Source organism: Streptomyces sp. Edi2, assembly GCF_040253635.1.
Classification (GTDB): Bacteria; Actinomycetota; Actinomycetes; order Streptomycetales; family Streptomycetaceae; genus Streptomyces.
Genome location: NZ_JBEJGX010000003.1, coordinates 3,319,966 through 3,435,308 on the forward strand (window position 1 = coordinate 3,319,966; position 115,343 = coordinate 3,435,308).

A 115,343-nucleotide genomic window follows, 5' to 3' on the forward strand; every position below is an offset into this window, starting at 1 on the left:
CGACCTTCCCGCCGGCGGTGATGGTCCCCGTACCGGCGATCTTGCGCCCGCCGGTCAGGTCGTGGCCCGCGCCGTCGCCGTCCAGCTTGTCGACGATGCCGAGGGCGAACATCAGCCCGGCGCTCGGACCGCCGACGTCCGCAAGGCTCAGCTTGACCTTGATGTCCTTGGCGGACTTGCCGAGCTGCCCGAGCGCGGCGCTGGTGGCGGTGTCCTGCGACTGTTCCATCTGCTTCGCGTTGTGCTCGGCGATCTCCTCGGTGTTGTTGCCCACCGGGTAGACCGCCTCCCGCGGCATCACGGCCTCGTCCGTACGGAACCAGCCCTCGATGATGTCCGGCAGGTGGACGGAGGCGTCCGGTCCGGTGGCCACGATCGAGGTCATCCGCAGCTGTCCGCTCGTCTTACGGGTCCCGGCGCCGGTGATGGTGATCACCGGCTTGCCCTTGTCGTCGCCGAGGACGTTCGCCGTCATGCCGGGATAGGCGACAGCGAACGGCAGCGGGGCGAGGACCGCCGTAAGGACGAGGGCCAGGACAAGGGCGGCGCAGAGCGCCAGGGCACGGGTGCGTGAGGACACCCCGCCAGCCTAATTGACCCCCGCACCACCAGGGCCGTAAGGCGCTGCGGCCTCACCACACGGCCACCGCCCCTTCACACCCCGTGGCCTCGGCCGCCCCCGCACTCCGAAGACGGGCACCAGGTTGCTGCGAAGACAGGCACCACGCCTCCTCAGCGCAGCGCCTCCGACACCTCCCGGGCCGCGTCGACCACCCGCGGCCCGATCCGCTCGGAGACGGTGTCCGCGAGCATCACCACGCCCACGCTGCCCTCGATGCCGCTCACCCCGAGCAGCGGTGCCGCCGCGCCGCTCGCGCCGGCCTCCAACTCCCCGTGGGTCAGGGCGAGTCCGGCGTCCTGGAGGCGTCCCTGCCGGGCCTTGAGGATGGCCCGGCCGGCGGCCCCCCGGTCCAGCGGATGACGGAACCCCGCCCGGTAGGCCACGTGGTAGTCGGTCCAGGTCGGCTCCACCACGGCGACGGCCAGCGCTTCCGTGCCGTCGACGAGGGTGAGATGCGCGGTGGCCCCCACGTCCTCGGCGAGCGACCGCAGCGCGGGCAGCGCCGCCTCCCTGACCAGCGGATGCACCTGCCGGCCCAGGCGCAGCACGCCCAGGCCGACCCGGGCGCGGCCGCCCAGGTCGCGGCGGACCAGAGCGTGCTGCTCCAGCGTGGCCAGCAGACGGTAGACCACCGTGCGGTTGACGCCGAGCTTGTGAGAGAGCTCGGTGACGGTCAGACCGTGGTCGGTGTCGGCAAGCAGTTTGAGGACGCGCAGCCCTCGGTCGAGGGTCTGGGAGGTCTCTGCGGTCACGACGCCTCCTGGGTGAGTGGCGGCTCTCGACGTGACGCGCTGCGAGTCCCGGAGCAGCGCGCGCTAGAGGCCGCCGGCCGCATGGCACCGGCTGCGCTCCGCGGCGGCGCTGCCACGGGGCGTGTGCGTGACCGGGACAGTAGCGAGCCAGTCCGGTGAGCGGAAGAGTCCGTCCAGAATCCGGGCTTTCCCGCCCGGAATATCCCCATAGGTCCGTCCAGAGCGTCCCGTGGTGTTTCAGGTAGGGCTACAGAGCCGTTCGGGCGGTATGGGCGGAAGCGACGGCGGGAGGGGTGCGTGTGCCGTGCCGGAATCGACGGCGGGGGCGGCGCGCCGCAACCACCGGCACACCGCCCCCACCCACAGGCCACGGATCACAGACCCCAGGCGGCCCCTCAGGCCCCGGCCGGACTCACTTCATCCGCGTGGCCCACTCCCGTACCTTCTTGATCCGCTCACCCAGCTGCCCGGCGGTGGCCTCCGCGCTCGGCGGCCCGCCGCACACCCGCCGCAGCTCGGTGTGGATCACGCCATGCGGCTTTCCGCTCTGGTGGACATAAGCCCCCACCAGCGTGTTCAGCTGCTTCCTGAGCTCCAGCAGCTCCTTGTGCGTGACCACGGGGCGCCGCTCGGCCGGCAGCTCCAGCAGGTCGGCTTCCTCGTCCGGCCGCTTCTTGCTGTGCGCGATCTGCCGGGCCTGCCGCTTCTGCAGCAGCATCTGCACCTGGTCGGGCTCCAGCAGTCCGGGGATGCCGAGGTAGTCCTGCTCCTCCTCGCTGCCCGCGTGGGCCTGCATCCCGAACTCGGCACCGTCGTAGAGCACCCGGTCGAAGACCGCCTCCGACTCCAGCGCCTCGAACGAGAACTGCTCCTGCTCGCCGGTGTCCTCGTCCTGTTCCTTGTTCGCCTCGTCCATCTCCTTCTCGGACTCGGCGTACGGGTCTTCCTCCCCGTCCTTCTTCGGCTTGTCCAGGACGTGGTCGCGCTCGACCTCCATCTCGTTGGCGAAGCCGAGCAGCATCGGGACGGTGGGCAGGAAGACCGAGGCGGTCTCGCCGCGCTTGCGGGACCGTACGAAACGGCCCACGGCCTGCGCGAAGAACAGCGGGGTCGAGATCGTGGTGGCGTACACCCCGACCGCCAGCCGCGGCACGTCGACGCCCTCGGACACCATCCGGACCGCGACCATCCAGCGGTCCTGGGAGTACGCGAAGTCGTCGATGCGCTGGGAGGCCCCGGTGTCGTCGGACAGCACCAGCGTGGCACCCTCCCCGGTGATCTCCCGGATCAGCTTGGCGTACGCCCGCGCCTGCTCCTGGTCGGAGGCGATCACCAGCGCCCCGGCGTCCGGGATGGACTTGCGGACCTCGCTCAGCCGCTGGTCGGCGGCGCGCAGCACGTTCGGCATCCACTCGCCGCGCGGATCCAGCGCGGTACGCCAGGCCTGCGAGACCGCGTCCTTGGTCATCGGCTCGCCGAGCCGGGCCGCGATCTCGTCACCCGCCTTGGTCCGCCAGCGCATATTGCCGCTGTAGGAGAGGAAGATGACCGGCCGGACGACGCCGTCGCCGAGCGCGTTGCCGTAGCCGTAGGTGTAGTCGGCGGAGGAGCGGCGGATGCCGTCGTTGCCCTCCTCGTACGTCACGAACGGGATCGGGTTGGTGTCGGACCGGAAGGGCGTACCGGTCAGCGCGAGCCGCCGGGTCGCGGGCTCGAACGCCTCCAGGCACGCCTCGCCCCAGGACTTCGAGTCACCGGCGTGGTGGATCTCGTCGAGGATCACCAGCGTCTTGCGCTGCTCGATCCGGTTGCGGTGCAGCATGGGCCGTACGCCCACACCGGCATAGGTGATCGCGACGCCGTGGTACTCGCGGCCCAGCGGCCCCGCGCTGTACTCCGGGTCGAGCTTGATCCCTATCCGTGCCGCCGCCTCGGCCCACTGCTTCTTCAGATGCTCGGTCGGTGCCACGACCGTCACCTGCTGCACGACGTGGTGGTGCAGCATCCACGAGGCGAGCGTGAGCGCGAACGTCGTCTTGCCGGCTCCGGGCGTCGCGACGGCGAGGAAGTCTCTCGGCTGTGCCTGGATGTAGCGGTCCATGGCCGCCTGCTGCCAGGCACGCAGCTTGTTCGCGGTACCCCAAGGGGCCCGTCCCGGGAAGGCCGGGGACAGGTGATGGTTATTGGTGGCGCTGGTGGTGGTAGTCACGGTCTCCGTCGGCTGAACTCGGCGATCGGCAACCGCGTCAGCCTACCCGTGCCCCGGTTCACGCTCCGGGGTTACGGCACCGGCTCACCCCGGGGTGGGACCGAGGTCACATTCGCCGGCCGACCCGGGTGGGGGTGAGCTTGCAGGTCGGGCCGGTGACAGGGCCTCGGCGCGACGTCCTCACGCCCGCTCCGGTCGCAACCGACTCGTGACACCGGCGCCGGCCAGCGCCACCACCGCCATCGCCGCGAACACCGCCGCGAAGGCCGCCGGATGGCTCGCCGAGGCGGCGCCGGCCGTGGCCGCGGGCCCGTGCGCAGCGATCGAGCCACCGCCGAAGGCCGCGAACAGCACCCCGCTGACCCCGACGAAGGTGACGTTCCCCAGCGCGTCCGACATCTGCAGGGACGCGGAGTTGCTGCCCGCCTCCTCGGGACGGGAGAGCTTCAGCAGCAGTACGCCGCCGCTGGAGATGTTCAGGCCCATACCGAACCCGCCGACCGTCCAGGCCACCGCGACGATCGCGACGGGCACCGTGTCGAGCAGCGCCAGCGGCACCGCCACGATGGCCGCCGCCAGCAGGACCATGCCCAGGCCCATCAGCCGCTCCCGGTACGGCTCCAGACGCGGCCGGCTCTGGACGTACGAGCCCAGCGCCCAGGTCAGTCCGCCGCCGGTGAGGGAGAGACCGGCGAGGGTGGGGGACAGCCCGCGCTGGGTGACCAGCATCAGCGGGATGAAGCTCTCGGCGCCGACCAGCGCCCCGGCGGCCAGACCGCGCATCAGCACGACGCTCGGCAGGCCGCGCCCCGCACGGAACGTGCCGCGCGGCAGCAGCCGCACGATGCCCGGGACCAGCAGGGCCAGTCCGGCGGCCGCGGGCAGCAGCGCGAACCAGGCCGGATGCTGGCCCGCGTACTGCAGCAGGCAGGCGCCCACGGCGGCGGCCAGCGCGAGCAGACAGCGCCGGTTGCCCAGGACCTGGCGGGCGCCGCCGCCCGGCCCTGGACGCGTACGGGGCAGCTTGCGCAGCGCGGGCAGCATCACCGCGAGCGGCAGCAGTATCAGTGCCGGGATGGCGAGGAAGACCCAGCGCCAGCCGAACTGTTCGGTGAGGGTCCCGGCGACCAGCGGGCCCACGATCACCGGCACCACCCAGGCCGCCGAGAACGTCGCCATGATCGACGGGCGCAGCCGGTCGGGGTAGGCGCGGCCCACCACCACATACAGCGCGACCACCACCATCCCGCCGCCGATGCCCTGCACCCCGCGGCCCGCGACGAACATCCCCATGCTCTGCGCACCGCCCGCGACCAGCAGCCCCGCCCCGAACGCGGCGATCCCGGCGAACAGCGGCGCGAGCGGTCCGTGCCGGTCGCTCCACTCCCCCGCGAGCGCCATCGCGAACAGGCTCGCCGTGAAGTAGGCGGAGAACGCGAAGGCGTACAGACCGATCCCGTCCAGCGCGCGGGCGGCGACCGGCATCGCGGTGTTCACGGCAATCGCCTCGAAGGCGACGACCGAGACGACGGAGATGATGCCGAAGGTGAGCGCACGGTGGGCCCGGCCGAGGATGCCGCCGGTGGCGGCCGGGGTGGCGGCCGCCGCGTCGGCCTGGTCGCGGGCCGGGTCGCCGGCCGGGGTGTCCGACGGCGGGGCGAGTTCGGTTCCGGTACCCGGGGACGGGTCGGCGCTGCGGCGGGGGCGATCAGCGGTCATCGAGCCAGCGTAAGGGCCGTACGACGGCGGTGCCCCTGTCCAGGGACGGGAACCGGGTCGTCCATAGGACCTACGCCGGGGGGCCGGGGGCGGTCCGGCACCGCACGGCATGACACGGCACGGACCGGTCCGGGCCCGGACCGGCACAGCAGGGGCCGGACCGGCCCCGGACCGGACACGGCACGGACCGACGCGGCACGGACCGGACCCCGGCCCCCGGACCCCGGACCGGCACCACACGACACGGACCGGCCGTACATCGCCCGTCGTCGGGCAAGCTGTCCTTATGCCGCACTTCCGCACGTACGACAACGCCGAGCTCCACTACAGCGTGCTCGGCCTGGCCGACTCGCCCCTGCCGCCCCTGGTGTGTCTGGCCGGCGGCCCCGGACGGGATGCCGCGTATCTGGGCGACCTCGGCGGGATGAGCGCACACCGGCAGCTGATCGTTTTGGACAGCCGCGGCACCGGCGCCTCCCCGGCCGCCGCCGACCCCTCCCGTTACGCCTTCCCGCAGCTCGCCGAGGATGTCGAGGCCCTGCGCGCGCACCTGGGCCTGGAGCGGTTCGCCCTGCTCGCCCACGACGCGGGGGCCGCGGTCGCCCAGGCGTACGCGGCGAGGCACCCGCAGCGGCTCACCCGGCTGGTCCTGGTCTGCCCCGGCTCCCGGCTGCAGGGCGAACTCCCCGACGACGCACAGGAGATCTTCGCCGCACGCGAGCACGAGCAGTGGTGGCCGGAGGCCTCGGCGGCGGTGCGGCAACTGGCCGAGACCTCCGACATGGACGAGGTACGGGCCCTGCTGTTCGCCGCGGCGCCGCTCGCCTACGGGCGGTGGGAGGAGCCGCAGCAGGCCCATGCGGCCACCGAGGGCGAGCAGTTGGGCCCGGTGCCGCGGGCCGGGTTCTGGCAGGGCGTGGACGAGCAGCTGCGAGAGGCGCTGGTATCGGGGCTGGGCGAGGTGAGCTGCCCGGTGCTGGTGGTGACCGGTGACCACGACGGGGTGACGGGCATGCGCGCGGGCGAGCTGGTGGCCGAGTCCTTCCCCGACGCACGGGTCCGGCCCCTGCACGAGGTGGGCCACTACCCATGGGTGGACGCCCCGGAGCTGTTCAGGGCGGCAGTGGAGGAGTTCCTGCACTCGGCCTGAGCGGCCACCCCACCGGAGCCCCGCTTCATGAACGGCATGTTGCCCCGCGTTGCCTCCTGTTGCCTCGGGTTGCCCCGTATTGCAGCTTCACGCCACTCTGCTCCGCACTCTTGCCGAACACCCCGCCACGCGGCATACAGTCAGGTTCAGCACACCAACCCGGCCGTGTGCCCGAGTGGTTCAGGGGCTCGCCTGCAAAGCGAGTTACGTGGGTTCGAATCCCGCCACGGCCTCCATACGCTCCGACCAGGGGCGACGGATGGGCCGGTCTCTTCCCAAGGAGCCCGGCCCCTCACCGTTCGTCTCGGTTTCCGCCTCAATGGGCCGGGAGCGGCACGTCGTCAGGAACCGCAGTCGCGGCCGGCGTCGCACTGCCAGCCGGAAAAGCCGCCTTCGCGGGGATGGTCGATGTCGTGGTCGAATTGGAAGAACCCCCAGGCCACCCAGGCAATGAAGGCGACGCAAAGAGCGAGTCCGGCCCACAGGGCCAGTTTCTTCAGAAGGGCGCGGGGATCCGCCTCGCCCTCAGGGGCGTCGGGCCCGCACCGGCCGTCTCCGTTCCGCACGCCGGGGACCTCCCGGTCGTCACGCTTCTTGGCCTCGACGTGGTAAGTGATCTCGCCACCCTCCCTTCCTCGCAAGCGAGTGACGTAAATCCGCATCCCGCCGCGGCCTGCGCAGGCTCCGGCCAGGAGCGGGAGCGGGGCCGCGCGGGCCCCGCCGGGCCACGTACCCGCCCCCTCAGGCCCCCTGCTGCTGCACCACCTGCGCCACCGCCGCCTGGGGGCGGATCGGGAGGCGGCCGATGGGGCGGCCGGTGGCGGCGCGGACGGCGGAGGCGACGGCGGCCGGGGAGGTGACGACCGGGACCGCGCTGGCGGGCTTGGCGCCGAAGGGGGCGACCACGTCCCGTTCCTCGACGAGCTTGACGATGCGGATGTCCGGGGCGTCCAGGGCGGTCGGCAGCGCGTAGCCGGTGAGGTCGGGGTGGCGGACCTGGCCGCGGGTGGTGCGCAGGTTCTCCATCAAGGCCGCGCCCAGGCCCTGGGTGACCCCGGCCTCGATACGGGCCCGCAGCTGGCGGGGGTTGAGCACCCGGCCGACGTCCTGGGCGACGGTCATCTCCACGACGCGGATGGTGCCGAGTTCGATGTCGACATCGGCGACGCAGCGGATCGCGCAGAAGGCGAGGCCGACGAACGCGTCGCCCTGGCCGGCCTCGTCCAGCGGCTCGGTGGGATGCGGGCGGCACTGGGCGGTGGCCCACAGTTCCTTGCCGTCCAGCGCCTCGGCGACGGTGGTGCTGAGCACCCCGTCGTACGAGGTGATCTTGCCGTCGTTGATCTGCAGCAGCTCGGTGGACATCCCGAACTTGTGGGCCAGCGGCTGCAGCAGCTGCCTACGGACCATCTTGGCGGCGCGCTCGACGGCGCCGCCGGAGACCCAGGTGTGCCGCCCGTGGCAGGCCGCGCCGGCCGGCGGCTGGTCGGTGTCGGCGCCGGCGACATGCACCTCGTCGATGCCGAGGGTTTCCTGCACGATCTGCCGCGCCAGGGTGGAGAACCCCGACCCCGTCTCGACCGCGGCGCAGATGACGTGTGCCACCGAGCCGCTGACCTTGACGGTGGCGGTGGAGACCTCGTCGGTGCCCTCCGCGCCGAGCATGTGCACCATGCCCAGCGCATAGCCGACACCGCGGCGCACCGCGCCCGGTTCGCCCGCCCCCTCGGGACCGCCCGGCAGCAGCCACTCCGCTTCGGGCGCGTCCTTGGGCAGCTCGGGAAGCGGCGCTTCCTTGACGGCGTGCAGGAGTTCGGCGACCGGGGCCGGGCAGGTCACCGTCTGCCCCGTGGGCAGCAGGTCTCCGGTGGCCATGACGTTGCGCAGCCGGATCTCGTCGGGCTCCAGGCCCAGCCGGGCGGCCAGCTTGTCCATCTGGCCCTCGTAGGCGGCACAGACCTGCAACGCGCCCTCGCCGCGCACATGGCCGGACGGGGGGTTGTTGGTGCGCACCGCCCAGCCGTCGACCACGGCGTGCGGGACGACGTACGGGCCGCAGGAGAAGGAGACGGCCGCGGCCAGCGCGTCGGCGGAGGTGTCCGCGTAGGCACCGGCGTCCATCAGGATCTGGGCCTCCACCTTGACCAGCGTGCCGTCGGCGTCCGCATGGTGGCGGTAGCGCAGCAGCGTGGGGTGGCGGTGGGCGTGCGAGAGGAAGGACTCCTCGCGGGTGGCGGCGAGCTTGACGGGGCAGCCCGTCCGCAGCGCCAGCAGGCCGAGCGGCAGTTGGATGCCGGGGTCCTCGCGGTCGGCGGTGGCGCCGGGCACACCGGTCACCACGACCTTGACCTGGTCCGGCTCCAGCCCGAAGGAGGCGGCGGCCAGATCGCGGTCGGTGTGCGGGTCCGTGGAAGCGGTGTAGATCTCCACGCCGCCGTCGGGGCGCGGCACCGCGAGTCCGGCCTCGGCCCCGATGGGCGCCGGGTCCTGGCGGCCGATCCGGTAAAGCCCCTCGACCATCACCTCGCCCACCACATCGGGGTCGCCGAAGCGGAGCGGGATGTGCCGGATGAGGTTGCCGTCCGGGTGCAACGGCTCGGCCTCGAAGGCCAGTTGGGGGTCGGTGACCGCGTCCTGGATCTCGTACTCGACGGCGATGGCGGCGGCGGCCAGCCGCGCCGTGTCGGGGTGCTCGGCGGCCACCGCGGCGATCGGCTCGCCGTGGTGGCGGACCTCGTCCTTGGCGAAGACCGGGCGGTCGGCGGTGCCCCGGCCGTGCCCCGCGTCGCCGGGGACGTCCTCGTGCGTGACGACGACGCGCACGCCGGGCATCTCCTCGGCGTGCTGGGTGTCGATCGACAGGATGCGCGCCCGCGGGTGCGGCGAGCGCAGCACCGCGGCCCACAGCAGCCCCTCGGCCCACAGGTCGGCGGCGTACGGGAAGGTGCCCTCGGCCTTGGCCGGTGCGTCGGCGGACGGCAGGGACACGCCCAGGCCGTGCAGCGGCTCCTCGGGGGGGATCGGGACGCCCGCCGCGGGGGTCGCGGTGACGGCCGCTGCGCCGTCGGACGTGCCACTCATGCCGCAACCTCGCTTCGCCCGGTCTCGTACCCGCTCGGCGTGCACCTCTCGGTGCTCTCGATGTCTCTCCCCCGGCATCCGGCCCGGGAGGCTCCCCTGCTGCGCTCGTTCATGCGGAGCCTCCCGAGTGCGGATCCTGGTCGTGCGGGGCGTGGCCCATGGGGTCTGCGGGGCCTGCCTGATGGGGGATACGGGCGGTGTCCGCCGGCGCCGACCCGTCCGTGTCGTCCGCCGGTCCGTAGGCGGCCTCCGCCGACTCCGCACGGGCCTTGACGACCTCGTCGACGGCGTCCAGCACCCCCCGGTAGCCCGAGCAGCGGCAGAGGTTGCCGCACAGCGCCTTACGGGTCTCCAGCTCGCTGGGGGCGTGATTGCCCTCCAGGAGGTCATGGACGGTCATCGCCATCCCCGGTACGCAGAAGCCGCACTGCACCGCACCGGAGGCGGTCAGCGCGCGCTGCACGTCGGAGGGCTCACCGTTCTCCGCGAGCCCTTCGACCGTACGGACCTCGCTGCCCGCCGTGGTGGCCGCGGGCACCAGGCAGGACGCCACCAGCCGCCCGTCCACCTGGACGGAGCAGGCCCCGCACTCGCCCTGCGAGCAGCCGTCCTTGGCGCCGGCCAGGCCCAGCCGCTCGCGCAGCACGTAGAGCAGCGACTCGCCGATCCAGGCGTCGGTGACCGGCCGGTCGATGCCGTTCACCCGCAGGACGTAGGAGGCGGCGGGGTGTTCGTCGAAGTCTTCGGCGTCGCTCTCTCCCGCCGCATCGGCCTCGTCCGCCACCTCGGCCCCGACGGGGCCCTCGGTGTCACCGGCCGGAATCCCGCTGCCGCCGCCACTGCCACTACCGCTACCGGTGGCGTCGGCGGTGCCGCTGCCGTCCTCGCCGGGGCGCTCGACCGCCCCAAGGGTCTCGCCCCTCCCGGCGTTCTCGTGTGCCCCGGCGGTGTCGTCCGCCCCGGCACTCCCGTCCGCCCCGGCATTGCCCTCCGCCCCTGAGCCCTCGCCGGCGTGCCCGGCGGCTCTCGGGTCCGCGAGGCCGTCGAGGTCCGTGAGACCGCCGAGGTCGGTGCGGCCGCCGAGGTCCGTGAGCCCGGTGTGCTCGCCGTGCTGCGGCACCGCGTCCGCAAGGCCGTCAGCAGCCGGGGTGGCGGGCGTCTTGTGCCCGGCCGCGTCGGTGAGCGCGAACTCGCCGGAGTCCTCCCGCCGTTCGCCTGCTGCCGCCGGGATCGTCCAGTCGGCCGCTGCGCCGGGCGCGTCCACCATCCCGTCGGGCCGGTCCGCCGGTTCCTGGTGCCGCGGCCCGTCGTGCGGCGACTGCACCGGGTCCCCGGCGGGCGGCCACTGGGCCAGCGCGTCGGCCGGCAGCGACCAGTGCCCGGTCGCCGCGCCTGCCGCGCCACCTGCCGCACCGTGCGGGACACCCGCGCCCGTTCCGTACGGGTCGGCGCCCGACGGGTCCGTGCCGCGGGGCCGTTCGGCCTCCGGCTCGGTGCCGCGGCCCGGGAGGCCGTGTTCGTGCGCGTACGGGTCGCCCGCGGCGCCGCCGAAGTGTGCGGGCACCGCGCCACCGCGTGAAGCGTCGTGCGGCGCCGCGGGATGCGTTTCGGCTCCACCGGTGGCGGCCGGACCGGTGGTGAAGTTCCAGTGCCCGGTACCGGCGGCCTCGGCGGCGTCCGCCGGGTTCCCGGCACCGTCGTACGCGCCGGCGCCCGGGTACCCGCCCCCCTGGTAACCGGTGGCGCCACCGGCCCCCACAGGGCCGGGATGTCCGTGATGCCCCCCATGGGCGGGGTGGCCCGGATGACCGCCGGAAGGGGCCGTATGCCCCGTCAGTCCGTCATCGTCGACCAGGTATTCGCCGGATTCCTCCAGGCCGTCGTCCGCCGCGGCGGGGACCGACCAGGCGCCGTGGTTGCCGGCCTCCGGGCTGCCCGCGACGGGCCAGTCCACCGGGTCGCCGTGCCACGACCGGGCCGCCTCGGGGGCGTCGCCGTGGTAGCCCTCGGCGGCGCCGTGGTGGGCCGCGTACTCCGCCTGGGCCGGGTATCCCGCGGACGAGTCGGCGTATCCGGCCGAGGGGTCCGCGAAGGGCATCGTCCACTGGCCGGTGGCCGACGGGTCGGTGCCCGCGCCCGCGACCGGCGGCGCGGGCTCGTGCGGGGTGAAGGAGGCGGGCGGGGTGTAGCCGTGACCGGGTGCGGCGAGCGGTTCGGTGCCCGGGGTGCCGTACCGGGGTGATCCGCCGCCGTAGGCCCCGGTGGTGAAGCCCTCCGGGAGCTGTACGAAGGCCGTCGCCTCCGACTCGTACTCGCCGCCCTGCGGCAGCGGCTGCCAGCCGTGTTCGGGGTGCGGCTGGTACGGATGGCGGTTGTCGGCGTCGCTCATGCCGAGCCCTCACTTCGCTCGGCCCCGCCTTCGCGAGGCGCGCACCTTTCGATGATGATCTCCCGGCCTCCGGCCGGGGGGAGCCCCACGCTGCGCTCGCTCATGAGAGCGCCCTCCCCAGTGCGCGGCGGGCCAGGGCTGCCACCGTACGGCGCAGGTGGAGTGCGGCCGGCGGCAGGGCGGCCGGTTCCGAACCGTCCTCGGGCGGTGCCGGGTCGGGGATACAGGCGGCGGCGACATAGTCACCGAAGGCCGTCAGCGCCTCGGGCACCAGGCCGCGTTCGCCGTCCCAGTCGATGAGCGAGGCCACCCACTGCTCGGCCTCCAGGGGACGCAGCGGCATGGCGGCGACGGCGCCCACCGCGCAGCGCACCCCGCGCCGGGCCGGGTCCAGGACGAGCGAGACGGAGGCGGTGGCCCGGCCGGGGCCGGTGCGGCCGGTGGCCTTGAGGAAGGTCTGCGGGGCGTGCAGCAGCGGCACCCGCACGAAGCCGACGAGTTCACCGGGGCCCAGCATCTCCCGGCCCGCCAGGAGGTGGCTGACCGGGATCTCGCGGCGGCTGCCCCCGGGGCCGGCGATGATCACCGTGGCTTCGAGGGCGGCGAGCACCGGGAGGGTGTCGCCCGTGGGCGCCGAGGTCACGATGTTGCCGCCGAGGGTGCCGGCGTTGCGGACCTGCGGCGGGCCGGCCGCGCGGGCGGCGGCGGCGAGGCCCGGGATCAGGGCGGCGAAGTCGGGGCGTCCCATACGGGCGAGGGTGAGGCCGGCGCCGAGCAGCGCATGGCCGTCCAGGTACTGCCAGCCGCGCATCTCGCTGATCCGGCCGAGGCCCACCAGGGCTGCGGGCCTGAGGAGTCCGGCGTTGACCGCCGCCATGAGATCGGTGCCGCCTGCGACGGGCACGGCGGCAGGCATGGCGGTGAGCGCCGCCACCGCCTCGTCGAGCGAGGCCGGCAACGTCACCGTGTGCGACGCGTGCGGTGCGTGCGTGGTCAAGCCAGCTGCCCCTTCCCCGGTGTCCCGGCAGTTCCGCTCCGCCGTACGGTACGTGCTCACGGCTCGGACGTGGCAACTCTGGCACATCTTCCCGGGCCCCCGGCGCGAGGGTCCGCGAACCGGCGATCCGTCCCCGAACAGGGTGCTGGTCCGGTTTCGTCCGCCGCCGGCCGTGCGGGAACTGCGGTGCGGCGCATCGGCGGAGGAGTCCGGCCGGGCGCACACCACCGCTACGGCGATGCCCGGTACAGCAGTGCCCGGTACGGCGATACCCGGCCACGGAAGTGCCGTGGTGCGGGGTGACGCCGTACCGGACCACCGTCCCAGGGTCCGGCCCTGCGAGCGCCCTCCTTGCACCGGGGCTCACACGTTTGGGGGCGCCCCGTCGATCGGGCGTCCGAGCACGCCGGGCCGTTTCTGCCAGGGGAGGGGGCCGCCGGGCGGGCGGTAGCCGACACCCAGGGCGTCGAGGCGGGCGTAGTGGACAGCCATCCGCCGGGTGAAGTCCTGGTAGTCGCGGTCGGCCGGTGCGGGCAGCCGCGACCAGGCGACCTCGGCGAAGGCGGCCAGCCGGGGAAACACCTGGTAGTCGAGGCGCTGCTGACTGTCCATGACCTCGGTCCAGGCGTTGGCCTGGGTACCCAGGACGTGCGCGGCCTGGTCCGCGGTCAGCTCCGGCGGCACCGGCTCGAAGCGGTAGACGTCCTCCAGGGTCCGTACGAAGCCGATCGGCACCGGCTCGTCCGGGGAGTGATGCTGACGGTGGTCCAGGTACACGTGCTGCTCGGGGCACATCACGACGTCATGGCCGGATTTCGCCGCGGCGATGCCTCCCGCGTAGCCGCGCCAGGAGGAGACCGCGGCGCCCTCGGCCAATCCGCCCTCCAGGATCTCGTCCCAGCCGATCAGCCGCCGGCCGCGGGCGGCGAGCCAGCGGTCGAAGTGCCGGATGAACCAGCTCTGCAGCCCGTCCTCACCGGCCAGTGACAGCTCGCCGATCCGGGCCCGGGCGGTGGCGGACGCCTTCCACTGGTCCTTGGGGCACTCGTCGCCCCCGAGGTGCACGAACCGCGAGGGGAAGAGCGCCAGGACCTCGTCGAGCACCTGCTCGTAGAACCGCAGGGTGTTGTCGGTGGGCGCCAGTACGTTGGGGTTGACGCCCCAGGTGTCCCAGACCTTCAGGGAGGTGGTGTCGATGACGTCGGTGTTGCCGAGTTCCGGGTACGCGGCGATGGCGGCCTGCGAGTGTCCCGGGATGTCGATCTCGGGGACGACGGTGATATGCCGCTGGGCGGCGTAGGCGACGATCTCGCGGATGTCGTCCTGGGTGTAGTAGCCGCCGTGCGGGCGCTCGTCCCAGAGGGGGGAGGCCCGGTGACCGATTTTGGTGCGCTCCCGCCAGCCGCCGGTCGCGGTCAGTTCCGGATAGCGGGCGATCTCGATCCGCCAGCCCTGGTCATCGGTGAGGTGGAGGTGCAGGACGTTGAGCTTGTGGGCGGCGAGCAGATCGAGGTAGCGCAGCACCCCCTCCTTGGGCAGGAAGTGCCGGGCGACATCGAGCAGCATGCCGCGCCAGGCGAAGCGGGGAGCGTCCTCGATGGTCTGCTGCGGCAGGACGGCCGCGCGCCCGGGTGCGAGCGGGGCCCGGCGGAAGGCGTGCGGGCCGAGGAGCTGACGCAGCGTCTGCGCGCCCCAGAAGACGCCCGCCGGGCCGCCGCCGGTGATCCGTACGCCCCGGTGCGTGGCGGCCTCCAGGCGGTAGCCCTCTGCGGGCAGGGCCGGGTCGAGGGCGAGCACAAGGGTGCCGGCGGCGTCGGCGGAACCGGGCGGCAGCGGCAGGCCGAAGGCCGCGCCGAGAGTGGCGCGCAGCCAGCGCGCGGTGTCCTCGGTGCCGGGCCCGGCGGCCAACGCGGTGCCCTCGCCCAGCCGCACGGCGCAGCGGTAGGGCCCGTCGATGCTCAGCGGCGCCGGGACCAGCCCGCCGCCCGGTGCCGTGGGGGTGATGTCCGTGTCGGGCATACCGTCCGTCCTTCACCGCGCCACCCGGCCCGGGACCGGTCGGCCCGTATGAGTCCCCGCCTGTACGAGCTCCCCACCCGTACGAGTGCCCAGAGCCGGTACGAGTGCCCAGAGGAGAAACAGGCCGGCCCGGGGGCGGCCCGCACGGCCGATGCTGCCATCTTCCCGCCGGGGCCGGGGCGGTTCGGCGTATTCGGCGTAAACGGGCGCATGCACGTGCCGAAGACCAGCCGCGCCAGGGCGAGATGAGGACGTGGGGCGGGTCACCTCACGGGACGGGACGGGGCGCGTCACGGGACGGGGCGCCTCACGGGGCGGGACGCGTCACGGGGCGGGACGCGTCACCGACGGCTTCGTCACGCCGGACGGGCGGCGGACCGCCTCACGGCGACGGGGCGCCTCGCAGCGACCGGGCGCCCCTGGTACGGCGGGGCGCGCCACGGACGGTGCGGCGCGCCCCGGCCGGCGGCTGCTACTTCTTGCCGCCGCCCTTGCCGTCCTTGCCGCCCTTGTCCTTGTCGCCGCCGGCGCCCATGGACTCGAAGATCTCCTTGCACATGGGGCAGACCGGGTACTTCTTCGGGTCGCGACCCGGTACCCAGACCTTGCCGCACAGCGCCACGACGGGGGTGCCGTCGAGCGCGCTCGCCATGATCTTGTCCTTCTGGACATAGTGGGCGAAGCGCTCGTGGTCACCGTCGCCGTGCGACACCTGCGGTGTCGGCTCTACGAGGGTCCCCGTACCTGCCCCGCGCTCGGGCTCAAGAGTGCTCATAACTGCCAAGGGTACTCACGCCCGGCACGACCCGGGAGCGTCGGCCCGCCGCCGGGGGGAGCGCACGACCCGCCGCCGGGCGTGCACCCGCTACGACGCCACCGCCACCCCGCCCCGGGACCCGGCCGTCAGGCCCAGTTGTGTGGCGAAGGCCAGTGCGGCGTCCGGGCGGACCTCGTACCAGCAGTCCTGGCCGCAGACCGCGTCCAGCAGGGTGGTGATGTCCTGGGCGCCGACCCTGCGGGCCTCCGCGGCGGCCAGGAAGGCGCGGACCGCCGCCAGGGCGTCGACCTCCGTCTCCGTGCGGGCCACCAGGACCTCGGCGATGTCCCCGGCCGCGTCGTCGCCGGGCGCGACCCAGCTCATGGCCATCTCCAGGCCGTCGTCCGGCAGCTTCTCGGGGTACGGGGCGCGCGCCCAGGCGCCGTCCTGCCACCAGTAGACGAACCCGAAGAGATTGCCCTCGGCGTCCTCGCGCAACTGCTCCCAGGGCAGCCATGAGGGGCCGCCGGCCAGGAAGTCGATCTGGCGGCCACCGCTGTGCGTGTGGCTGCCGTCGGAGTCCTGGCCGCAGAGCAGGGCCCGGCCGTCCTCGAACAGCTTCAGCCGCCACCAGTAGCTTCCGCCGTCGTTCCAGCACTGCAATCCCTGGTTGCCCCAGGAGAATTCGTCCCAGTCGTCCACGGCGGCCGCCACTACCGCCAGCGTCGCGGCGCGCGCCCACAGGCGCTGTGGATGATCCAGGTCCTCGGGCAGGCTCGGCCTGTGCATGGCGCTCTCCCCCGCTTGTCCAGCGCGGCCCCGCCGACGCGGCCACGCACCGTCCCCTGTCGCCTCGAACCATAGCGACGGGGTCTGACAGTTCCCCATGACGAAGCCGTCACAATAATCAAGTCGTCAACAAAATCTGGCCCGCGACGCGCCCGCCGGCACCGGCCCGGAACTCCGCCTGCCCGCCCCGGAGCTCCCTCGGCTCCACCGCCCGCGCCCGGCATCCACCCGCAAACCACGAGCCGCCACCCGCGAACCGCAACCCGGCCAGGGCCGATTCAGGGACGCCGGTTCAGCAACGGCCGGCTCAGCAACGCTCAGTTCAGCGACGGATCGTCCGGATACGTGGCCACCATCGCCAGCTCGTTGCGCTGCCGGCGCAGCACCGCGCGCCACAGCTGCTCCGGGTCGGGCGAGGAGACGTCGCCGGGCTCGGACTCGACGACGTACCAGGCGCCCTCGACGAGTTCGTCCTCCAGCTGGCCCGGGCCCCAGCCCGCGTACCCGGCGAAGATCCGCAGGCTGCCGAGGACCGCCGCGAGGAGTTCCGGAGGGGCCTCCAGATCGACCAGTCCGATCGCGCCGTGCACCCTGCGCCAGCCCAGCGGCTCGTCACCCGACTGCACGCCCGTCCGGTCCGCGGCCGGCACACCGGCCGTCTCCGCGCCGTCGCCGCCCGCCCGGGCGCCGCTGTCCACGGACGGGATGCCGCCCTCGCCGGACAGCCCGCCGGGCACCACGGCCACCCCGAGCGCCGAGTCCAGTGACACCGGACCGCCCTGGAAGACCACCCCCGGCTCACCGGCCAGCGCCGCCCAGGGCGCGAGGATGTCCGCGACACCGACCGGCGTGGGGCGGTTGAGGACCACGCCGAGGGAGCCCTCCTCGTCGTGGTCGAGGAGGAGCACCACCGCGCGGTCGAAGTTCGGATCGGCGAGCGCGGGCGTCGCGACGAGTAGCCGCCCTGTGAGCGAGGACACCTCGGTCATGGCCACATGATCCCGCACTTCTGGCCGGAGCGGGGAGTCAACGCCCTGACCCGGGCGAGAGCAGGGCAGGGCGTACGGCGGCAGCACCGGCGCACGACCCCGGCACCGGACGATCCATTCACGACATACCCGGCAATTTCGGCCAAAGGTCGATTACAGATCAAAGGCGGACCGTAGCGGAGCGTGTTGTGACAAAGCCATTACATGCTCAAAGGCTGCACGGGCCTACGGACTCACCCCCGCCCGCCCTTACCATTTCAGCTTGGCCCCTGCCCGTCTCCAGGAACGCGAGATCCATGACCGTCTCTACTGACGACGTACTGCTTGTCCACGGCGGCACCCCGCTCGAGGGCGAGATCCGGGTTCGCGGCGCGAAGAACCTTGTGCCGAAGGCCATGGTCGCCGCCCTCCTCGGCAGCGGCCCCAGCCGGCTGCGCAACGTGCCCGATATTCGCGACGTACGTGTGGTGCGCGGGCTGCTGCAGCTGCACGGCGTCACGGTGCGCCCCGGTGACGAGCCGGGCGAGCTGATCCTCGATCCGTCCCACGTGGAGAGCGCCAACGTCGCGGACATCGATGCGCACGCGGGCTCCTCGCGGATCCCGATCCTGTTCTGCGGCCCGCTGCTGCACCGTCTGGGCCACGCCTTCATCCCCGGCCTGGGCGGCTGCGACATCGGCGGCCGGCCGGTCGACTTCCACTTCGACGTGCTGCGCCAGTTCGGCGCGACGATCGAGAAGCGCGCCGACGGGCAGTACCTGGAGGCCCCGCAGCGGCTGCGCGGCACGAAGATCCGGCTGCCGTACCCGTCGGTCGGCTCGACCGAGCAGGTGCTGCTGACGGCCGTCCTGGCCGAGGGCGTCACCGAGCTGTCGAACGCCGCCGTGGAGCCGGAGATCGAAGACCTCATCTGCGTCCTGCAGAAGATGGGCGCGATCATCTCCATGGACACCGACCGGACGATCCGGATCACCGGTGTCGACAGCCTCGGCGGTTACACCCACCGCGCCCTCCCGGACCGTCTGGAGGCGGCTTCCTGGGCGTCCGCGGCGCTGGCCACCGAGGGCAACATCTACGTCCGCGGCGCGCAGCAGCGGTCGATGATGACCTTCCTCAACACCTTCCGCAGGGTCGGCGGCGCCTTCGAGATCGAGGACGAGGGCATCCGCTTCTGGCACCCGGGCGGCCTGCTCAACGCCATCGCCCTGGAGACCGACGTCCACCCCGGTTTCCAGACCGACTGGCAGCAGCCGCTGGTCGTCGCGCTGACCCAGGCGTCGGGCCTGTCGATCGTGCACGAGACGGTCTACGAGTCCCGGCTCGGCTTCACCTCCGCGCTCAACCAGATGGGCGCGCACATCCAGCTCTACCGGGAGTGCCTGGGCGGCAGCGCCTGCCGCTTCGGGCAGCGCAACTTCCTGCACTCCGCGGTCGTTTCGGGACCGACCAAGCTGCAGGGCTCCGACCTGGTCATCCCCGACCTGCGCGGCGGCTTCTCGTACCTGATCGCGGCGCTGGCGGCGCAGGGCACCTCCCGAGTGCACGGCATCGACCTGATCAACCGCGGCTACGAGAACTTCATGGAGAAACTCGTCGAACTGGGCGCCGACGTCGAACTGCCGAACGGCGCCCTGCCCGTCAACTGAGGCCGGAGCACTGCCGGGCCGGGTGAACGGCGCACAGCCGACCGTGCGCAGGGTGAACGGCGCCCTGCCGGCCGGGCACCGGGGGAGCGGCTTTCCGCCGCTCCCCCCGCCCCCGCAGGAGCTGAGCGGGACTCCCCCCGGTGAAGCCCCGCTCAGCAGTCCGTCACCAGCACCGGCTTCTCGTGCGGTGTGACCGTGCACCGTGCGCCCGGTGTCAGCTCGCCGGCCTCCCAGCTGGGCACGTCGGCCTTGAGCTGGACGCCGGTCTCGGTGGTCAGGTGCAGACGGGTGGTGGCGCCGAGGAAGGTCGCCACCCGTACGGTCGCGGACATCCCCTCCGCGCCCGCGTCCGTACGGATGGCGAGGCCTTCCGGCCGCAGCAGTACCTCGACCGCACGGCCCTCACTGCCGCGCGGCGCCGCCCCGTGGACCGGCAGGCGGCGGCCGAACAGCTCCACCACCCCGCCGTCCCTGACGGTGCCGGGCAGGCGGTTCATGGTGCCGACGAACTCCGCGACGAACGGGGTCGCCGGGCGCTCGTACAACTCGGCGGGCGCGGCGCACTGTTCGAGCCGCCCGCCCTGCATCACGGCGACGCGGTCGGCCATCGACAGCGCCTCTTCCTGGTCGTGGGTGACGAAGACGGTGGTGATGCCGAGTTCGAGCTGGATGCGGCGGATCTCCTCGCGCAGGCTGAGCCGCACCTTGGCGTCGAGCGCGGACAGCGGCTCGTCCAGGAGCAGCACGCGCGGGCGGACGGCGAGCGCGCGGGCCAGTGCGACGCGCTGCTGCTGGCCGCCGGAGAGCTGGTGCGGATAGTGGTCCTCCCGGCCGGGCAGACCGACCAGCTCCAGCAACTCCGCCGCGCGGGCGGTGCGTTCGGCGGCGGCGGAGCCCCGCACCCGCAGGCCGTAGCCGATGTTCTGGGCGGCCGTCATGTTGGGGAAGAGGCTGTAGGACTGGAAGACCATGCCGATGCCGCGGCGGTGCGCGGGGACCTGGGTGACGTCCTGGCCGTCCATGGTGAGCTCGCCGCCGTCGGCGGTCTCGAAGCCGGCGATGATGCGCAGCGCGGTGGTCTTGCCGCAGCCGGACGGACCGAGCAGGGCGACCATCTCGCCCAGCGCGATCTCCAGGTCGAGGCCGTCCAGCGCGGTGGTCGCGCCGAAGCTCCGGCGCAGCCCCTTGAGGTGTACGGGTACGGTCATGACGTCGTCCTTTGCCGGCGGGTACGGCGGGTCCGGCCGCCCGCCAAGAAGGTGAGCAGAAGCAGCAGGCCCCAGGTGAGGAAGAGGCTCAGCATGGCGGCGGCACCGGCGAGTTCGGCCTCCTCGTTGCCGACCTCCACCATCCACACGGCGAACGGCCGGTAGCCGAGCACGGAGGCGACGGTGTACTCGCCGAGCACCATGGCCAGGCTGAGCACCGCGCCGCTGACGACGGCGGGCCGCAGGTTGGGCACGACCACCCGGCCCAGCGTGGTCAGCCGTCCGGCGCCCAGGCTGCGGGAGGCCTCGACCAGCGTCTTGAGGTCGACGGCGCGCAGTCCGGCGTCCAGCGAGCGGTAGAGGAACGGCAGCGACATGACGGTGTAGAGCAGGACGAGGACGAGCGGGAAGTTCTCGTCCTGGATGACCATCAGGGTCTGGTAGAAGGGCGTCCGCGCCAGGTCCGGTGCCCACGACAGCACCGTGTTGACCCCGGCGACCAGCGCGATCGGCGGGACGACCAGCGGCGTCATGCACAGGATCTCGACGAGCGGGCGCAGCCGGGGCAGCCGGAGGTGGACGACGACCATGGCGGGGACGACCAGCAGCAGGCCCAGCGCGACGGTGGCCAGCCCCAGTTCGACGGAGAGCAGCAGGCTGCCCAGCATGTCGCCGGAGACCAGATGGCCGGTGTAGACGTCGAGGGAGAAGCCCTTGACGGGGTCGTCGACGGTGAACCAGAGGGAGGCGGCGACCGGGAGGGCGAAGTAGAGGAACGCCAGGAGGAGGACGGCGAGGCGTCCGTAGGGGCGGCGGCCGCGGGCGGGGGGTGCGGGGCGCGGCTCGGGGGCGCGGTCCGAGGGCGGCGCCACGGGCGGCTGCGCGGCGGTGGTCATCCCAGCCATCGGGCGCTCCTGCGCTGCAGCGGTATCTGCACGGCCATCACCAGCAGCGCGATGACGACCATGTTGAGGCTCATGGCGAGGGCCAGGTTCTCCTGGCCGGCCAGGACGTTTCCGGCCAGTGCGTTGGAGATCTGCACGGTGATCAGCGGCACCGAGCTGCCGACCATGACGGCGGCGGTGGCGTGCGAGGCGAAGGCGGTGCCGAAGAGCAGCACCGCGCCGCCGAGCAGCGAGGGCAGCAGGACGGGGAGGCCGATGTGCCGCCAGAACTGGCCGCGGGTGGCGCCGCAGGAGGCGGCGGCCTCCCGCCACTGGGTGCGCAGCCCGTCGAGCGCGGGCAGCACGGTCACCACCATCAGCGGGATCATGAAGTACAGGTAGGCCAGGACCAGTCCGGCGGTGGTGTAGAGGCTGAACCCGGTGTCGCCGAGGGAGAGCAGCCGGGTGAGGGTGCCGGTGGTGCCGAGGGTCGCGACGAAGGCGAACGCGAGCGGGGCGCCGGAGAAGTTGGCGAGCACCCCGCAGGCGGCGACCACGGCGCGGCGCAGGGCGGGGCGCCGGGAGGCCACGACGGCCTGCGCGATGAGGGTGCCGCAGAGCGTCGCCAGCAGGGCACAGATCAAGGAGAGCTGGACGCTGCCGCCGAGGCCGGTGGCGTAGATGCCCTTGAGCGACTGGCGGACGTTGTCGAGGGTGGCGTGACTGTGTCCGGTGGCCGGGTCGGTGGCGGTGAAGGCCCCGTACACCAGGGCGCCGGCCGGCAGGCCGAAGCACAGCGCGAGGAAGACGAAGAAGGGCAGGACGGCCGGCCAGTGCAGGCGGCGGGCGGTGCGGCGGCGGCCGGGCGGGCCGGCGTCCGTCGCGGGTCGGTCACTCATGCGCGGGAGGTCTCCAAGGGGGCGGGGAGGGGGTGAGTGGGGGGTCAGCCGACGGCCTTGCCCCAGCCCTCGTTGATGGCCGCCTTGGCGGCGTCCTCCTGTTCCGGTGTGGGGAACTTCGGGGTGCCGTGGACCTCGGGGAGGCCTGCTGCGGCCTTCTTGTCGGCGGTGCCGTCCTTCTCCATGCGGTCGAGGAGGGCGGGACGGGAGTAGCCCCGCAGCCAGATGTTCTGGCCCTGGGGGCTGTAGAGGAATTCGAGCCACAGCCGGGCGGCGGCGGGGTGCGGGGCGTAGGCGTTGACGCCCTGGTTGTAGTACTGCGAGTACGGGCCGTCGGACGGCACGGCGACCTGCCAGTCGACGCCCTTGGCCAGGAGTTCCTTGCGGTAGCCGAGGTTGAGGTAGTCCCAGTCGAGGGAGATCGGGGTCTCGCCCTTGCGGATGGTGGCCGGTGAGGACTCGACGGGCACGAAGTTGCCGCGCTGCTTGAGCTTCTTGAAGAACGCGAGGCCGGGCCGGACGTCGCCGAACGAGCCGCCGCTGGCGAGCGCGGCGGCGAAGATCGCGGAGAACGCCGAGGACGACTCCGCCGGGTTGCCGTTGAGCGCGATCTTGTTCCGGTACTGCGGCTCCAGCAGCTCGGCGAAGGTCTTGGGGCACTTCTTGACGGCCTTGGCGTCGCAGCCGATGGAGATATAGCCGCCGTAGTTGTTGAGGTACGAGCCGTCGGCCTGTTTCTGCGCGCGGGGGATGTCCCGCCAGCCGGTCACCTTGTAGGGCGCGAGCAGCCGCTTGCCCTGGGCGTTGCGCATGAACGCGGTGCCCAGGTCGAGGGCGTCGACGGCGCGGTCCTGGCCCCGGCGCTTGTCGGCGGCGCCGAGGGCGAGCTGGCTGGTGCCGCCGGGGTTCTCGTTGTTGACCTCGATGCCGTACTTCCGCTCGAAGGTCTTGATCATCTCGCCGTAGTTCGCCCAATCGGGGGCCAGCGCATAGACGTTGAGCCGGCCTTCCTTCCTGGCGGCCTTGACGAGGGCGTCCATGCCGCCGAGGTCCGCGGCCGAACGGGCGGTGGCCGCCTTGCTGGTGACGGCGGCCGGGGCGTAGCCGCAGCCACCGGTGGCCGTGGCGGTCACAAGGACCGCGACGCCGCCGGCGAACGCCCGGCGCATACCCGCCGGTCGGGGTGGCTTCACTGGTTACTCCTGGCTCTTTGGCCCTCCACCTGTATGGACAAGCCGCCGTCTAGTAAGCCCCGTCAAAATAACCGGAAGATGAACCCCAGACCAACCCCCTGGAGCAGAAAAACCGCAGGTCATAAGCGTTATAATGGAAAAGGTTTAGAGCTTGGCGCAGCGGTTAGACGCATACCCCGTGGCTACGTGGACATCTACATCTGTGCACAGCTGACCCGATCGTTCCGGCCCTGTCCGCAGGGCCAGGAGCCGTCCTGCCAGCCACCTCACCACCAGGCCGCGAGGAGTCCCCTTGACCCGACGCCACCAGCAGATCGCCGAGGCGCTGCGCCGGGAGATCACCGACGGGCGGCTCCCCGTCGGCAGCGCACTGCCCCCGGAGACCGAACTCGCCGCCACCCACGGCGTCTCGCGCGGCACGGTCCGCCAGGCGCTCGCCGCGCTGCTCTCCGAAGGCATGATCGGCTCCCGCCAGGGCGCCCGGCACCTCGTCCTGAGCACCGCGCCCAGCCAGAGCTTCACCGAGCTGCGCAGCTTCGCCCAGTGGGCGCACGCGGGCGGCCACACCCCCGGCGGCCGGGTCCGCGAGAGCGTCCGCGGCACGGCCGGCGCCGAGGAGGCCGCGCTGCTGCAACTGGCCCCCGGCGACGAGGTGCTGCGGGTGCTGCGGCTGCGGACCCTGGACGGCGAGGCGGTGTTGCTGGAGCGAACGGTCTACGCGGGCTGGATCGCCGGTGCGGTCGAGGAGCTGCCCGACGGCTGCGAGTCGGTCACCCAGGCACTCCTGGACTCCCGCGGGCTGGTGTTCGCCCACGGTGAGCACCACTTGGACGCCCTGGCGGCCGGCACCGTGGACGCCCGGGAGTTGCGGGTGCGACGGGGCAGCCCGCTGCTGCGCGTGCGCCGCACCACGACCACCGCGGAGGGCCGCCCCGTCGAGACCTCCGACGACCGCTACCGCCCCGGCGCGGTGGTCTTCACCGTCCGCAACTCCACCCAGGCCAACCCGCTGGCCCGCACCCCGGCCGACTGACGCCGGGCGCCGCCGCCTGCCCCGGGCGCCACCGCGCCGCCGCGCCGCCGGCCTCCCGCCCCCACGCCTGACTCCTCACGCCCTCTCCAGCGAACTGCGAGCCCGCCCATGCCCGTGATCCCCCCGCCCGCCCCCACGCTCCCCGCGGCCCTGCTGTGCGACATGGACGGCACCCTCGTCGACACCGAGCACCAGTGGCTGGACGCGGTGGCCGGATTCCTGCGGGAGCAGGGCCTCGCGGCCACCGACGAGGTGCTGGCGGACTTCGCCGGGGCCCCGGTGGACGACGCCGCCCGGCGCCTGGTGCGCGCGTACGGGGTGCGCTGCGACGTCACCCGGACGGCCGCCCGGCTGGACCGGGACTTCACCGCCCGGGTCGCGGCCGGTGTCACCGTCCAGCCCGGTGCGCTGCGGCTGCTGGACCGGGCGCGGGCCCTGGGCATCCCGGCCGCCCTGGTCACCGCCTCCGAACGACATGTCGCCGATCTGGTGCTGCGCACCCTCGGCGCGCACCGCTTCGCCCTGTCGGTCACCTCGGGCGAGGCGCCGCGCGGCAAGCCGCACCCCGACCCCTATCTGGCCGCCGCGGCCGGTCTCGGCGTCGACCCGGCCGACTGCCTGGCCGTCGAGGACACCCCCACGGGCGCCTCGGCGGCGCTGGCGGCGGGCTGCCGGCTGCTGGCCGTACCGAGCGTGCCGGGCATCGTCCCTGGCCCCCGCACGGCCGTGGTGGCCTCTCTGGCGGACGTGGACCTGGCGGACTTCCCGTTCGCCCGTCCCGCCTGATCGCGGCGGACAGCGGCCGCCCCGGACGGGCGCAGCGCCGCTTTCCGGACCGCAACGCCCCCGGGGCATACGGAAAGGCGGTCATCCCTGGGAGGGATGACCGCCTTTGTGCCGTGCTAGGGGGTGTTACTTACCCTTGGCGGCTTCCTTGAGCTTGGAGCCCGCGGAGACCTTCACGCTGTAGCCGGCCGGGATCTGGATCGGGTCGCCGGTCTGCGGGTTGCGCGCGGTGCGAGCGGCACGGTGGGTGCGCTCGAAGGTCAGGAAGCCGGGGATGGTGACCTTCTCGTCGCCCTTGGCGACGACCTCGCCGGTCACCTCGGCGAGGGCGGCCAGAACGGCGTCGGCGTCCTTGCGGGTCACCTCGGCGCGATCGGCCAGAGCGGCCACCAGCTCACTGCGGTTCATGTTTGTACTCCCGTGTTCTTCTTGCCAATGAGGCGTGAGATCGAAGCCGATGCTGCCAGGGTCCTCGGACAGTCCCCGGACCCGGGTCTGGTGCCAGACCCTCGCGCCCGATTACGCATCCTGCCCCCACCTGCGGCGGTAAAGCCAATCCGGCACCCAGGAGGGTCACACGAAAAGCGCCACTGCCTCGTTAGTGGTGACGCTCCGTATCATTCCCGCTCCGGGCCGGCCCCACAGGGCGGCGGTCGCTTGCTGCCCGCCACCCTATGGGGGCCCCAACGACGGCGTGTCCAGCGACGCGCCGTACTCAGACCGTCGTGGTGGCCGTCACAGACGGGTCGCCGCTCTTGGCCGCTTCCCGGACCGCTCCGGCCACCGCGCCCGCGACCTTCTCGTTGAAGACGCTGGGGATGATGTAGTTCGGGTTGACCTCGTCCTCCAGGACGACATCCGCGAGGGCACCGGCCGCGGCCAGCATCATCTCGGTGTTCACCGTACGGGAGTGGGCGTCCAGCAGGCCGCGGAAGACGCCGGGGAACACCAGGACGTTGTTGATCTGGTTCGGGAAGTCCGAGCGGCCGGTGGCCACGACGGCGGCGGTCTGCCGGGCGACGGCCGGGTCGACCTCCGGGTCCGGGTTGGCGAGTGCGAACACGATCGCGCCGTCGGCCATCTGCGAGACGTCGTCGCCGTCCAGGACGTTGGGCGCGGAGACGCCGATGAAGACGTCCGCGCCGACCACGGCCTCCTTGAGGGTGCCGGTGACCCGCTCGGGGTTGGTGTTGTCGGCGATCCAGCGCAGCGGCGAGTCCGGGTCGGCGTCGACCAGGTCCGGGCGGCCCGCGTGCACCACGCCGTGGATGTCGGCGACGACGGCGTGCTGGACGCCGGCCGCGAGCAGCAGTTTGAGGATGGCGGTGCCGGCCGCGCCCGCGCCGGACATCACGACCCGGACGTTCTCGGTCTTCTTGCCGACGACGCGCAGCGCGTTGGTGAGCGCGGCGAGCACCACGATGGCGGTGCCGTGCTGGTCGTCGTGGAAGACCGGGATGTCCAGGGCCTCCCGCAGCCGCGCCTCGATCTCGAAGCAGCGGGGCGCGGAGATGTCCTCCAGGTTGATGCCCGCGAAGCCGGGGGCGATGGCCTTGACGATCTCCACGATCGCGTCGGTGTCCTGGGTGTCCAGGCACAGCGGCCAGGCGTCGATACCGGCGAAGCGCTTGAAGAGGGCCGCCTTGCCCTCCATGACGGGCAGCGCGGCCTTGGGGCCGATGTTGCCCAGGCCCAGCACCGCGGAGCCGTCCGTGACGACCGCGACGCTGTTGCGCTTGATGGTCAGGCGGCGGGCGTCCTCGGGGTTGTCGGCGATGGCCTGGCAGACGCGGGCGACGCCGGGGGTGTAGACCATCGACAGGTCGTCGCGGTTGCGGATGGGGTGCTTCGACGACATCTCGATCTTGCCGCCGAGGTGCATCAGGAACGTACGGTCGGAGACCTTGCCGAGCGAGACGCCCTCGATGTGGCGCAGCTGCTCGACGATCTCGTCGGCGTGGGCGGTGGAGGTGGCCGCGATGGTGACGTCGATCCGGAGCTTTTCGTGCCCGGATGCCGTGACGTCGAGGCCGATCACCGAGCCTCCGTTGGACTCTACGGCCGTGGTGAGCTGGGAGACCGCGGTTCCGCTCGCGGGCACCTCCAGCCGGACCGTCATCGAGTAGGAGACGCTGGGCGCCGTTGCCATGGCCGACTTCCTCTGCTTTCACCGTGTTGCTGGATTGCCGTCCGATCGTCGCACCTACCGCGGAGTACGCGGTAGCCGCCTCGCATTGCGAACATTGTGTTCGCGGGCACGGCGACTCCGGAAAACAACTTCCATCATACGAGAATATGCGTCCACGACGAAGAGGCCCACGTCACCGGGTGACGTGGGCCTCTTCCGCTGGTCTATGACACCGACCCGCCATGCTCGCCTCGCGGCAAGTGGTCGCTCGTAGCGACGATGGTTGGGCCCGGGGGCTTGGATCGGGCCGGTGCCGTCACCCAGGCTAACAAACCATCCCCGGAAGCGAATCCCGTCCCGCGGGCTGTATTTCAAGACCCCTCGTACGGCGGCGCGCAGCACCCGGCCGCGCCCGCCGTACGGGTGCCGGACCGGGGCCCGGCGGGGTGCGGAGGCGGGGGGACGGCGGGGCACAGAGCCGGGGACAGCGGGGCGCAGAGCCGGGCCCGGCGGGCCCCGCCCGCCCGGGTCAGTCCCGCAGCAGGTCCGGCACCCCGGCCGCGTCCGGTTCGTCCCGTGCGGCCGACAGCACGGTCAGCTGCTGGGTGGCCCGGGTCAGCGCCACGTACAGCACCCGCAGCCCGGCCGGGGACTCGTCGGCGATCTCGGCGGGCGAGACCACCAGGGTGGCGTCGTACTCCAGCCCCTTGGCCTCCAGGGAGCCCAGCGCCACCACCCGGTCGCCGAGCGGGGCGAGCCAACGGCGGGCCTGCGCGCGGCGGTTCATGGCCACCACGACGCCGACCGTGCCGTCCACCTCGCCCAGCAGCCGCCCGGCCTCGGCGACCGTGGCCTCGGCCAGCGCCGCGTCGCCGTCGGCGGCGGCCCGGTCCGCACGGTCCGCCCGGTCCCCGTCCGCGACGCGCGCGAAGCGGGGCTCCAGGCCCGTGGAGCGGACCGCCTTCGGCGACTGCATCCCGGGCATCGCCAGCGCCAGCACCCTGGCGGCCAGTTCGGCGATCTCCGCGGGGTTGCGGTAGTTCACGGTGAGCGTGAAACGGCGGCGCGGGCGGGTGCCCAGCGCCTCGTCGCGGGCGACGGCGGCCTCGTCCGGGTCGGACCACGAGGACTGCGCGGGGTCCCCGACGACCGTCCAGGTCGCGTGCCGGCCGCGGCGGCCGACCATCCGCCACTGCATCGGCGTCAGGTCCTGCGCCTCGTCGACGATGACATGGGCGTAGTCGGTGCGCTCCTCCTCCAGCCGTTCGCGCCGGCTGCGGCCGCCGCCGTTGCGCTCGGTGTAGGTCGTCAGCTCCTCCAGGCCGGTCAGATGGTCCAGCGGGTCGGCCTCGCGCGGCCGGGGCGGGCGCATCGGGGCGCCGAGGATCATCTGCAGCTCGTCCAGCAGGGCGACATCGTGCACCGACAGCGGGCCCTTCCCCGCGGCCCGGTCGGGAGTATCCCCGGCGGCGGCCGGGGCGGCACCCGTGCCGTCCAACCGCCGCAGGGAGCGGGCCAGTTGGCGGACCTCGCGCTGGTTGAGGACCCGGCGCGCCCAGCGGCCCAGCAGGCGCTCGTCGGCCATCGCGGCGAGCACCCCGCGCGGGGTCAGCTCGGGCCACCAGGCGTCCAGGAACTCCTGGAAGCCGGACTCGGTGGTGATGTCCTCGTCGAAGCCCTCACGGGCCTCGGCGGCCAGTTCGGGGTCGGTGTAGCGGCGGGCGGCGCCGGACTTGGCCCACAGGGCGTCCAGGATCAGCCGCCGGGCGCGCGGGCGCAGCAGATTGACCGGGGCGGTGCCGCCGAGCGCGGACTGCCGGATGGAGTGCAGCTCGTCGGCGTCCAGCTCGATCCGGCCGCCGAAGGCGACGACCCGCAGCCGGGCGGGGGCGGCCGGGGCGGGGCGGGAGGGTCTGGAGCGGGTCCGGCGGCCCGGACGCTCCCCGCCGCCGGAGCCGTTCCCGGCCCCGTCGCCCGCGGGCGTGGGCGCGGGCGCGGCGAAAAGATCCTCCAGGGAGAGCTGGCCGCCCCCGCCCGGCCCCTCGCCGGCGCCTTCCTTGCCGGTGCCGCCCGGCTCCTCGCCGGTGTCCTCCGGCGCCGCGGCCACCGGTCCTGCCAGCTCCAGCGCCCCGCGGGCCGCCTTGCGCAGCAGCTTCTGCATCCGCGACGAGCCCTTGATACGGGCCACCGCCGGCGGGTCGTACGCGGTCGCCTCGGCGCCGTCCACGAGCGAGCCGAGCGACCGGATGGCGACCTGGCCCTCCTCGCCGAGCGACGGCAGGACGCCTTCGGTGTACGCGACCAGCAGCGGCGTCGGGGAGACGATCAGGATGCCGCCCGCATAGCGGCGCCGGTCCTGGTAGAGGAGGTAGGCGGCGCGGTGCAGCGCGACCGCGGTCTTGCCCGTGCCGGGGCCGCCCTCGACCTCGGTGACGGAGGCGGCGGGGGCCCGGATCACCATGTCCTGCTCGGCCTGGATGGAGGCGACGATGTCCCGCATGGTGTGGCTGCGGGCCCGGCCGAGCGCGGCCATCAGCGCACCGTCACCGATCGCGGGCAGCTCCTGGCCGTCCAGCGTCGCGGTGACCTCGGGGCGCATCAGGTCGTCCTCGACGCCGAGGACCCGGCGCCCCTTGGAGCGGATCACCCGCCGCCGGACGACCCGGCCCGGGGCGACCGGGGTGGCCCGGTAGAAGGGCGCGGCGGCCGGCGCCCGCCAGTCGATGACCAGCGGGGAGTAGTCCGCGTCGAGGACGCCGAGGCGGCCGATGTGCAGCGTCTCGGCGATCGCGGCGCGATGGTCCTCGATCGCGCCGTCGGCCGGCTCGACGGAGGTGAAGGCGCCGTCCGGCCCCTTCTTGCCGTCCTTGCCGAGGAGCAGGTCGATCCGGCCGAAGAGGAAGTCCTCGTACTCCGAATTCAGGCGGTGGAGATGGACGCCGGCCTGGAAGACCTGGGCGTCGCGCTCGGCGAGCGCGCCGGGCGTGCCGACCTGGCCGCGCTTGGCGGCGTCGTCCATCAGGAACTCTGCCTCGTGGATCTTCTCCTCGAGGCGCCGGTAGACACGGTCCAGATGCGTCTGCTCGGCTTCGATCTCGCGGTCGCGAACGGAATCCGAAGCGTGATCCGGTGCGTGCGTGGCGTTGTGCGCGGCCACCCAGGCCCCCTTCTCCTGTGCGTAGGGCAGCCGTCAACCGTACGCGAACCAGGCACCGTGCGCACCTGGGGAAAGGGACAAAGTCGGGCGATTTTGGTCGGATGTTGAATCAAGCCGCTACATCGGGCGGACCCGGTCGGGGGGATTGCCGGTCGAAGGCATGGCGGTCCTTGACGGGCGCCCCGTGCCGTACCCGGCCCGGGGCGCCGGACCGCGCCGCTCAGACGTTCACCTTGGCCAGCCGCTTGCCCTCCGTGGTGGTGACCTCGAAGTGGTCGATGTCGCCGCGGTTGAAGCCCGCGCCGCCCGCCGCGTACAGGGGCTCGCGGTTCCACTTCGCGGTGCCGCCCGGGATGCCGTAGCCCCCCTTGGGCACCGCCCAGGTGGTCACGGTCTGCCGCTTGCCGTCCTTGCCGACGGCGACCAGGCCGCAGGTGAGCGGCCCCTTGACGTTGGCGAGTTCCAGGACCACCTGGGTGCCCCAGGGCCGGGCGGCCATCGAGACGCCCGCCGAGACCTTGGTGTCCGGGTCGACGGAGCTCGCCTTCTCGCCCGCCGCGTACTGGGCCCGCACGGCGTTCGCCAGCGGCGGCGCCGGCTTCTCACCGGAGTCCTGGGGGCCCAGCTTCAGCGCGGCGAGCGGCCCGCCGACGATCAGCACGACGGCGGCGGCGACCAGGAACAACCGGCGCCGGGCACGGCCCCGCCGGGTGGCGGCGACCTCGCCCATCAGCCCGTCCAGCAGCCCCGGGCCGGGGACGGCCGTGATCGTCTGCGGGGTAGGAGCGGACTGTTTGAACTCGGCCAGTACCGGTGTCAGGCCCATGAGTTCTTCGAGTTCGGCCGCGCACCGGTGGCAGCCGACGAGATGCGCCTCGAACCGGTCGGCGTCGGCACCGTCCAGGACACCCAGCGCATAGGCGCCGACGTCGGTGTGCCGGTCCGGCTGCGTGGGCGGGTTCACTCCGTTACTCCTCGTTCCTCTAGCGAGAGTCTCAGGGAGCGCAGCGCGTAGAACACCCGGGACCGCACGGTCCCGGCCGGTACGCGCAGCACCTCCGCTGCCTCGTTGACCGTACGTTCCTTGAAATACGTCTCGACGAGGGCCTCTCGATGGGCCTGGCTCAGGTCGCTCAGCGCCTCGGAGATCGTCATCATGCGCAGCGCGCGGTCGATGACATCCGCGGCCGGCATCGTCTCCAGAGGGGTCGGATCGACCTCTTGGGGCCGCGCCTTGCGACTGCGGTGCCCGTCGATCACGATCCGCCGTGCAACGGTCACCAGCCAGGGTCGTATCGAGCCGGTCGCCCGTTGCAACTGGTCGGCGTTGCGCCAGGCGCGCACCAGCGTCTCCTGCACCACGTCCTCCGCGCGGTGCCGGTCGCCGGCCACCAATCGCAGGACGAAGGCGAGAAGCGGGCCCGCGTGATCGTCATAGAGGGCTCGCATGAGCTCCTCGTCAGGTGTCGTCCTGTCTGCCACGACGGCATCCTTACGCACTCCAACTCCCGGGTCGATAGCCCAGATCGCCCAAGATCGCCGGGGGACCCTGCCATGAATCGGACTTGCGGTGAGGAGTACGGACGGGACGGGCGGGTTACTCAGAGTTCGGCGGAAAAATTTTCCGCTCCGGTCACGACGCCCTGACCAGCACTTCCGTTCTGGTCCCTGCGGCCGGCACTTCCGGCCTGCTCCCGCTGACCGGCGACCTGTTCCCGCCGGCCGACGCTTCCGTTCTGCTCCCGCTGACCAGCACTTCCGTTCTGGTCCCTGCGTACCGTCGTCCGCCGCCGGTGGCGGGCCACCCGCTCCCGGTTGCCGCACACCTCGCTGGAACACCAGCGGCGGCGACGTCCGCGCGAGGTGTCCAGATAGACCAGGGTGCAGCTCTCGCCCTCGCACTGCCGCAGCTGCTGCCGGGCCACCGCGTCGGTCAGCAGCCCGATCGCGTCCCGGGCCACCGCGGCCAGCAGCCCGGCGCAGTCGGGCGGGCCGTCCAGGGCACGGGCCAGGGAGCCGTCGACGGTGCGTACCGCATGCGCGGCGGGCGGCTGCCCGGACGCGGCCGCGGAGTTGAGCAGCGCCAGATCGGCCTCGGCCGCCCGGCCTCGCAGCTCGTCGTGCACCACCCGGCCCAGCAGCTCGCGCAGGGCGCGGAAGCGGGCGACCCAGCCGCCGTCGACGCCGTCCAGCGGGGTGCCGGGCGGCACCAGACCCGCTCCGACCAGCCAGGCCCGCAACTGGTCCGGGCCGGTGAGCCGTTCGGCGGTGGGCCGTTCAGCGGTGGGCCGTTCTCCGGTGAGCCGTTCGGCGGGGGCGCCGCCGGCCGTGGCCGCCAGGTCCAGGCAGATCCGCCCGCAGTCGAACCGCAGGTCGCAAGGCGCCGCCATGTTCCTGTCACTTCCTTAGGGCCAAACGTGTGTGCTTCCAGAGTGCCCGGCCCACGAGCCCGCCGGAACCCTCCGGAGGCGGCCGCTCCACGGACGCTGACAAGTAAACACGACATGTAGACCCTAGGTGTATACGCCTTATGTATAGTTCGCGGCGCGGCGGTTCACGGGGCGCGCGCCCCGTCCCGCCGCACGCCGTCGCGCCTGCCACGGCGCCTGCCGCAGTGCCTGCCGTAGCGCTTTGCCGTAGCGCTCCTCGCCCTTCAGGAGGAAGGTCTCCATGCCGCGCACGTCCCTGCTCACCAACCGCGCCAGCCTGACCCACAAGATCGGCTACGCGGTCCGCCACCCGGCCCGGATCACTCCGTACGTCAAGCGCACCGCCCGCGACACCTGGCTCCGCCTCAAGCACCCCGACCATGTCGCGTACTACCGGGCGGTGATAGCCTCCGACACGGGCCGCAATCCGGAGGCCGCGGTCGGCAGCCGCAGCCATGAGCGCTGGCTGGCGCTGGGCGAGATGCAGTTCGACTACCTGGCCGAACACGGTCTGACGCCCGGCCACCGGATGCTGGACATCGGCTGCGGCAACCTGCGCGCCGGATGGCGCTTCATCGCCCACCTGGACGCCGGCCACTACTACGGCATCGACATCTCGCCGGACATCCTGATCTCCGCGAAGCAGACCCTGACCGCCTACGAGCTCCAGGCCAAGCTGCCGCACCTGACGATCACCCAGAATCTGACGCTGGACTTCCTGCCGTCCGCCCACTTCGACGTCGTCCACGCGCACAGCGTCTTCTCGCACTCACCGCTCGGCGTCATCGACGAATGCCTCGCCCATGTCGGCCGGATCCTGGCGCCCGGCGGCTTCTTCGACTTCACCTTCGACCGCACCGAGGGCGCCGAACACCAGGTGCTGCGCGAGGACTTCTACTACCGGACCGAGACCCTGCTCGACCTGGCCCGCAAGCACGGCCTGGAGGCGCGCTTCATGGAGGACTGGGAGAGGCGGCCGCACGGCCAGTCCAAGATCCGGGTGAACAACCCGGCGTAGGGGGTGGCTCTGCGCTGCTGTCCGCCGTACGTGTCCGTGCTGCTCGCTGCTTCTGCCCGCCGTACGTATCCGTGCTGCTCGCCCCTGCTGCCCGCCTGACGTGTCCCCGCTACTCCCCGCCGTACTTGTCCGTGTCCGCATGCGGGTCGAGCGACAGCCGGTAGCCGCGCTTGACGACCGTCTGGATCAGCTTGGGCGCGCCCAGCGCCCCCCGCAGCCGGGCCATCGCGGTCTCCACCGCATGCTCGTCCCGGCCCGCCCCCGGCAGCGCGCGCAGCAGATCCGCACGGGAGACCACCCAGCCCGGGCGACGCGCCAGCGCACGCAGCAGCGCCATCCCGGCCGGCGGCACCGGCCGCAGCGCACCGTCCACCACGACGGCGTGCCCGCGGATCTCCAGCGACCGCCCGGCCACCGGCAACGGCTTCACCCGGCCCGGGAGTTCCCGGCACAGCAGCTGCACCAGCGGCCCGAGCCGGAAGCGCTCCGGCTGCAGCGTGGGGACGTCCTCCGCCTGGAGCGGCAGCGCGGTCACCGGCCCCACGCACACCGGCAGCACCTCACGCCGCAGCGCCGCCAGCACCTCCTCGCGGATCCCCCGCTCCCCGGCCCGGCGCAGCAGTGACGCGGCGGCCGGCGCGCTGGTGAAGGTCACCGCGTCCAGGGACCCCGCCAGCATCGCGTCCAGCAGCCGGTCGACCGGCCCGATGTCCTCCGGCGGCATCCACCGGTACACGGGGACGCCGACCACCTCCGCACCGCCGGCCCGCAGCGCCTCCACGAAGCCCGGCAGCGGCTCCCCGTGCAGCTGCAGGGCCACCCGGCGCCCGGCGACGCCCTCCGCCAGCAGCCGGTCCAGCACCTCGGCCATCGACTCGGAGGCCGGCGACCACTTCTCGGTCAGCCCGGCCGCCCGGATCGCACCGCGTACCTTGGGCCCGCGCGCCAGCAGCTCCACTCCGGTCAGCCGGTCCAGCAGCGCCTCGCCGAGGCCCCAGCCCTCCGCGGCCTCCACCCAGCCGCGGAAGCCGATGGCGGTGGTGGCCACGACGACATCGGGCGCCCGGTCGATCAGGTCCCGGGTCACCGCCAGCAGCTCGGTGTCGTCCGGCAGCGGGACGATGCGCAGCGCCGGCGCATGCATGACCTGCGCGCCGCGCCGCTCCAGCAGGGCGCCCAGCTCCTCCGCCCGCCGGGCCGCGGTCACCCCGACGGTGAACCCGTCGAGCGGCCGGACGGCCGATTGCGGCTCGGACTCCGGCCTCGCTTCCGGCCTCGCTTCCGACGCCGCCGGCTCCCGCCCGTCGTGCTCCCGCTCGTCCTGCTCCTGCTGCTGATCGTGCATGGTCGTCCCGCTCCGCCCAGAGTGGTGTTCTGCTGTGTACTACCGCGTACTTCGCCGTAGTTGCCTGTACTGCCGTGTGCTGCACTGCCGCCGCGGCTCGGGCGGCACCACGTGCCAGGGTGTCAAGAAGCCAAGGTGCCAACGGCACGTGACGGTCCCGGTCCTCCAGTATTTCCCCGCGGTTACGACAGGGCCGCCTCTGCCCGCGCCGTACGGGCTAGTGAACCCACCAGGAACCCACCACCGGACGGCCAGGGGGCGGCCAGGGACAGTCAGGGGACGGCCAGGGCGACCAGACACCACCACCACGGGGACCGGACACCACCACCAGCGCCCCGCCCGGCCCTCCACGCCCGCCCGTCCCGCCCGGCCGCTCACACCTCCACGTACACCGTCCCCCGCTCCCCGTCCCCCGCGGACGCCGCAGCCGACCCGTCCGCCTCACCCACCGGCGCCTGCGCCCCCTGCCCCGTACGCCGCCCGCGCACCGCCGGACGCAGGTAGACGCCCCAGGTCACCGCCCCGCACACCACGTAGCAGGCCAGGAACGACACAAACGCCGGGGTGCCCGACCCGGCCACCAGGAACGACTGCCGGAAGGCCAGGTTGATGGCCAGCCCGCCGAACGCGCCCACCGCCCCGATCAGCCCCATCGCCGCCCCCGAGAGCCGCCGTCCGTATACCGCGGCCTCCTCCCCCGCCAGCCCGCGACGCAGCGCCTGGGCCTGGAAGATCCCCGGAATCATCTTGTACGTGGAGCCGTTGCCGAGCCCCGTCAGCACGAACAGCGCGATGAACCCGGCCAGGAACACCGGCAGCGACCGCTCCGCCGACGCGTAGATCACCACGCCCGTGGCCAGGCCCATCGCCGCGAAGTTGCCCAGGGTGATCCGGGCGCCGCCGAACCGGTCCGCCAGCCGCCCGCCGACCGGCCGGATCAGCGAGCCCAGCAGCGGCCCGAGGAACGTCAGCGAGGCGGCCTGCAGGGGCGTACGCGCGAACTGGTTCTGCAGCACCAGCCCGAAGGCGAAGCTGTAGCCGATGAACGACCCGAACGTGCCGATGTACAGCAGCGACATCACCCAGGTGTGCGGCTCCCTGGCGGCGTCGAGAGCCGCCCCGGTGTCGTTCGTCACCGGCGCCAGGTTGTCCATGAACAGCGCCGCGAGCACCGCCGCGAGGACGATCAGCGGCACATAGACGGCCAGTACGATCCGCGGATGCGCGGCCCCCGCCGTCCCGATCACCAGCAGCCCCAGCAACTGGATCACCGGCACCCCGATGTTGCCGCCACCGGCGTTCAGCCCCAGCGCCCACCCCTTCTTCCGCAGCGGATAGAAAGAGTTGATGTTGGTCATCGAGGAGGCGAAGTTCCCGCCGCCGACCCCGGCCAGCGCCGCGACCAGCAGAAACGTGCCGTACGACGTGCCCGGCTCCATCACCACCGCCGCCATGGCGGTCGGCACCAGCAGCATCGTCGCGCTGAGCACCGTCCAGTTGCGCCCGCCGAACCGCGCCACCGCGAAGGTGTAGGGCACCCGCAGCACCCCGCCCACCAGCGTCGGCACCGCCACCAGGAAGAACTTCCCGGCCGGATCGATCCCGTACTCCGGCCCCATGAACAGCACCATCACCGACCACAGGCTCCAGACGGAGAACCCGATGTGCTCGGAGACCACCGAGAAGGCAAGATTCCGCCGCGCGACCCGCTCCCCCGTCTCCCGCCAGAACCCCTCGTCCTCGGGATCCCAGTACTCGATCCACCGTCCGCCCCTCCGCGCACGGCCCCCGGTACGGCCCCCGGTACGGCCCTCGGTACGGCCCTCGGGACCGCCCCCGGAACCACCGGTACGGCCACCGGCAGGGCTGTCATCGGGCTTCTCGCTACGGGTCTCTGCTGCCGCGGCCGTCATCGCGCCTCCCAGGGGGTCGGGTCCTGCTCCCCGACGCTAGGGACGACGGATTTCCGTACGGTGCCGCCCGGTGACGGCGACGCAACCTTGCACTCACGCGGCGGGGCGGCGGGCGGTGAGGGACGGACCTTGTCAGAGCCCGAGGTAACGCGTCACGGCATGTTCGACTTCGGCGAGTTCATCACGGTCGAGATAGTGGATGGGGTCACCGTGAATGAAAGAGGTATCGACCGTGCGGATCTGATCGACCAGAAACCTCGTACTGGTCCCTGCCAGTGCAACCTCGGGCCGGAAGACCGAGGGCTGCGCACTGGTGGACGTCGGGACAACGGTGGCGACGCTCCAAGGCATGGATGTAGGGCTCAGCACCAGGCCGAAACGGCGCCCTCGCTGCTCGTGCCCGCGCTTCGCATCGCCGAAGTCGACGCGGTAGACGGCGCCGCGGATCACCAGGCGTCCTCTTCCGTGGTCAGGTCCTCACCGGCAAGGCGCTCTGCGTCGCTGCGGGCATGGGAGAGCCATTCCTCACGCTCCAGGAGCCGCAGCGCACGCCGGATCACGTCACTGGTTCCCTCGCCACCACGCATGGCGTCCTTGATGATCCGCGCATCCTCTTCGGTGGGCCGAAACCCTATCGTTGCTGCCATACAGGACAGATTAAAGCCGTGTGCAACACCTGTCCAACGGTTGTAGTACACCTTCACCGCCAGGCCGGTCGCAGGGCGAACCCACACCAGACGGCCTTGCCGGGCGTCCGCTCCCCCACGCCCCACTTGTCCGCCGGCGCCTCCACCGGCAGTATCCCGCGCCCGTCCTCGTCCACCGGCCCGGCGCCCGTCCGCACCCGCGGCCACCCGTCCCCGCTGTGCTGCCCCTCCAGCCGCAGCACCCCACCCGCGGGCGGCCACACGTACGGCTGGAAACCGCGCCCCGGCGGCACCCCGTGGCGCAGCGCGTTCGCCGCCGGCTCGCTCACACACAGCAACACCGCGTCCGCCGGCTCCCCGACAGCCCCACTCCGCGAGCGCCGCCCGCATCAACTCCCTCGCCCTCGGCACCGATCGTCGCTCAGGCCGGTAGAACCGCTCGCGTGCGCAGGGGAGTTGCCTCTCTCCGTTCATACGACGACGGTCGCAGTGCGCAACTACGGTGCCCAGTACGCGATCCCGTACTCGTGATGAGTACGGGCGCACATAAGGTCACCGGCACCGGGCTGAACGGGCCATGCGTGCTGCTGGAAACCCCCGACCACCCACACTTGGCCTATGCCGAGGCGCAACGCAGCAGCGTGCTGACGTCCGACGCCGATATAGGGGGCGCCGCCCACCCGTCCACCCTCCACATCCGCGACTCCAAGGACCCACAGGGCCCGCACCTCGACTTCTCGCCGGGCGCCTGGGCCTCGTTCACCTCGTACGCCTCAGGTAGCGCTGCCGCCACACCAGCCCCGTAACCGAGGCCCCGTAACCGGGGCTATTCGGCCGCCTCCCGCGGCGGGCCCATCCATATCCGGTCCGCGCAGAGGGTCATCCGCAGGCGCTTGCCCTTCTCGTCCCGTGCCACGACCGCCTGGCGGCCGGGGTAGTCACGCGGCGCGGACACCACGGCGAGGTCGTTGGTGACCATGGCGGCGTTCGGCTGGGTGCCGGCGGGGCAGTCCCGGTAGCGCAGGGGGGCCGTGATGGTCCCGCCGCGCGGCAGGTCTATCGGCAGGGTCTTGCCATGGCCCTGGGCGTCCGACTCGGGCCCCTTGCCGAGGTGGACCTCGAAGGCCGGGAATCCGTGGAACACACAGGGCCCGGAACCGCTGTTGGCGATGGACAGCCGGGCCTCGCGCTGTTCGGTGTGCGGCTTCTTCTTCAGGACGGTGAGCGTCCAGCGCAGGCCCTTGGTCGTGCACTGGGCATGCAGCGCCGACATCCGCGCCGAGCCGCAGCCGGTCAGGGCCAGGCCCGCCGTGGCGGTCAAGGTCAGCGCGGCCGCCACCACCGCGAGATGTGAAGGCCGTCGCACGGCTCCCCCTGTTCGTTCCTGACGGATTTCCTTGCCGTTAAGGAAAGAATTCACGCGCCCGGGGTTGCCTCTGCGGCCGTATCTTCTTCCGAACGCCGCATACGCCAGGCCGTCACCCCCGTAAGCCCATCACCCGCGCATCCGCCTCCGGGAGCCACCACGCCCTGCCCGGCGGCGCCAACCAGCCGTGCCGGCCGGCCAGTTCGCGAGCGGCCGCCCGCAACGCGTCCAGCCCGGGATGCCGCAGGCCCCGCCGCCACACCATCGAGACCGGTGAGAGCGGTACGGGATCGACGAGCGGCCGCAGCACCATGCCCGGCACCTCGATGAACTCCACACTCGCCAGTACCGACCACCCCCGCTTGCGCACCACCCGGACGAACTCCTGCGAGCCCTCGATCTCCGGGAACGGCTCGGCGGCCGCTATGCCGCGGCCCGCGAACAGCCGCTCGGCCAGGTCCGTCCACTCCGCGGTCTGCGGATTCCCGGCGGCCGCGTACAGCGTCTCGCCGGCCAGTTCACCGAGGGCGACGGCGGGCCGTGCGGCCAGTGGATGGTCCTCGCGCAGCAGGACCGCCATCGGCTCCAGCCGGACCGGCTGATGGTCGAGACCGGCCCGCACGGCGGGCGGCAGCGCCGCGATCCGGCCGAAGGAGACATCTAGGCGGCCGGCCGCCACCTCGGCCGCCGCGCCGGTCAGCCCGCTGTGGAAGCGGGCGACCAGCTCACAGCTGTCGGGCACCCGGTCCCTGGCCGCCTCCAGCACCCCGTGGGCGGTACCGATCGGCACCCCCACATCGACCAGCAGCGGCCGCTCGGGGGCGGCCCGGAAGGCGGCGGCCAGCTCGTCGTGCGCGGCCAGCACCCGCCGGGCGAGGGGCAGCAGCCGTGCCCCGTCCGCCGTCAGGGAGACCTGGCGGGTGGTCCGTACGAACAGCGCGGCGCCCAACTCCCGCTCCAGACGCCGGATGTCGCGGCTCAGCGCCTGCTGGGCGACGTAGAGCCGGGCGGCGGCGCGGGTGAAGTGCAGTTCCTCGGCGACGGCGAGGAAAGCACGGAGCAGGCGCGGATCGATGTCGTACGGCATCGGGTCATCCTGGCAGCAGCGTTTTCTGCCGGTGCTTGCCGCGGGCCGCCGCACACTGACAACACAGGTGCGTGAATGGGCGCTGACCAGGTGTTGGACGGGCGGCCTTGGCGACAGCGACCGTAGAGGCATGATCCTCTTCCTCGCCGCCCGCCCGGTCACCTCCCCCACTCTCGGCTCCGCTCGACCGGGGGGACCCCCATCGCCCGTACGCCCGGCCCCGCGGCGCGTCCGCCTCCGCACCCGCTTCCGTCCCCTCTTCCGCTTTCGTCCCCTCGCCCCCTACCGCCGGATCTTCGCCGTCCCCGGCACCCGCGCCTTCACGGCCGCCAACCTGCCGGCCCGCCTCCCCATGGGGATGCTCAGCGTCAGCGCGGTGCTGATGATCGCCGGCTCGCGCGGCTCCTACGCACTGGCCGGAGCGGTCACCGCGACCGGGCTGGCGGCGACGGCGCTCGCCGGGCCGTGGACCGCCCGGCTGGTCGACCGTCACGGCCAGGCCCGGATCGCGGTCCCGGCCACCGCGCTCGCCGTCCTCGACTCGCTCGCCCTGCTCCTGTGCGTCCACTACGGCGCGCCCGACTGGACCCTCTTCGCCTGTTACGCGGCCACCGCCACCACCCCCAACACCGGCGGGCTGTCCCGGGCCCGCTGGGCGCACCTCTTCCGCGACGACCCGGCCGCCCGGCACACCGCCAACTCCTTCGAACAGGCCGCCGACGAGCTGTGCTTCCTGCTCGGGCCGGTGCTCGCCACGCTGCTGTGCACCACCCTCGCCCCCGAGGCGGGCACGGCGGTGGCCGCGGCGCTGCTGCTGACCGGGGTGCTGCTGTTCGCGGCCCAGCGCCGCACCGAACCACCCGTGACGCCGGCCCCGGCCACCGGCAGGACCCGCTCTCCCCTGCGCCTGCCGGGGCTGCCACCGCTCCTGGCCACCTTCCTCGCCACCGGCGCGGTCTTCGGCTCCCTGGAGGTCGTGACGCTCGCCTTCGCCGACGCGCACGGCATACGGTCCGCGGCGGGCGGACTGCTCGCCCTGCAGGCGGCGGGCTCCTGCGCGGCCGGGCTGCTCTACGGCCTGCTCCGCCCGACCAAGGGCGTCCCTCCCGGCTCCTCAACCGCTTGGGGGGCCGCCGGCCACCGCTTCCTCGGCTGCACCGCGGCGATGGCGGCCCTGATGCTGCTCCCGCCGCTCGCGGCCACGACAGGGGGCCCGGCGACGCTGGCCGTCGCACTCCTCCTGGCCGGTATGGCGACGGCGCCGACCATGGTCACCGGCATGGGACTCGTCCAGTCGCTGACACCGCCAGGGCAGCTCAACGAGGGCATGACGCTCGCCGTGACCGCGCTGCTGGGCGGGATCGCGGCCGGATCGGCGGGCGGCGGCTGGGCGGTCGAGCACCTGGCCGGGGCGGGCGCGGCCTACGGGGTGCCCGCGGCGGCGGCCGCCCTCGCGGCGGCCGTCACCCAGCTCACGGCACGCAAACGACTCAGGCCCCGCCGTCCTGGGACGGCGGGGCCTGGGCCTCACATGGGATGAGTGGAGATGGCGGGAATCGAACCCGCGTCCAACGGTGCGGAATCAGGGCTTCTCCGAGTGCAGTTCGCTGCGATTTTCTCGGCCCCGGAGATCACGCGAACAAGTCTCCGACGGGCTCAGCCACTGTTTGATTTCCTTCTAAACCCCGTGACCGGGTCTAGAAGTTTAGTTCCCTAGTCGATGCCAGGATCCGGGTCGGGAACAGCCCCGGGCTGACACTTCGCAAGTCGCTACTTAGGCAGCGAGGGCGAAGGAATCGCGCTTGGTATTGGCGATTATTGGTTGCGACATATGGTTAACGAGATCATTGCCGCTTCCTCGACTCGCTTCCCCTGCTTCGACATCCGCTGTCGAAACCGATCATCCCCATGTTGATTTTTCAAGGTGGTACCCACACCCCTCGTGGGGTGTGCTCCCATCGTACGGGAACAACGCGGGCCGGTGCCAGCGTATTCCCTCGCGGACCGGCCGGTACGGGCCCGTCCGGGCAGATCAGGCCCGCTGCCGGCGCCGCGCCGCCGAGATGGCGCGGTCCGTCTCGCGGCGGTCCTGCTGCTCGCGGAGCGTCTGCCGCTTGTCGTACTCCTTCTTGCCCTTGGCCAGGGCGATCTCGACCTTGGCCCGGCCGTCCTTGAAATAGAGGGCCAGCGGCACGATCGTGTGCCCCGACTCCTGGCTCTTGGCCTCCAGCTTGTCGATCTCCACGCGGTGCATCAGCAGCTTCCGCTTGCGCCGCGCGCTGTGGTTCGTCCAGGTGCCCTGGGCGTATTCGGGGATGTGCACGTTGTGCAGCCAGGCCTCGCCCCGGTCGATCTGGATGAAACCGTCCACCAGCGACGCCCGGCCCTGCCGCAGCGACTTCACCTCGGTGCCGGTCAGCACCAGGCCACACTCGTAGGTGTCCAGGATGAGGTAGTCGTGCCGCGCCTTCTTGTGCTGCGCCACGAGCTTGCGCCCGGGGGTCTTGTCCTTGCCCTTGTCCTTAGCCATAGTGCTGCCATTTTCGCACTACGCACCGCCCCCGAGGCCACTCAATACTGTGCGAGCCCGTTTCTCCGCCCCGGATCCGACCGTGACGTCGGGGGTGAGGCCGTCGCCGTCGGCATTCCGGCCGGACGGCGTGCGGTAGTGGCCGACGGTCAGCTCGGCGACCGAACCGTCCGCCAGCGTGCTGGGCATCTGCACCGTGCCTTTGCCGAAGGTCCTGGAACCCACCACGAGCGCCCGCCCCCGGTCCTGGAGCGCCCCGGACAGCAGCTCGGCGGCGCTCATCGTGCCGCCGTCGACGAGGACGACCAGGGGGATACGGGTGTTGCCGCCCCGCCGGGCGTACAGCGCGCGCTGGCTGCCGCGTACGTCATACGTCGCGACCAGACCGCCGTCGAGGAAGGCGGAGGCGGTGGCCACCGCCTCGGTGACCAGGCCGCCGGTGTTGCCGCGCAGATCGAGCAGCATGCCGCCCTGCGGGGAGGCGCGGCGCACCGCCCGGCGGACCACCGCACCGGTGCCCTTGCCGAACGCGGCGATCTTGACGCGGGTCGGGCCGTGCGCACCGGCAGGACGGTCGATGACGACGTTGCGGGATCTGAGCCGGGTGCGGTGCAAGGCGGCCGACCAGCGGCGGGTGCCGCGCTGCAGGTCCAGTGTCACGGGGGTGCCGGCAGCGGCGGCGGGCTGACCGGAACCGCCGGTGGCGGCGCCGCGCAGCCGGGCGACGACGTCGGTGACCGGCGCGCCCCGGGAGGGGCGGCCGTCGACGGCGCGCAGCCGGTCGCCCACGGCGATACCGGCGCGCGCGGCGGGGCCGCCGGGCTGGACCCGGGACACCTCGATCCGGCCGTGGGGCGCCTGCCGCACCCAGAGCCCGACGCCGACATAGCCGCCGTCCAACTGCGCCTGGAAATCCTTGAACTCGTCCGCGCTGTAGATCGTCGACCAGCGGTCGCCGCTGCGGCTGACGACGTCAGCGGCGGCCTGCGCACCGGACTTGCCGTCCTCGACGGCCTCGGAAGCGGCGCGCTCGACGGCCGCGCGGTCCGCGGTGGCGGACTCGGGGACCCGTGCGCCGGACGCCGCGCGGGCCGGTGCGGGCCGCCCGGCCGCGCCCTGGGCACTCTCGCTCCAGGTGCCGGTCGCCGCGCCGGTGGCGAGCACGCCGGCGAGGAACAACGTCAGGGCCGCCCCGCGGCGAATGCGGCGGGGCCGGTCGTACGAACACGGGCCCGACATGCCGGTGAGTCTAGGGGACAAAAGGGCGCCGTACGGCAAGTTGACCGTACGGCGCCCCTTGGCAAAGCTCACACCTTGAGGTACTTGCGCAACGCGAAGAACGCGGCGAGCGCGGGCATCAGCAGCCCGATCAGGAGGACCAGCGGGAGCACCGCCGCGACCGAGTCCCAGCCGATGAAGTTGACCACCTGGATCTTCTTCGCCAGCCAGTTGTTGATCAGGGCGTACTTGCCGCCGACCAGCAGCACACAGGCAAAGGCCGCGCCCAGCAGCCCCGCAATGGCGGCCTCCAGGATGAACGGCATCTGGATATAGAAGCTGGACGCTCCCACCAGCCGCATGATCCCGGTCTCCCGCCGGCGGCTGAACGCCGACACCCGGACGGTGTTGACGATCAGCATCAGCGCAACGACGAGCATCAGCGCCATCACGACTATCGCGGCGATGTTCATGCCGTTGAGGAGGTTGAACAGCGGCTCGACGGTGTCCCGTTGATCCTGTACTTCCTGGACGCCGGGCCGTTCGGAGAACGCCGACTTGATGACGGCGTACTTCGTCGGGTCCTTGAGCTTGACGCGGAAGGACTCGGGAAGCTGGTCGGGCGTCACCACTCCGGCCACGGGCGTATCGCCGAACTGCTCCTTGTAGTGCTTGTAGGCCTGGTCGCTGGACTCGTACACCACCGGCTTCTGCACGATCGGCAGCCGGTCGAGCTCGGCCTTGATGTCGTTCTTCTGCTGCTGGGTGGCCGCACCCTTGGCGCAGTTGGTGCCGGTGTCGGCATCGTTCTTGTTGCAGAAGAAGATGGAGACGTTGACCTTGTCGTACCAGTAGCCCTTCATCGTGCTGACCTGGTCGCGCATCAGCAGCGAGGCGCCGAACAGGCCCAGCGAGAGGGCTACGGAGACGATGACTGCGAAGGTCATCGTGAGGTTTCGGCGGAGACCGACGCCGATCTCCGACAGGACGAACTGGGCGCGCATGGCGTCCTTTCAGTACTGGGGGCCGTACACGCTTAGTGCTGGTAGCCGTACACGCCGCGCGACTGGTCGCGTACGAGCCGGCCCTTCTCGAGTTCCATGACCCGCTTGCGCATCTGGTCGACGATCTGCTGGTCGTGGGTGGCCATGACCACCGTCGTACCGGTCCGGTTGATCCGGTCCAGCAGCTTCATGATGCCGACCGAGGTCTGCGGGTCGAGGTTGCCGGTGGGCTCGTCCGCGATGAGCAGCATCGGGCGGTTGACGAAGGCCCGGGCGATGGCGACGCGCTGCTGCTCACCACCGGAGAGCTCACCCGGCATACGGTCCTCTTTGCCGCCGAGTCCGACGAGTTCGAGGACCTCGGGAACCGTCTTGCGGATCTGGCCGCGCGGCTTGCCGATCACCTCGAGGGCAAAGGCGACATTCTCCCCCACGGTCTTGTTGGGGAGCAGCCGGAAGTCCTGGAAGACCGTGCCCACCTGGCGCCGCATCTGCGGGACCTTCCAGTTGGAGAGCTTCCCGAGGTCCTTGCCGAGGACGTGCACATGGCCGTGGCTGACGCGCTCCTCGCGCAGCAGCAGCCTCAGGAAGGTGGACTTACCGGAGCCCGAGGAGCCCACCAGGAAGACGAACTCGCCGCGCTCGATCTCGAGCGAGACGTCCCTGAGTGCAGGGCGGTTCTGCTTCGGGTAAGTCTTGGAGACGTTGTCGAATCGGATCACTGATGCACCACGGTCGACCTGAATAGGGGCACGGTTGCCGAGTTGCGGCTCCCGTCGGTGTGCGTGACCATACGCGAACCTCGCAGGGCGGCCCAGTCGGCGTAGGCGGTTGGTGCGCTTATTCACGGCACCTACGGGACAAAAGGCGCACAATTCTGCGGGGCGCGCCGTTTGGGCCATGAGCTGGCACAGTGGGAGAGGGAACCAATGCGCCTTCCGGTGCGTTGGTGCAGTGGAGAAGGAGGTCGCATGACGTACGACCGACTGGTGTGCGCCAACTGCGCGGCCCCTGTGAACGAGGGCCGCTGCCCCGTGTGCCGGGCCAGCAGAGAACGTCTTCAGCAGCAAGCGGGCGGTATCTTCGCCCAGCTCAGCCCGGCGATGCTGGTGGCGCTGATGATCGTGCTGATCGCGCTGGGTGTACTGCTCCACCAGGCCGTCTGACACCGATCCGCCCGACACCCGTACGGGACTTTCCCGCCGACCACCCGTACGAGGACTTTCCGGCGGCCGTCACACAAACGCCGAGGGGCCCGGGACGCATCATGCGTCCCGGGCCCCTCCAGCTGTACTCCAGCTGTACCGCGTCAGCGTCAGGCCGCCGCGGCGCCGCCGCCGTTCTTGTTGACCAGACGGGGCAGCATACGGAAGCCCACACCGCCCGCGATCATCGTCGCGGCGCCGATCAGCAGGAAGGTGGTGCCGGAGGAACCGGTCTCCGCCAGCTCACCGCCCTTGGCCTGCTGCTTTGCCTGACCGGGCGTGTCAGCGATCTGCTCCTTGCCCTGGCCGGGCTGCTCGATCGGCTTGGTGCCCTCGTTGTCGGTGCCGGTGCCGGTGCTGGAGTTGCCACCGGTGGTCTCGTCACCGCCGGTGGTGCTCCCACCGGTGGTGTCGTGGCCGCCGGTGCTACCGCCGGTGGTGTCGTGACCGCCGGTGCTGCCACCGGTGGTCTGGTCACCGCCGGTGGAACCACCGGTGGTCTGGTCGCCACCAGTGCTGCCACCAGTGGTCTCGTCACCGCCGGTGCTGCCACCGGTGGTCTGGTCACCGCCGGTGGAACCACCGGTGGTCTGGTCGCCACCAGTGCTGCCACCAGTGGTCTCGTCACCGCCGGTGCTGCCACCGGTGGTCTGGTCACCGCCGGTGCTGCCACCGATGGTCTCGTCGCCGCCGGTGCTGCCACCGATCTCGCCGCCGGTGGAGCCACCGGTGGTCTCGTCGCCACCGGCCGTACCGCCGGTGCTGTCGTCATCGGTGCCGCCGCCGAGGACATCACCGAGGATGCCGCCGAGCAGACCACTGCCACCCTGGTTCGTGCCAGAGTTGACATCAGCCGCAGATGCAGCTCCGGCCGCGGTGAGCGACGCACCGGCCGCAATCACTGCGCCGGCCGCAATGCGCGCTACGCGCAGCCGCGTCTTCTTCGTCATGTACTGCTACCCCCAGTAGCTGAACTCGTCATGGGTGCACCGCTGTACGGGGCGACGAGCCGATGTCGGGGTGCACGAGCTTCGGCTCCGCACTGCGGGCAGGCCGCTCAATTCCCCGTTCTTACACGCGCCCCAGACATACGCATGCCGCGCTCAGCCTTCCCAGTTCGGCCATTATCGTCAAGGCCGAATAAAGCCCCGATGCCCGAATTGGCAAGCGGTGGGTGGTACATGGACATACGACTGTGACCAAACCGCCACAGCAAAAACAACTGCCTCCCTGAAGGAGGCAGTTGTTTCACGTACGGAGTGCGCGGATCCGCTACTTCTCCTGCTGCTTGCGCCAGCGGATACCGGCCTCCAGGAAGCCGTCGATGTCGCCGTCCAGCACCCCGGTGGGGTTGCCGACCTCGAACTCGGTCCGCAGGTCCTTGACCATCTGGTACGGGTGCAGGACGTAGGAACGCATCTGGTTGCCCCAGGAGTTGCCGCCGTCGCCCTTGAGCGCGTCCATCTTGGCCTGCTCCTCCTGGCGGCGGCGCTCGAGGAGCTTGGCCTGGAGGACGTTCATCGCGGTCGCCTTGTTCTGGATCTGCGAGCGCTCGTTCTGGCAGGAGACGACGATGCCGGTGGGGAGGTGCGTCAGCCGGACCGCGGAGTCGGTGGTGTTGACGCCCTGGCCGCCGGGGCCGGAGGAGCGGTAGACGTCCACCCGCAGCTCGGACTCGTCGATCTCGATGTGGTCGGTCTGCTCGACGACGGGCAGCACCTCGACGCCGGCGAACGACGTCTGGCGGCGGCCCTGGTTGTCGAACGGCGAGATGCGCACCAGGCGGTGTGTGCCCTGCTCGACGGAGAGCGTGCCGTAGGCGTACGGGACCTTGATGGCGAAGGTGGTCGACTTGATGCCGGCCTCTTCCGCGTACGAGGTCTCGTAGAGCTCGGTCTTGTAGCCGTGCCGCTCGGCCCAGCGCAGATACATGCGCTGCAGCTTCTCGGCGAAGTCGGCGGCGTCCACGCCACCGGCCTCGGCACGGATGTTGACCACCGCTTCACGGGAGTCGTACTCGCCGGACAGGAGGGTGCGGACCTCCAGCTCGTCGACCGCCTTGCGGACGGCGGTCAGCTCGGTCTCGGCCTCGGCCCTGGCGTCCTCGTCGCCCTCGGCCTCGGCGAGCTCGAAGAGCACCTCGACGTCGTCGACCCGGCCGCGCAGGTCCTCGGCCTTGCGCAGCTGGCCCTGGAGGTAGGACAGCCGACTGGTGATCTTCTGTGCGTTCTCCGGGTCGTCCCACAGGGACGGCGCCGCGGCCTGCTCCTCGAGCACGGCGACATCGGCCCTCATCTTGTCGAGGTCCAGGACGGCCTCGATCGACCCCATGGTCGAGGAGAGGGACTTCAGCTCTTCGGATACATCGACGACTGCCACGCACCCAGCCTAACGGCTGCCGCCGTCAGCGTGACCCGGCCCCGGCAGGTCGGACCCGCCGGAAACCGCGGGGGGCGGGTCGCCCGGCGGGCCGTCCGCCGTCCCGCGCACGCGGGCGGTGGCGGGGGCGGACGTCCGTCTCCGCAGGCCCGGTGGCCGGGCGGCGGGGTCCTGTCGCCGCGCGGGCGGGGCGCGGTGGCCGCGCGGCGGGCCGTCACGGGGTGCCGGGATCCGGCTGCTGGACGCCCGGTGTGGCGTCCCCCGCCGTGTCGTCGTCCGAGGCCAGCCAGCCGCCCAGACCGGCCGCCACGACCACCGCGGCGGCGGCCGCGCCGAGCCTGATCCGGCGGCGGCGCACCGCGTCCGGCGACGAGCGGTGCCGGGCCGAGCCCGCCCGGCGTTCACCGGCGGCACGCGGGGCGCGGGCGGTGCCGTGGGCGCCGCCCGCCAGCTCGTCCGGTCCCGGGACCCGCATGCTGGTGTGCGTGTCCCGGTTGGAGTCGGGGACCGCGCCCTGGACCAGCGGGACGGCGCCGCGCGGCGGGGTGGCCTCCCCCGGGTGCGGGGACGGGTGGAACGGCTCCTCGCGGGAGGCGGCGGCGCTCTCCTGCTCGTCCTCCGGCTGCTCCTCCTCCGGCTCGTCGATGTCCAGCGGCGGGATACCGGCCAGGCCGGGCAGCAGCTCGCGCAGCCGGGCGGCGAGCTCGGGGGCGCGCAACCGGGAGGCCGGCGCCTTGGCCAGGCACTGCAGCAGCAGCTGCCACAGCTCGTCGGGGATGCCGGGCAGCGGGGCCACGCTCTCGGTCACATGGCGGCGCAGCACCGCCCCGGGGTGCCCGCCGCCGAACGGCGTGAACCCGGCCAGGAGCTCGTACAGGACGGTCGCCAGCGCATAGACGTCCACGGAGGCGCGCGGCGGGAGGCCTTCGATGATCTCCGGGGCGAGGTAGTCGGGGGTGCCGATGACCTTGGCCGACGAGCGGAGCGAGCCGGAGCTCCCCCCTGCCGGGGGCTGGAGGGTACGGCGCGGCGAGTCGACGAGCCGGGCGATGCCGAAGTCGGTCAGCAGGGCGGGGTGCGCACCGCCGGGGCCGAGCGGCCCCTGCATGTCCAGCAGGACGTTCTCGGGCTTGACGTCGCGGTGCACGATCCGGGCGGCGTGCGCCGCGGCCAGCCCGTCGGCGACATCGGCGGCGATCGCGACGGCGGCCTCCGGGGCCAGCCGGCGCTCGCGCTCCAGACGGGTGCGCAGATCGGTGCCCCGGATGAGGTCCATGACCAGCGCCAGGTCGTTGCCGTCGACGACGAGATCGCGGACGCCGACGACATGCGGGTCCGCCAGGCTCAGCAGCGCCGCCCGCTCCTGTACGAAGCGGCCGACGAGTTCCTGGTCGGAGGCGAGATCCTCACGCAACAGCTTGATGGCCACGGCCCCTTCGGGACCCTCGCCCAGCCATACCGTGCCGGCACTGCCGCGCCCCAGGATCTGGTGGGCGGTGTACCGGCTGCCGATCTTCCGTGCCAAGACTGCTCCGACGTGTCGGGCCCCCGAGCGTCCTGCGGGGGCTGAGGTTGGCGTCAAAGCTACGCGGGTGCCAGGGGGTTCCGTGCCCCGGAACGTGGCAACCTTCACTTCTGTGAGCGAAATTGACCGTCAGAAGTCGACAAATCCACTGGGTGGGTTCACAGGTGGGTTGACGGGGCCGTTCACGGGATCGTTCACGGGCCGGTTGACGGGGCCGCTCATGACGCAGGCCCGGCGCCGCCTGTGGAGAGGCGGGGCCGGGCCCGTCGATGACCGTCCGGAACAGGTCCGGGGCGCCCGCGGCGGTGCGGCCGCGGGCGGACGGCGTCAGCCGCCGAGTTTCTGCACGAACCGCTGCACGCTGTGGAAGACGTGCCCGACCTGCGAGAAGAAGCCCCGCGTCGTGCCGATCCACTCCTGGAGCGGGGTCAGCTCCCAGACCAGCCAGGCCGCCACGAACAGCAGGATCAGCGTGAACAGGCAGCCCTTGAGGCAACCCAGGCCCGGGATCTTCATCGGGTTGGCGCTGCGCTGACGGGGCTCCCGCCGGGGCCGGGGCTCCGGCTCGGGCGGCCGCTGCGGCTCGTAGCGCTGCGGCGGCGGCTCCTGGCGGCGCCGGGGGGCGGCCTGCGGCTGCTGCTGGCCGTACGGCGCCGGAGCGGGCTGCTGACGGTACTGGGGCTGCTGCGGGTGCTGCGGCGGCTGCTGCTGGGGAGCGGCCTGGCGCTGCGGGCGGCGGCGCAGCGGGTCCTCGGCGGGATCCAGATACTGCACCTGGGTCTGCTCGTTGCGGTCGCGCGCGGCCCGCATCTGGGATTCCCAGGGATGGGGGTTGTCGGGGTTCTGCGGTCCGCCGGCCGGTGCGCCCATGGGCATCGGCGGCATGGCGCGAGTCGGGTCGGCGCCCGGCCCGCCGGGGCCCTGACCACCCGGGCCGCCCGTGGACGGCAGCACGCTGGTCGCCGCGGCCGGGTCGTACGAACCGGCACCGGAGGGGAGCACCTGGGTGGGGTCGGCGTCGCCTCCGGGGCCCTGGCTGCCGTCGGCGCCCGTTCCGGGGACGGTCGCGGGTGCGGGGTCGGGGGCGAGCAGCGCGGCGACGCCGAGGGCGGCCTCGGCCGCGGCCGGGGTGGCGTGCACCCCGATGCCGTCCGCGACGGTGCGCAGCGCCCGGGCGAGGTTCCCGGCGCTGGGCCGCTCCTCGGGGCGCTTGCTCAGGCAGCGCTGGATCACCGTCCACAGCGGCTCGGGGAGCGTGCCGGGGCGGCGCGGCTCCTCGCTGAGGTGGCGGTGCAGCACCTCCAGTGCGGTCGACCCGGCGAACGGCGGGCGGCCGGTGACCAGCTCGTACAGCAGGATTCCGGCGCCGTAGATGTCCACGGCGGAGGTCTGCGGGCGGCCCTCGGCGGACTCCGGCGCCACATAGGCGGGGGTGCCGACGAATTCGTGGGTGCGGGTCAGGCCCGGGGAGTCGGCGAGGCGGGCGATGCCGAAGTCGGTCAGCATCGGGTGCATCTCGCCGCTGCCGTCCGACCCGGCGAGCAGGACGTTGGCGGGCTTGAGGTCGCGGTGCACCACGCCGTCCGCATGGCTGGCGGCCAGCGCGTCGGCGATCTGGGCCGTGAGCAGCGCGGCGGCCACCGGGCTGAAGGGGCCGCTGTCGCGCAGATAGCGGTGCAGGTCGGGACCGTCGACCAGGTCCATGACCAGGGCGAGCAGATCGCCCTCGACGACGAGGTCGCGGGTGCGGACGATGTTGGGGTGGGTGAGGCGCAGCAGGACGGAGCGCTCCCGAAGGAAGCGCATCACCACGTCCGGGTCGTGCGCCAGCTCCTCCTTGAGGACCTTGATCGCGACCGTCTCGCCGGGCTCTCCTGCCACGGCGGCCTCGGCGCCCGCCGTCTCCCGCTGGCGGGCACGCCAGACGGTGCCCGTGGCGCCGCGTCCCAGCGGCTCCTCGAGCAGGTACTTGCTGCCTACCGGCCGCACGTCATGCGCTCCCTGGTCGTGGTGGTTCTCTTGCCCGGCCCGCCGGGTCAGTTGATCAACTCCGCTGATCCACTCCGCGCGGCCCGTCCGGCCCACTGTAATGCCGTCGTACAAACTTTTCGGTCCGGCGGCCCGGGACGGGCTTGTGGGAAAGACGCAGTCGGGAAACGGATGGTTGCCTGCCGCGTGCGGCTGGTACCCGGCACCGCCCACGGCATTCCGATCAGGACCGTTCCGAAGCCGTCCAGGAACATTCCGCAGCGTTCCGAAGTGGTTCCGAGCTGACCACGGCAGTCGAAATCCGGCCGGGCACGGCACGCAAGGAGGCACTTTTTCGCCCTTAGAAGACCAATCAAGATCACTGAATGGCGGTCGGCGGGCGTGTTGTCAGTGGCAGGTGCGAGGATGCACCCAGCACGATGCGGTGGGGGCGCGCGGCCTTTGTCGTGACGTGCACTTGGGACTTGTACGTGCCGACGTGCCCGGGTGCGGTGGGGGGAAAGAGCGGTCCCCCGGCGGATCCCGGCAGAAGGGACCGTTGACGGCGATGCAGATCCGGCTGACCGTCCTCGGGCCGCGCAGCGGCCACACCACACGGACCTGCGACGTGCTCGTGACGGCCCCCGCCGGGACCGCGCTGGCGGCGGTGGCGGGCGCGCTCGCGGCCTCCGTGGCGGGCTCGGGTGCGGATGTCGGCGGTCCCGGCGGCGGCAGCGGCCCCGTCGTGCTCTACGCCGGGTCCGAACGGCTCGATCCGCAGCGCGCGGGGCTCGGCGAGCCGCCTTTGATCGACGGCGCGGTGCTCTCCCTCCAGGGCCCTGGCCCCGCCCCGGCACACGGCCTGCCGCACGGCTCCGCCCGCCTGCGCATCGTCTCCGGCCCCGATGCCGGCGGGGTACACCTGCTGCACGGCGGCGAGATCCGCATCGGCCGCTCGGCCGACGCCGACGTCCCCCTCGACGACCCCGATGTCTCCCGGCTGCACTGCGCCGTGACGGTCGAGCCGGACGGCGCGGTGTACGTGGCGGATCTGCACTCCACGAACGGCACCGTCGTGGACGGCACCGACCTCGGCGAACGTCCCGCACCCCTGCCGCCCGGCGCCCTGCTGCGCATCGGGGAATCCGCCCTGCGCCTGCAGTCCGCGCCCAGCGTCCCGGACCCCGCCCTGCCGACCGCCCCGGACGGCGAGGGGCATCTGCGGATCGCCCCGGGCACGGCCGGTGCGCATCCGGACGCGGACGCGACGGCGGTGGGAGAGGCGGTGGCGGGCCGGACGGCACGTCACGGGGAGTACGGGGGGGCCGGGGAGTACGCGGCCTACGACGCGACGTACGGGGCGTCATCGGGCCCGCGAGGCGCCACGTCCGCCGCGGAGGGGGCGTACACGGGAGCCGGCGCCCGCGCCCGGGTGACCGGCGACGCCACCGCTCCCCTACGGGCCTCCGCCACCACACCGGACCCGGACCCGTCGGGGCGGCGGGACACTCCCCTGCGCGGCACCCCGACCCGGTACACCGCCCCGCCCCGCGTCGGCGCGGCTCCCGTCCCCGGTGCTTCCACGGGCCATGTCTACGACCGCACCACCGGCGCCGGCCCGGCGGACGGCTTCGGCCCCGGCGTCCGGGAGCGCAGCGACGCCTTTCCGGCCGGTGCGCAGGACCGGACGCACGGCGGGCAGCAGTCTTTGGCACCGGACTCTTGGGCACCGGCCGATGAAGGATCCCGGGCCGATGAGGGATCCCGTAAAGGCGGGCGACGGGGTGGCATCGGCGCCTGGGCGCGGCGGCTGGCGGGCGGCCGGCCCGCCGTGGAGCGGCCGGACGACACCTTCGCACCGGAGTACGAACCCGTCGGCGCCTCCAGGGCGGCCTTCGCGGACCCCGCCGAGGGCGTCCCGGCACCGGAAACGCTCTCCGGGCCGGCCGCCGACGAGCGCTGGCCGGATGCCGCCGCGGTCCTGCTCACCGCGCTGGGACCGGGGCCCCGGCTCTGGGAGCGCGGCGCGGACCACCCCGACGCACTGACCGTCCGGCTGGGGACCGCCGCCCGGCACGGCGGCCGGGCCGCCGTGCCCGTCACCGTCGATCTGCGCCGGGCGGGCTCGCTCGGTCTCGCCGGGCCGCGAACGCGGCTGACCGGTCTGGCCCGCAGCGCCCTCGCCCAGCTCACGGCCCTGCACTCCCCCGGCGCCCTGGAAATCGTGCTGATCAGCGCGGACCGGGCGCGTTCGGCCGAGGAGCGGGTGGCGGACTGGTCCTGGCTCGGCTGGCTGCCGCAGGTCCGCCCGGACCGCGGCCAGGACTGCCGGCTGCTCCTGGCGTACGACAAGGAACAGGCCGCGGCCCGTACGTCCGAGCTGGTGCGCCGGCTCGACGACAGCCCGCTGGGCCCGGGCTGGGCGGACGCCGAGCGGGCGGAGACCGCCTCCGCCGCCGCCCGCCACCGGGGCCCGTACACCCTCCTGGTCGTCGACGGCGACCCCGGCACCTCCGCGCTGCGCGAGACCACCGCCCGGCTCGCCGCGGGCGGCCCGGCGGCCGGTATCCACCTCCTGTGCCTGGCCGAGACGCCGGCCGCCTCCCCCGCCTTTCCGCTGGCCTCGACGTACGAAGCGGCCCGGGCGGCATCACCCGCCTTCGGCGAGTGCGGGGCGGTGGCGGTGCTCAGCGGCGATGTCGCCACGGCGCTGCGCGTCGTCCAGCCGGGCTCCGGGCCCAACGGCACGGTCGCGACGGTGGACGCGGTCTCCGGCGCCTGGGCCGAGCGGTTCGCACGGGCGCTGGCGCCGCTGCGCGAGAGCGATGCGACGGCCGCTTCCGGCGGCCGGACGGCGCCTCGTGCGGCCGTCCCGCTGCCCGACTCGGCACGGCTGCTGGACGAGTTGGGGCTGGCCCGCGCCACTCCCGCATCCCTGATGGCCCGTTGGGCCGCCGCGCTGGACACCGACCGGCCCGGCGCCGCCGCGGTGCTCGGCGCCGGGCCGCACGGCCCGCTCTGCGCCGACCTCGCCGCCGACAGCACGCACCTCGTCGTGGAGGGCGCGGCGGCCACCGGCAAGACCGAACTGCTGCGTTCGCTGGCCGCCTCGCTGGCGGCTGCCGACCGCCCGGATCTGCTGTCGCTGGTGCTGGTGGACGGCGGCGGCAGCGAGCGCGGTGAGGGGCTGCGGGTCTGTACGGACCTGCCGCATGTCACGACCTACCTCGCCGCCTCGGACCCGGTCCGGATGCGGGAGTTCGCCCAGGCGCTGTCCTCCGAGCTGAAGCGGCGGACGGAAATACTGGCCGGCACCCCGTTCGCCGACTGGCGCGCCAAGCATCTGCCGGCCCCCCGGATCGTCGCCCCGCGCCGCTCGGCCGAGAGCGGCAACCCGGAGCGTGAGAGTCGCGAAGGCCGCGAGAGCCGCGAGAGTCGCGGCAGCCGTGATTACGGAGAGCAGGAACCAACTACTCTCCGTAATCGTTGCCGTGATAGAGGAACGGACGGCGGCGCAGCGGCGGACCCGTCCACGACCGGAACCCTCCGCCTGCGCGCCCGCAGCACCACGCAACCGCCCGCCGCCGGCCCGGCAGCCACGGAAGGCGGCGCCGACGCGGCCGCGCCGATGCCCCGCCTCTTCGTGCTCGTCGACGACTTCGATGCGCTGGTGGCCCCGGCGCTGGGCAGCACCGGTCGGCCGGCCGCCGGTTCCGTGGTGCGCGCCCTGGAGACGGTGGCCCGGGACGGCGCGGAGCTCGGGGTCCACCTGATAGCCGCCACCGGTCATCCGGACCGTACGGCGGAGACCGCGACCAGCGAACGGGCCGGTCTGCGGGTCCGGTTGGGCGCCTCCGACGATCCGTCCGAGCCGGTGCCCGCGGGCCGCGGGCGGCTGCACCGCGCGGCGGACGGCTCCTCGACACCGTTCCAGGCGGGCCGGGTCACCGGCCGGATACCCCGGACCTCCACCCTCCGGCCGACGGTCGTACCGCTGGAGTGGCAGCGGATGGGCGACCCGCCGGCCCGGCGCCCGCTGCGCGAGTTGGGCAACGGCCCCACGGACCTGGCCCTGCTGGCCAGCGCACTGCAGCGGGCCGCCCAGTCCTCGGGCGCGGGGTCGGCTCCGCCGTTGTTGTGAAGTCGGGGGGTGCGGCCTCGTCGGGGTGAGGCCGGGGGCGGCCTCGTCGTGGTGGGGCCCGGTGGGCCGGCCTCGCGGTTGGGGCCCGGTGGGCCGCGGCCTCGTGGTGGGGCGCGGTGCTCCGCCATGGCGTGAACTCCGGCGCCTGCCGCCACCGCCGCCCCGTTCACCGCCTCTGGCCCCCGCCGCTCGTGAACCCGGTGCGCGTTCCGTCGTGAACCCGGTGTGCGCTCCTTCGTGAACCCGGTGCGCGCTCCGTCGTGAAGCCGGTGTGCGTTCCTTCGTGAAGCGGGTGTGCGTTCCGTCATGAACCCCGCGCGCCCCTCATAGCAGCGTTGTGAACCCCGCGCGCCCCGCCCATAACAGCCGCGTCACGAAAGGGCAGTTGGCGGGGGAGGCGGTATTGCGGAGCCGGTGGCCAGGGCGTAGGACTGTCGCACACCCAGAGCACGGCGGACACCGCAGAGCACGACGAGGCGCAGCGCGACCACGCACCACCGCACGGCACGACGCGATCCGCACACGCGATCCGCACGATCGTGCGACGCACAGGCGCGTACGGCGCGACGCGATCGGCACGTAGGCACGTACAGCACGTAGGCACGTACAGCACGACGCGTACGGCGCGTAGGCACATATGGCGCGACGCGATCCGCAGGTAGGTGCGTACGCACGAGGCGAACGGCACAGTAGGGGCACCGTGGCACGGCAGGGCGCGGCTCCCCTTGCACCCGGCACGGCAGGCGCGGCGACAAGGGGCTACGGGGATGCGCAGACGACTCGGACGACTCGACCGCACGGCTGTACGCGCCACGACCGCGGTGGCGGTAGGCACGGCGCTCGCCCTGGCGCTGGCCGGGTGCGGCAGCGGCAGCAGTGGCGGCGGCACGAAGGACAACGGCGGCGGTGGCAGCAAGGGCGGCAGCACCGCCCCCACCGTGCAGCTCCCCCAGCTCAAGGGCCAGAAGTTGCAGGTCACCGCGGTCTGGACGGGCCCCGAGCGGGAGAACTTCGTCAAGGTGCTGGACGAGTTCGAAAAGCGCACCGGCGCCACGGTCGACTTCGTGCCCAGCGGCGACGACATGGCCGGCTTCATCGGCTCCAAGATCGCCGGTGGCGGGCCGCCGGACATCGCGATGCTCCAGCAGGTCGGTGTGCTGGGCGAGTTCGCCGGGAAGGGCTGGCTCAAGCCGCTCGGCCCGACCGCCAAGGCGCAACTCGCCAAGAATTACAGCAAGGGCTGGCAGGATCTCGGCGCGCACAAGGGCACGCCGTACGGCGTCTACTTCAAGGCCAGCAACAAGTCGCTGGTCTGGTACAACGCCAAGGCGTTCGACAACGCGGGCACCCAGGAGCCGAAGACCTGGAAGGACTTCCTCAAGACGGCGCAGACCCTCTCCGAATCGGGCGTCGAGCCGGTCTCGGTGGGCGGTGCGGACGGCTGGACGCTGACCGACTGGTTCGAGAACATCTACCTCTCGCAGGCGGGGCCCGAGAAGTACGACCAGTTGGCGCAGCACAAGATCAAGTGGACCGATGCCTCCGTCAAGCAGGCGCTGACCACGCTCGGACAGCTCTTCGGCCGTAAGGATCTGCTCGCGGGCGACAACTCCGGTGCGCTGCAGACGGACTTCCCGACGTCGGTGACCCAGACCTTCAGCGGCGACACCCCGAAGGCCGCGATGGTCTCGTCGGCCGACTTCGCGGCCGCCAACATCACCCAGACGAAGGCCAAGGTCGGCACGGACGCCAAGGTCTTCCCGTTCCCTGCGGTGGGCGCCAGGTCCCCGGTGGTGACCGGCGGCGATGTGGCGGTGGCCCTCAAGGACGGCAAGGCGGCACAGGCGTTGCTGACGTTCCTGGCGTCGACGGATGCCGCCAAGATCTGGGCGCAGGCGGGCGGGTTCATCTCGCCCAACAAGGAGCTCGACCAGGCGGCGTACGCCGACGGTGTGATGCGCCGGATCGCCAAGGCGCTGATCGCGGCGGGCGACGACTTCCGCTTCGACATGTCCGACCAGGCGCCCGCCTCCTTCGGCGGCAAGCCGGGCCAGGGCGAGTGGAAGGACCTGCAGGACTTCCTGAAGAGCCCCAAGGACATCGCGGGCACCCAGGCTCAGCTGGAGAAGGACGCCGCGAAGTCGTTCGGACGTTGAGATCGTACGTGGCGTCGCTCGGATGCTGGGGGCGTAGGCGATGGGGTTCGGGCGCGGAGGCCGTACGGGGCGTCGTTCGGCGCTGAGGCCGCACGCGATGTCGTTCGGGCACCGAGGCCGTACGCGGCGTCGTTCGGGCGGAGGCCGCACGCGATGGCGTTCGGCCGCTGAGGGCCTGTCGCCGGCCGCCGGGCAGCGGCCACCAAGCACTGAGCAGCGGCCACCAGGGGCCAAGCACCGACCACCTCGACCGGGACCGGGGGGACCGTCACGATGAGCGCCGTAGCGGCCGGCAAGGCCAGTGACAGCGGCGAAAGCGGCCGGGGCAGCGGCGAGAGCGGCCGACGCGGCGGTGGCGAGCGCCCGGACGGCGGCGGCAGGCGCCAGGGCCGCGGGGGCAAGCGCCGCCCGGGCGGTGGCGTCCTGGGCGCCCGCCCCTGGACGGCCGCGGTGTTCCTGCTGCCGGCCCTGCTGCTGCTCGGGGCGCTGGTCGTCTACCCGATCGTCTTCTCCGTCTACCGCAGCCTGTTCGACGCGTCCGGCACGGGATTCGTGGGGCTGGGCAACTACGGCGCGATGTTCTCCGACGACGGCATCCGTACCGCGCTGCGGAACAACATCATCTGGGTGGTGGTGGCGCCGGCCGTCTCGACGGTGCTGGGGCTGATCTTCGCGGTGCTGACCGAGCGGATCCGCTGGGGCACCGCCTTCAAGCTGATCGTGTTCATGCCGATGGCGATCTCGATGCTGGCGGCGGGCATCATCTTCCGGCTGGTCTACGACCAGGATCCGGAGCGCGGAGTCGCCAACGCGGTGTGGGTCGGCATCCATGACACCTTCTCCGAACCGGCCCCGTTCCCCGGCGCCAAACCGCGGCCGCGGTCCGGTCTCGCGCCGTCCGGCGGCGGTGCGTTCACCACACGTTCGGCCGTGCGGGCCGCGTCACCGGTGAATCTGCCGCTGGTCGCCGTGCAGCCGGGCGATCTGCGCGGGGCCCGCGCCGCGGCCGCCGCCGGGCCCCGTCCCGGCAGGGTCACCGGCACCGTGTGGCTGGACTTCACCCGTGGTGGCGGCGGGCGCCCCGGCGTCATCGACGGCAACGAGAAGGCGCTGGCCGGGCTGACGGTCGAGGCGGTCAGGGGCGGCCGGGTGGTCGCCTCCGCGACGACGGCGGCCGACGGCACCTTTGCGCTGCCCGCGGACCGTGCCGAGGGCGCCCGGCTCCGGCTGCCCGCGGCCGATTTCGCCGAGGCCTACGGCGGCGTCGACTGGCTGGGCCCGGCGCTGGTCACCCCGGCCATCATCGGCTCGTACGTCTGGATGTGGGCCGGTTTCGCGATGGTGCTGATCGCGGCGGGGCTGGCGGGTGTTCCGCGTGAGCTGCTGGAGGCGGCGCGGGTGGACGGCGCGGGCGAGTGGCAGGTCTTCCGCCGGATCACGGTGCCGCTGCTGGCGCCGGTCCTGGTGGTCGTGCTGGTCACGCTCATGATCAATGTGCTGAAGATCTTCGATCTGGTCTACATCATCGCCCCGGGCTCCAGCATCCGGTCCGCCAACGTCCTGGCGCTCCAGCTCTTCCAGTCCTCGTTCGGTACGGATGTCGACGAGGGCCTGGGCAGCGCGATCGCCGTCTTCCTGCTGCTGCTCGTGCTGCCGGTGATGTACGTCAATCTCCGGCGCATACGGAAGGAGCGTCGCCGATGACGACCGTGGACGGTGCCGGGCCGGGCGGGGGCGCCCTCCCCGGCGGGCGCGCCGTACGGGCGGCGCGGGGCAGGCGGGGCGGGCTGGGCGGGCGGGGCGGGCGGGGCGGGCCGGCGGCCGGGCGGGCCGGGCGGCCGCTCGCGGCCCGGATGGCGGCGCGGACCGGCGGTGGCGCGATGCGGATCTTCCTGGTCCTGGTCGCGCTGTTCTGGCTGATGCCGTCGGTGGGGCTGCTGCTGTCCTCGCTGCGCAGCCCGCAGCGGATCGCCGAGTCCGGCTGGTGGCAGGTCTTCAGCAAGCCGGCCCAGATCACCTGGGACAACTACAGCCAGCTGCTGGCCAACGACAAGGTGATGGGCTCGCTGCTGACCACGGCGGCGATCACCGTGCCGGCGACGGTGCTGGTCGTCGTCATCGGCTCGCTGGCCGGCTATGCGTTCGCCTGGATGGACTTCCCCGGCAGGGACGGCTGGTTCATGGTCGTCGTCGGGCTGCTGGTGGTGCCCGTGCAGGTGGCGCTGATCCCGGTGGCCAAGCTGTTCGGTGCGGTCGGGCTCTTCGAGACGACGGCCGGGGTGATCCTCTTCCATACGGCCTTCGGGCTGCCGTTCGCGGTGTTCCTGCTGCGGAACTTCTTTGCCGAGATCCCGCGCGAGCTGCTGGAGGCGGCCCGGCTGGACGGGGCGGGCGAGCTGCGGCTGTTCACCCGTGTCGTGCTGCCGCTGGGCGGCCCGGCGATCGCCTCGCTGGGGATCTTCCAGTTCCTGTGGGTGTGGAACGACATGCTGATCGCGCTGATCTTCGCGGACAGCGGCCATCCGCCGATCACGGTCGCGCTGCAGCAGGAGGTGCGGCAGTTCGGCAACAACATCGATGTGCTGGCGCCCGGCGCGTTCCTGTCCATGGTGGTGCCGCTGATCGTCTTCTTCGCCTTCCAGCGCCAGTTCGTCTCCGGGGTGATGGCGGGCGCCGTGAAGTGAGCTCCGCACGGGGGCCCGCCGGTGCCCGTCCGCACGCCATCTTCCGTTCATGTTGCTGCGCCTACGATGACGTCGCTGCCGTGCCCTGCAGGGTGCGGCGGTGCGTAGGGCGGGTCGGCGCGCGTGGTGTGCCGGCGCGACAGGGCGCCACAGGGCGCGGCGGTGCGACAGGGTGCCGCCGGGGAGATGCCCGGGTGTGGCCCGCGTGTCTCTCGTATCGAGTGATCGAGTGAGGGCGCCCCGGTCCCCGCGAGGCCGCGCCCGTGCGCTGCGGCATGACGCCGGGCGCATCCAAAACTGCATAGACCGCACAGGTGCGGACAACTGCAGACGTACCCCCGCACACCCCCTGCACCCGGTACCGCCACACGCCCATACCGCCGTACGCCCGACCGCCACACCGCCACATCCACGGCAGACAGCGCCGGCACATACCGCACGTACTCCCTCACGCACGCGACGTACTCAGCCCTACGTTCCCGACCGTCTGGAGACGGACCGCACATGACTGCCCCCCTCGCAGACCAGAGTGCCGAACAGCTCCCGCGCCCCACCCGGCTGTCCGAGGTCAAAGGCTGGTTCTTCACCGCCGACCAGCTGCTCTTCGACTGGTTCCTGGCGCACCAGCAGGACCGTTCCGAGCCGGGTGACCTGCTCGAACTGGGCGCGTATATGGGCAAGAGCGCCATCTTCCTCGGTGCGCGGCTGCGCCCCGACGAGCGCTTCACGGTCTGCGATCTCTTCGACTCCCCCGCCGAGGACGTCTCCAACTCCAAGGAGATGAACAAGTCCTACGCGACGCTGACCCGCCGCGCCTTCGAGGCCAACTACCTTGCCTTCCACGACGAGTTGCCCACCATCGTCCAGGGGCTCAGCTCGCTGGTCAGCGACCATGTCGACGAGGGCTCGGTGCGCTTCGCGCATATCGACGCCTCGCATCTGTACGAGCATGTGCACGGCGACATCCTCGCGGTGCGCAAGCTGCTCACCGCCCACGGCATCGTGGTGATGGACGACTACCGCGCCGAACACTGTCCCGGGGTGGCCGCCGCCACCTGGCAGGCCGTCACGAACGAGGGCCTGCGCCCGGTCTGCATCACCGGCACCAAGTTCTACGGGACCTGGGGCGACCCGGAGCCGCTGCAGAAGGCGCTGCTGGAGTGGATCGCGTCCCGCGGCGACATCTGGCACGAGGTGCAGTACGTCAACGATGCCCCGCTGGTCCGGCTGAGCGCCAAGGGCGCCAAGGAGCCCGGCCATCCGGCCTCCCGGCACACTTCCGCCGCCCGCGCGGTGCAGCGGCCCGGGGCGCAGTCGCCGAAGGCCTCCGCGGCCCGCCCGGCCCCGCGCCGGCCGGTCCCGGCGCGCAGCACGCTGCGCCGGGTCACCCTCGACGTGCTGCCGCCGGTCGTCACCCGCGCCCTGGTGAGGGTCCGCAAGCGGGCCCGTACGCACTAGGGACCCGTACGCGGTAGCGGGCCCGTGCGCGCCGACGGGTCCGCGGACAGGCCCCCGCCGGGCTGAGGCCGACGGCAAGCCCTGGTGGGGGGCTCCCCTACCGGGGCACCTGCCCCACCAGCACGAACACATTGGACCGGAGCAGCATCCCGGCCGGGCGCGGCAGCGGGTGGGAGTAGGTGCGCCGTACGGTCAGGCCCGCGGACTCGGCGAAGGCGCGCAGCAGGGCGAAGTCCGTGAAGCGCACCGGGGTGGGCCCGGCCCGGTGCCCGGCCTCCTGCGCGGTGATCAGCAGCACTCCGCCGCCCGGCCGTACGTACCGGACGTAGGCCCGCAGCAGCCCCTCGACCTGTTCGTCGTCCAGATGCTCCAGGACGTTCGCGGTCAGCAGCGCATCGAAGGTGCCCGGCCGGGCGTGCGGGCTCGCCAGGAAGGTGTCGGCCGTATAGGTGGTCAGCCCGCGTTCGCGGCAGCGCGCCACGGACTGCGGGTCGTGGTCCACGCCGACGCTGCCGGGCGCGCAGCCGGCGAGCGTGTCGCCGGGCCCGCAGCCGATCTCCAGTACCCGGCCGGTGCCGATCCGCCGCAGCTGGCTGCGGTACGGGGACCGGGCGGGCAGCAGCCGTGCCGGGCCGCCGCGTCCCGGGTCGGCCGGCAGCCGCGCGGTGGAGGCGGACGGCGCGGTACCCGTGGGGCGCGTGGGCCGGGCGGTCCGGGTGTCGCTGCCGGGCGGCCCGGCGTCGGCGCTGTCGGTGGCGGCGGAGCTGTCGGTTCTGCCGGGCATCGGGACGCGGTCACCTTCCCTGGGGAACACGGCGTGCAAAACGCCGTAAAGCTGTGCAACGGGTCTACGGCATCGGACGCGGCCCGGCGCTACGGCGCGCCGAATGCGCGCGCCGAGCGTCATCCTCCACCCACGGACACAGCGGCCCACCACCTACGGACGCGCAGTCCTGCACCCACGGACACGCGGCCCTGCACACACGGACGACCGGCGGGGCCTCTCACCCTTTCAGCGCAGATCCGGTGACCGTGCCGCCGTGGGCGAGTTGAACGGACCGGTCTTGTGCATTCGCCAGTCCGGAAAGGCTTGGTCCGCGTATGAAGCCTCGGCTCACCGTCGTCGTCCCGGTCCATCGCATCGAGGGGTCCGAGCGGAATGTGGAGGAGTGCCTGGAGTCGGTCGCGGCCCAGACGCTGACCGGTCTGGATGTGGTGATGGTGGACGACGGCCCACCCGCGGACGGGGGCGGGGACGCCACCGCCGCACGGGGCGGTCCCGCCGCTCTCGCCCGCCGTTTCGCCGAGCGGGACCCACGGTTCCGGATCGTCCACCACCCCGGGTGCCCTCCCGCGCCCGGCTGCGGCGCGCTCCGCAACACCGGTGCCCGGCACGCCTATCCGCACACCGGCTATCTGGCCTTCCTCGACGCCGACGACGTACTGCTGCCGCGCGCGTACGAGGATCTCGTCGGCCTGCTGGACCGGTCCGGCGCGGACCTGGCGACCGGCAATGTCTACCGGCTCGGCGCGGCCGGCCGCAGTCAGTCGGCGCGCCATCCGGCCGCCCGCGCCACCGCGCTGCGCACCCGCCTGCGCGATGACCTGACCCTGCTGTCGGACGACTTCGCCCGCAACAAGGTCTTCCGCCGCACCTTCTGGGACAAGCACCGATTCGCTTTCCCCGAGGGCGAGTTGTGCCATGACGCGGCGGTGACGCTGCCCGCGCTGTTCCTGGCCGACGCGGTCGACGTCCTGCGGGAGCACGTCTGTTACTGGCGGCTGCCGGAAGGACCCGACCGTCATCTGAGGCCCGATGCCCGGGGCGTACGGGACCGGTTCGCGGCGGTGGCCGGCATCCGGCGCTTCCTCGCCGACCCGGCCCACGCCCGGCTGCGTGCCTATCAGCGCGACTACGACCGTGCGCAGCTCACCGACGGGCTGCTCGATCTGGTCGAGGCGCTGCCGGCGGCCGCGCCGGAGTGCCGGACCGCGTTCCTCGACTGCGCCCGCGACTTCCTCTCCGGGGTCGATCCGCGGCTGTTCCCCACGCTCCCCGTCGAGCTGCGGATGCGCTGGTATCTGATCCGTGCCGGGCGGCTGGCCGATCTGCTCACCCTGCTCACGCATGAGGCCCGTAACCCGGCCGGGTTCGCGGTCGCGGGGCCGCCGCTGCGCAAGCGCGCGGTGCTGCCGCTGACCCCGCCGCTGGAGCTGCCGCCGGGGGTGACCCGGCTGGACCGCGCCGACTTCCCCGTACGGGCCCGGGTCAGGGAGGCGGAGTGGCGCGGCGGTGTGCTGGTGCTGCGTGGCTACGCCTATATCCGGAATCTGGACGCGGCGACCCGGCACGGCTACCTCAGGACGGCGGTGCTGTCGTGCGGGCGGCGCCGGATCCTGCTGCCGCTCCGGCCGGTGGCGATGCCGGAGGCGACCGCCGAGTCCGGCCAGGAGCTGCACTGTTACGACTGGTCGGGCTTCGAGCTGCGGCTCGATCCGGCCCGGCTGCGCAAGGGCGGGCGCTGGGAGGAGAACGACTGGTCGGTGGGGGTGCTGCTGGCGTCGGCGGGGGTGGTGCGGGCCGCGGCGCTGCACGCCGCCGAGACCGGCTCCGGCGCCGCTCCGTGCGCCCGTGAACTGCCCGGGGACGGTGCGGGCGCGGTGCGGATCACGCCGTGGTACCCGGACGGGCGGCTGCGGCTTTCGGTGGCCCGTCCAACCCACCGGCTGACCGGCCACCGTGCGGCGGCGGCCGGCGCCCTGGACCTGACCGTCACCACACCGGGCCCGCCGCCCGCGGCCCTGCGGCTGACCCACCAGGGGACCGGCACGGTGGTGTCGTTCCCGGTGGAGACCGAGCCTCCGGCGGGAACGGGAACGGGAACGGGAACGGGAACGGGAACGGGAACGGAAACGGCGCCGGGAACAGGAACGGAGCAAGCGAACGAGGCGCCCCACGCCGCCCCCCGGGCCGCGCCCCGCACCACCCCCGGAGCCGCCCCCGGAGCCGCCCCCGGGGCCGCCCTCCGCGCCACCTCCCCGCCCCTCACCTTCCGTATCCGTCTCGACGCCCTGGCCGCCGCCCGGCCCCCGCGGGACGGTGCGCCGCGGGCGATCCCGCCGGCCCACACCGAGAGCTGGGCGGCGGAGGTGGTGCTGCCCGACGGCGGCACCGGCCCGATCGCCTGCGCCCCGGGGCTGGCGCCGGCCGCCCATCCGCTGCCGCACGGCCGTGAGCTGGTCGTGGCGGCCGGTCCGGCCGGGAACCTGGTCCTGCACGACCGGACCCCGCAGCCGTACCTGGACCGGGCGATGTGGCGTACGGACGGCACCCTGCTGGTGACGGGCGGGCTGCCGGACGCCGCGCCGCACGCCACCGAACTGGTCCTCAAGCACGGGGCGCACGCCGCCGAGCTGGCCTTCCCCACCGTCCATGACGAGGGCCGCTTCCACGGCTCGCTGCCGCTCGGCGCGCTGCCCTCGCTGGCCGGCCCGCTCCCGCTGCGCGAGGGCCGCTGGACGCTGCACCTGCGCGAGCAGGGCGCGCCCGGCTCGGCGCTGGACGCCCCGGTCCGCGCGCTGCCGTCCCTCCTGGGCGGGCTGCCGGCGACCCGTACGGTCCGCGGCAAGCCGCTCACCCTCGACCGGCACCGGCACGACGAAGCGCTCGTGGTGGCGGGCCCTGCGCTGCCCGCCACCGACCGCGGCCCCTACCGCCGCCGGGTGCTGCGCGAGCAGCACTATGCGCTGCACCGTTCCCGTCCGCTGCGCGACACCGTCCTGTACAGCAGCTTCGGCGGGCGGGCGTACGGGGATTCCCCGCGGGCGGTGCACGAGGAGCTGGTGCGCCGGGGTATGGACGTGGAGCATCTGTGGGCGGTGCGCGATGCGCAGACCGCGGTGCCGGAGACGGCACGTGCGGTGCTGGTGGGCAGTGCCGAGTGGCACGGTGCGCTGGCGCACAGCCGCTGGGTGGTCACCAACACCCATCTGCCCCGGTGGTTCACCCGGCGCGGCGGGCAGCGCATCATCCAGACCTGGCACGGCACCCCGCTCAAGCGGATCGGTGCCGATCTGGCCGGGACGCTGTGCGCGGGGCTGGCGCATCTGGCGCCGCGGCCGCGGGTCAGCCGGCAGTGGAGCGTGCTGCTGTCGCCGAACGCGCACAGCACCCCGGTGCTGCGTTCCGCGCTCGGCTACTCCGGGCGGCTGCTGGAGACCGGGCTGCCGCGCACCGACGCCTTCTTCGCCGCGGACCGTGATCTGCGGGCGGCCGCGGTCCGTGAGCGCCTGGGCATCGAGCCGGGCAGGAAGGTGGTGCTGTACGCGCCGACGCCGCGCGACGATCTGGCCTACGACGCGGGCCACCACCGGCTGCATCTGCCGCTCGATCTGGAGCTGGCGCGGCGGGAGCTGGCGGACGACCATGTGCTGCTGGTGCGCTCCCATCCGCTGGTCGCCGACCGGCTGCCCGCCCACCACGCGCCGTTCGCCCTGGACGTGTCCGCGCACCCGGACGCCACGGAACTGCTGCTGGCCGCGGACGTCCTGGTCACCGACTACTCGTCGCTGGCCGCCGACTTCGCCAACACCGGACGTCCGATGCTCTTTCTGACACCGGATCTGCCGCACTACCGCGACACGCTGCGCGGTTTCACCCTCGACTTCGAGGCCCGGGTGCCGGGTCCGCTGCTCACCTCGACCGGTGAACTGGTCGACGCGCTGGGCGACTTGGAGGAGATCGCCGCCGCGGGGGCGGATGCGTACGCGGATTTCCGGGAAGCGTTCTGTCACCGGGACGACGGGGGTGCGGCCGGCCGGGTCGCGGATCTGATGGAGCGGTGACCGGGGCCGGTCCGTCGCAAGGTGGTGGGATGCGGATCAACATCGTGCGGCACTCGCGTCGTTACAGCATGTGCAGGCGCCCTTACGGGTCTGTACACCCCCGGGCCCCCGGTTCCCGACCGTAAGAAGACGGCAAGAGGGCGGGAAAAGGGGAGCAAGGGGTGCAACCGCTCGACGGGATTCGCCCTCTGAACCATCGGAAACAGGTTCGGAACCCGCTCGCGCCAAGAGATGCTGTCGACACGAAATGTAGATTCAGTGACTGTGAAAGAAGCCCTCGATCCGCTGACGGGGCCCACCATCACGCCTTCCGCTCAGGTCAGCATCGTCGTCATCGCCTTCAACGATGCCGGTCATGTCGGCGATGCGGTGCGCTCCGCGCTCGCTCAGGGACCTCCCGGCGAAACGGTCACCGAAGTGATCGCGGTGAACGACGCTTCCACCGATGGCACCGGTGCCGCCCTGGACGCCCTCGCCCACGGCGAACCGCGGCTGAAGGTGATCCACCGCGACACGAACAGCGGCGGCTGCGGCACTCCGCGCAACGACGGTCTGCGGGCCGCCACCGGGCGCTTCGTGATGTTCCTCGACAGCGACGATGTGCTGCCCCCGGGTGCGGCCCGGGCGCTGCTGGCCGCCGCTGGTGAGCATGACGCCCCGGTCGTGGCCGGCGCCTGCGTGCGGCGTGAGCTGCCCGCGCAGCGCGATGTTCCCTGGCAGCCGGGCCTCTACCGCGAGACGGCGGTGCACAGCTCCCCCGAGGCCGCCCCGCAGCTGGTCAGGGACACGCTGTGCGTCAACAAGCTCTACGAGCGGGCGTTCCTCGACAAGCACGCCATCACCTTCCCCGAGGGCCGCTTCACCTACGAGGACTTCGTGTTCACGGCGCGGGTGCTGGCCGCCGCCCCGCGCCTCGTGACGATCCCCGACCAGGTCTACATCTGGCATGTGCGCCGCTCGGCCGCCCGGCAGTCGATCTCGCTGGACCGCAATGACGTCGCCAACTGGCAGGCGCGGATCGCGGCGCACCGCGCCAGCGTGCAGATCTTCCTGGACGCCGGGCACGAGGCGCTGTCGCACGCCGCGGCCACCAAGTTCCTCGACCACGATCTGCGGATGTACGTCCGTGAGCTGCACACCCGCGGCGCGGATTACCGCGCCGAGTGGTGGCGGCTGACCCGCGACTACCTGGCGGGTTTCGACGAGGCGGATCTGCGCGCGGCGCGTGCCCCGGCGCGTTGGCTGGCCCGGGTGGTGCTGGCCTCGCCGGCCCCCCGGGACCTGGAGCGGCTGACGCAGCTGGCGGCCCGGCCCGGCCGGCTGCTGCCGCCGTACGCGGAGGCCGGCGGCCGCGCGGTGTGGTCGGCGGACCTGCCCGAGGTCGTGCTGGACGCGATGGGCACCAAGCCGATGCACCGGCTGCCGGTGACCATAGATGCCGAACCGTCCCCCGGCGGTCCCGGTGTGCTGCGGCTGCGGGTGCACGATCTGTACGGGCGGCTGGCCGCTTCCGGGCCGGAGAGCATCGACATCGAGCTGCGGCGGCGGCGGGACGACCGGCGCGGCCCGGTCCACACCGCCGCCCTCACCCCGGCCCCGGCCGTCGGCGGGTCCCAGGCCTGCTGGACCGCCGAGGTCGTCCTGGATCTCGCGGCGCTGGCCGAGCGGGGCGGCCCGCACTGCGCCGACCCCGAGCCGTGGGACCTGATGGCGCAGGTCAGCTGCGCGGACGGGGCGGGTTTCCGTGCGGCGCTGCGGGCCCTGGGCCCGGGGCTGCGCCGCCAGGTGCTGCCGAGCCGCCGTCATGCCGTGCTGCTGGTGCAGCCGTATGCGACGACCGGCGGCGCCCTGTCCCTGCGGGTCGCCTCGGGCCTGCGCAGCGTGTGGCGGATCGCCGCCCGGCGGCTGCGCGGCTGAGCCGCCCCGGTTCTTTGTCCCCGCACTCCTCTACCCCGACCTAGGATGGGCACTATGTCTTACTTGATCACGGGTGGTGCCGGCTACATCGGCGCCCATGTCGTACGGGCCCTGCGTGCGGCAGGCGAGAGCGTCGTCGTGCTCGACGATCTGACGACGGGTGTGGCCGCCCGGATCCCGGAGGGCGTCCCCCTGGTCGTCGGCTCCACGCTCAACCGTGCGCTGCTCGATGCCACGCTCACCGAGCACGGCATCACCGATGTGGTGCACCTGGCCGCCAAGAAGCAGGTCGGCGAGTCCGTCGAGATGCCGCTGCACTACTACCGCGAGAATGTGCTCGGTCTGCAGACGCTGCTGGAGGCGATGGCCGCGGGCGGTGTCGGCCGGCTGGTGTTCTCCTCCTCGGCGGCGGTCTACGGCATGCCGGATGTCGATCTGGTCACCGAGGAGACGCCCTGCACCCCGATCAACCCGTACGGCGAGACCAAGCTCGTCGGCGAGTGGATGGCCCGTGCGGCGGGCAAGGCGCACGGCATCAGCACGGCCTGCCTGCGCTACTTCAACGTCGCCGGGGCGGCCGCTCCCGAGCTGGCGGACACCGGGGTCTTCAACATCGTCCCGATGGTCTTCGAGAAGCTCACCGAGGGCGCCGCGCCGCGCATCTTCGGCGATGACTACGACACCCCCGACGGCACCTGCATCCGCGACTACATCCATGTCGCCGATCTCGCCGAGGCCCATGTGTCGGCCGCCCGCAAGCTCGCCGAGCCGGGTCCGGTGCGCGATCTGACGCTGAACATCGGGCGCGGCGAGGGCGTTTCGGTGCGCGAGATGGTGGATCTGATCACCGAGATCACCGGGCACCAGGGGGTCACCGCCGAGGTCACCCCGCGCCGTGCGGGTGACCCGGCCCGGGTGGTCGCGGCCGCCGACCGGATCGCCGCGGAGCTGGGCTGGAAGGCCCGCCACGATGTGCGCGACATGATCACCTCGGCCTGGGCCGGCTGGCAGCACCACCGTCCGCAGGGCTGAGCGCGGGCCGCGGGCCCCGGCCGGCCGGGGCCCGCGGATCGGGTGCCGGGGCGGGCGCGGGTCAGGCCAGCATGTGCGAGGTCCGGCCAGAGGCCTCGTCGATCTCGTCGTGCGCCTTGGTCAGCAACTGCATCGCCAGTTCGTTGAGCGCTCTGGCTCCCGCGACCTCCTCGCCGACCCTCGGTTGGTTGGAGTCGACGGGGTGGCGGCTGGCGTAGCCGTGGGCCCGTACCTCGGTCCCGTCGGGAAGCCGGACGAGGGCCGCGGCGCGGGTGCGGTGGGTGTCCTCCTCGAATTCCATGTCGACATGCCATCCGACAACGGTCTGCAGCATCACGATCACCTCCGGAGCCCCTGCTTCCAGCGTGCGCCCGGCGGGCGGCCCTCGCACGGTGTGCCGGGGCGCACGGCAGCGCCCGGGGCGGGTCCTTGACCGGATCCGCCCCGGGCGCGCTCGTGCCGCCCGGCCTGCTACGGGCCGTCTACGGCTGAAGGGTGATCGAGTTGATCGGCGTGAGGTCCTTGTCGATGTAGTAGCCGGGCGAGAGGTAGCCCTGGCATCCCGTGCCGTTGTAGCCCGTGCAGGTCCGCATGGTCGCGCCCCCGGACTGGTTGTTGTAGATGCGGTGCGTCCCGACCTGGTTGCTGAGGTTGTGCGCCCCGTAGCTGTAGTAGAAGAGCGACGGGTGGCCGCCGTTCCATCCGGCGTTCTGCGGATAGATGCAGACCGCGCCGTAGGGGCAGCCCTGGACGGTGCCGCCCGCCGCGGCCGCGGCCGTTCCTGCCGTCCCGACGACCGCGCCCGCCGGGACGACCAGCGCCGCGACGGCCATGGCCGCCATTCCGGCTCGCTTCCATACGGACATGTGACGTTCCCCCTTGGTCAAATGGCCCCGCGAGATGGTCGTCGCGGGTGCACCTGTACAGGTGCCTGATGGTGGGTCAGCCTCGTCCCGCGGGGGCGGCACGCACAAGGATTTTCGGCGGTGGCCGAAGGGGTCCGGCGCCGGTGTCAGCGGCGCAGGCGGCGCAGCAGCTTCGTGGGGAGGGCGGCTTCGGGCACGGTGAGGGTCAGCGGCGTCCGCCCGCCGGCCGTGTGGACCGGCAGGTCACGGCGGAGCGGGCCCGCGGTCACCCGCAGGGACACCTGCCAGGTGCCCGGGGGGCCGCCGCGCAGCCCGGAGCGCACGGTGTAGTGGTCGCCGGCGCCCCGTTCGACGGTAGTGCGCAGGGCCACGGTGCGGGTCGCGTCGTGGAGGATCAGCCGCAGTCCGGCGTCCACGGGGCAGCCGGGCAGGGTGAGGTGCGCGGCGAGGCGGGCCCGGCCCGAGCGGGTGCGGTGTGCCGTGCCGCGCAGGTCGCCGCCGAGCGGCCGGCGGGCCCCGTCCTTGTCCACGTCGAGGTGGAGATGGCCGTGCGGGACGGAGAGGAAGAGCGCGGCGACGGCCGGGCCCGCCGGGCCGCGTCCGATGATCCGCGGTGTGCACTCCCGCTCGTTCGGCCCGCCTTCGGGGGCCAGCCAGGCCTCGCGGCGGAAGGCGGGCCCTGTCGCGTCCGCTCCGCCGTGCGCGGTGACCGCGATCTTGAGGCCCCAGACGCCGTCGGTCAGCGGAGCGCCGTCCGCGGCGGTCGCCGGGTCGACGGCGGCCTGCCAGGTGCCGTCCGCGTACCGCGCCGGGATGCGGTGGGCGGCGCCGCTGCGCTGCAGCAGGATCTCGACGGTGTCGCCGCCGAGCAGCGGCAGTTCGGCGGTGCCCCACAGGTGCAGGACGCCGCCGACCCAGCCCCAGCGGATCAGGCGCTGGCGCAGCACCACGCGGTCGGTGAGGTCGTAGCAGGCGTCGGGGAGGGCGTGCTGCGGGTCGCGGAAGTACGGGTATCCGGCGTAGACGCGGCCGTCGGCGATGCGCGGCGGGCCGGGCTGCCGCTCGGTGTCGGCCCGGACGACGGCGGTCAGCGCTTCGTCGAGCCCGGCGCGCAGGCAGTGGGCGCGGAGCCGGAGCCGGGGCGGCAGCGCGGCCCGGACCCGGTCGGTGAGGTAGCGCTCGACGAGCGGGCGGGCGGCCGCGGCCATCCGCTGCCGGTCCGCCTCGTCGCGGGCGAGGTAGGCGGCCCCGAAGGGCATGAGTATCTCGCCGTGGAAGTGCCGGATCATGAGCTTGTCGCGCTGTTCGCCGGGCGGGACCTCGGCCGCGAGGCCGTCCAGGACGGTGCCGATGTAGTCGAGGTAGTCGCACCAGTCGGTGTCCTGGCGGCTGGCGTTGCTGTCGTCGTCGCGGCCGTGCAGGTAGTAGCAGTCCTGGTCGGCGAGGACGGAGACGGTTTCGGCGCGCAGCAGGGCGGCGATGCCGAACGGCAGGTCCTCGCCCAGCAGCCGGCCCTCGACGAAACGCAGCCGGTGCTCTTCGAGGAAGGAGCGGCGGAAGAGCTTGAAGGCGGCCAGGGACCAGTAGACCGGGGAGTCGAAGACGGAGACCTTGTCGCTGGTGGTGCGCAGGTCGACGGGGGCGGCGCGGCCCTCGGCGCCGACGATCCGGCCGTAGACGACGTCCGAGCCGCAGCGCTCGGCCATGTGCACGAGACGGTCCAGTGCCCCGGGGCCGAGCCGGTCGTCGGAGTCGAGGAAGAAGACGTAGTCGCCGGTGGCACGGTCCAGCCCGGTGTTGCGGGGCTTGCCGGGGCCGCCCGAGGCTTCCTGGCGCAGCACGGTCAGGTGGGGGTGCAGGCGGGCCTGTTCGTCCAGCCATGCGGCGCTGCCGTCGGTGGAGCCGTCATCGACGGCGATCACCTCGATCCGGCGCCGGTCCAGTGTCTGGGCGAAGACCGAGCCGAGGCTGCGGTCGAGGTAGCGCAGGGTGTTGTGCACCGGCACGATCACGGAGACGGTCGGCGTCGCCGTGGCATCCGGTCCGTCGCCGGCCGCGGCCACGAGGTCGTCAGGAACGGGCACCATGCCCTCCACTCTTTCCGCAATCCCCGAAATGCCGGGCGCCCCAGCCGGGCAAAGGGGGTGATTAAGACATATAACGTGGGGTGAACGTTCGCCGATCGTGGAGGAGTACCGGTGGCTCCGACGCCCGCCACCCCACAAGAGGCGGTCCGGCCGCTGGAGGTTGCCCGGCCTCTTCCCGTAAGTGAACGCCCGGCCACGGCGCGCACCGCCCCCGGGCAGCGGACGGCACCCTGGCTCGCGGCGGCCCTGTCCATGGGGACGTACTGCCTCGCGCTCACCCTTTACGGCAGCTACCCCTTCGGCCCGCGCTCACGCGCCGTCAATGACCTGGGCAATCAGTTCGTCCCGTTCCACGCCCGGCTGTGGGACCTGCTGCACGGCACCACCGGCGGCGACCTGTTCTTCAACTGGAGCAGCGGCTACGGCGTGCCGTTCCTCGCCGACTTCTTCACGTACCTGATGAACCCCTTCTCCTGGCTCGTCGGGCTCTTCCCCCGGGCGCTGGCCGACCTGCCGGTCTTCCTGGTCACCCTGTTCAGCATCGGCCTGGGCGCCGCGCTGATGACCGTCTTCCTCGGGCGGCTGCGGCAGGGCTCCGGTCCGCTGCGGGCGCTGCTGTCGGTGGGGTACGGGCTGTGCGCCTGGGTGCTGAACGACGGTTTCGCCGACCCGATGTGGATGTGGGGCCTGGTGGCGCTGCCCCTGACCGGGATCGCCGCGGACTGGTGTCTGCTCCGAACCCGCTGGGTGGCAGGAACGCTGCTGGTCGCCCTCGCCTGGGCGGGCAACTTCTACACGGCCGCGATGGCGACCCTGGCGATGGCACTGGTGCTGGTGGTGCGGCTGCTGACGGCCGACACGATGCCGTGGCGCGACAGGCTGCGGGCGCTGGCCCGCGCGGCCTCGATGGCGACGGCCGGCATTCTGCTCGCCGCGCCCGTGCTGACCGTCACCCTGGAGGCCAGCCGGGCCGCCCAGCCCGCTCCCGCGGTGTCCTACGACGACCGGCCGGCGCCGCTCGACCAGTGGGCGCAGTTACTGCCCGGCGGGCACCCGGGGACACCGGTCCCCAACATCTCCATCGGGGTCCTCGGGCTGCTGCTGGTGGCCGCCTTCCCGTTCGTGCGGGCCGTACCGCTCCGGGTGCGCCTGGGCTGGTGCGCCCTGGCGGCGGGCGTCGCGGCCTCCTTCGTCCAGGAGCCGACGATCCTGCTGTGGCACGGTTTCGCGCTGCCGAACGGCAGTCCGTACCGCGCCGCCTTCGTGCTCAGCGGCATCCTCGTGATGATCGCCTGGCTGGCGCTGGCGCACCGTCCGCGCCCCCGGGAGCTGGCGGCGGGCGCGGCGGCGGTCGCGCTGCTCGCCTGGCTCAGCCGCGACCGGGGCGCGGTGGGCGCCGACACCTGGATCCTGGTGGCCGGCGGCGGTGTGCCGGCCCTCCTGGGGCTGGCCGCGCTCGGCAGGTCGCGCACCGCCCGCACCCGGGCCGCCGCCACCGCCGCGCTGGCGGTCACGGTCCTGCTGGGCTCGGCGTACACGGCGCTGTCGGCGTCCGCGGCGCGGGGCGCGATTGCCTGGTTCCAGCCCAAGATCACGTTTTCCGGCCCGTCGCTGACCGCCCGGGACGGGCTGCTGGCCCGCGCCGACTGGCCGCGCAGCCGCACCGACCCCGGCCCGCACGAGTTCGCCAACAACGACCCGCTGCTGATCGGCGGCGAGGGCGGCTCGTACTACAGCAGCTTCACGCCCGCGGTCACCGCCCGCACCCTGCGAAGCCTGGGCGCCGGCTGGTACATGAGGGGCCGTCACACCCTCAGTTTCGAGGACCCGGTGGGCCGGGCGCTCATGGGCGTCGGCAGCTATCTGTCCCCGGTGCCGGAGCGGCGCGCCCTGTTCACCCCGCATCCGGCGCGCCCGGCACCGCTGGTGACCGTACGGGACACCCTCCCGCGCCCCGCCGGCAAGGAGACCGTGTTCGCCCGCCAGGAGCGGGTGCTGGGCTCGGCCGTGTACGAGGTGCCGGCCCTGACGCCCACCGCGGGCGAGACCCCGCTGCGCGACCGTGACGGCTGGCTGCTGCCCGGCGCGCGGCGGCCGGCCACGGGGGCGACGGGGGCGACGGGCGGGGGTGCGAAGGGCGCGGGCCCTGGCAGCGGGGGCACGAAGGGCACGGGTGCGCACGGCGGGGACCCGGACAGCAGGGGCGCGAACGGCACGGGCACGAACGGCGGGGGCCCGGAGGGCACGGGCGAGACCGGCGCCGGGACCACCTTCACCGTGCGGTGCACCCCGGGCAGCACCGTCCTGTGGTACGCCCCCTGGTTCTCCGGGGAGGTCAGCGGCCTGGGCCTGCGCACCACGGGGGCCGGCAGTCAGGACGTCACCGCGAATCCGCTGCGGGTCCTGGGCCGGGTGCCCGCGGACGGCACGGTGGCGGTGCGCTTCACCGGCCGGGGCCGGCAGCACCTCCCGGAGCGGCCGATCGGCTGCCTGTCCGGGCGCCGGCTGGCGGCGGCGGTGCACGCGCTGCGCGCCCGGGGCCCGCTGGAACTGGCCGCCGGCGGCCACCGGCTGACGGCCCGGCTGCGCCCGGGCAGCAAGGGCAGCGCGGTGCTGGCGCTCCCCGCCGTCCCGGGCTGGGGCTGTTCGGTGGACGGCGGACCGCTGCACGCGCCGCACTCGTTCGGCGGTCTGCCGGCCGTCCCGCTGGGCCCGGGCGCCACCCGGCTGTCCTGCTCCTACCTGCCGCCGGGCCTGCACACGGGCCTCGCGGTGGGCGGCGCGGCGGCGCTGGCGATTGCCGGGGTGGCGGTTTCCGGCACCACACGTGGCCGGCGGTGGCTCCGCCTCACCACGCCACGCCGGACACCTCATGACAAACCAACAGATTTGTAGAATTACGTTCCGGGGACGGCGCTTGAGCCGCCCCTGACCCCGGCGAAGAGGCCTGCTCATGAAGCTTTCCATCGTCGTCCCCTGCTACAACGAAGAAGCCGTCCTGAGCCGTTTCGACGAGACGGTCCGCGCGGTCCTCGCCGGGCTCGCCGTCGAGTACGAGCTGTGTTATGTCGACGACGGCAGCGCCGACGGCACCCTGGCCCGGCTGCGCGGCCTGGCCCAGCAGCACCGCGGCACCACCCGCTACCTCTCCTTCAGCCGTAACTTCGGCAAGGAGCCCGCCATACTGGCCGGCCTGCGGGCGGCGACCGGCGACGCGGTGATCCTCATGGACGCCGATCTGCAGCATCCGCCCGGCCTCATCGAGACGATGCTCGACCTCTACCAGCTCGGCCACGACCAGGTCGTCGCCAAGCGCAGCCGGACCGGCGACCGGCGGCTGCGGACCGCGCTGAGCAGGCTCTACTACCGCGCCGTCAACAAGTGGGTCGATGTCGAACTCACCGACGGGGTGGGCGACTTCCGGCTGCTGTCGCGCAAGGCGGTGGACGCGCTGCTCTCGCTGCCGGAGTACAACCGGTTCTCCAAGGGCCTGTTCTCCTGGATCGGCTTCGACACCGTCACCTTCGACTACCGCAATGCCGCCCGGGAGGCCGGCGAGACGAAGTGGCGCCTGGGCTCACTGGTCAACTACGGCATCGACGGCATGCTCTCCTTCAACTGCCGCCCCCTGCGGCGGGCCCTGTACACCGGGCTCGGCCTGGCCTCGCTCGCCGCCGTCTACACCCTGTGGGTCATCGGTGCGGCCCTCGTCGGCGGCGTCACCGCGCCGGGTTATGTGACGCTGGTGGCCATCATCGCGGGCCTGGGCGGGCTGCAGATGGTGATGCTCGGGCTGATCGGCGAGTACATCGGGCGGATCTACTACGAGGCCAAGCGGCGGCCGCACTTCCTGGTCAAGGAGAGCAACGCCACCGTTCCCGCCACGGCGCCCGTACCGGTCACAGCGCCCATCCCCGCCACGGCACCCGTCCCCGCCACCTCGCCCGCTCCCGACGCAGCGCCCGTCCCCGCCACGGCGCCCGTGCCCGTCACCACGCCCGCCCCCGCCACGGCAACGGTTCCCGCCACGGCACCCGCCCCCGGCTCGGCGGGCGCCGCCACCGCCGGTGCACGGGCCCGCTGATGCGCGCCCTGCCGGCGTCCGGCCACCCCGGAGGCCGGATCGTGCGCTTCGCCGCCGTCGGCGGGGTCAACACCCTGACGTTCTCCGCCTGTTATCTGGCGCTGCACCACCTGCTGCCGTACTTCGCGGCCTACACCGCCGCCTTTGCGACGAGCATGACCGGCTCGTTCTTCCTGCACACCTACGTCACCTACCGCACCCGCCCGACCTGGACGAAGTTCCTGCTCTTCCCGCTGACCCAGGTCACCAACTACGGGGTGCAGAGCGCGGGGCTGGTGGCACTGGTGGGCTGGTGCCGGATGAGCACCACGGTGGCGCCGCTGGTAGCGGCGCTGTGCGCGCTCCCGGTCAGCTATCTCCTCTCCCGGCGCATCCTGCGCCCGCCCGCCCGGAACCCGCCGTGCGCTCCGGGCGGTCCCGTCGCTCCGGCCGGTGCCACCGACCAGGCCGACATGGCCGACCCGGCCGACCCGCCCGGTGCCACCGCTCAGGACGGCCCCTCCGCTCCGGCCTTTCCCACCACCCCTGCCGGGCCCACCACTCCTGCCGGTCCCACCACCCCTGCCGGGCCCTCCGCTCACGCCGGCCCGCCGCCCGCCCGCTCCGGCGGACCCGCCTGAGCCCGCCAGCCCCCGAACCGCACCGACTCCCCGACCGACGTCTGCCGCGCCGTGTACAGCCTGCCGTCGAGGCCCAGCGCGACCACCACCGCCCGCCCCGCGGCGTCCTGGGCGACCCCGGCCGCCGCCGAATGCGCCACCCGGCCCCGCTGCCAGGGGCCGGCGCCGTCCCGGGCCATCGCCATCCGTACCTCGCCCGCGTCATCGCGCGCCGCCAGCACCATCCGGCCGCCGCTGCCGACCGGCGCCGCCGCCACCCGCCCGTAGCCGCCGACCGCCGCGCAGCGCGCCGAGACCCGCCAGGCGCCGATCATCCGCTGCCGCTCGGCGATCAGGACCTGGGCGGTGACCGACCGCCGGAAGACGGCCCGCACCGCGCCGTCGGCCACCGGGACGAGGCTGACCGGGCCGCCCGGCTGCGGCAGCCCGGTGGCCGCGGCCGGCCGCGGCATCTGCCCCGGCTCCTTCGACACCCAGTGCTGCACGGTCCCGACGGTCGGCGCGGCCAGATGGATCAGCCCCACGGAGTCCACACAGGCATCGAGCCCGTCGACGATCCGCGGTGAGGCCGTCAGCCTGCTGACCGGCCCCTCCAGCCGCTCCCACGGCGACCAGTGCCTGCCGTGCGGGCCGCTGCGGTGGGCGACATTGCCGTCCCAGGTGCGGACGAAGACATGCACCGTGCCGTCCGGGGTGGCCACCGCCGCCGGGAAGCCGGTCTCCAGCGACCGGACCGGGTCCGGGTCCGGGGAACCCAGCGGCTCCCAGCGCGCGAAGACGGGTACGCCGTCCGCGGTGGTGCCGGTCTGCGGTGCGGTCAGCAGTTCGCGGTGGTGGGCGGCGTTGCGGCCCGGCAGCACGGTGCGGGAGGCGAACAGCTGGAGCGCGCCGCCGGGGCCGCACACCGCATGGATCTGCCCCTCCAGCAGCGCACCGCTGCCCCGCTCCGGCACCGGCATCAGCCCCGGCACCGGTACCGGCGTCAGCCCCGGTACCGGCACCGGCACACCGAAGCTCCCACTGCCCGGACGGGTCTCGGCCCAGCAGTACGCCGTCCCGCCCAGCACCGCGAAGGCGGTGAGCCGGCCGTCGCCGGCCGGGCGCAACCAGGCGTTGGAGCCGGGTGCGCGCAGCCGGGTGCTGCGGGTCCAGTCGCGGGAGCCGCCGCTGAGCGCCGAGCCGCCCACCTTGCGGTCCCCGCAGCCCGCCGGGTCGCCGCAGGCGCGGTGGTCTGCCCAGCCGTAGACCGACAGCAGCCTGGCCTTGCGGCGGGCGGCGGCGAGGTCGAGGTCGTGGGGCAGCACGCCGTCCTCGTAGCCGAGGTAGTTCTCCACGATCGCCGGACGGCCGCGGCCCCCGTAGACGGCCAGTGCGGCCTGCGCGAAGCGGGCGGCGGCGGTGTGGTCCTGGTGGTCGTAGTAGCGCAGCCCGGCCAGGCGGGGGTCGCGGTCCGCGGTGGCCGGCGGCCGCTTCGGGGAGTGCACCGCGTTCGGGTCCAGGGTGCGCACGACCGTGGGCCCGGCCCGGTCGAGGACCGCCACCAGGGTCTGGATGACCTGGTCGCGGGTGTAGTGGAACCGCCGCTTCACGGGGGTGCCGGCGGGGCGCAGCGTGGGGAGGGTGCCGGTGGCGCCCAGCCACAGCCCGCGCAGACTCCTGGCCCGGGCCTGCCAGACGGCCCTGGCCTCCACCAGCCCCAGGAAGATCAGCTGGTGCCGCGGGGCGTCGCGCAGCGTCTGGATCTCCACCTCGAAGCCGGGGAGCAGGGAGAGCGCCGCGACGTCCCAGCGGGCGGCCGGGTCGCCGGTGACCATCGCGGCATGGGCGGCGCGCAGGCCGTTGGCCCGCGCCCGGGCGAAGGCGGCCCGGTCCCCGGGGACGCGGGCGGGGTCGTGGGTGCGCGGGCTGACGTTACGGCCGTCCGCCTCGCCGCCGGTGAGGCAGACGGTGACCGAGCGCGCCCCGCTGCGCAGGGACTGCTCCAGATCGGGGTTCATGAAGTACAGACCGTCGTCGGCATGCGCGATGACCTGCAGGAAGGACTGGTCCGCCGGGTCCGTCAGCGGCCGTCCGGGGCCCTCGGGTCCGGCCGTACGGGCGCCGTCGTCCGTCAGCCTGGCCCAGACGCCCACGCCCGTCGTCGCGGCGAGCACGCCGACGCCGGTGGCCTGGAGCAGCAGGCGGCGGGATACACGGGGCGGGTGCGCGGGTGACACGCACTCAGTATTCGGGCGGCCGGAGACCCCGCTCGCCCCGAAACTCCCTACTTGACCAGATTCATGACGAGCACCCCGGAACTTTCCGACGACGCACGCACCCGCACCCGCACCCGCACCCGCACCCGCACCCGCGACTGCGACTGCGACTGCGACTGCGACGCAAGCATCCGCGCCTGCGTCCGCTCCCCCGGAAGCGCCGCCCCGGGAAGGGCCGCGCCCCGGGGAATACCCGCCCCACTCCGCCTCGTTGTGGCCCGAAGGGGCCCTCGCACCCCCTACGGGATCCGTTCGCCCCCGCCCTAAGGGCCCGCCGACAACCAACCGGCAACCCAGCCGCCGGCGCCCTGCCCGTCAACGCCCGGCCCGCCGACCACCCGCCGACGCCCCGCCCTCACTCCGCCCCGAGCGCCGCAACCACCGAGGCCGCCAGCGCGTCGAGATACCCCTTGGGCACCTCGTCGCGGACGACCAGCAACCGCCAGTACAGCGGCCCGGTCAGCAGATCCAGGGCCAGCCGCCCGTCCGCTCCGGCCGGGATCTCCCCGCGCTCGACGGCGCGCGCCACCATCGCCGCGGCGACGCCCTCCTGACTGTCGTGCAGCGCGGCCTTGAGCGCACTCGCCAGCTCGGGGCTGCGGGCCGCCTCCGCCAGCAGGTCCGGAATGATCTGCGAGGCCATCGGGTGCCGCAGCGCCCGGGCCGCGACCTCCAGCAGCATCCGTACGTCGCCGGACAGCGAGCCGGTGTCCGGCGTGGGCATCCCCGCCGCGGCCACCGCGGAGACCACATCGAGCACGAGGTGCAGCTTGGAGCGCCACCGCCGGTAGACGGCGGTCTTGCCCACCCCCGCCCGCCGCGCGATGCCCTCGATCGACATCCGGGCGAAGCCCACCGCGGCAAGCTCCTCGAAGACCGCGGCACGGATCGCCTCGGTCTTGTCCTCGCGTAGCACGGCGGCGCCTGCCGGGGTCCGGCGCGCCGCCGCGGAGTCGTTCCCGCTGCCGTCTTGTGCCATGCCTCGAGCATAGCGTCACGACGCTACGGTTGCGTTTCGACGTGAGCTCCCTTTAGTGTCGACGTCGCGACGATACGGCCCCGTTCCGTCGTATGGCCCCGTTCTCGTTCCCCCGCCCCCGTACGCAAGCGAAAGCGGCCTCCTCCATGCCCCAGACCCTCGCACCCCCGGCAACGGCGCCCACCCCGGCGCCCGCCTCCGGCGCCTCTCCCGACCCCGAGCTGCGCACGCTGGCCGAACGCCACGGCCTCACGGTCAGCGGCGCCCGCCCCTCGCTGCCGGAGTACACCCGCCAGCTGTGGCACCGGCGGCACTTCATCACCTCGTTCGCCAGCGCCAAGCTCACCGCGATGTACACCACCGCCAAGCTGGGCCAGCTCTGGCAGGTCCTGACCCCGCTGCTCAACGCGGCCGTCTACTACTTGATCTTCGGCGTGCTGATCGGCACCAAGAGGGGCGTCCCCGACTTCGTCCCGTTCCTGGTGACCGGGGTCTTCGTCTTCACCTTCCTGCAGAACTCGGTGATGGCCGGCACGAGGGCGATCTCCGGCAACCTCGGCCTGGTGCGGGCGCTGCACTTCCCGCGGGCCTGCCTGCCGATCTCGTTCTGCCTGGCGCAGCTCCAGCAGCTGCTGTACTCCATGGGCGTGCTCGGGGTCATCCTGCTGTGCTTCGGGCAGGTCCCGACCTGGTCGTGGCTGCTGGTCGTACCGGCGCTGACGCTGCAGTTCGTCTTCAACACCGGCCTGGCGATGGTCATGGCGCGGATGGGGGCGAAGACGCCGGACCTGGCGCAGCTGATGCCCTTCATCATGCGGACGTGGATGTACGCCTCCGGCGTCATGTTCAGCATCAACCTGATCATCCAGGGCAAGCACCTCCCGCAGTTCGTGGTGATGCTGCTGAACGGCAACCCCGCCGCGGTCTACATCGACCTGATGCGCTTCGCCCTGATCGACAGCTTCAAGGCGAACCAGCTTCCCCCGCACGTCTGGGCGTTCGCGGCCGGCTGGGCCCTGCTGGCCGGCGTCGTGGGCTTTGTGTACTTCTGGAAGGCAGAGGAGCGGTACGGACGTGGCTGAGGTCATGACGGAACAGAGGAACGGCGGGGACATGGCCGAGCCCACGAACGGCACCCGGCCGGCCGAGGCCGCCGAGGCCCGTATCCCGACGGTGATCGCGGACGATCTGCACATCGTCTACCGGGTCTACGGCACCGGCGCCGGCAAGGGCAGTGCCACCGCGGCGCTGAACCGCATCGTCCGCCGCAAGCCCTCGTCGGGTGTGCGCGAGGTGCACGCGGTCAAGGGCGTCTCCTTCACCGCCTACCGGGGCGAGTCGATCGGCCTGATCGGCTCCAACGGCTCGGGCAAGTCGACGCTGCTCAAGGCGGTGGCCGGGCTGCTGCCCGCCGAGCGCGGCAAGGTCTACACCCACGGCCAGCCCTCGCTGCTGGGCGTGAACGCGGCCCTGATGAACGACCTGACCGGCGAGAAGAACGTCCTGCTGGGCGGCCTGGCCATGGGCATGAGCCGCGAACAGGTCCGCGAGCGCTACGACGGCATCGTCGACTTCTCCGGCATCAACGAGAAGGGCGACTTCATCTCGCTGCCGATGCGCACCTACTCCTCCGGGATGGCGGCCCGGCTGCGGTTCTCCATCGCCGCGGCCAAGGACCACGACGTGCTGATGATCGACGAGGCCCTGGCCACCGGCGACCGCAGCTTCCAGAAGCGCTCCGAGGCCCGCATCCGCGAACTGCGCAAGGAGGCCGGCACCGTCTTCCTGGTCAGCCACAACAACAACTCCATCCGCGACACCTGCGACCGGACCCTGTGGCTCGAACACGGCGAGCTGCTGATGGACGGCCCCACGGACGAGGTCATCAAGGCCTACGAGGCCCACCGCTAGGGCGGTGTCCGCAGGAACGGGGACGGCCCCGGAAGCCTGGGCTTCCGGGGCCGTCCGACGCGGTGGTGGCGTCAGCTGTGGGTGCGCAGCAGCGTCCGCATCGTCCGCATGGCCACGGACAGGTTCGCCAGGTCGAACCCCTCCGAGCCGTAGATCTCCTCCAGCGTCGCCCGGGCACGGCTGAGGATCGCCGCGTTGGCCTGCTCCCAGGCCTTGAACCGCTGCTCCGGCGTCGAGGTGCCGTTGCCCTCCGACAGCACATCCGCGGTCAGCGCCGCATGGGCCGCGAAGAGGTCCTCGCGGATCGAGGCGCGGGCCATCGACTGCCAGCGGTCGTTGCGCGGCAGCTCCAGGATGCGGTCGAGGAGCTGGTTGATCCGCAGCCGCTCGCCCAGGTCGTAGTAGACCTCGGCGACATCCAGCGGCTCCTTGCCCATCCGGTCGGCGACGGCGACGATGTCCAGCGCCGGGAAGACCGACGAGAAGCCGGACACCTGGACCGCCAGCGCCTCGGGCACGCCCGCGGCGGTCAGCTCGTCCAGGATCGTCTGGAACCACTCCAGGTCGCTGCCCTGCAGCAGGTTCGGCAGCTCCTTCCAGAGCCCGGCGACCCGCTCGGCGAAGAAGCCGATGGTCTCCGACAGCTCCAGCGGCTGCGGGCGGTTGTTGAGCAGCCAGCGGGTGCCGCGCTCGACCAGCCGCCGCGAGTGCAGCCGGATCCGGGTCTGGACATCGGCCGCGACGACATTGTCGAGCGCTTCGACGTCGTCCCAGACCTGGTTCAGCCCGAAGATCGTACGGGCTGCGGTGTGCGCCCGCACGACCTCTTCGAGGGAGGCCCCGGTCTCCTCCCGCATCCGGTGCAGGAAGCTCGTACCGCCGGTGTTGACGGTGTCGTTGACCAGCACCGTCGTGACGATCTCGCGGCGCAGCGCATGCCCGTCGACCTGCTCGGCGAAGCGCTCGTGCAGCGCCGAGGGGAAGTAGGCGTGCAGCAGCCGCTGGAGGTAGGGGTCGTCCGGCAGCCCGGTCTGGATCAGCGCCTCGGCGACCGTGATCTTGGTGTAGGCCAGGAGCACCGCGGTCTCGGGCTGGGTCAGTCCGCGCCCGGAGTTCAGCCGCTCACGGATCTGCCGGTCGGTGGGCAGGAACTCCAGCGCCCGGTCGAGGTCGCCGTCGCGCACCAGGCGGCGCATGAAGCGCTGCTGGGCGTTGAGCATGCTGGAGGACTGGGCGAGGGCCAGTGCCAGTGCGGTGTTCTGCGCGTAGTTGTTGCGCAGCACCAGCGCGCCGACCTCGTCGGTCATCTCGGCCAGCAGCTTGTTGCGCTGCTTGACCGTCATGTCGCCGTTCGCGACCACGGAGTTGAGCAGGATCTTGATGTTCACCTCGTGGTCGGAGGTGTCCACGCCGGCGCTGTTGTCGATCGCGTCGGTGTTGATCTTGCCGCCGGCCGTGGCGAACTCGATCCGGCCCAGCTGGGTCAGGCCCAGGTTGCCGCCCTCGCCGACGACCTTGACCCGCAGGTCCTCGCCGTTGACCCGGATGGCGTCGTTGGACTTGTCGCCCACATCGGCGTCGGTCTCCACCGAGGACTTCACATACGTCCCGATGCCGCCGTTCCACAGCAGGTCGACCGGCGCCTTGAGGATGGCCCGCATCAGGTCGGCGGGCGTCATCTTCTTGATCCCGGCGTCGATGCCGAGGGCGGCCCGCACCTGCGCGTTGATCTGGATGGACTTGGCCGAGCGCGGGTGGATGCCGCCGCCCTGGGACAGCAGCTCGGTGTTGTAGTCCGCCCAGGAGGAGCGGGGCAGCTCGAAGAGCCGGCGGCGTTCGGCGTACGAGGTCGCCGCGTCCGGGTTCGGGTCGATGAAGATGTGCCGGTGGTCGAAGGCGGCGACCAGCCGGATGTGCTCGCTGAGCAGCATGCCGTTGCCGAAGACGTCACCGGACATGTCGCCGACGCCGACCGTGGTGAAGTCCTCGGTCTGGGTGTCGTGGTCCAGCTCGCGGAAGTGGCGCTCGACCGACTCCCAGGCGCCGCGGGCGGTGATACCCATGCCCTTGTGGTCGTAGCCGGCGCTGCCGCCGGAGGCGAAGGCGTCACCGAGCCAGAAGCCGTACGACTCGGCGACCTCGTTGGCGATGTCGGAGAACGTCGCGGTGCCCTTGTCGGCGGCGACGACCAGGTAGGTGTCGTCCTCGTCGTGCCGGACGACGTTCTGCGGGTGGACGACCTCGCCGCCGACGAGGTTGTCGGTGATGTCCAGCAGACCGGAGATGAAGGTCTTGTAGCAGGCGATGCCCTCGGCCAGCCAGGCGTCCCGGTCCTGCGAGGGGTCCGGCAGCTGCTTGCCGACGAAGCCGCCCTTGGCGCCGACCGGCACGATGACGGTGTTCTTGACCATCTGCGCCTTGACCAGGCCCAGGATCTCCGTACGGAAGTCCTCCCGGCGGTCCGACCAGCGCAGACCACCGCGCGCGACCTTGCCGAACCGGAGGTGGACGCCCTCGACCTTCGGGGAGTACACCCAGATCTCGTACGCCGGGCGGGGCGCCGGCAGGTCGGGGATGGCCTGCGGGTCCAGCTTCATGGACAGGTAGGCGTGCGGCCGGCCCTCGCTGTCCTTCTGGTAGTGGTTGGTGCGCAGCGTCGCCTTGATGACGGTGAGGAAGGAGCGCAGGATCCGGTCCTCGTCCAGGGAGGCGACCTGGTCGAGCGCGCCGTCCAGCTCCTCCAGCAGCCCGTCCGTCAGCTCGGTGCCGGCCCGCTGCCGGCCGGGGGACATCCGCGCCTCGAAGAGGGAGACCAGCAGCCGGGTGGTGTGGACGTTGTTGGAGAGGGTGTCCTCCATGTACGTCTGGCTGAAGGTCGCACCGGCCTGCCGCAGGTACTTGGCGTAGGCCCGCAGGACCATCGCCTGGCGCCAGTTGAGGCCCGCCCGCAGCACCAGCGTGTTGAAGTTGTCGCTCTCGGCCGCGCCGGTCCACACCGCGGTGAACGCGTCCTGGAAACGCTCGCGGGCGTCGTCGCCCTTGACGTGCTCGGGCATCCGCAGCCCGAAGTCGTAGATCCAGGCGATGGTGGAGTCGGCGCAGCGCAGCTCGTGCGGGCGCTCGTCGACGACCTCGACGCCCAGGCGGTTCAGGCCGGGCAGCACCCGCGACAGCGAGACCGGCTCGCCCCTGCGGTAGATCTTGAAGCGGCGCTCGCCGGGGCCCGCGCCGACCGGCTCGTAGAGGCTGACCGAGAAGTTCTTGCCCGGCTCACCGGTGAGCTTCTCCAGGTGCTGGAGGTCGGCGACGGCGCTGCGCGGGCTGTTGTCGGCCTTGTAGCCCTCGGGGAAGGCGTGGCCGTAGCGGCGCAGCAGCTCGGCCGCGCGCTCCTCGCCGACCTCGGCGTTCAGCGCCTCGCCGAAGCCGTCGGCCCACGAGCGGGCGGCTTCCACCAGCCGGCTTTCGAGGCGGTCCGCGGCGGCGTCGGTGAGCTCGGGAAGGCTGGCGCCGGGCTCGACCCGGATGACAAAGTGCAGCCGGGAGAGGACCGACTCGGTGTTCCAGGCGGTGAAGTCGACGCTGGTGCCGCCGAGCTCTTCCTTGAGGATGTCGATCAGGCGCAGCCGCACCGCGGTGGTGTAGCGGTCGCGCGGGAGGTAGACCAGCGCGGAGTAGTAGCGGCCGTACTCGTCCTGGCGGAGGTAGAGCCGCAGCCGGCGGCGTTCTTGCAGGTAGAGGACGCTGGTGGCGATGGACCGCAGCTCGTCGACGGGCGTCTGGAACAGCTCGTCGCGCGGGTAGGTCTCCAGGATCTGCAGCAGGTCGCGGCCGTCGTGGCTGTCGGGGCTGAACCCGGCGCCCTCCAGCACCTCGGCGACCTTGCGGCGGATGACCGGGACCCGGCGCACGGACTCGGTGTACGCGGCCGAGGAGAACAGGCCCAGGAAGCGCCGCTCACCGATGACATTGCCCTCGGCGTCGAACTTCTTGACGCCGACGTAGTCGAGGTAGGAGGGGCGGTGGACGGTGGCGCGGCTGTTGGCCTTGGTCAGGATGAGCAGCTTGTGCTCACGGGCCTTGGCGCGGGCGTCCGCGGGCAGCCGGTTGAAGGACGGCGAGACGGGGTGGCCGTCGGCGCTCTCGTGGTGCGGCGGGTCGGCGCGCAGGATGCCCAGGCCGGTGCCGGGCACCGCGGTCAGCACGTCCTCGTCGACGCCGCCCTCACCGGGCACCGACGCCAGCTCGTACTCGCGGTAGCCGAGGAAGGTGAAGTGGTCGGCGGACAGCCACCGCAGCAGCTCCTGGGCCTCCTCGATGTCCTCGCCGCGCAGATCGTCGGCGATCGGCTCGGCGGGCAGCTCGTCGGCGATGCGGCCGGCGGCGGCGCGCATCTTCTCCCAGTCCTCGACGGCCTCGCGGACGTCGGACAGCACCCGCAGCAGGTCCGCGGTGATCTGCTGCAGATCCTCGCGGTCGGTCTCGCGGTCCATCTCGACATGGATCCAGGACTCGGTGACCGCGTCGTGCGGCAGCTTCGCGCCCTTGCCGTTCCTGCTGTGCGCGTCGCAGCTGGAGTCGAAGACCTCGATGAGCTTGCCGGTGACATCACGGCGGACGATCACCTGCGGGTGGATCACGACATGGATGCCGCGGCCCTGCCGGGAGAGCTCGTTGGTGACCGAGTCGACCAGGAACGGCATGTCGTCGGTGACGACCTCGACGACGGAGTGGCTGCAGGTCCAGCCGTTCTCCTCGACCGTCGGGGTGTGCACCCGGACGTTCGCGGTGCCCTGAGGACGCATCTCCGCGAGGCGGTAGTGGGAGAGCGCGGCGCCGAAGACGTCGACCGGGTCGCGGCCGGTCAGGTCCTCGGGCGCGGTGTGCAGGTAGTAGCGCTGGAGGTATCCCGCAAGGGTGTCCGGGTCGAGCCCCCGTACCGGGTGCTTACCCCCGGCAGGGCTGCTCTCTACGACCCGGGCGGCCCTGGCGAGCAGCTCGGTCTTGGCTTCGTCCAGCTTGGTCTGCATGTCCTCTGGCTCCTGTCGCGCGCCGTTGCGTGACGTTGTGGAAGAACGTGATGGAAGCCGCACAACGCCGCCGCGACGCGAGGTGTCCTGTCGCTGTCGACGCTATGCCGCGATGAGAGAGGGCCGTGCCGTTATCGACAGTTCTTGACGAAGTCGACGGCGAGTGTTGGCCGCAAGGACCAGCGGCCGCCCGGTCACGGTGGTGCCCCGGGCGCACGGCAGGGGCCTCGATGCCCCCGCGGGTTATCGCGCTGATCACGGTGCAAGGCTATCGCTCCCCACACGGGTGCCGTCATGGGCCGTGTGCGTACAAAACCACGGCCCGAACTTGGCCCTTCTGGACAACGGCGCGGCGCGGTGGCATGTGCGTGGTGTCGTGCACCACACCGGCCCGGCGGCCGCCCGCAGGAGCGGCGCACGAGACACCTGCCCGCCCACACCGCGGCCCGGCAGCCTAGACGGCTATACCGCCCGCCAGCTCGACCGCCTCGGCGAGCGTGTCCACCACCGGCACCGCGGCGGCCGCCAGGCTCGCCCGGCTGTGGGAGCCGCCCGTGTAGAGCACCGCATGGGCGCCCGCGTCCCGCGCGGCCACGGCATCATCCACGGCGTCACCGATCACCACCGTGCGCGCCGGATCCACGCCCTCCATCGCCGCCAGATGCCGCACCATGTGTGCGCTCTTGCTGCCCCCGGACGGCCCGGTCCTGCCTTCCACCAGCACGAACCGCGACTCGATCCCGAAGTCACGCACGATCGGCAGCAGCTCGTCGTGCCCGTACATGCTCAGGATCGACTGGCTGCGTCCGGCCGTCTGCCACCCCTCGAGGAGCATGTCCACGCCCTCGGCGAGCTCACAGCCCAGGCGGTGCGTGCTGTAGTGGCGGTGGAACGCCTCGTCCATCACCAGCCACTCGGCGTCCGTCGGCAGGCGTCCCATCAGCCGCTCGTAGAACCGCGGCACGGGCACGCAGTACAGGTCCCGGTACGTCTCGAGGGTGATCGGCTCCAGCCCGATCTCCGCGAAGGCGGAGTTCGTCGCCCCGATGACGGCGTCGATGTCGTGGAACAGGGTGCCGTTCCAGTCCCAGACGATGTGTGTCGCGTGCTTCCCCATGTGGTCCCCCACGTCGTTCCCCGTGCGTTTCCCCTGAAGAAAAAGTACCCGCCGCCACTGACAACGCGGCCGGCTCCGCGGACAGGCCGCCGCTCACCCGATCAGATGCGGGATCTCCTGCACCCCGAACCACATCAGGTCGTGGTCCTCCGCACCGTCCACCGTGAACTGCGCATCGTCATCGCCCTGGTCGGCCGCGCCGAGCGCCGCGGCGGCCGCCGCGATGTCCGCCTCCGCGTCCGCGGCATCCACATGCACCGCGGCGGCCTTCGACAACGGCACCGGCCCGGCGACCCGCACCTCGCCCAGCGCCGACGGGTCGAGGCCCCGGTCCGGATCCGCCACCGCGGCGCCGTCCGCCACGTCCACGGCCACCACCACGCGCCGGCGCGCGAGGTCCGGGTGCCCGGCGAGCAGCCGCAGCGAGGCCTGCGCGGCGCGGTTCAGCGCGGCGTACTCCAGCTCCTCGATGTCGTCCGAGACGTACCACTCGCGCAGCGCGGGCGTGACGGCGTACGCGTCCAGGGGGCCGGGGCCCAGTTCGCCGTTCTTGTGCGCCTCTGCGAGACCGGAAAGGGTCAGGGGGACATAGACGCGCATGGCAGCCGCTTCCGCTCGATTCGCTCGACTCCGAAGATTGTCCCGCCAGCATACGGGCGCGAGTCCCCCATCGTGCCGCCCCGGCACCCCCCGGGCCACCCGCCCGGCGCCCGGCTTCCACCCCGCTCCCGAGGCCTGGCCGCAGGCCCGCACCACGGACGGGTGAACTCTTCGCACCCTTCGCCGCGGTCCCCTCGCGCCTTGCTGCCGCCCCGACCGCGCCGATACGAAGTTCCCCACCAAGAAAGCTACCGCCCAGTAATTCACGGGCCCGGCACAACGGGGGCGATCACCAGCATGACCGGCACGAACGGCACCACGGCGCACAGCACATCCGTCACGGTCACCACACTCACCGCAGCCGCTACGGCCGCCACAGCCGCGGGCAGCGAGCCCGCCGAGCGGCCCACGGCGTCCCCTCGGTCCCCTCGGTCCCCTCGGTCCGCCCGGCCTCCTCGGCCCATTCAGCCCCCTCGCCCCTCAGACTCCACGCCTGTTCCGCCCGCCGGCACCACGCCCGCGCCCCCTGCCGGCATCGCGTCCACGCCCTCCACCGGCACCCCGGGCGACGACGGCGGTCCTCGCCCCCGCCCCGCCGGCACACCGGAGACGGCCCCCACCGTCCCCCGGCCCCGCCGCTCGCCCGCCGACGGCCGCTCCCCTGCCGACCGCCGTCCCCTCGGCACCGCCGACCGCCGTCCCCTCGGCCCCGCAGGGAGCGGCCCCGGCTCGCCCGCCCGTGGCACCGGTCCGGGGCGTCGCGGCCCCGGCTCCGCCGGCCGCGGCCCCACCCGCGGCGCCCCGCACCCCGGCCGCTCCGCAGCCCTGGCCGCCGCCGCGAGCCGGCGGTCCGGCACCTCCGCCCCGTCCACGCCCGTGAACGCGGCCGGTGTCCCCCTGCCGAGCGCCGCGGCGCGGCGCAGGGCGCACGAGAGCCGGCCGCATCACTGGTTCGCCCATCAGCTGGTGCTCGCGCTCAGCGGACAGCGCCCCGTCCACGCCCTGCTGGGGCATGCCCTGCCCGCCGCGTACGACCGGCTGGCGGAGCTCGCCCCGCAGGCGCCGCTGCGGCCGGTCACGGCGTCCGGCCGGCGCGGCGAGGCCCCCACCGTGCGCGACTGCGGACTGTGCCGGCCGCGCCGCGGCGTCATCGAGGCCTTCGCCCGGATCGCGGCGGACGGGCGGCTGCGGGCCCTGGCCTTCCGGCTGGAGCTGGGCGCCGACTCCCGGTGGCGCTGCGCCGCCCTCGACATCGGCCCGTCCCCGGCACTCCGCGGCCCGGCCTCCTGACCTGCCCGGCGACGCAGCGGACGCCCTGCCCGGCAGCAGACCTGCCCGGCAGCGGACCCGCGCGACAGCGGACCTGCCCGGCAACGCAAGGGCGCCCCGGCCGTTCTCCGGCCGGGGCGCCCTTGTTCTCACGGCCGGGGCACCAGATGCCCGGGCCGCCTCCTAGCTCACTTCTTGCGGCGACGCCCGGCGCTCTTCTGGGCCTTGCGCCGCTCGGCGCGGGTCAGACCGTCCGCCTCGGAACGGGCCGGCACCGCCTCCTCGTCGCTGATGAAGTCGCCCTCGATGACACTGCCGTCGCCGTCCACCTTGGGGGCGGAGAAGTGCAGCCGGTCCGGCCGCTGCGGCGCCTCCAGGCCCTTGGCGTGGATCTCCGGACGCCCCGCACCCGCGGGCACCGCCTCCTGCTTCTCCAGCGAGGCCGGCTCCGCCGCCTCCTCCACCGGGACCTCCTCGACCTGCTGCTCGACCTGGACCTCCAGGTTGAACAGGTAGCCGACGGACTCCTCCTTGATGCCCTCCATCATCGCGGTGAACATGTCGAAGCCCTCGCGCTGGTACTCGACCAGCGGGTCCTTCTGGGCCATCGCCCGCAGGCCGATGCCCTCCTGGAGGTAGTCCATCTCGTAGAGGTGTTCACGCCACTTGCGGTCCAGTACGGACAGCACGACCCGGCGCTCCAGCTCCCGCATGATGTCCGAGCCCAGTTGCTCCTCGCGGGCGGCGTACTGCGCGTGGATGTCGTCCTTGACGGCGTCGCCGATGAACTCGGAGGTGAGGCCCGCGCGGTCGCCGGCCTCGTCCTCCAGCTCCTCGACCGTCACCTTGACCGGGTAGAGCTGCTTGAACGCGCCCCACAGGCGGTCCAGGTCCCACTCCTCGGCGAAGCCCTCGACCGTCTCCGCCTGGATGTAGGCGTCGATGGTGTCCTCCATGAAGTGCGTGATCTGCTCCTGCAGGTCCTCGCCCTCCAGGACGCGGCGGCGCTCGCCGTAGATGACCTCACGCTGGCGGTTGAGCACCTCGTCGTACTTCAGGACGTTCTTCCGCGTCTCGAAGTTCTGCTGCTCGACCTGCGACTGGGCGGAGGCGATCGCCCGCGTCACCATCTTGTTCTCGATCGGCACGTCGTCGGGGACGTTGGCCATCGCCATGACCCGCTCGACCATCTGCGCCTTGAACAGCCGCATCAGGTCGTCGCCCAGGGAGAGGTAGAACCGCGACTCGCCGGGGTCGCCCTGACGGCCGGAGCGGCCGCGCAGCTGGTTGTCGATGCGCCGCGACTCGTGCCGCTCGGTGCCCAGGACGTAGAGCCCGCCGAGCTCCTTGACCTCCTCGAACTCCGCCTTGACCGCGGCCTCGGCGCGCTCCAGGGCGGCGGGCAGCGCGGCCGCCCACTCCTCGACGTGCTCGACCGGGTCCATGCCACGCTGGCGCAGCTCCGCCTCGGCCAGGTCGTCGGGGTTGCCGCCGAGCTTGATGTCCGTACCACGGCCGGCCATGTTCGTGGCGACCGTCACGGCGCCCTTGCGGCCGGCCTGCGCGATGATCGGCGCCTCACGGTCGTGCTGCTTGGCGTTCAGCACCTCGTGGGCGACACCGCGCTTGTTGAGCTGCTGGGAGAGGTATTCGGACTTCTCGACCGAGGTGGTGCCGACCAGGATCGGCTGGCCCTTCCCGTGCTTCTCGACGATGTCCTCGACGACCGCGTCGAACTTCGCGGTCTCGGTGCGGTAGATCAGGTCCGCCTGGTCCATACGGACCATCGGGCGGTTCGTCGGGATCGGGACGACGCCGAGCTTGTAGATCTGGTGGAACTCGGCGGCCTCGGTCATGGCCGTACCGGTCATGCCGGAGAGCTTGTCGTAGAGGCGGAAGAAGTTCTGCAGGGTGATTGTGGCGAGGGTCTGGTTCTCGTCCTTGATCTCCACCCCTTCCTTCGCCTCGATGGCCTGGTGCATGCCCTCGTTGTAGCGGCGGCCGGCGAGGATACGGCCGGTGTGCTCGTCGACGATCATGACTTCGCCGTCGATGACGACGTAGTCCTTGTCGTTCTTGAAGAGCTCCTTGGCCTTGATCGCGTTGTTGAGGTAACCGACGAGCGGGGTGTTCACCGACTCGTACAGGTTGTCGATACCCAGCCAGTCCTCGACCTTGCTGACACCGGACTCGTGGATGCCGACGGTGCGCTTCTTCTCGTCGACGTCGTAGTCGCCGGTCTCCTCCACGCCGCGCTGGGGGTTGGCGGCCTCGCCCCGCTTCAGGCGGCGCACCAACTTGGCGAAGTCGCCGTACCACTTGGTGGCCGAGTCCGCCGGGCCGGAGATGATCAGCGGCGTACGGGCCTCGTCGACGAGGATCGAGTCGACCTCGTCGACCACCGCGAAGTTATGGCCCCGCTGGACGAGTTCGTCCTGCGACCATGCCATGTTGTCACGCAGGTAGTCGAAGCCGAACTCGTTGTTCGTGCCGTAGGTGATGTCGCAGTTGTACTGCTCACGGCGCTGGGCCGGCGTCATGTCGGCGAGGATGCAACCGACGGTCAGGCCCAGGAACTTGTGGATCCGGCCCATCATCTCCGAGTCGCGCTCGGCCAGGTAGTCGTTCACCGTGATCAGGTGGACGCCCTTGCCGGACAGCGCGTTGAGATACGTCGGGAGGGTGCCGACCAGGGTCTTGCCCTCACCGGTCTTCATCTCGGCGACGTACCCCATGTGAAGGGCTGCGCCACCCATCAGCTGGACGTCGTAGGGGCGCTGGCCGAGTACCCGCCGGGCGGCCTCACGGACCGTGGCGAACGCCTCGGGCAGCAGATCGTCGAGGCTCTCGCCGTCGGCGTAGCGCTCCTTGTACTCATCCGTGAGGGCGCGCAGCTCCGCGTCGGAGAGCGCCGCGAAGTCCTCCTCGATGGAGTTGACCTGGCCCGCGATGCGGTGCAGTTTGCGCAGGATCTTTCCTTCGCCTGCACGCATGATCTTCGTCAAGACGGACACTTGGGCTGGTCTCCTTGCCGGTCGGGCCTGCACGGTCGAGTGCGCGGGCGCGGCATTTTTCCAAGGGGGCAGGCCCCGCCGCAACGGCCATCGTAAAGGAGGACGCTGCCGGGCCGGGAGGTCCGCCGCAGCGAACCCCGCTGCCCCCTCCCCAGCGTGAACGCACGAGGCCGCGAGAAGGTGCCGGGCAGGTGCCGGGAATCGCGCGGAAAACCCTTCGCCGCGCTGCATGCCACCTTGCAGACTCACGTCATGAAGCCCGTCACCCTCGCCACCGAGCGCCTTGTGCTGCGTCCCTTCGAGCCCTCCGACGCGCCCGCGGTGCATGCCGCGTGCCAGGAGCCCGATATTCCGCGCTGGACGGGTGTCCCGTCACCGTACGGCATCGAGGACGCGGAGCATTTCGTCGGTACGGTCGTCCCCGAGGGCTGGCGCGACGACACCACGTACCACTTCGCCGTCGTCTCCCGGGTGGACGGCTCCCTGGTGGGCGCGATGGGCCTGGTACGCCTCGCCCGGCTGCACACCCCCGAGCGGCAGGCCGAGCTGGGCTACTGGACCGCCAAGGGGCACCGCGGCCGCGGCCGCACCGTCGAGGCGGCCCGCGCCGTGGTGCGCTGGGGCTTCGACGACCTGGGGGTGGAGCGCCTGGAGTGGCATGCGGAGGCCGGGAACGAAGGCTCCCGGGCGGTGGCCCGCAAGCTCGGCTTCCATATGGAGGGCACGCTGCGCGCCAAGACGGTGCGCGAGGGCACCCGCCGGGACGTCTGGATCGGCTCCCTGCTCCCGTCCGACCTGGCCGGGGAGCCCGGCCTGGCCGTTGAGTCCGACCTGGCCGGGGAGTCCGCATCGGCCGGCCGAGCCGGCACCCGCCGCCCGGACACGACCCCGTATCTGCCCTACCCCGGCTGACGGCCGGCCGCGGCTGCCCTGCCCCGGCCGGGCGACGAGCTGCGCGCCCCGGCCCGGGCGGTCCGCCGCGCCACTACGGTCCCGGCTCCGGCCGGGCGTGGGAACGCCGCCACCAGCAGCGATTCCCGTGCCCGGGGCCGTTGTCAGTGCCCGCCCCTACGCTGTGCCGCATGACCGCCGTGACGCAGCCACCGCCTCTGCCGCAGCCTGTGACCGCCCTGTCCCGCGACGACGCCCGGCGCATGGCGCTGCGGGCCCAGGGGCTGGTGGGCGCGCCGGACCGCCGGGCCGGGGTGCGCGGGGTCCTGCGGCATCTGGGCGCGGTGCAGCTGGACACGATCTCGGTGCTGGCCCGCTCCCATGAGCTGGTGCCCTACGCCCGCCTCGGCGCCGTCGGCCGCCCCGCCGTCGAGTCCGCCTACTGGAGCGCATCCTCTTCCGCGCCCGCTGCACGGCCCCACAGCTTCGAATACTGGTCGCACGCCGCCTGCATCCTGCCCATCGAGGAGTGGCCGCACTTCGCCTTCCGCCGCCGCGCCCGCCGTGCCAAGGGCTACCGCTGGCATGTCATGGAGGACTCCGCGCGCTCCTGTGCAGCCGTCCTGGACCGCCTCAAGGCCGAGGGCCCGCTGACCACCTCGGAGCTGGGCGGCGGGCGCACGGGCGGGGAGTGGTGGGACTGGTCCGAGACCAAGATCGCGGTGGAGTGGCTGCTGGACACCGGCGAGGTGGTCTGTACCCGGCGCCGCGCCTGGAAGCGCGTCTACGACCTCGCCGAGCGCGCCGTCCCGGACGCCCTGCTCCACGACGATCTGGACGACGCCGCCTGCCTGCGCCGCCTGGTCGCCCAGGCCGGTTCCGCCATGGGGGTGGCCACGCGCGCCGACCTCGCGGACTACCACCGGCTGAAGGCCAAGCAGGTCGATGCCGTGGTTGCCGACTCCGGTCTGGTCCCGGTCGAGGTGGAGGGCTGGGGCAAGCCCGCCTGGGCCGACCCTGCCGCGCTGGCCGCTCCGCCCCGCGGCCGGCACCGCACCACCCTGCTCTCGCCTTTCGACTCCCTGATCTGGGACCGGCCGCGCACGGAGCGGATCTTCGGCTTCACGCACCGGCTGGAGGCATACGTCCCGCGTCCCCGGCGGGTTCACGGCTATTTCGCGATGCCCCTGCTGGCGGGCGGCCGGCTGGTGGGCCGGGTGGACCCGGCGCGTGAGGGCACCACCCTCGTCGCCCGCCAGGTCTCGATGCAGGACTCCAAGGCCGTCGCCCCGATGGCCCGGGCCCTTCGGGAAGCCGCCACCTGGGTCGGCTGCGATGAGATACGTGTGGAGCGCTGCGACGATCCGAAGCTGACCACCGCACTGCGCGCGGAACTCACCCGTACGGGTGACCAGTAGCACCGGCCGGTGACTGCGGGGGCTCGCCCGCCCCCGGTCACCCGGCGGGCGCCAAGGCCGCGCTCACCGGGCCGACTGACACGGCCGACCGGCTCCCCAGGTCACCGGATCAGGGCCGACCGGCTCACCGGATCTCGAGGATCTTCTCCCGCATCGCGTACACCACCGCTTCCATCCGGGAGTGCAACTGCAGCTTCTCCAGGATGTTGCGGACGTGGTTCTTCACCGTGTTCTCGGAGATGAAGAGTTCCTTGGCGATATCGCGGTTGTTCATGCCCGTGGCGACCAGCTTGAGGACCTCCAGCTCACGGTCGGTGAGCCGGGGCGCGGGCACCAGCCTGCGCTCGTCCGTACGCTGGATCATCGACTTGAACTCCGTCAGGAGCTTGGACGCCATCGACGGACTGATCTGCGACTGGCCGTCCGCCACGGCGCGGATCGCGGTCGCCACCTCGTCGGTGGAGATCTCCTTGAGGAGGTAGCCGGTGGCGCCGGCCTTGATCGCGTCGTAGAGATCGGCCTCTTCGTCGCTGATCGTCAGCATGATGATCTTTGCGCTGGGGGCCACCTCCTTGAGGGAGGTGCACGCCTCGATGCCGCCGCGTTTGGGCATCCGTACGTCCATCAGCACGATGTCGGGCAGCAGGTCCGCGGCCTTGTCGACCGCCTCCGCACCGTCCCCCGCCTCGCCGACGACCTGGATGTCCTCTTCCTGGGCCAGCACGATCTCCAGCCCCCGCCGGAAGAGTGCATGGTCGTCCACGACCAGGACCCTGATCGGCTCCTTGCGCGGCATGCTCACGGCCCGGCCGGCCTCGTCGTCACCCCCGGCACCGCTGTGGTCATCCGCGGTGCCGCGCACAGGCCCGAAACTGTCCCCCATGGGTCCTCCCCGTCAACTACTCGGCCGTGAGGCCAGAGCTTGGAAATAAGGCTGGTTGACAACAGCCCCCTGCCGGCCCGATCGATGCCATACGACCGCCTCCCCGGCACGTCGCCGTTACGTGTCCACATACTCCCTGGTCGGCACAAACACTATACGGCTTCAACTCTTGCCCCCTCCGGGCACGATGGTGCCCCCGGCGTGCGCCGGGGGCACCGAGCGAGTGGGGTTCAGCCACCCAGCGCGCCGCCTGCGCCGCCGGGCTCCTCCTCCCCGAACAAGTCGGGGTTCAGGTGAATGACTCCGTAGTCGTAGGCGTGCCGGCGGTAGACGACGCTCGGCAGCTTGGTGTCGGCGTCGACGAAGAGGTAGAAGTCGTGCCCGACCAACTCCATTTCGTTGAGCGCCTGGTCGAGCAGCATCGGCGCGGCCGAATGGGTCTTCTCGCGGACGACCAGGGGTCCTTCGCCCTGGACGTCGATACATCCCATCTTCGTGGTCGGCACCGTCTGGCCGGCCTCGGCGGCGGCCAGTTCGCCGTTGGTGTTCAGGCTCGCGGCATCCGGCACGCTGACAGCGACCTCACTCGCCGGGATGCGGCCGTTGCCGCGACGCGAGTAGCGCTTGTCGTGCTGCTTGCGCAGACGCGCCTCGAGCTTCGCGGTGGCCAGATCCAGCGCGGCGTACGCATCGGCCGCGGCGGCCTCGGCCCGGACCACCGGGCCACGGGAGTGGAGCGTGATCTCCACCCGGTCGGAACGGTCGGCCTGCCGCGGGTTTGGCTCCTTGGACACCTCGACGTCCAGGCTGATCACCTTGGCGTCGAGCTTCTGGACTTTGTCCAGCTTCAGCTTCTCGGCCACGTGCTTGCGGAACCGCTCGGGCACCTCTGTCTTGCGGCCCTTGACGACGATGTCCACGCAGAACTCCGTTCCCGGATCGCTCCGCTCATCAGGCGGAGCAATTCCTTCTTGCACCAGGCTCCGGTGGTTGCCGAAGCCTCGGACTTGGCGACTTTCACCTCCTCCTCCCCCGACGACCGGCTCTCCACTCCCCCGTTTTCAGGGTCGCCGCAAACACCCCTGAACGCACCCATCACGACATTCGAGGCAAAACACTCGCCAAGTCCTCACAACCGAACATAGCTCTCCCGGACGGATGTCGGCACCCCCTCGGAGCCCTCGGCTCCATTTGGGTGACTTTTCCTCCTCGCCTATCTGCCACGTGGTAGTGACTCCCTCGCTTCACGGCCGGCGGTGAAGGCGCTGCGGGGTGCCGCCACGACCGCGGCCCCGGTCACCCGGCCGGCGGCCGCCCTGACCGCCCTGGCCGCCTCGGCGAGGGTGGCCCCCGTGGTCACCAGGTCGTCCACCAGCACCACTGGCCGCCCCGCCAGCAGCCTCGCGGCAGGGCCCGGCACCTCCAGTGCACCGGCGACATTCGCCAGCCGCTGGCGGGCGCTCAGTCCCGCCTGGTCGGATACCGTGCGACGCTGTCGCAGCACATCGAGCACCCGGGCTCCCACGCCCGCCCGCCGCAGCTCTCCGGCCGCCCTCAGCGCCATCCTGCGCACCGGATCATGGCCCCGCCCGGCCACCGCCCTCCGGGCCGAGGGCACCGGCACCAGCAGCTGGGGGCCGGCCCCCACTCCCAGCCCTCGCACGGCCCCGGCCAGCACCGCCCCCAGCGGCCCGGCCAGCCGCAGGGCACCTCGCTCCTTGTGGGCCAGCAGCACCGCCCGCACCTCGTCGGCGTAGGGCGCCCCCGCCCACACCCGGGGCAGCCCCGCCGGGCTCGGCCACGGGCGCACCCGCTGCGCCCCGCGTCCGTCCCGCGCAAGCCTCCGGCGACACTCCGCACACAGCTCCGTACGCGGCCGGCCGCACCCCGCGCAGTCGACCGGCAGCACCAGACCTGCCAGTTCGCGCCACACCCCCTGCATGACTCCACTGTCCCGCCGTCCGGGCGCGGCCACCACCCCTGTGGATAACCATGGCCGAGGGGGCGCCGAACGGCGGGATCTGCAGGGTCTGCGGGATCTGCGGCCTGCCGGTCTGTGGGCCTACGGGTCTGCGCCCTGTGGGCCTGTGGGGTCAGCAGGCACCGGCCGCTCGCGGTAGCCCGTACCCCTCGCACGTCCCGACCCGGGACGGAGACATGGCGGACCGCCATCGGCACCGGGCAGACGCCACTCCTCCGCGTCGCCCGACCGCCCGTCACCGTCCACGGCTCACGGTCACCGATCACGGGTCATGGGGCCCGTGGCCCCGGGCCCCGCTCACCCGGGATAGACCGGCGCCGTCCCGTCCTTCGCCACCGTCTTCCAGTTCGCGTCCGGAGGCAGCCGCACAATGCCCTCCGTGGCATCGGCGATCAACGGGCGGGTCTCGTCCTCCGAGGCCGCCACCGCGATGACACCGTTGACGCCGGGCAGGGTCTGCGCATTGGACGCCGAACCGTCGGTCTCCATGAACTGCATCTGCTGGACTCCGCCGGACTCCCGCCCGACGACCACCAACCGGCTGCCGCCCGCCCAGGATGCGGCCACCACATCCTCCAACTGCGGTGCGATCGGCCGCAGTTCCTGCACCGAAAGCTCGGGATGCGCCGAACTCCCGTCGCGCTCGACCCGGCCCAACTGGAGTGTCGTACGGCCCTTGTCCTCCACCAGGACCGCGATCCGGATACCGTCAGCGGCCACCTTGATCGCCTTGATCCGGCGGTCGCCGAGACCGGGCACCGCGACCTTTTCGGGGGCGCTCTTGCCCTCACGCAGCCGCAGCAGCCGTGAACCGTGCGCATCGCGGTCCGCGATCCACAGATCCCCCAGACCGTCCCAGCTCGGCGCCGTCAGCCCCCTGTCGGGGTTCTTGGCCGAACCCGTACTGGTCAGCAGCGGATCACCACGCCCGATGCCGTCCTCCAACGGGGCCACATACAGCGACCGGCCGTCGTCCGACACACCCGCCGCCGTGTCCTCGCCGCGCGAGATGGCGACCGAGCGCAGCGGGGTATTGCCGGTGCCGAACGGCCCGCGCACCGGCGTCGGTTCGGTCGCGGAGTCCGACATGCCGACGACCTTGTGGTCGGCGTCGATGAAGTACTCCTTGCCGGAACGCCCGGCGCCCGGGGACGGGGCGAAGTCCTGCTCGGCCTGCTCCTGGGACAGCGAACACAGCGAGTTGCCGCTGTTGTCCTGGAGCTCCACCTCGCTGATCTTCGAAGCCCGCGTCATGTCCTGGACGGTGAAGAAGAGCTGAGCCGCCATCTGCTTGCACTGGGTGCTGTCGGTGTTCACCGCGTCCTTGCTGAGCTTGACCCGCAGCGCGTTGGAGTCGTCCAGCGCCAGGTCGTGCGCGGCCAGCCGGGTGCCGGTCGGGAAGGCCGAGGTCGTCACGTGGTTCAGCCAGTCGGTGGGCCCGGACAGCAGCGCCTCCACGCTGGCCGTGATCGGTTTTATTCGCTGCCGCAGATAGACGGGGTCCGCGACGAGCACGTTCCGGTTCGCCTTCGGCTCCCCCGACTCGGAGTTGTAGGACGCGAAGTAGTACTTGTTGACGGAGCGATAGATGCGCTGGAAGTCCGACAGCCCGAGCACCAGCCCGTTGGGCAGCCGGTCGATCCGCCACTGCCCGTCCTCCTTGATGAGGTGGATCGTCTGGCGGTAGGGCTTCTCCTCGGGGGTGTAGGCGTGACTGTCGTCCACCGCCGCCACCTGGCTGCCGGACAGGGTGACCGTGTAGCCGTTCGAGTCCTCCCGGTTGGGCAGCGACTTCGGCTCGGGCTTCGGGCGCTCCTGGAGCACATTGGTGACCTGGAACGGCCGCCAGGTCCGCTTCGCCGATTTGGCCAGATACTGGGTGGCCGTACGGAAATCCGCCTCGTCGCTGGTCGTGGCATCGAGGAAGCTGCGGACGATGTTGGTCGGCTGCGCACCGTCCTGCGGCGGGACTCCGTAGACCCGCACCTGCGACTCGCCTTCGGAGCGCGGCGACTGGTCGACCGAGGTGACGTCCCCGCCGTCGGGCATCGACGCACACCCGGCCAGCAGCGCCGCCGCACAGCCCAGCAGCAGGAAGGTCCGCGCCGGCCCGGCTCCCCTGCGGGCGCGCGTACGGGACCCGGTCCGCGCCCCGTGCCCGCCTCCGCGCTCAGTGTCCACGCAGCCCGCCTTCCCGATCCACGCCCCGTTCGGCTTCCTGCTCGTCCCGGCCCTCATCGGCCGGCTCGTCGGTGCGCGCACTCTCGCCGTGCGCCGCCTCGTCGCGCCCTGCGCCCCCGTTGTGCGGCACCACACGGGCACCGTTGCCGGGCAGCGCCGTCGGGTCGGCCGCCGGCCAGGACACCTTCGGCTCCAGGGCGGAGACTGCGGTGTCAGCCGCTTGTGACGCACGCGTCTGCACCGGGATGGTGGACGTCTTGCGTGCCGCCCCGGCCCGCGGCTGACCCGTCTCGTCCAGTCCGCTGTTGCGCCGCGAGTCCTCCGGCTCCAGGGGGATCGGGGATCCGCGCAGCGTCTCACCCGCCGTACGGGGCAGCGTCAGCCGGAACTGCGAGCCACCGCCCGGCTCGCCCCATGCCTGCAGCCAGCCGCCGTGCAGCCGGGCGTCCTCGACGGCGATGGACAGGCCCAGCCCCGTACCGCCGGTCGTACGGGCCCGGGCCGGGTCCGCACGCCAGAAACGGTTGAAGACCCGGGCGGCCTCGCCGGGCTTGAGGCCGACACCGTAGTCACGCACCGCGACGGCCACCGCACCGCCGCTCGGGCTGCCCGCGGACGCCAGCCGCACGACCACCTCGCGGCCCTCGCCGTGCTCGACGGCGTTGACGACGAGATTGCGCAGTATGCGCTCCACCCGGCGGGTGTCCGCCTCGACGATCACCGGCTGCTCGGCGCCGCGCACCACTATCCGGGTGCCCTTGCGCTCGGCGAGCGGTTCGGCCCCCTCGATGACGCGGTGCACCACATCGCGCAGATCGATCGGCTCGGCCTCCAGCGCGGCCGCCCCGGCGTCGAACCGGCTGATCTCCAGCAGCTCCGCGAGCAGGGATTCAAAACGGTCGAGCTGGCCGCGCAGCAGCTCGGCGGAGCGCGCGGTGGCGGGGTCGAACTCGTCCCGCACCTCGTGGATGACATCGGCCGCCATCCGTACGGTCGTCAGCGGCGTACGCAGCTCATGCGAGACGTCGGAGACGAAGCGGCGCTGCATCCGCGAGAGCTCCTCCAGCTGCTGGATCTTGACCTGGAGGTTCTGCGCCATCTTGTTGAAGGACTCGCCGAGCCGGGCGATGTCGTCCTCGCCGGTGACCTTCATCCGTTCCTGGAGGAGACCGGCGGCCAGCCGCTCGGAGATCCCCGCGGCCATCCGTACGGGCGTGACGACCTGCCGCACCACCAGCCAGGCGATCGCGCCGAGCAGGATCACGACGAACACCCCGGCCGTCGCCAGCGTCCCCGTCACCAGCTTGAGCGATTCCTCTTCCTGGCTGAACGGGAAGAGGTAGTAGAGCTGGTACTGGTTGCTGTTCACATCGTTGAGCCGCTTGCCGATGATCAGCGCCGGCAGGCCGTCGTCCGACCCGATGCGCTTGATCTCGGTGTACTGGCGGAACGTGCCGGATTTGGTCTCCAGCTTCCGCCGCAGCTCGGGGGGCACGCTCCGCTCGGGATCGACATCGCCGGAGGCGCGCGGACCGCGGGTACCGGGGCTGGAGTCACCGAACGGTTCGTCGGAATCGGAGCTGAGCGCCACGACGGAGAAGACGCCCTGCCCGCCGCTGGCGAGCTGTTCGACCAGGCCGGTCAGCCAGGTCGCGGAGTCCTGGGTGCCGCGGTTGCCGGTGCGCGCGGTGTCGTCGGGCCGGGTGTCGTCGGCGCCGTCGGCCATCTTCTGGGCGACGCTGAAGCCGCCCACGGCCTGGCTCTGCGCGGCCTGCGCCTTGGCCGTGAGCAGGCCGTTACGGACCTGGCCGACGACCACGACACCGAGCAGCAGCACCACGGCCAGCGACATCAGGAGCGTGGTCGCCACCACGCGCAGCTGGATATTGCGCCGCCACAGCCGCAGGGCGGGCAGCAGCGGCCGCCGCACCCAGCGGCTGAAGAGCCGGAGCAGAGGATGCACCGGCCCGCTCACCGCGCCGTCGGGCAGTAGCTGCCCCCCGCGCAGCAGCCAGGCGGACACCTTCGCCGAAAAGGACATATCGCCCACCGGGTCGACGGTGCGCCCCCGCTTTCCCTCCGGGGCCGAACCGTCCCGGGTCATCTCAGCTGGGCCCGGCCTTGTAGCCGACCCCGCGCACGGTCACGACGATCTCCGGCCGCTCCGGGTCCTTCTCGACCTTGGAGCGCAGCCGCTGCACATGGACATTGACCAGCCGGGTGTCGGCGGCGTGCCGATAGCCCCAGACCTGCTCGAGCAGCACCTCACGCGTGAACACCTGCCACGGCTTGCGCGCCAGTGCCACCAGCAGATCGAACTCCAGCGGGGTCAGGGCGATCGACTGCCCCTCGCGCTTCACCGAGTGGCCCGCCACGTCGATGACCAGGTCACCGATCGCCAGCTGCTCGGGCGTCGGCTCCTCCGAACGCCGCAGCCGCGCCCGGATACGGGCCACCAGCTCCTTGGGCTTGAACGGCTTGACGATGTAGTCGTCCGCGCCCGATTCGAGCCCGACCACCACATCCACGGTGTCGCTCTTTGCGGTCAGCATGACGATCGGCACTCCGGACTCGGCCCGGATCAGCCGGCTCACCTCGATACCGTCCCGCCCCGGCAGCATCAGGTCGAGCAGCACAAGATCGGGCTTGGTCTCGCGGAAGGCCGCAAGGGCCTTGTCACCGTCCGACACAAACGACGGTTCAAAACCTTCGCCGCGCAGCACGATGCCAAGCATCTCTGCCAGTGCGGTGTCGTCGTCGACGACCAGGACGCGTCCCTTCATTCGGCCATCATCCCATTACCTGATCGTGACTTACTCCATCGTGACGTGGAACACACGCCTGCCAGCCCGTTCCGGGTCACCGGCGACACCACTCCAGCCTCCGTGACGATCGCCGTCACCAGCTCCGCCGGAGTGACGTCGAAGGCCGGGTTGTAGGCCTGTGCGCCCAACGGCGCCACCTGTATGCCGGTGCCCGCCTCGCCCCCGGGCCCCTGTGCGTACGGCAACGAGAACTCCGTCACTTCCTGGCCCGGCCGCTGCTCCACCTCGATGTCCGACCCCTCCTCGGTCTCCAGATCCACCGTGCTGGTCGGGGCCACCACCACGAACGGAACGTGGTGGTACCGCGCCAGCACCGCCAGTGGATAGCTGCCGATCTTGTTGGCCACCGACCCGTCCGCCGCGATCCGGTCCGCGCCGATCAGCACCGCATCCACCTCACCCCCGGCGAACAGCGACCCTGCCGCGCCGTCCGGGAGCACCGTGTAGGCCATACCCGTGCGCGCGGCCTCGTAGGCGGTCAGCCGCGCCCCCTGCAGCAGCGGCCGCGTCTCGTCCACCCACAGCCGGCGCAGCTCACCGGCACGGTGCGCCGCCAGCGCCACCGCCAGGGCGGTGCCCTCGCCCCCGGACACCAGCGCACCCGCATTGCAGTGCGTGAGAATCCGGTGGCCGCCACCCGGCAGCAGCTCACCCAGAAGCGCCAGGCCGTGTTCCGCCATCCGTGCGCTGGCCTCGATGTCCTCGGCATGCACGGCCCGCGCCTCGGCCAGCGCCGCGGCCGCCTGGGCATCGGCCCCACCGGCTGCCGCGGCGCGGTACGCGGCGGCCGCCCTCCGCACGCCGTAGCCCAGATTGACCGCGGTCGGCCGGGCCTGCGCCAGCGCCTCCACCGCCTCCTCCACGTCAAAGCCCCGCGCCGCGGCCAGCGCGACGCCGTAGGCACCCGCGATGCCCAGCAGCGGCGCCCCGCGCACAGCAAGCGTCCGGATCGCCTCCACCAGCGCCGGGACGTCCGTGCAGACCCGCTCGACCTCCTCCGCCGGCAGGCGGGTCTGATCGAGGAGGACCACCACCGGTCCCTCGGGCAGCTCCTCCCAACGCAACGACGGAATGGTGAGCGCCCCGGCGCCCGCCTCGGATACCTCGTACTGATCGCCCATTCGCTCAGTCTGCCGCCGACCGACCCTCGAACAGAAGGTCCCCTCTCACTCCAGGCACCGGTACACCACACCGACGGCCATGACACGATGACTGCCACCGCGGACCCCGCACCCCGACCGCCCCGGCGGAGGGGCAGCAAGAAGGAGCGACGATGAACAACTCTCCGGGCTGGGCCTCGCCCGGATCCACTCCCTCCGACGAGCCGGGCCGCGGCACTCAGGAGCAGCCCTCTCAGGAAGAGCAGCCCCCGCAGGAGGGCCGGTCCGGCCCCGGCGAGCAGTCGACCCCGCCGAACTGGTTCAAGGAACAGCCCCCCGCCGGCCACTGGTCGGCCCCCACCGGCATCCCCGGCCAGAGCGGCCCGCACGGGAGCGGTAATCGCGCGGGCGGCGAGCGCTCCCGTGCCTCGTCGTCCGGACCGGGCGGCCCCGGCCCGGGCGGGGCGGGTTGGGGCGGCCCGGGTTGGGGCGGCACCCCCGGTCACTGGGGCAGCCACCCCGGCAGTCAGCCCCCTTGGGGCGGCGCCTGGGCGCCCGGGCCGCAGGCCGCCAAGCCCGGCATCATTCCGCTGCGCCCGCTCGCCGTCGGCGAGATCCTCGACGGTGCGGTCGCCACCATGCGCGCCCACTGGCGCACGGTCCTCGGCATTTCGCTGATCGTCGCCGTCGTCGCACAGACCGCCATCACCGTGGTCACCGGCCTCTGGTTCCAGGGCTCCCGCTCCGCGCCTTCCCTGGCGGACGACAATGTCCCGCCCCTCCGCGAATCCCTGCAGCAGATGCTCAATTCGCTCGCCGCCAGCGGCATCACCGCGGCGATCGGGCTGCTCGCCGCCATCATCGTCACGGGGCTCCTGACCATGGTCGTGAGCCGTGCCGTCCTGGGCCGCCCGGTGAGCGCCGGGGAAGCCTGGCGCGATGCGCGTACCCAACTCCCGCGCCTGCTCGGCCTGCTGGTCCTGCTGCCCCTGCTCATCACGGCGATATGCGCGGTCGGCGTGGCTCCCGGCCTCATCGTCACCGCCACCGGCACGCTGGAAGCGGGGCTGCTCCTCACCCTGCTCGGCGGGCTGGCTGCCGGCGTCGTGAGCATCTGGCTGGGGGTCCGCTTCAGCCTCGCGTCCCCCGCCCTGATGCTGGAGAAGCAGGGCGTCATCACCGCCATGCGCCGCTCCGCGAAGCTCGTACGGGGCAGCTGGTGGCGGGTGCTGGGGGTGCAGCTCCTGGCTTATCTCCTGGTGGGCATCGTCGAGTTCATCATCCAGATCCCGGCCACCATCATCGCCTTCGTCATCGGCGGCGAGAACCTCATGGACTGGGCGAACGGCACCAGCAACACCACCAGCTGGTCTTTCCTGGTCGTGCTGGGCATCGGAGCCGTCATCAGCTCCACCATCACCTTCCCGATCACCGCCGGCGTCACCGCGCTCCTGTACATGGACCAGCGCATCCGCCGTGAGGCACTCGACCTCGAACTCGCCCGCGCCGCGGGGCTTCCCGGTTACGGCGCCGACGTTCCCCGCGCCCACCCGGCCACGCCTGCTCCCGCAGCCACGAGCACGACCGCCGGCAACCCACCGGCAACTTCCGCGCCGGCCCCCACCGGCTCCCCTGCGGACGGGGCGAAGTCGGACAACTCCACGCCGGCCGGCCCCCGCGCGGAAGGCACCCCGGAGGAAAGCACCGCCGCACACGCTCCCGAGGCGGGCACGACGGCCACCGGCGGGGCCACGCCTCCGGCTGCCCCGGCCACGGCCACCGCCACGCCCTCCGACGGTCCCGGCCAACGCCCCGACGACGCCACGCCGGGAAGCTGATGCGGTGACCGGAGGGGGGAACATGGCCGCGCTCGGACGACTCATGGCGCGCTCCGACGACGACATACCGGTGAGGACTCCACGCGTCCCCGCCCGCGAGGCGGCCGAACGCGAGCTGTCCGACCCCCGGTACCACCAGCACGACCCCAACCCGATCCAGCAGGCCCTTGAATGGCTCTGGGCACGCATCAACGAACTGGCCAATGCGGCCGCCGGCACCACACCGGGCGGCTGGATCGGGCTCCTCGCCATCGCCGCCTGCGTCGTTCTGCTGATCATCGCCCTCCGGCTGCGTCTCGGTGCGGTGCGCCGCACTCCGACCACGGGCGGCGCACTCTTCGCCGAAGCACCCCGCACTGCCGCCGAACACCGTTCCGCGGCTGACCGGCACGCCGCCGAGGGCCACTGGAACCAGGCCGTCCAGGACCGCATGCGCGCCCTCGTCCTCGCTCTGGAAGAGCGCACGCTGCTCACCCCCGGCCCGGGCCGCACCGCTGACGAGGCCGCCACCGAAGCCGGCCGGGCCTTCCCCGAGCACGCCGGCCAACTCCGCACCGCGGCCCGCACCTTCGACGACGTCACATACGGCGGCCGCCCCGGCACGGAAGCGGCGTACACCCTCCTGGCCGGCCTCGACACCGATCTGCAGCGCGCCAAGCCCGCCCTGGCCACCACCCCGACCAGGAGCAGCGGATGACCACGGCCGCCACCGACACCCCCGCACCGGCATCCACCGCTCGTGGTCTGTGGACCCGGTTCCGCGGCCCGCTGCTGGCGCTTCTTCTGCTCGTCGTCAGCGGTGTGGTCCTCGGGGCTCTGCAGTCCGGCGAACAGCACGGACGGCTCGACCCGCGCTCCGCCGACCGGACCGGGAGCCGGGCCCTGTCCCAACTCCTTGCCTCCCACGGCGTCTCCACCCAGGTCGCGACCAGCTCCGAGGAGGCGGCTGCCGCGGCCGGCCCCGACACCACGCTGCTCGTCACCGACCCCGACGTGCTGACACAAGATCAGCTGACCGGCCTGCACACCGCCACCGCCCACACCCCCGGTCGCACCGTCCTGCTCGCCCCGCGAACAGAGGCCCTCGAAGCCTTCGCCCCCGGCGTCCAGATGGAAACCCCGGCCCCCATCTCGGTTCGCCGGCCCTCCTGTTCCCTGCCGGAGACCCGCCGGGCGGGCAGCGCCCTCCTCGGCGGCCTCCGCTACACCACCGCCCTCGACGGAGCCGATCGCTGTTACCCCGGCGCCGGCACCGGCGGTCCCACCCTGCTGCGCCTGCCGGCCCCCGACAACGGCCGCGACACCGTGCTCCTCGGCTCCGCCGACCTCCTCTACAACCACCATCTCGCCGAGCACGGCAACGCCTCGCTGGCCCTTCAACTCCTCGGTAAGCACAAGCATCTGGTCTGGTACCTCCCCTCCGTGAGCGACCCGTCATCCGTTCAGGACGACCAGCGCGGTTTCCTCGACCTCATCCCTGCCGGCTGGCGCTGGGCCCTGCTCCAACTCGCCTTCGCAGCCGTGCCGGCGGCCCTGTGGCGCGCCCGCAGGCTCGGCCCCCTGGTTGCGGAACGACTCCCGGTCACCGTCCCGGCCGCCGAGACCACCGAGGGCCACGCCCGCCTCTACGAGCAGGCCAACGCCCGCGACCGGGCCGCTGCCGTGCTGCGCTCCGCCACCCGCACCCGTCTCGCCCCCCTCATCGGAGTGTCCTCGGCGCACGCCCACACGGCCGACGTCCTTCTGCCCGCCCTCCACACCCACTTGACCTCCACCCCCGCCACCGAAGCAGGACTCCATGCCCTGCTCTTCGGTCCGGCCCCCGCGGACGACAAAGCCCTGGTGCACCTGGCCGACCAACTCGACGCACTCGAATCCTCGATCGTTTCCCAAGAGAGGCACGCCCCCCGTGAGCACCCCGACCGCTGACAGCGCCCGAACCTCCCTGGAGGACCTGCGCACCGAGATAGCCAAGGCCGTCGTAGGCCAGGACCCCGCCGTCACCGGGCTGGTCGTCGCCCTGCTCTGCCGTGGTCATGTGCTCCTCGAAGGCGCCCCCGGCGTCGCCAAGACCCTGCTCGTACGCGCCCTGTCGGCCGCTCTCGAACTCGACACCAAGCGCGTCCAGTTCACGCCTGACCTGATGCCGAGCGATGTCACCGGCTCACTGGTCTACGACGCCCGCAGCTCCGAGTTCTCCTTCCAGCCAGGCCCCGTCTTCACCAACCTCCTGCTCGCCGACGAGATCAACCGCACGCCTCCCAAGACCCAGGCGTCCCTGCTCGAAGCGATGGAAGAGCGGCAGGTGACCGTCGACGGTGCAGCCCGCCCCCTCCCCGAGCCGTTCCTGGTGGCGGCCACGCAGAACCCGGTGGAATACGAGGGCACCTACCCGCTCCCCGAGGCTCAGCTCGACCGCTTCCTGCTGAAACTGACGGTGCCGCTGCCCGCCCGCCACGACGAGATAGACATCCTCACCCGGCACGCCGCCGGCTTCAGCCCTCGCGACCTCGGCGCCGCAGGACTGCGCCCCGTTGCCTCCAGCGCCGACCTCGACGCCGCCCGGGCCGCGGTCGCCAAGACCGCCGTCTCCCCCGAAGTCACCGCTTATATCGTCGATATCTGCCGTGCCACTCGAGACTCCCCCTCGCTCTCTCTCGGTGTCTCCCCCCGAGGCGCTACCGCCCTGCTCTCCACGTCACGAGCCTGGGCCTGGCTCACCGGCCGCGACTATGTCACCCCTGACGACGTCAAGGCCCTCGCTCTTCCCACACTCCGGCACCGCGTCCATCTCCGCCCTGAAGCGGAGATGGAAGGAGTCACCGCAGACTCCGTGATCAACGCCGTTCTCGCTCATCTCCCCGTCCCCCGCTGAGACGACACCGTGGCCCTCACCGGACGCACCGCCCTCATCTCCGCACTCGGAGCACTCTTCGTCGGCTTCGTGCTGCCCAGCTGGCTCGGCGTGCTCCTCGTCCAACTCGCCTTGCTGCTAGCAATTTTGTGCGACCTCCTGCTCGCCGCGCCAGTGCGAAAGCTGCATATCACCCGAACCGGTGACACAGCAGTTCGACTAACGGGCGAAGCCTCTTCGCACCTCACCGTCACCAACCCGAGCCGCCGCGCCCTGCGCGCCACGGTCCGCGACGCCTGGCCCCCGAGCTCCTTCCGCCCCGGCGCGGACACCTCCGAGTCCCGCCACACCATCCGCATCCCCGCCGCCGAACGCCGCCGCCTCACTACGACGCTCCGCCCCACCCGCCGCGGCGACCATCACGCGGTCCGCGTCACGGTCCGTTCCTACGGCCCGCTCGGCCTGGCCGCCCGGCAAGGAAGCCGGCACGTCCCCTGGACCCTGCGCGTCCTGCCCCCCTTCACCAGCCGCAAGCATCTCCCCGCCAAGCTCGCCCGGCTCCGCGAACTCGACGGCCGCACCAGCATCCTCACCCGTGGCGAAGGAACCGAGTTCGACAGCCTCCGCGACTACACCCCCGGCGACGACACCCGCTCCATCGACTGGCGCGCCACCGCCCGCCGTCACAACCTCGCAGTCCGCACCTGGCGCCCCGAGCGCGACCGGCGCATCCTGCTCGTCCTGGAGACCGGCCGCACCTCCGCGGGCCGAGTCGGCGACATCCCCCGCCTCGACGCTTCCATGGACGCCGCCCTCCTGCTCGGCGCCCTCGCCGCCCGCGCGGGTGACCGCGTGGACCTGCTCGCCTACGACCGCCGCATACGCGCCTCCGTACAAGGCCGCACGGCACGCGACCTCCTCCCGGCCTTGACCGATGCCCTGGCGCCCCTCGAATCCGAACTGGTCGAGGCAGATGCCCGCGGCCTGGCCGCCGCCATCCACCGCCGCACCCCGCGACGGTCCCTCATCGTGCTCTTCACCAGCCTGGACGCAGCCCCCGTGGAGGAAGCTCTCCTGCCCGTCCTCCCCGGTCTCACCCAACGCAATGAACTCATCGTCGCGGCCGTGGCCGACCCCCGCATCGAGGAAATGGCCGCCGGCCGTCACACCCCGCAGGCCGTCTACGCAGCCGCCGCCGCGGAACAGGCCCACGCCGCCCGTCGCCGCACCGCAGACCGCCTCCGCCACCACGGCATCACGGTCATCGACTCCACCCCGGCCCGCCTGGCCCCCGACCTGGCCGACGCCTACCTCACCCTGAAGTCCACCGGCCGCCTGTAAAGCCACCTCCCCCACCCCTCCCGAATACAAGCCCCGGGCAGAAGCAGACACGCCTCACGGGATACGTGGCTACGCGAATACGCGTACGCAGCAGTTTGACCACTCAGCAGTCCCACAGGGTGACCAATACCGTGTCTCCAGGGGAGCCTGTCTCCCCCACCGCAGCCGCACGCTCCCCCACGAGAGCGCTCAGGACGCCGGCAAACAAACTGACGGACACCGGCAAAGCGCGCAAGGCTCAGCTTCCTTGCCCCTGCATCCCGCAACGCCCCTCCCTGCGCTATATCCCTCCCTGACCACACACCCCATGGGTCCGGCATTCCAGCGCCCGCACAGAAATGCCCCGCCTCCGAGCCTCAAACGCAGAAAAGCCCCGCACCATAAGGTGCGGGGCTTTCCCACAATGATTGTTCGGCGGCGTCCTACTCTCCCACAGGGTCCCCCCTGCAGTACCATCGGCGCTGAAAGGCTTAGCTTCCGGGTTCGGAATGTAACCGGGCGTTTCCCTAACGCAATGACCACCGAAACACTATGAAGTTAACCAACCCGGCAAAAACACAGGTCGTTACTTCAGAACCTACACAGTGGACGCGAGCAACTGAGGACAAGCCCTCGGCCTATTAGTACCAGTCAACTCCACCCGTTACCAGGCTTCCATATCTGGCCTATCAACCCAGTCGTCTACTGGGAGCCTTAACCCCTCAAAGGGGGTGGGAGTACTCATCTCGAAGCAGGCTTCCCGCTTAGATGCTTTCAGCGGTTATCCTTTCCGAACGTAGCCAACCAGCCATGCCCTTGGCAGGACAACTGGCACACCAGAGGTTCGTCCGTCCCGGTCCTCTCGTACTAGGGACAGCCCTTCTCAATACTCCTACGCGCACAGCGGATAGGGACCGAACTGTCTCACGACGTTCTAAACCCAGCTCGCGTACCGCTTTAATGGGCGAACAGCCCAACCCTTGGGACCGACTCCAGCCCCAGGATGCGACGAGCCGACATCGAGGTGCCAAACCATCCCGTCGATATGGACTCTTGGGGAAGATCAGCCTGTTATCCCCGGGGTACCTTTTATCCGTTGAGCGACGGCGCTTCCACAAGCCACCGCCGGATCACTAGTCCCTACTTTCGTACCTGCTCGACCCGTCAGTCTCACAGTCAAGCTCCCTTGTGCACTTACACTCAACACCTGATTGCCAACCAGGCTGAGGGAACCTTTGGGCGCCTCCGTTACTCTTTAGGAGGCAACCGCCCCAGTTAAACTACCCACCAGACACTGTCCCTGATCCGGATCACGGACCCAGGTTAGACATCCAGCACGACCAGAGTGGTATTTCAACAATGACTCCACAACCACTGGCGTGGCTGCTTCAAAGTCTCCCACCTATCCTACACAAGCCGAACCGAACACCAATATCAAGCTATAGTAAAGGTCCCGGGGTCTTTCCGTCCTGCTGCGCGAAACGAGCATCTTTACTCGTAATGCAATTTCACCGGGCCTATGGTTGAGACAGTCGAGAAGTCGTTACGCCATTCGTGCAGGTCGGAACTTACCCGACAAGGAATTTCGCTACCTTAGGATGGTTATAGTTACCACCGCCGTTTACTGGCGCTTAAGTTCTCAGCTTCGCCACACCGAAATGTGACTAACCGGTCCCCTTAACGTTCCAGCACCGGGCAGGCGTCAGTCCGTATACATCGCCTTACGGCTTCGCACGGACCTGTGTTTTTAGTAAACAGTCGCTTCTCGCTGGTCTCTGCGGCCACCACCAGCTCAGAGTGCAAGACTCATCACCAGCAATGGCCCCCCTTCTCCCGAAGTTACGGGGGCATTTTGCCGAGTTCCTTAACCATAGTTCACCCGAACGCCTCGGTATTCTCTACCTGACCACCTGAGTCGGTTTAGGGTACGGGCCGCCATGAAACTCGCTAGAGGCTTTTCTCGACAGCATAGGATCATCCACTTCACCACAATCGGCTCGGCATCAGGTCTCACCCTGCATGTCATCCGGATTTGCCTAGATGACGGGCTACACCCTTACCCCGGGACAACCACCGCCCGGGCTGGACTACCTTCCTGTGTCACCCCATCGCTTACCTACTACCACCTTGGATCGGCGGCTCCACCACGTCCCTTTGTCCGAAGACTCCAGGCCGGCTTCACGGCCTTAGCATTAATGGATTCGATACTGGGCGTTTCAAAGCGGGTACCGGAATATCAACCGGTTGTCCATCGACTACGCCTGTCGGCCTCGCCTTAGGTCCCGACTTACCCTGGGCAGATCAGCTTGACCCAGGAACCCTTAGTCAATCGGCGCACACGTTTCCCACGTGTGTATCGCTACTCATGCCTGCATTCTCACTCGTGAACCGTCCACAACTCGTTTCCACGGCTGCTTCACCCGGCACACGACGCTCCCCTACCCATCACAGCCTCCGTTGGGAGTATTACTGCAATGACACGACTTCGGCGGTGTGCTTGAGCCCCGCTACATTGTCGGCGCGGAATCACTTGACCAGTGAGCTATTACGCACTCTTTCAAGGGTGGCTGCTTCTAAGCCAACCTCCTGGTTGTCTCTGCGACTCCACATCCTTTCCCACTTAGCACACGCTTAGGGGCCTTAGTCGATGCTCTGGGCTGTTTCCCTCTCGACCATGGAGCTTATCCCCCACAGTCTCACTGCCGCGCTCTCACTTACCGGCATTCGGAGTTTGGCTAAGGTCAGTAACCCGGTAGGGCCCATCGCCTATCCAGTGCTCTACCTCCGGCAAGAAACACACGACGCTGCACCTAAATGCATTTCGGGGAGAACCAGCTATCACGGAGTTTGATTGGCCTTTCACCCCTAACCACAGGTCATCCCCCAGGTTTTCAACCCTGGTGGGTTCGGTCCTCCACGAAGTCTTACCTCCGCTTCAACCTGCCCATGGCTAGATCACTCCGCTTCGGGTCTTGGGCACGCTACTCAACGCCCTATTCGGACTCGCTTTCGCTACGGCTTCCCCACACGGGTTAACCTCGCAACATACCGCAAACTCGCAGGCTCATTCTTCAAAAGGCACGCAGTCACGACTGCATGTGCAAGCACATACAGCGACGCTCCCACGGCTTGTAGGCACACGGTTTCAGGTACTATTTCACTCCGCTCCCGCGGTACTTTTCACCATTCCCTCACGGTACTATCCGCTATCGGTCACCAGGGAATATTTAGGCTTAACGGGTGGTCCCGCCAGATTCACACGGGATTTCTCGGGCCCCGTGCTACTTGGGTGGTTCTCAAACGAGCCGCTAATGTTTCAGCTACGGGGGTCTTACCCTCTACGCCGGACCTTTCGCATGTCCTTCGCCTACATCAACGGTTTCTGACTCGTCTCACAGCCGGCAGACTGCAAAAGAGAACTCCCACAACCCCAACCACGCAACCCCTGCCGGGTATCACACGTGACTGGTTTGGCCTCATCCGGTTTCGCTCGCCACTACTCCCGGAATCACGGTTGTTTTCTCTTCCTGCGGGTACTGAGATGTTTCACTTCCCCGCGTTCCCTCCACACTGCCTATGTGTTCAGCAGCGGGTGACAGCCCATGACGACTGCCGGGTTTCCCCATTCGGACACCCCCGGATCAAAGCTTGGTTGACAGCTCCCCGGGGCCTATCGTGGCCTCCCACGTCCTTCATCGGTTCCTGGTGCCAAGGCATCCACCGTGCGCCCTTAAAAACTTGGCCACAGATGCTCGCGTCCACTGTGCAGTTCTCAAGCAACGACCAGCCACCCGTCACACACCCTTACCAGGATGCTTCACCGGGGCCGGCATCGCGAAGGTCCAGACTCAACGGTCCGTACCCTCAGATACCCAACAACGTGCCCGGCCCACTCCATCAATCCCCACGTTCCACGCCGAAGCAGTACTAGTGACAACCAACCGAGTGT

Annotated in this window: 82 protein-coding genes, 1 tRNA gene, 2 rRNA genes, 1 other RNA gene and 2 pseudogenes (1 of these 88 running past the window's edge); 30 read left to right on the plus strand and 58 right to left on the minus strand. The window is 72.0% G+C overall.

Annotated features, from left to right (window positions below; translation table 11 throughout):
- The 4 genes from ABR737_RS17970 to ABR737_RS17985 form a co-directional block, all read right to left on the minus strand.
- Positions 1-580: the 5' portion of a S16 family serine protease gene (locus tag ABR737_RS17970; protein ID WP_350251174.1), read on the minus strand. It extends 200 nt beyond the left edge of the window; only the first 580 of its 780 coding nucleotides appear in the window; its start codon is at positions 578-580; the stop codon falls past the left edge of the window.
- Positions 581-732: 152 nt separating this feature from the next.
- Positions 733-1,374: an IclR family transcriptional regulator gene (locus ABR737_RS17975; protein ID WP_129296128.1), complete on the minus strand. Its 642-nt coding sequence runs from the start codon at positions 1,372-1,374 to the stop codon at positions 733-735.
- Positions 1,375-1,786: 412 nt separating this feature from the next.
- Complete coding sequence (locus ABR737_RS17980; RefSeq protein ID WP_350251176.1) at positions 1,787-3,583, minus strand: DEAD/DEAH box helicase; 1,797 nt, start codon at positions 3,581-3,583, stop codon at positions 1,787-1,789.
- 180 nt (positions 3,584-3,763) lie between these two features.
- On the minus strand, positions 3,764-5,302 hold the full coding sequence (locus tag ABR737_RS17985; RefSeq protein ID WP_350251178.1) for an MFS transporter: 1,539 nt from the start codon (positions 5,300-5,302) through the stop codon (positions 3,764-3,766).
- Positions 5,303-5,588: 286 nt separating this feature from the next.
- Here ABR737_RS17985 and ABR737_RS17990 point away from each other — a divergent pair, with 286 nt between their 5' ends.
- Both ABR737_RS17990 and ABR737_RS17995 read left to right on the plus strand, forming a co-directional pair.
- On the plus strand, positions 5,589-6,452 hold the full coding sequence (locus tag ABR737_RS17990) for an alpha/beta fold hydrolase (RefSeq protein WP_350251179.1): 864 nt from the start codon (positions 5,589-5,591) through the stop codon (positions 6,450-6,452).
- Between the two features lie 161 nt (positions 6,453-6,613).
- Positions 6,614-6,688: transfer RNA gene (locus ABR737_RS17995), tRNA-Cys, on the plus strand.
- Positions 6,689-6,793: 105 nt separating this feature from the next.
- Here ABR737_RS17995 and ABR737_RS18000 read toward each other — a convergent pair.
- From ABR737_RS18000 to ABR737_RS18035, 8 genes are all read right to left on the minus strand, one after another.
- Complete coding sequence (locus ABR737_RS18000; RefSeq protein ID WP_350251181.1) at positions 6,794-7,093, minus strand: hypothetical protein; 300 nt, start codon at positions 7,091-7,093, stop codon at positions 6,794-6,796.
- Positions 7,094-7,193: 100 nt separating this feature from the next.
- Positions 7,194-9,533, minus strand: coding sequence for a xanthine dehydrogenase family protein molybdopterin-binding subunit (locus ABR737_RS18005; RefSeq protein ID WP_350251182.1), 2,340 nt, complete (start codon positions 9,531-9,533; stop codon positions 7,194-7,196).
- A gap of 109 nt (positions 9,534-9,642) precedes the next feature.
- Positions 9,643-11,922 carry a 2Fe-2S iron-sulfur cluster-binding protein gene (locus ABR737_RS18010; RefSeq protein WP_350251183.1) on the minus strand — a complete coding sequence of 760 codons (2,280 nt, stop codon included), beginning with the start codon at positions 11,920-11,922 and terminating at the stop codon, positions 9,643-9,645.
- A 100-nt stretch (positions 11,923-12,022) separates the two neighbouring features.
- Positions 12,023-12,919 (minus strand): FAD binding domain-containing protein, encoded by an 897-nt coding sequence (locus ABR737_RS18015; protein ID WP_350251184.1) that lies wholly within the window; start codon positions 12,917-12,919, stop codon positions 12,023-12,025.
- A gap of 363 nt (positions 12,920-13,282) precedes the next feature.
- The gene (locus tag ABR737_RS18020) at positions 13,283-14,938 is read right to left on the minus strand and encodes a beta-N-acetylhexosaminidase (protein WP_350251185.1); all 1,656 of its coding nucleotides are present in this window, start codon (positions 14,936-14,938) and stop codon (positions 13,283-13,285) included.
- Between the two features lie 472 nt (positions 14,939-15,410).
- Complete coding sequence (locus ABR737_RS18025) at positions 15,411-15,713, minus strand: DUF3039 domain-containing protein (RefSeq protein WP_350251187.1); 303 nt, start codon at positions 15,711-15,713, stop codon at positions 15,411-15,413.
- 90 nt (positions 15,714-15,803) lie between these two features.
- Positions 15,804-16,484, minus strand: coding sequence for a hypothetical protein (locus ABR737_RS18030; RefSeq protein ID WP_350251188.1), 681 nt, complete (start codon positions 16,482-16,484; stop codon positions 15,804-15,806).
- A gap of 317 nt (positions 16,485-16,801) precedes the next feature.
- Complete coding sequence (locus tag ABR737_RS18035; RefSeq protein WP_311625374.1) at positions 16,802-17,473, minus strand: YqgE/AlgH family protein; 672 nt, start codon at positions 17,471-17,473, stop codon at positions 16,802-16,804.
- 296 nt (positions 17,474-17,769) lie between these two features.
- Between ABR737_RS18035 and murA the strand changes: the two genes are divergently transcribed.
- The gene (gene murA, locus ABR737_RS18040) at positions 17,770-19,119 is read left to right on the plus strand and encodes a UDP-N-acetylglucosamine 1-carboxyvinyltransferase (protein ID WP_350251190.1); all 1,350 of its coding nucleotides are present in this window, start codon (positions 17,770-17,772) and stop codon (positions 19,117-19,119) included.
- Positions 19,120-19,271: 152 nt separating this feature from the next.
- On the opposite strand, the gene ABR737_RS18045 is transcribed toward murA, so the two are convergent.
- From ABR737_RS18045 to ABR737_RS18060, 4 genes are read right to left on the minus strand one after another with little or no spacing between them, the layout of a single operon-like run.
- On the minus strand, positions 19,272-20,327 hold the full coding sequence (locus tag ABR737_RS18045) for an ABC transporter ATP-binding protein (protein WP_350251191.1): 1,056 nt from the start codon (positions 20,325-20,327) through the stop codon (positions 19,272-19,274).
- On the minus strand, positions 20,324-21,232 hold the full coding sequence (locus tag ABR737_RS18050) for an ABC transporter permease (protein WP_350251192.1): 909 nt from the start codon (positions 21,230-21,232) through the stop codon (positions 20,324-20,326). The genes ABR737_RS18045 and ABR737_RS18050 overlap by 4 nt, the downstream gene beginning before the upstream one ends.
- A complete protein-coding gene (locus tag ABR737_RS18055; protein WP_350251193.1) occupies positions 21,220-22,110 on the minus strand; it encodes an ABC transporter permease in 891 nt (296 codons plus the stop codon). Before ABR737_RS18055 ends, ABR737_RS18050 begins: the two co-directional genes overlap by 13 nt.
- A gap of 44 nt (positions 22,111-22,154) precedes the next feature.
- A complete protein-coding gene (locus tag ABR737_RS18060) occupies positions 22,155-23,279 on the minus strand; it encodes an extracellular solute-binding protein (protein WP_350256828.1) in 1,125 nt (374 codons plus the stop codon).
- Positions 23,280-23,595: 316 nt separating this feature from the next.
- Between ABR737_RS18060 and ABR737_RS18065 the strand changes: the two genes are divergently transcribed.
- The gene (locus tag ABR737_RS18065; RefSeq protein WP_350251194.1) at positions 23,596-24,336 is read left to right on the plus strand and encodes a GntR family transcriptional regulator; all 741 of its coding nucleotides are present in this window, start codon (positions 23,596-23,598) and stop codon (positions 24,334-24,336) included.
- A gap of 108 nt (positions 24,337-24,444) precedes the next feature.
- Positions 24,445-25,122, plus strand: a complete 678-nt coding sequence (locus ABR737_RS18070) for an HAD family hydrolase (protein ID WP_350251195.1) — start codon at positions 24,445-24,447, stop codon at positions 25,120-25,122.
- A gap of 126 nt (positions 25,123-25,248) precedes the next feature.
- On the opposite strand, the gene ABR737_RS18075 is transcribed toward ABR737_RS18070, so the two are convergent.
- From ABR737_RS18075 to ABR737_RS18100, 6 genes and pseudogenes are all read right to left on the minus strand, one after another.
- Entirely contained in the window at positions 25,249-25,530 is a 282-nt protein-coding gene (locus ABR737_RS18075; RefSeq protein WP_006605312.1) for an HU family DNA-binding protein, read from the minus strand.
- Positions 25,531-25,837: 307 nt separating this feature from the next.
- On the minus strand, positions 25,838-27,271 hold the full coding sequence (locus tag ABR737_RS18080) for an NAD-dependent malic enzyme (RefSeq protein ID WP_350251196.1): 1,434 nt from the start codon (positions 27,269-27,271) through the stop codon (positions 25,838-25,840).
- 508 nt (positions 27,272-27,779) lie between these two features.
- Entirely contained in the window at positions 27,780-30,407 is a 2,628-nt protein-coding gene (locus ABR737_RS18085; RefSeq protein WP_350251197.1) for a HelD family protein, read from the minus strand.
- A 220-nt stretch (positions 30,408-30,627) separates the two neighbouring features.
- A complete protein-coding gene (locus tag ABR737_RS18090) occupies positions 30,628-31,371 on the minus strand; it encodes an anti-sigma factor family protein (protein WP_350251198.1) in 744 nt (247 codons plus the stop codon).
- Positions 31,368-31,907 (minus strand): sigma-70 family RNA polymerase sigma factor, encoded by a 540-nt coding sequence (locus ABR737_RS18095; RefSeq protein ID WP_088797889.1) that lies wholly within the window; start codon positions 31,905-31,907, stop codon positions 31,368-31,370. The genes ABR737_RS18090 and ABR737_RS18095 overlap by 4 nt, the downstream gene beginning before the upstream one ends.
- Positions 31,908-32,176: 269 nt before the next feature.
- A pseudogene (locus ABR737_RS18100) lies at positions 32,177-32,797 on the minus strand (CGNR zinc finger domain-containing protein); the annotation flags it as partial.
- A 280-nt stretch (positions 32,798-33,077) separates the two neighbouring features.
- Here ABR737_RS18100 and ABR737_RS18105 point away from each other — a divergent pair.
- The gene (locus tag ABR737_RS18105) at positions 33,078-33,854 is read left to right on the plus strand and encodes a class I SAM-dependent methyltransferase (RefSeq protein ID WP_350251200.1); all 777 of its coding nucleotides are present in this window, start codon (positions 33,078-33,080) and stop codon (positions 33,852-33,854) included.
- Between the two features lie 109 nt (positions 33,855-33,963).
- Here the strand turns inward: ABR737_RS18105 and ABR737_RS18110 are convergent, their stop codons facing one another.
- The 5 genes and pseudogenes from ABR737_RS18110 to ABR737_RS18130 all read right to left on the minus strand — a co-directional run bounded on the left by ABR737_RS18110 (position 33,964) and on the right by ABR737_RS18130 (position 38,233).
- Positions 33,964-35,199 carry a uroporphyrinogen-III synthase gene (locus ABR737_RS18110; RefSeq protein WP_350251201.1) on the minus strand — a complete coding sequence of 412 codons (1,236 nt, stop codon included), beginning with the start codon at positions 35,197-35,199 and terminating at the stop codon, positions 33,964-33,966.
- A gap of 374 nt (positions 35,200-35,573) precedes the next feature.
- Complete coding sequence (locus tag ABR737_RS18115; protein ID WP_350251202.1) at positions 35,574-37,112, minus strand: nitrate/nitrite transporter; 1,539 nt, start codon at positions 37,110-37,112, stop codon at positions 35,574-35,576.
- Positions 37,113-37,244: 132 nt separating this feature from the next.
- Positions 37,245-37,562 carry a type II toxin-antitoxin system PemK/MazF family toxin gene (locus tag ABR737_RS18120; RefSeq protein ID WP_350251203.1) on the minus strand — a complete coding sequence of 106 codons (318 nt, stop codon included), beginning with the start codon at positions 37,560-37,562 and terminating at the stop codon, positions 37,245-37,247.
- On the minus strand, positions 37,559-37,759 hold the full coding sequence (locus tag ABR737_RS18125; RefSeq protein WP_129296106.1) for a hypothetical protein: 201 nt from the start codon (positions 37,757-37,759) through the stop codon (positions 37,559-37,561). Before ABR737_RS18125 ends, ABR737_RS18120 begins: the two co-directional genes overlap by 4 nt.
- Before the next feature lie 53 nt (positions 37,760-37,812).
- Positions 37,813-38,233 (minus strand): annotated as a pseudogene (locus ABR737_RS18130) (ATP-binding protein).
- A 56-nt stretch (positions 38,234-38,289) separates the two neighbouring features.
- Between ABR737_RS18130 and ABR737_RS18135 the strand changes: the two are divergent.
- Positions 38,290-38,565 (plus strand): DUF397 domain-containing protein, encoded by a 276-nt coding sequence (locus ABR737_RS18135; protein WP_350251205.1) that lies wholly within the window; start codon positions 38,290-38,292, stop codon positions 38,563-38,565.
- 20 nt (positions 38,566-38,585) lie between these two features.
- On the opposite strand, the gene ABR737_RS18140 is transcribed toward ABR737_RS18135, so the two are convergent.
- A complete protein-coding gene (locus tag ABR737_RS18140) occupies positions 38,586-39,125 on the minus strand; it encodes a DUF4232 domain-containing protein (RefSeq protein ID WP_350251206.1) in 540 nt (179 codons plus the stop codon).
- A 112-nt stretch (positions 39,126-39,237) separates the two neighbouring features.
- The gene (locus tag ABR737_RS18145; protein WP_350251207.1) at positions 39,238-40,212 is read right to left on the minus strand and encodes a LysR family transcriptional regulator; all 975 of its coding nucleotides are present in this window, start codon (positions 40,210-40,212) and stop codon (positions 39,238-39,240) included.
- A gap of 130 nt (positions 40,213-40,342) precedes the next feature.
- On the opposite strand from ABR737_RS18145, the gene ABR737_RS18150 reads away from it, so the two are divergent.
- Positions 40,343-41,752: an MFS transporter gene (locus ABR737_RS18150; RefSeq protein WP_350251209.1), complete on the plus strand. Its 1,410-nt coding sequence runs from the start codon at positions 40,343-40,345 to the stop codon at positions 41,750-41,752.
- Here ABR737_RS18150 and ssrA read toward each other — a convergent pair.
- The 5 genes from ssrA to ftsE all read right to left on the minus strand — a co-directional run bounded on the left by ssrA (position 41,751) and on the right by ftsE (position 45,686).
- Positions 41,751-42,120, minus strand: a transfer-messenger RNA (tmRNA) gene (gene ssrA, locus ABR737_RS18155). The genes ABR737_RS18150 and ssrA overlap by 2 nt on opposite strands.
- Positions 42,121-42,244: 124 nt before the next feature.
- Complete coding sequence (gene smpB / locus ABR737_RS18160) at positions 42,245-42,742, minus strand: SsrA-binding protein SmpB (RefSeq protein WP_350251211.1); 498 nt, start codon at positions 42,740-42,742, stop codon at positions 42,245-42,247.
- Between the two features lie 18 nt (positions 42,743-42,760).
- The gene (locus ABR737_RS18165) at positions 42,761-43,981 is read right to left on the minus strand and encodes a S41 family peptidase (RefSeq protein WP_350251212.1); all 1,221 of its coding nucleotides are present in this window, start codon (positions 43,979-43,981) and stop codon (positions 42,761-42,763) included.
- Between the two features lie 68 nt (positions 43,982-44,049).
- The gene (gene ftsX, locus ABR737_RS18170; RefSeq protein ID WP_088797900.1) at positions 44,050-44,964 is read right to left on the minus strand and encodes a permease-like cell division protein FtsX; all 915 of its coding nucleotides are present in this window, start codon (positions 44,962-44,964) and stop codon (positions 44,050-44,052) included.
- 32 nt (positions 44,965-44,996) lie between these two features.
- Positions 44,997-45,686 carry a cell division ATP-binding protein FtsE gene (gene ftsE, locus ABR737_RS18175; protein WP_328386549.1) on the minus strand — a complete coding sequence of 230 codons (690 nt, stop codon included), beginning with the start codon at positions 45,684-45,686 and terminating at the stop codon, positions 44,997-44,999.
- Positions 45,687-45,935: 249 nt separating this feature from the next.
- Here ftsE and ABR737_RS18180 point away from each other — a divergent pair, with 249 nt between their 5' ends.
- Positions 45,936-46,130: a hypothetical protein gene (locus tag ABR737_RS18180; RefSeq protein WP_088797901.1), complete on the plus strand. Its 195-nt coding sequence runs from the start codon at positions 45,936-45,938 to the stop codon at positions 46,128-46,130.
- A 149-nt stretch (positions 46,131-46,279) separates the two neighbouring features.
- Here ABR737_RS18180 and ABR737_RS18185 read toward each other — a convergent pair whose 3' ends face one another.
- From ABR737_RS18185 to ABR737_RS18200, 4 genes are all read right to left on the minus strand, one after another.
- Entirely contained in the window at positions 46,280-47,119 is an 840-nt protein-coding gene (locus ABR737_RS18185) for a hypothetical protein (RefSeq protein ID WP_350251213.1), read from the minus strand.
- 322 nt (positions 47,120-47,441) lie between these two features.
- Positions 47,442-48,548, minus strand: coding sequence for a peptide chain release factor 2 (gene prfB / locus ABR737_RS18190; RefSeq protein ID WP_350251214.1), 1,107 nt, complete (start codon positions 48,546-48,548; stop codon positions 47,442-47,444).
- 214 nt (positions 48,549-48,762) lie between these two features.
- Positions 48,763-50,073, minus strand: a complete 1,311-nt coding sequence (locus ABR737_RS18195; RefSeq protein WP_350251215.1) for a serine/threonine-protein kinase — start codon at positions 50,071-50,073, stop codon at positions 48,763-48,765.
- Between the two features lie 327 nt (positions 50,074-50,400).
- Positions 50,401-52,062 (minus strand): serine/threonine-protein kinase, encoded by a 1,662-nt coding sequence (locus ABR737_RS18200; protein ID WP_350251216.1) that lies wholly within the window; start codon positions 52,060-52,062, stop codon positions 50,401-50,403.
- 547 nt (positions 52,063-52,609) lie between these two features.
- On the opposite strand from ABR737_RS18200, the gene ABR737_RS18205 reads away from it, so the two are divergent.
- The 5 genes from ABR737_RS18205 (at position 52,610) to ABR737_RS18225 (ending at position 62,480) form a co-directional block, all read left to right on the plus strand.
- Positions 52,610-56,182 (plus strand): FHA domain-containing protein, encoded by a 3,573-nt coding sequence (locus tag ABR737_RS18205; RefSeq protein WP_350256829.1) that lies wholly within the window; start codon positions 52,610-52,612, stop codon positions 56,180-56,182.
- Between the two features lie 767 nt (positions 56,183-56,949).
- A complete protein-coding gene (locus ABR737_RS18210) occupies positions 56,950-58,338 on the plus strand; it encodes an ABC transporter substrate-binding protein (protein ID WP_350251217.1) in 1,389 nt (462 codons plus the stop codon).
- 273 nt (positions 58,339-58,611) lie between these two features.
- Positions 58,612-60,042, plus strand: coding sequence for a carbohydrate ABC transporter permease (locus ABR737_RS18215; protein WP_350251218.1), 1,431 nt, complete (start codon positions 58,612-58,614; stop codon positions 60,040-60,042).
- A gap of 149 nt (positions 60,043-60,191) precedes the next feature.
- Positions 60,192-61,022, plus strand: coding sequence for a carbohydrate ABC transporter permease (locus ABR737_RS18220; protein ID WP_350256830.1), 831 nt, complete (start codon positions 60,192-60,194; stop codon positions 61,020-61,022).
- Positions 61,023-61,526: 504 nt separating this feature from the next.
- A complete protein-coding gene (locus tag ABR737_RS18225) occupies positions 61,527-62,480 on the plus strand; it encodes a class I SAM-dependent methyltransferase (protein WP_350251219.1) in 954 nt (317 codons plus the stop codon).
- Positions 62,481-62,577: 97 nt separating this feature from the next.
- Here ABR737_RS18225 and ABR737_RS18230 read toward each other — a convergent pair whose 3' ends face one another.
- On the minus strand, positions 62,578-63,264 hold the full coding sequence (locus tag ABR737_RS18230) for a class I SAM-dependent methyltransferase (RefSeq protein ID WP_350251220.1): 687 nt from the start codon (positions 63,262-63,264) through the stop codon (positions 62,578-62,580).
- Between the two features lie 317 nt (positions 63,265-63,581).
- Between ABR737_RS18230 and ABR737_RS18235 the strand changes: the two genes are divergently transcribed.
- The 3 genes from ABR737_RS18235 (at position 63,582) to galE (ending at position 70,274) form a co-directional block, all read left to right on the plus strand.
- Complete coding sequence (locus ABR737_RS18235) at positions 63,582-67,325, plus strand: bifunctional glycosyltransferase/CDP-glycerol:glycerophosphate glycerophosphotransferase (RefSeq protein WP_350251221.1); 3,744 nt, start codon at positions 63,582-63,584, stop codon at positions 67,323-67,325.
- Between the two features lie 264 nt (positions 67,326-67,589).
- Positions 67,590-69,242 carry a glycosyltransferase family 2 protein gene (locus tag ABR737_RS18240; RefSeq protein WP_350256831.1) on the plus strand — a complete coding sequence of 551 codons (1,653 nt, stop codon included), beginning with the start codon at positions 67,590-67,592 and terminating at the stop codon, positions 69,240-69,242.
- Between the two features lie 54 nt (positions 69,243-69,296).
- Positions 69,297-70,274: a UDP-glucose 4-epimerase GalE gene (gene galE, locus ABR737_RS18245; RefSeq protein WP_350251222.1), complete on the plus strand. Its 978-nt coding sequence runs from the start codon at positions 69,297-69,299 to the stop codon at positions 70,272-70,274.
- 61 nt (positions 70,275-70,335) lie between these two features.
- On the opposite strand, the gene ABR737_RS18250 is transcribed toward galE, so the two are convergent.
- From ABR737_RS18250 to ABR737_RS18260, 3 genes are all read right to left on the minus strand, one after another.
- Entirely contained in the window at positions 70,336-70,608 is a 273-nt protein-coding gene (locus ABR737_RS18250) for a DUF1876 domain-containing protein (RefSeq protein WP_350251223.1), read from the minus strand.
- A gap of 148 nt (positions 70,609-70,756) precedes the next feature.
- On the minus strand, positions 70,757-71,140 hold the full coding sequence (locus tag ABR737_RS18255) for a hypothetical protein (protein ID WP_328386534.1): 384 nt from the start codon (positions 71,138-71,140) through the stop codon (positions 70,757-70,759).
- Between the two features lie 146 nt (positions 71,141-71,286).
- Positions 71,287-73,227, minus strand: a complete 1,941-nt coding sequence (locus ABR737_RS18260; protein ID WP_350251224.1) for a glycosyltransferase family 2 protein — start codon at positions 73,225-73,227, stop codon at positions 71,287-71,289.
- A gap of 111 nt (positions 73,228-73,338) precedes the next feature.
- On the opposite strand from ABR737_RS18260, the gene ABR737_RS18265 reads away from it, so the two are divergent.
- The 3 genes from ABR737_RS18265 to ABR737_RS43925 are packed head-to-tail and all read left to right on the plus strand — an operon-like array spanning position 73,339 to position 77,931.
- Positions 73,339-76,122 carry a YfhO family protein gene (locus tag ABR737_RS18265; RefSeq protein ID WP_350251225.1) on the plus strand — a complete coding sequence of 928 codons (2,784 nt, stop codon included), beginning with the start codon at positions 73,339-73,341 and terminating at the stop codon, positions 76,120-76,122.
- 58 nt (positions 76,123-76,180) lie between these two features.
- Complete coding sequence (locus ABR737_RS18270) at positions 76,181-77,311, plus strand: glycosyltransferase family 2 protein (RefSeq protein ID WP_350251226.1); 1,131 nt, start codon at positions 76,181-76,183, stop codon at positions 77,309-77,311.
- Entirely contained in the window at positions 77,311-77,931 is a 621-nt protein-coding gene (locus tag ABR737_RS43925) for a GtrA family protein (protein ID WP_502964337.1), read from the plus strand. The genes ABR737_RS18270 and ABR737_RS43925 overlap by 1 nt, the downstream gene beginning before the upstream one ends.
- Here ABR737_RS43925 and ABR737_RS18280 read toward each other — a convergent pair.
- The 3 genes from ABR737_RS18280 to ABR737_RS18290 all read right to left on the minus strand — a co-directional run bounded on the left by ABR737_RS18280 (position 77,889) and on the right by ABR737_RS18290 (position 81,165).
- Positions 77,889-80,147, minus strand: a complete 2,259-nt coding sequence (locus ABR737_RS18280; RefSeq protein WP_350251227.1) for a PIG-L family deacetylase — start codon at positions 80,145-80,147, stop codon at positions 77,889-77,891. The two genes, ABR737_RS43925 and ABR737_RS18280, sit on opposite strands and share 43 nt — an antisense overlap.
- Positions 80,148-80,194: 47 nt before the next feature.
- Positions 80,195-80,317, minus strand: a complete 123-nt coding sequence (locus tag ABR737_RS18285) for a hypothetical protein (RefSeq protein WP_350251229.1) — start codon at positions 80,315-80,317, stop codon at positions 80,195-80,197.
- 224 nt (positions 80,318-80,541) lie between these two features.
- Entirely contained in the window at positions 80,542-81,165 is a 624-nt protein-coding gene (locus ABR737_RS18290; RefSeq protein ID WP_350251230.1) for a TetR/AcrR family transcriptional regulator, read from the minus strand.
- Between the two features lie 146 nt (positions 81,166-81,311).
- Here ABR737_RS18290 and ABR737_RS18295 point away from each other — a divergent pair, with 146 nt between their 5' ends.
- Together ABR737_RS18295 and ABR737_RS18300 are read left to right on the plus strand one after the other, a co-directional pair.
- Positions 81,312-82,247 carry an ABC transporter permease gene (locus ABR737_RS18295; RefSeq protein ID WP_350251231.1) on the plus strand — a complete coding sequence of 312 codons (936 nt, stop codon included), beginning with the start codon at positions 81,312-81,314 and terminating at the stop codon, positions 82,245-82,247.
- A gap of 31 nt (positions 82,248-82,278) precedes the next feature.
- Positions 82,279-83,076, plus strand: a complete 798-nt coding sequence (locus ABR737_RS18300; protein WP_350251232.1) for an ABC transporter ATP-binding protein — start codon at positions 82,279-82,281, stop codon at positions 83,074-83,076.
- Between the two features lie 71 nt (positions 83,077-83,147).
- Here the strand turns inward: ABR737_RS18300 and ABR737_RS18305 are convergent, their stop codons facing one another.
- From ABR737_RS18305 to ABR737_RS18315, 3 genes are all read right to left on the minus strand, one after another.
- Complete coding sequence (locus ABR737_RS18305; protein WP_350251233.1) at positions 83,148-88,103, minus strand: NAD-glutamate dehydrogenase; 4,956 nt, start codon at positions 88,101-88,103, stop codon at positions 83,148-83,150.
- Between the two features lie 454 nt (positions 88,104-88,557).
- Positions 88,558-89,220, minus strand: coding sequence for an HAD family hydrolase (locus ABR737_RS18310; protein WP_350251234.1), 663 nt, complete (start codon positions 89,218-89,220; stop codon positions 88,558-88,560).
- 93 nt (positions 89,221-89,313) lie between these two features.
- Positions 89,314-89,820 carry a DUF6912 family protein gene (locus ABR737_RS18315; RefSeq protein ID WP_350251235.1) on the minus strand — a complete coding sequence of 169 codons (507 nt, stop codon included), beginning with the start codon at positions 89,818-89,820 and terminating at the stop codon, positions 89,314-89,316.
- Between the two features lie 297 nt (positions 89,821-90,117).
- Between ABR737_RS18315 and ABR737_RS18320 the strand changes: the two genes are divergently transcribed.
- Positions 90,118-91,110, plus strand: a complete 993-nt coding sequence (locus ABR737_RS18320) for an Rv3235 family protein (protein ID WP_350251236.1) — start codon at positions 90,118-90,120, stop codon at positions 91,108-91,110.
- 167 nt (positions 91,111-91,277) lie between these two features.
- Here the strand turns inward: ABR737_RS18320 and secA are convergent, their stop codons facing one another.
- Entirely contained in the window at positions 91,278-94,103 is a 2,826-nt protein-coding gene (gene secA / locus ABR737_RS18325) for a preprotein translocase subunit SecA (protein ID WP_350251237.1), read from the minus strand.
- A 252-nt stretch (positions 94,104-94,355) separates the two neighbouring features.
- Here secA and ABR737_RS18330 point away from each other — a divergent pair, with 252 nt between their 5' ends.
- On the plus strand, positions 94,356-95,015 hold the full coding sequence (locus tag ABR737_RS18330) for a GNAT family N-acetyltransferase (RefSeq protein WP_350251238.1): 660 nt from the start codon (positions 94,356-94,358) through the stop codon (positions 95,013-95,015).
- Positions 95,016-95,185: 170 nt separating this feature from the next.
- Positions 95,186-96,412 carry a winged helix-turn-helix domain-containing protein gene (locus ABR737_RS18335; RefSeq protein WP_350251239.1) on the plus strand — a complete coding sequence of 409 codons (1,227 nt, stop codon included), beginning with the start codon at positions 95,186-95,188 and terminating at the stop codon, positions 96,410-96,412.
- 124 nt (positions 96,413-96,536) lie between these two features.
- On the opposite strand, the gene ABR737_RS18340 is transcribed toward ABR737_RS18335, so the two are convergent.
- The 7 genes from ABR737_RS18340 to mtnA form a co-directional block, all read right to left on the minus strand.
- Positions 96,537-97,295 carry a response regulator gene (locus ABR737_RS18340; RefSeq protein WP_350251240.1) on the minus strand — a complete coding sequence of 253 codons (759 nt, stop codon included), beginning with the start codon at positions 97,293-97,295 and terminating at the stop codon, positions 96,537-96,539.
- A gap of 230 nt (positions 97,296-97,525) precedes the next feature.
- Complete coding sequence (gene hpf, locus ABR737_RS18345; RefSeq protein ID WP_129296074.1) at positions 97,526-98,215, minus strand: ribosome hibernation-promoting factor, HPF/YfiA family; 690 nt, start codon at positions 98,213-98,215, stop codon at positions 97,526-97,528.
- A 293-nt stretch (positions 98,216-98,508) separates the two neighbouring features.
- Positions 98,509-99,237, minus strand: coding sequence for a ComF family protein (locus tag ABR737_RS18350; protein WP_350251241.1), 729 nt, complete (start codon positions 99,235-99,237; stop codon positions 98,509-98,511).
- Positions 99,238-99,573: 336 nt separating this feature from the next.
- A complete protein-coding gene (locus ABR737_RS18355; protein WP_350251242.1) occupies positions 99,574-101,457 on the minus strand; it encodes an LpqB family beta-propeller domain-containing protein in 1,884 nt (627 codons plus the stop codon).
- The gene (gene mtrB, locus ABR737_RS18360; protein ID WP_502964338.1) at positions 101,447-103,561 is read right to left on the minus strand and encodes an MtrAB system histidine kinase MtrB; all 2,115 of its coding nucleotides are present in this window, start codon (positions 103,559-103,561) and stop codon (positions 101,447-101,449) included. Before mtrB ends, ABR737_RS18355 begins: the two co-directional genes overlap by 11 nt.
- A gap of 1 nt (position 103,562) precedes the next feature.
- Positions 103,563-104,240: a two-component system response regulator MtrA gene (gene mtrA / locus ABR737_RS18365; protein ID WP_350251243.1), complete on the minus strand. Its 678-nt coding sequence runs from the start codon at positions 104,238-104,240 to the stop codon at positions 103,563-103,565.
- A complete protein-coding gene (mtnA, locus tag ABR737_RS18370) occupies positions 104,237-105,403 on the minus strand; it encodes an S-methyl-5-thioribose-1-phosphate isomerase (RefSeq protein WP_350251244.1) in 1,167 nt (388 codons plus the stop codon). Before mtnA ends, mtrA begins: the two co-directional genes overlap by 4 nt.
- Positions 105,404-105,555: 152 nt before the next feature.
- Here mtnA and ABR737_RS18375 point away from each other — a divergent pair, with 152 nt between their 5' ends.
- Genes ABR737_RS18375 through ABR737_RS18395 form a run of 5 tightly spaced genes read left to right on the plus strand, consistent with a single transcriptional unit; the run spans position 105,556 to position 111,415 of the window.
- A complete protein-coding gene (locus tag ABR737_RS18375; protein WP_350251245.1) occupies positions 105,556-107,220 on the plus strand; it encodes a DUF7847 domain-containing protein in 1,665 nt (554 codons plus the stop codon).
- A gap of 22 nt (positions 107,221-107,242) precedes the next feature.
- Positions 107,243-107,917, plus strand: coding sequence for a DUF4129 domain-containing protein (locus tag ABR737_RS18380; RefSeq protein ID WP_350251246.1), 675 nt, complete (start codon positions 107,243-107,245; stop codon positions 107,915-107,917).
- Positions 107,914-109,149, plus strand: a complete 1,236-nt coding sequence (locus tag ABR737_RS18385) for a DUF4350 domain-containing protein (protein ID WP_350251247.1) — start codon at positions 107,914-107,916, stop codon at positions 109,147-109,149. Before ABR737_RS18380 ends, ABR737_RS18385 begins: the two co-directional genes overlap by 4 nt.
- Entirely contained in the window at positions 109,130-110,095 is a 966-nt protein-coding gene (locus ABR737_RS18390; protein ID WP_350251248.1) for an AAA family ATPase, read from the plus strand. The genes ABR737_RS18385 and ABR737_RS18390 overlap by 20 nt, the downstream gene beginning before the upstream one ends.
- Before the next feature lie 9 nt (positions 110,096-110,104).
- Positions 110,105-111,415: a DUF58 domain-containing protein gene (locus tag ABR737_RS18395; RefSeq protein ID WP_350251249.1), complete on the plus strand. Its 1,311-nt coding sequence runs from the start codon at positions 110,105-110,107 to the stop codon at positions 111,413-111,415.
- A 409-nt stretch (positions 111,416-111,824) separates the two neighbouring features.
- Here ABR737_RS18395 and rrf read toward each other — a convergent pair.
- Together rrf and ABR737_RS18405 are read right to left on the minus strand one after the other, a co-directional pair.
- Positions 111,825-111,941, minus strand: a 5S ribosomal RNA gene (gene rrf / locus ABR737_RS18400).
- A 74-nt stretch (positions 111,942-112,015) separates the two neighbouring features.
- A 23S ribosomal RNA gene (locus ABR737_RS18405) occupies positions 112,016-115,138 on the minus strand.
- Positions 115,139-115,343: the final 205 nt, after the last annotated feature.

Bases quoted from the DNA above. Each gene is read 5' to 3' on its own strand.
- ABR737_RS17985 (WP_350251178.1), bottom strand. From the start codon at position 5,302: ATGACCGCTGATCGCCCCCGCCGCAGCGCCGACCCGTCCCCGGGTACC.
- ABR737_RS17990 (WP_350251179.1), top strand. From the start codon at position 5,589: ATGCCGCACTTCCGCACGTACGACAACGCCGAGCTCCACTACAGCGTG.
- ABR737_RS18005 (WP_350251182.1), bottom strand. From the start codon at position 9,533: ATGAGTGGCACGTCCGACGGCGCAGCGGCCGTCACCGCGACCCCCGCG.
- ABR737_RS18010 (WP_350251183.1), bottom strand. From the start codon at position 11,922: ATGAGCGACGCCGACAACCGCCATCCGTACCAGCCGCACCCCGAACAC.
- ABR737_RS18020 (WP_350251185.1), bottom strand. From the start codon at position 14,938: ATGCCCGACACGGACATCACCCCCACGGCACCGGGCGGCGGGCTGGTC.
- ABR737_RS18025 (WP_350251187.1), bottom strand. From the start codon at position 15,713: ATGAGCACTCTTGAGCCCGAGCGCGGGGCAGGTACGGGGACCCTCGTA.
- ABR737_RS18030 (WP_350251188.1), bottom strand. From the start codon at position 16,484: ATGCACAGGCCGAGCCTGCCCGAGGACCTGGATCATCCACAGCGCCTG.
- ABR737_RS18035 (WP_311625374.1), bottom strand. From the start codon at position 17,473: ATGACCGAGGTGTCCTCGCTCACAGGGCGGCTACTCGTCGCGACGCCC.
- murA (WP_350251190.1), top strand. From the start codon at position 17,770: ATGACCGTCTCTACTGACGACGTACTGCTTGTCCACGGCGGCACCCCG.
- ABR737_RS18045 (WP_350251191.1), bottom strand. From the start codon at position 20,327: ATGACCGTACCCGTACACCTCAAGGGGCTGCGCCGGAGCTTCGGCGCG.
- ABR737_RS18050 (WP_350251192.1), bottom strand. From the start codon at position 21,232: ATGGCTGGGATGACCACCGCCGCGCAGCCGCCCGTGGCGCCGCCCTCG.
- ABR737_RS18055 (WP_350251193.1), bottom strand. From the start codon at position 22,110: ATGAGTGACCGACCCGCGACGGACGCCGGCCCGCCCGGCCGCCGCCGC.
- ABR737_RS18060 (WP_350256828.1), bottom strand. From the start codon at position 23,279: ATGCGCCGGGCGTTCGCCGGCGGCGTCGCGGTCCTTGTGACCGCCACG.
- ABR737_RS18070 (WP_350251195.1), top strand. From the start codon at position 24,445: ATGCCCGTGATCCCCCCGCCCGCCCCCACGCTCCCCGCGGCCCTGCTG.
- ABR737_RS18075 (WP_006605312.1), bottom strand. From the start codon at position 25,530: ATGAACCGCAGTGAGCTGGTGGCCGCTCTGGCCGATCGCGCCGAGGTG.
- ABR737_RS18080 (WP_350251196.1), bottom strand. From the start codon at position 27,271: ATGGCAACGGCGCCCAGCGTCTCCTACTCGATGACGGTCCGGCTGGAG.
- ABR737_RS18105 (WP_350251200.1), top strand. From the start codon at position 33,078: ATGCCGCGCACGTCCCTGCTCACCAACCGCGCCAGCCTGACCCACAAG.
- ABR737_RS18110 (WP_350251201.1), bottom strand. From the start codon at position 35,199: ATGCACGATCAGCAGCAGGAGCAGGACGAGCGGGAGCACGACGGGCGG.
- ABR737_RS18115 (WP_350251202.1), bottom strand. From the start codon at position 37,112: ATGACGGCCGCGGCAGCAGAGACCCGTAGCGAGAAGCCCGATGACAGC.
- ABR737_RS18125 (WP_129296106.1), bottom strand. From the start codon at position 37,759: ATGGCAGCAACGATAGGGTTTCGGCCCACCGAAGAGGATGCGCGGATC.
- ABR737_RS18135 (WP_350251205.1), top strand. From the start codon at position 38,290: ATGAGTACGGGCGCACATAAGGTCACCGGCACCGGGCTGAACGGGCCA.
- ABR737_RS18145 (WP_350251207.1), bottom strand. From the start codon at position 40,212: ATGCCGTACGACATCGATCCGCGCCTGCTCCGTGCTTTCCTCGCCGTC.
- ABR737_RS18150 (WP_350251209.1), top strand. From the start codon at position 40,343: ATGATCCTCTTCCTCGCCGCCCGCCCGGTCACCTCCCCCACTCTCGGC.
- smpB (WP_350251211.1), bottom strand. From the start codon at position 42,742: ATGGCTAAGGACAAGGGCAAGGACAAGACCCCCGGGCGCAAGCTCGTG.
- ABR737_RS18165 (WP_350251212.1), bottom strand. From the start codon at position 43,981: ATGTCGGGCCCGTGTTCGTACGACCGGCCCCGCCGCATTCGCCGCGGG.
- ftsX (WP_088797900.1), bottom strand. From the start codon at position 44,964: ATGCGCGCCCAGTTCGTCCTGTCGGAGATCGGCGTCGGTCTCCGCCGA.
- ABR737_RS18180 (WP_088797901.1), top strand. From the start codon at position 45,936: ATGACGTACGACCGACTGGTGTGCGCCAACTGCGCGGCCCCTGTGAAC.
- ABR737_RS18185 (WP_350251213.1), bottom strand. From the start codon at position 47,119: ATGACGAAGAAGACGCGGCTGCGCGTAGCGCGCATTGCGGCCGGCGCA.
- ABR737_RS18205 (WP_350256829.1), top strand. From the start codon at position 52,610: ATGCAGATCCGGCTGACCGTCCTCGGGCCGCGCAGCGGCCACACCACA.
- ABR737_RS18210 (WP_350251217.1), top strand. From the start codon at position 56,950: ATGCGCAGACGACTCGGACGACTCGACCGCACGGCTGTACGCGCCACG.
- ABR737_RS18215 (WP_350251218.1), top strand. From the start codon at position 58,612: ATGAGCGCCGTAGCGGCCGGCAAGGCCAGTGACAGCGGCGAAAGCGGC.
- ABR737_RS18220 (WP_350256830.1), top strand. From the start codon at position 60,192: ATGGCGGCGCGGACCGGCGGTGGCGCGATGCGGATCTTCCTGGTCCTG.
- ABR737_RS18225 (WP_350251219.1), top strand. From the start codon at position 61,527: ATGACTGCCCCCCTCGCAGACCAGAGTGCCGAACAGCTCCCGCGCCCC.
- ABR737_RS18230 (WP_350251220.1), bottom strand. From the start codon at position 63,264: ATGCCCGGCAGAACCGACAGCTCCGCCGCCACCGACAGCGCCGACGCC.
- ABR737_RS18235 (WP_350251221.1), top strand. From the start codon at position 63,582: ATGAAGCCTCGGCTCACCGTCGTCGTCCCGGTCCATCGCATCGAGGGG.
- galE (WP_350251222.1), top strand. From the start codon at position 69,297: ATGTCTTACTTGATCACGGGTGGTGCCGGCTACATCGGCGCCCATGTC.
- ABR737_RS18250 (WP_350251223.1), bottom strand. From the start codon at position 70,608: ATGCTGCAGACCGTTGTCGGATGGCATGTCGACATGGAATTCGAGGAG.
- ABR737_RS18255 (WP_328386534.1), bottom strand. From the start codon at position 71,140: ATGTCCGTATGGAAGCGAGCCGGAATGGCGGCCATGGCCGTCGCGGCG.
- ABR737_RS18260 (WP_350251224.1), bottom strand. From the start codon at position 73,227: ATGGTGCCCGTTCCTGACGACCTCGTGGCCGCGGCCGGCGACGGACCG.
- ABR737_RS18270 (WP_350251226.1), top strand. From the start codon at position 76,181: ATGAAGCTTTCCATCGTCGTCCCCTGCTACAACGAAGAAGCCGTCCTG.
- ABR737_RS43925 (WP_502964337.1), top strand. From the start codon at position 77,311: ATGCGCGCCCTGCCGGCGTCCGGCCACCCCGGAGGCCGGATCGTGCGC.
- ABR737_RS18285 (WP_350251229.1), bottom strand. From the start codon at position 80,317: ATGCTTGCGTCGCAGTCGCAGTCGCAGTCGCAGTCGCGGGTGCGGGTG.
- ABR737_RS18290 (WP_350251230.1), bottom strand. From the start codon at position 81,165: ATGGCACAAGACGGCAGCGGGAACGACTCCGCGGCGGCGCGCCGGACC.
- ABR737_RS18295 (WP_350251231.1), top strand. From the start codon at position 81,312: ATGCCCCAGACCCTCGCACCCCCGGCAACGGCGCCCACCCCGGCGCCC.
- ABR737_RS18300 (WP_350251232.1), top strand. From the start codon at position 82,279: ATGGCCGAGCCCACGAACGGCACCCGGCCGGCCGAGGCCGCCGAGGCC.
- ABR737_RS18305 (WP_350251233.1), bottom strand. From the start codon at position 88,103: ATGCAGACCAAGCTGGACGAAGCCAAGACCGAGCTGCTCGCCAGGGCC.
- ABR737_RS18310 (WP_350251234.1), bottom strand. From the start codon at position 89,220: ATGGGGAAGCACGCGACACACATCGTCTGGGACTGGAACGGCACCCTG.
- ABR737_RS18315 (WP_350251235.1), bottom strand. From the start codon at position 89,820: ATGCGCGTCTATGTCCCCCTGACCCTTTCCGGTCTCGCAGAGGCGCAC.
- ABR737_RS18320 (WP_350251236.1), top strand. From the start codon at position 90,118: ATGACCGGCACGAACGGCACCACGGCGCACAGCACATCCGTCACGGTC.
- ABR737_RS18330 (WP_350251238.1), top strand. From the start codon at position 94,356: ATGAAGCCCGTCACCCTCGCCACCGAGCGCCTTGTGCTGCGTCCCTTC.
- ABR737_RS18335 (WP_350251239.1), top strand. From the start codon at position 95,186: ATGACCGCCGTGACGCAGCCACCGCCTCTGCCGCAGCCTGTGACCGCC.
- ABR737_RS18340 (WP_350251240.1), bottom strand. From the start codon at position 97,295: ATGGGGGACAGTTTCGGGCCTGTGCGCGGCACCGCGGATGACCACAGC.
- ABR737_RS18350 (WP_350251241.1), bottom strand. From the start codon at position 99,237: ATGCAGGGGGTGTGGCGCGAACTGGCAGGTCTGGTGCTGCCGGTCGAC.
- mtrB (WP_502964338.1), bottom strand. From the start codon at position 103,561: ATGACCCGGGACGGTTCGGCCCCGGAGGGAAAGCGGGGGCGCACCGTC.
- mtrA (WP_350251243.1), bottom strand. From the start codon at position 104,240: ATGAAGGGACGCGTCCTGGTCGTCGACGACGACACCGCACTGGCAGAG.
- mtnA (WP_350251244.1), bottom strand. From the start codon at position 105,403: ATGGGCGATCAGTACGAGGTATCCGAGGCGGGCGCCGGGGCGCTCACC.
- ABR737_RS18375 (WP_350251245.1), top strand. From the start codon at position 105,556: ATGAACAACTCTCCGGGCTGGGCCTCGCCCGGATCCACTCCCTCCGAC.
- ABR737_RS18380 (WP_350251246.1), top strand. From the start codon at position 107,243: ATGGCCGCGCTCGGACGACTCATGGCGCGCTCCGACGACGACATACCG.
- ABR737_RS18385 (WP_350251247.1), top strand. From the start codon at position 107,914: ATGACCACGGCCGCCACCGACACCCCCGCACCGGCATCCACCGCTCGT.